This window comes from Achromobacter sp. DH1f (genome assembly GCF_000633435.1).
Taxonomy (GTDB): Bacteria; Pseudomonadota; Gammaproteobacteria; order Burkholderiales; family Burkholderiaceae_B; genus Achromobacter; species Achromobacter deleyi.
Window position 1 is genome coordinate 168,489 of sequence record NZ_AYMF01000011.1, and the last position, 103,779, is coordinate 272,267.

The window sequence follows — 103,779 nt, forward strand, 5'->3', positions numbered from 1 at the left end:
GCTAGCCGCGGGCGGCTGCGTTGTGCTCCAGCCATTTGCGCACCGACGGGCGCTGCCACTGCGCTTCCGCGTAGTCACGCAGCGGATCGGGCAGGCCGTCCAGCCACAGGCGCCGCAGCGCCACGGCCAGGTCGAGATCGGCCAGGCACCATTGGTCGAACAGCGTCGCCTGGCCCGCGCCGATCAGGGCGCTGGCCACGTGGATCAGCTTGGCCGCGGCCGCGTGGCCGGCGTCGGACAGGGGCTGGCCGGGCTGGTCGTAGAACACGGTTTCGGTGGGACGTTCCTGGCGCAGGGCGGCCAGGTCGCTGCGCAGCCAGGCCTGCAACTGGCGCGCGCGGGCGCGATCGCGCGGGTCGGCCGGATACAGCGCGGTACAGGCCGGCGCCGGATGCAGGTCTTCCAGGTATTCGGCGATGGCGGTCGATTCGGTCAGGTTGAAGTCGGCATGCGTCAGGGCCGGCACGCGCGCGGTCAGGGCGCGGCTCTGGTACGGCTGCATGCGTTGTTCGCCTGCGTCCAGGTCGATCGGGCGCACCTCGAAGGGCAGTTGTTTTTCAGTCAGCGCCACATAGGCCGACATGGCGTAGGGGCTGAGGAACTGGGAATCGACGAACAGCGTAAACGGGGCGCCCAAGTGCTTCTCCGGTGTGGCGGTGAGGGGGGTACGTAGGGTGAAGCGTAACGCAACTGAAATTCAGCGTGTCGCGCCGGCGCGTCAGTCGACGATGAAGAGCTTGGCGCCGGTGGCCGTGGACGAGCGGTGCGGCTCGGCCTGGTCGGCCACCTGGTAGCTCATGCCGGGCGTCAGCACGAAGCGGCGGCCGTCTTCCAGTTCGGTGTGCAACTCGCCTTCCAGGCAGAACAGGATGTGGCCCTTGCTGCACCAGTGGTCGGCCAGGTAGCCGGCGGTGTATTCGACCATGCGCACGCGCACGTCGCCGAACTGGCGGGTGCGCCAGTAGGCCATGCCGGTGTCGCCGGGGTGTTCGGTGGCGTCGACTTCGGACCAGTCCGTGGTGCCGAAGGGAATGTTGCTCATCTTCATGGAATGTCCCTTTGGGGGCGGGCGCCGCGGCGGCGCCCGGTATTGGAATGCGTGATGGCTCAGGCGGCCAGCTTCTTTTGCCAGAACATGGCGCGGCCGGTGTCTGCGTCCAGCGAATAGCCTTCGAAGCCCAGCTTGCGGTACAGGCCCTGCGCCACGTCGTTGCCTTCCAGCACTTCCAGCGTGATCTTGCAGCAGCCCATCTGGCGGGCGCGGGTTTCCAGCGCGGCCAGCAGTTGCTTGCCCACGCCCATGCCCTGAAAACGCGGCGACACGCCCAGGTCGTGCAGGTTCACCAGCGGACGGCAGGCGAACGTGGAAAAGCCTTCCAGGTAGATCGCCACGCCGGCCGCCTGGCCGTCGACCCGGGCCAGCAGCGCGTGCGCCGTGGGGCGGCGCGCCAGTTCCGGGATCAGGTTCTGCTGCGCGTGTTCGGGCAGGGGCGAATTGCCGCCCATGGGGCCGCTGGCGTACTCGTTGAGCATGGCCAGCACTTGCGCGCCGTGTTCCGGGTTGTTGAAGTCGACGTCGATGATTTCCAGCACGATCGGTTCCTGTTCGTTGGCGGTGGCCTGGCGCAACGGGCGCGGGGCCGCCGGCCCGGCCTGCGCGACCGGGCGTAACCTGCAATTATGCGCGAAGCGGCCTGCTTGTCGAATCGCATTGAAAAATCGGGCGCCAGCCCCTATCTTCTTTATGTTCAGGGCCGAATCCGGCGCGAGCCGCCTTTGGCTGCAACCCTAACCATGGGCTGGAAAATGGAGTTCAAGGACTACTACAGCATTCTTGGTGTGGAGCGCGGCGCCTCCGAAGACGAGATCCGGCGTTCCTACCGCAAGCTCGCCCGCAAATACCACCCCGACGTCAGCAAGGAAAGCGACGCCGAGGCGCGCATGCGCGACGTCAACGAAGCCTACGACGTGCTGCGCGACAAGGAAAAGCGCGAGGCCTACGACAACCTTGCCGCGGGCGTGTCGCCCGGCGGCGGCTTCCAGCCGCCCCCCGGCTGGGACGAAGGCTTCGAATTTCACCGCGGCGCGGCGCCCGGCGACGAAGCCCAGTTCAGCGAATTCTTCTCGTCGCTGTTCGGCGGGCGTGGCCGCCGCGCGGCAGGCCAGGGCGCGCAGCAGGAATTCCGCGCCCGCGGCGACGACCATCACGCCGCCATCGAGGTCGACCTCGAAGACGCGTTGCAAGGCGCCACGCGCGACATCAGCCTGCGGTCCATGCAGGTCGATGACCAGGGCCGTCCGCAAGTGCAGACGCGCACGCTCAGCGTGCGCATTCCGCCGGGCGTGCGCGAAGGCCAGTTCATCCGTCTGGCGGGGCAGGGCATGCCCGGTTACGGCGGGGGTGAAAACGGCGACCTGTACCTGGAGGTGCGCTTCAAGCCGCACGCCCGCTACCGGGCCGAAGGGCGCGACCTCTACATGACGCTGCCGGTCGCCCCCTGGGAAGCTGCGCTGGGCGCCAAGGTCAATGCGCCCACGCCGGGCGGCACCGTCGAAGTGTCGATCCCGGCCGGGTCCGGCAATGGCCGCAAGCTGCGCCTGCGCGGCCGCGGTATTCCGGGCGATCCGCCCGGCGACCTGTACCTGGTGCTTGAGCTTGCCCTGCCGCCCGCCGACACCGAGGCTGCCAAAGAGGCCTACCGCAAGCTGCAGCAGGACCTGCCGTTCAACCCGCGGCGCCACCTGGGGGTCTGATCATGAAGAAACTCGTCATCACCAGCGCCACCGTGGTGGGCAAATCGCAGCCGCTGTCCGCCGACGACCTGGCCCGCGCCTGCGGCGCCGAAGTGGAATGGGTCGCGCAACTGGTCGAAGTCGGCATCGTCGAGGCTGCCGGCCCGCAGCCGGCGCAATGGCGCTTCTACAGCGTGGACCTGCAACGTGCGCTGGATGCGCGCCGGCTGCAACGCGATTTTGGCGCCGGCCTGGATGCCGTCGCGCTGATCCTGGACCTCAGCCAGGAAGTGCGGCGCCTGAAGGCGCAACTGCGCGCGCTGGGCGGCAGCGATTGAGGCGCGGGGGCGCTGCCGGGCCGTGATACGTCGTGGGCCGCTCGTCATGCTTTGACGGATGCGGCAACGCAATGACGCTGTCCGCGGCCGGGCGGCCTGCGGCAAAATGGTCGGACAACGACAGGTGCCTTCCGGCACCAGGAGACCGACCATGCTGACCCTTTATCACGCGCCGCGTTCGCGGTCGTTCCGGATACTCTGGCTGCTGGAAGAACTGGGCGTGCCGTACGACACCGAGATGGTGTCGATCCGCCGCCGCGACGGCTCCGGCCATATCTCACCCGACTACATCGACATCCACCCGCACGGCAAGGTGCCGGCGCTGGTGCATGACGGCGTGCCCGTCTTCGAAACCCCCGCCATCGCGCTGTACCTGACCGATCTGTATCCCCAGGCCGGCCTGGGCCCCGTGATCGGCGACCCGCAGCGCGGGCCCTATCTGACGTGGCTGGCCTATTCCACCGGGGTGTTCGAACCTGCCATGACCGAGCGCGCCTTCAAGACGGCGCACCAGAGCGGGACGATGGGCTGGGGGTCGGCCGACGAGGTCGAACAGGTGGTGGCGCACGTGTTGCAGGCGCGGCCCTATTTCCTGGGCGACCACTTCAGCGCGGTCGATATCGTGCTGGGCGGCACTTTGCAGTTCATGATGCAGGTGAAGCTGATTCCGGAAAATCCCGTGTTCTCGGCCTATGCCGAACGGCTGGCCGCACGTCCGGCGATGCACCGCGCCTTGCAGCGCGATGGTGACATCGGCGATTCCTGATGCCGGGCCGCGGCCACGCAGGCCGCCCGGTCGGTTCGGGCTGAACCGGGTTTGCGTAGCGGGCCTTGGCCGGCGGTGTTTACTTCAGCCGCTCGCGCAGGTCCGCCTGCCATTGCGACGGACGGCCCAGATAGCGGCCCGGTTCCAGCACGGTATAGGCGTCGTTCATTTCCAGTGCCAACGTCGGAAAGCCCGATCCGCCTACCCGCGTCAGCAGGGCCCGGCTGTCGGCGATGTGGCGCGCGGTGGCTTCGCCGTCGGCCTGCGCATAGGCCGCGCGAAAGGCCTCGGCATCCAGGCCGATATCTTCGGCCAGCCGTTGCAGTTCGGCGGGGTCGGCGATGCGCAGGCCTTGCACGTAGTGCGCGCGTTGCAGCCGCTTGAGCAGGTCCAGGCCGCGGCCCGCCAGCGTCTCGGCGGCCAGCACCGCAGTGGTGGGCGGGGCCGAATCGAACACCGCACCGTGGTCGTGCAGCAGGCCGTCGGTATAGTCCACGCCGAATTCCTGGCCGGTCAGGCCGGCGATGCGCTCGTCATGCGGCATGACGTAGCGGCGCAGCGCGTCGGTGACGGGCTGCACGTTGCTGCCGGTCATCATGCCGCCGCCGTGGGGCGCGATCGTCAGGCCCGCGATGCCGCGGGCGGCTTCCACCAGCGGCGCGGCGCCATAGCACCAGCCGCAGAGCGGGTCATAGATGTAATGCAGGGTGGGGGTAGAGGTAGCCATGGCGCCATGGTAGTGGCGCGCCTGCGCCGGACATAGCCCGGCGCGGTAGCCAGAGTGTTGCGCCGGCCGCGCGGATCGCGCGGTCGCGGGCCCTGGCCCTTAGCCGGCGATCTGCACGCCGACCCAGAACAGGCCGGCCGCCAGCAGCATCGAGGCGGGCAGGGTCAGGATCCAGGCCAGCAGGATGTTGCGCACGGTGCCGCCCTGCAGGCCGCTCTTGTTGGCGATCATCGTGCCGGCCACGCCGGACGACAGCACGTGCGTGGTCGAGACCGGCAGGCTGAACACGTTGGCCAGGCCGATGGCGCCCACCGCCGTCAGCTGGGCCGACATGCCCTGGGCGTAGGTCATGCCCTGCTTGCCGATCTTTTCGCCCACCGTCAGCACCACGCGGCGCCAGCCCACCATGGTGCCGGCGCCCAGCGCCAGCGCCACCGCCACGATCACCCAGAAGGGCGCGTATTCGGTGGTGGCGGTCAGGTCGGCGCGCAGGCGTTGCAAGTCGGTGCGTTCACGGGCGGGCAGGCCTTCGATGCGGGCCACCTTCTTGGCCGTGTCGTCCAGGCACAGCAGGTAGCGGCGCACGTCGATGCGCTTGGCCGCCGGCAGGTCGGCATAGTTGCTTACGCCGTGCAGGTCGGCCTGCAGCGCGTCGATGGTGGGCAGGGTCAGCTCGGGATCGCAGCGGAAATTGCGCGGCAGGTCCGACGCCGAACCGGCGCGCTTGAGCGCCAGGAAATCGCCCAGCATGGCTTCGTTGCGCTGGTAGAAGGCGGACAGGTGGGTGGCCGCGTCGCGGGTGCGTTCGATCTGGTAGGTGGTGCTGTTGGTGTCCAGCACGAAGTTGGCCGGCACGATGCCGATCAGCACCAGCATGATCAGGCCGATGCCCTTCTGGCCGTCGTTCGAGCCGTGCACGAAGCTCACGCCCATGGCCGACAGCACCAGCACCAGGCGGTTCCAGAACGGCGGATGCTTTTTATTGTCGATGGCGCGGCGCTGTTCAGGCGTCTTGTGCATCTTGGACAGCGGCAGCCAGCGTTTGAGCGCCAGCAACAGCCCGCCGGCCACCAGGAAGCCCGCCACCGGCGACACCACCAGCGAGGCGCCGATGTCGATCGCCTTGCCCCAGTTGACGCCGTCCGCCAGGGGCAGGTGGGTCATCATGGCATTGGCCAGGCCCACGCCCAGGATCGATCCGATCAGCGTGTGCGAGCTGGACGCCGGGATGCCGAAATACCAGGTGCCCAGGTTCCAGGCGATGGCGGCGGCCAGCATGGCGAACACCATGGCCAGCCCGCGCCCCGTGTCCACGTTGATCAGCAGTTCCACCGGCAGCAGGTGGACGATGGCGTAGGCCACCCCCACGCCGCCCAGCAGCACGCCCAGAAAGTTGAAGATCCCGGAAAGCACCACCGCCAGGTGCGGCGGCATCGCCTTGGTGTAGATGACCGTCGCGACGGCGTTCGCCGTGTCATGAAAGCCATTGATGAATTCGAAGGCCAGGACGAATGTCAGGGCCAGCGCAAGGCTGAGGCCGACCCAGAGGTCTAGGCCATGGAAGAGGGAGAACATGGAGGGCGGGGAGAGGTTCCGGCGAGGCCCAGATTATTACAGATTTGTGACCTGTCCCTGGTTGCTTGGCGCAACTTCGCCCCGGGCGGCAGCCCTAGAACTTCTGATACTGGAATTCGATCTCGATCGGCTTGCCCAGGTTGGCCGACGTGTCGGCCTGGATCATCATGACCGCCAGCAGCCCCAGGTACAGCAGGCACAGCCACAGGGTTTTCTTCATCGCGGTCCCTTCTTGGCGGCCAGTGCCGCGGCCAGGGGAAAAATGGGGGGCGTCATGGCCGGAATACCTCGGCGATGCGCTGGTTCACCCGCAGCCAGCCCAGTTCGCCCAGGTGCTGCACGTCGCGCAGGGTGCCGACCTCGTAGGGGGCGCCATACATGTCCATGCAGGTCATGGCGTAGCGGGCGCACAGGGCGTTGACCTCGTGCTGGATCGGGGTGAAGCGGTCCAGATCCTTGAACACCAGCGGGTGCAGCGGCTGCATCACGAAGAGCGCATTCACGCCGTGGTTGCGCAGCAGCTGCATCAGGGCGGCCAGCTCGCGCAGTTCGTCCTTGCCGGTCAGCGGCTGGGGCTGGAAGGCCGTCTTGCCGCCCGCCGGCACCGTTTGCAGGTACTTGTCGAAGAAATCGTCGCGCACCGCGTAGCGGTTGCGGGCCATCTGTGCCTGCTCGGCATCCTGCGCCTCGCGCGCCAGGGCATCCCAGTCCACCACCCGGGCGGCGGCGCCGGGGCCCGCGGTTTCGTTTTCCGGGGCCGGCGCGGCGTAGGCCGGCGTCCACAGGTCGACCAGCCGCTGGCGGAACACATAGGCCTGTTCAGAGGCCATCGACCAGGCGACGCGGGCGTCGCCCTTGTCTCGCAGCCAGCGCGCTACCTGCTCGCGGCCTTCAGGCTGGCGCAGCAGGCGGGGCAGCAGGGGATTGGCATGCTCGCGGAATTCGTCCGGCCCCAGGCCGCCATCGCCGTCGAACCAGCCGGGCGACACCATCACCACCACCCGCGAAGCGGGCGACAGGTCGTCGGCCAGCGCGGCCAGCACCAGCTGCATGCCCAGCGACTGAAAACCGGAATGGCCGTAGGCCATGACCGGCATCTGCAATTCGTCGGCCAGGAAGCGGTACGGCACGAAGCGCAGGTCGGTGCTGGTCAGTTCGGACGAGCCCAGCACCACCAGCCGGTCGCCGGTGCGCAGCGCCTGGCTCAGGCGCGACAGGTTGCGGGTCTGGTCCGCCAGGGTGTTGCCCAGATTGTGGATATACACGCCGGCCGATGCGGCGGGCGCCGGGCCGGTCCGCAGGGCCAGCGAATGGCAGGCGCCCCAGCCGGCGGCCACGGCGACGGCCAGGGCCAGCGCCGCCGCCAGCGCATGCTGCCCAAGGGTGCGTTTGAACATGAGGAACCAGGAAGGCGCGGCGCGCGTCTCAAGTGAGGGATCGGATTGTGAGCGGATGTTATCCAGGCGCCATGACCGAGACAAGCGCGCAAACCCGAGGGTGCCCGCGGATTCCCCTTTTTGCGACAACCTGCGGCCCACCGGGCCGCGTCCACGCCCGGCTCGGCCGCCAAAGAATGCGATAGCATCCTGTCATGACTACCCCTACCCGAATCGCCCGCCGCCACCCCGACGAACTGATCATCGGCCTGGTGTCGATTTCCGACCGCGCCTCTTCCGGCGCCTACCAGGACCAGGGCCTGCCCGCCCTGCGTGAATGGCTGGGCGGCGCCCTGGCCTCGCCCTGGCAGGCGGTGGACCGCCTGATTCCCGACGAGCCCGCCCGCATTTCCGACACGCTGATCGAGCTGGTCGACACCTGCGGCTGCGACCTGGTGCTGACCACCGGTGGCACCGGCCCCGCCCGGCGCGACGTCACGCCCGAGGCCACCCTGGCCGTCGGCACCAAGGAAATGCCCGGTTTTGGCGAACAGATGCGCCAGATCAGCCTGCGTTTCGTGCCCACCGCCATCCTGTCGCGGCAGGTCGCCGTCATCCGCGAGCGGCCGTCGCACGCCGCCCTGATCGTCAACCTGCCGGGCCAGCCCAAGGCCATCCGCGAAACGCTGGAAGGCCTGAAGGCCGACGACGGGTCGACGCTGGTGCCGGGCATCTTTGCCGCCATTCCTTACTGCATCGACCTGATCGGCGGTCCCTATGCCGAGACCCGCCCCGAGGTCATCGCCGCCTTCCGCCCGAAATCGGCGCGCCGCCCGCAGCCAGCCCCCGGGGACGCTGCGGTATAGTTGGCCGCCCCCTTTTTTACCCCCCAGCCAGAGAGCCGTCCCATGAAGGTCCGTACCGCCTTGTCCCTTACCGCCGTCCTGCTCGCCGTATCGGCCTGCGCCAACGTCAAAGACGTGCGCGACCGCGATCCGGTGTTCTACGGGTCCACCCAACGCTCGGCCGAGGACTACACCAATTGCGTCGCCTCGGCCTGGAAGGGCATCGGCGTGAATTTCGAACGCAAGGCGGTGCGCAACGGCTTTGAACTGATCCAGCAGGACAGCCTGGGCGTCGAGGCCGTGCTGACCACGACCACCTGGAAGGGCAAGACCGAAGCCCGCCTGTCCACCCGCATCACGCGGCGCGACCAGAGCCTGATCGAACCGGCCAACCTGTGCCTGCAACAGTGATGCCGCAACGCCGAGACATGTTGCGGCTGGGCCTGGCCGCGGCCGCCGTGTGCCTGGGCCTGCCGGCCCGGGCCCAGCAAGCCGCCGCCGCGCAAACTGGCTTCATCACCCGCAAGCTCAATGCGCCGGTGCCCGGCGGCGTGGCCGTGCTGGCGCTGGGCGATGGCCCCCGCGCCCCGGAAGTCACCTACCGCGACCGCCGCGTGCTGGTCGTGCGCGAAGACGGCAAGCAATGGATCGCCGTGGTCGGCATCCCGCTGGCGGTCAAGCCGGGCGCGCAGGAAATCTCGGTGCGCGACGGCAACGCCACGCGCCAGGTAGCCTTCACGGTGCGCGCCAAGGAATACGTGGCGCAGCACATCACGCTGAAGAACCCGCGCCAGGTCAACCCGGACCCCGACGACATGAAGCGCATCGAGCGCGAGATGGCCGAGCAAAGCGCCGCCAACCGCGCCTATCGCGCCGGCGTCACGCCCAGCAACGTGTTGCTGGATCGTCCGGTCACCGGCGGCCGCCTGTCCAGCCCGTTCGGGCTGCGGCGTTTTTTCAACGGCGAAGAACGCAATCCGCATTCCGGGCTGGATTTCGCCGTGCCGGCGGGCACGCCGATCAAGGCGCCGGCCGCGGGCGTGGTGTCGCTGGTGGGGGATTACTTCTTCAACGGCAAGACCGTCTTCCTGGACCATGGCCAAGGCTTTGTCAGCATGTTCTGCCACATGTCGGCCATCGACGTGAAGGTGGGCGACGAGGTGCCCCGCGGCGGCCTGGTCGGGAAAGTCGGGGCCACCGGCCGGGCAACCGGCCCGCACTTGCACTGGAATGTCAGCTTGAACGATGCGCGGGTCGACCCCGCGATCTTCATCGGCGCCTTCAAGCCCTGATACACGGCGCGCATGGGCACGCCGGGATGAAAGTCAGGCCGTGACGGCTTGCGCCTGTGGTTCGGGCGCGGCCGGCGCGGCGGCCGGCTGTTGCAGGGCGATGCGGTGCAGCACGAACTGGTGCATGCGCTCGGCATACATCATCTGGTCCAGCATGCCGTGCAGCTGCACTTCCTGCTCATCCAGGCAATTGTCGTACTTGGTCTTGGCTTCGGCGTAGGTCAGGCCGGTGTTGCGCAGGCTGTTGATGAACGCCTCGCGCGATTGATGAAGCAGGCGCAGGCCTTCTTCTCCCTTGGCGAATCGTCTTCGCGTCAAAGAGAGCTGGTCAGCGGCTTCTTTCAATTCCTGTGTCAGATCCATCTTGCTTCGTGCGTGTTCCGCCGGGCCTGGCGGCTGGGCGCCATTTTTTCATGAACCGGGGTCTTCTGCATTACTACGGCAGGGCGCGGGCAAGGTTAAGGGCTGCCCGAGCTGAAGCAAGCGGTGGGGGCCGGCGCACAGGCCGGCCCGGAGCCGGGCGTTTTAGCGGCGGTACTGCTGGGGACGATGCGGCGCGGGTGCGCGCTCGTCCTTGTGGCGGAAGTTGATGCGGCCCTTGGTCAGGTCGTACGGCGACATTTCCAGGGTGACGCGATCGCCCGCCAGGATGCGGATGCGGTGCTTGCGGATGCGGCCCGAGGCGTAGGCGCCGACTTCGATGCCGTTGTCCAGTTTGACGCGGTAGCGGCTATCGGGCAGCACTTCGTCAACGATGCCATCCAATTCGATGAGTTCTTCTTTAGCCATTTTCTACTCCTTGATCGTTACGCGCCGCCATGCCGTCGGCAAGGCGCGCCGCAGGGGCGGCGGGCGCGTTGGACCCTGAAATCCAGGTCCAGCGGTTTGAACGTAAAACGTCCGGGCAAGCGCGGGTAGGGGCCACGGCATCCCGATTGGATGTCTGAAATGACGGATACTCGCGCCGCGAGGGCTGTGTGCGCGCGATGCGCGGCTTGGTCGCGGGTCGGCGCTTGTGGCGCGTTGCCGGAAGAAGCGGGTTGGAGCGTCTGCTGCAGTGCCGGGCGGCGCGGGGTGCTGCAATGCGCTGCGGGACAGTCGTAGGTTTCGCCCAAGAAAACCGGTTGCCGTTCCGACCCGCCACCACAGGGTTGGCACGCAGAGTGAAAAAAGCCCGGTTTTTGCGGAAAAATCACGGACTTATGTTACTGCAAAGCGCAATATTTAGCCAGTTTTTATCCGTCGTCAGGGCGTGATAGTTGCTATTGAACGACTTGGCCGCGCCAGCCGGGCAGGCTGGCGGCGCGGCCGGGCCAAACGGCCCGAGCCAACGGCCCGAGCCAATGGCAGTCAGCGCGCCGGAATGCGCGCCTGGTAGTCGGCTTCCCAGCGTTGCAGCGCCGACCAGAACCCGCCCGGGCTGCGGCCGGCCAGTCGGGCCGACAGCACGCCCAGGTGCGCATGCCAGCCGCCGGCCACGTCGACCATGTCCTCGCGGGTGGCCAGTTTGCGGTGGGTCAGCACCAGCAGGGTGTCATGGCCTTGCGGCGACAGTTCGAACGTGACTTCCGAGGGTTCGCCGCGCGAACCGCCCCAGGTGAAGGCCAGCAGCCGCGGCGGCTCGCAGCGGGTGATGACGCCGTGTGTGGTGACCCCGTTTTCGTAGGGCTTGTAGGGCTCGGGCGTGGGTTCGGCCACGGACGCCAGGTCGGCGTGCACGAAGCGCAGGGTGACGCCGCCGCCCTCGCGCAGGTCCATGTCACCGGTGGCCAGCCATTGGCCGCGCTTGTCGGATTCGGTCAGGAAGGCCCAGACGCGCTCGACGCTGCCGGGCAGGACGCGGGTGAAGGTCAGGGACTCGGGGCCGGTGACGACGCCGTATTCACTCATGTTGCTCTCCTTGGGGACTGGCCGGGGGCGTGTGGGCGGCGAGCGCGGCGGCCAGCGCGTCCAGCTTGCCGGACCAGAATTGTTCATAGAAGCGCAGCCATTGCATGGCCTCGGCCATGGGGGCCGGTTCCAGGCTGCAGACATGGTTGCGGCCCTTGACGGTGCGCCGCAGCAGGCCGGCCCGTTCCAGCGCCTGCACGTGCTTGGAGGCGCCGGCAAAGCTCATGCGCAAAGGCGCGGCCAGTTCACCGATGGTCCGGTCCGCCCCGGCCAGGCTGCGCAGCATCTCGCGCCGCGTGGGGTCGGCCAGCGCGCGAAAGACGGCATCCAGGGTGGGGGAGGGCATAAGTTCAACCATGGGGTTGAATATACCCGGCTTTGCACCAGAAATTCAACCCCTAGGTTGAATATTCAGGTCACCGCGTGCGGCAGCTCGGCGTCGGCGCTCTCGTAGGCCTCGGGGTATTGGGGCAGGGTGTCGGTGATGTCGAACCACGGCGCCTTGCTGGCCACGTGGCAATGCGCGCCGGGCTTGACGCCCGGATCGTCGTCCAGCGCGCCCAGCGGCAGGCCGTAGATGTCCGGGGTCTGGTCGAAGCGGCTGAGCAGCGGCGTGCCGCAGGCCTCGCAGAAGCCGCGGTAGTTGCCCGGCGACGAGCAGTACCAGGTCACGTGGTTTTCCCCCTTGGTCCAGGCGAAGTCCCTGGCCTGGACGGTGGCTCGGCTGCGGAATGCCGCGCCGTGCGATTTGCGGCACATGGCGCAATGGCAATTGAGGGCGTCGGTGAGCGGGCCGCTGATGTCGTAGGCAACGCGGCCGCAGAGGCAGGAACCTTTGATCATGATGAGCGCCTGGCGGAAGGGGGGATTCCTTGAATATACCCGCGGCTTGCGACAGCGGCGCGGCCTTATATGACGGATGTCTTTCAGTCGGTTGCCATGCCCCCATTTTCCGCCAAATGATTCGATCGTCAGGTCATCGCGCTGTCATGCCGCGAAAACAGAATGCGCCCATGAACTACCCAAGGGGATTCGACGATGACAACCGCCATCGAAGTGCAAGGCCTGAGCAAATCCTTCCATCCTGGCGCGCTGGCGCTGGACAACGTCAGCCTGCGCGTGGCCGACGGTGAAATGGTGGCGCTGCTGGGCGCCTCGGGCTCGGGCAAATCCACCCTGCTGCGCCATCTGGCCGGCTTCGTGGCCGGCGATGCCGGGCAGGGCAGCGTGACCGTCAACGGCCAGCTGATCCAGCGCAACGGCCGCCTGTCGCGCAACGTGCGCGCCGCCCGCGCCAGCATCGGTTTCGTGTTCCAGCAATTCAACCTGGTGGGCCGCCTGCCGGTGATCACCAACGTGCTGACCGGCATGCTGCCGCGCGTGCCGATGTGGCGCAGCCTGATCCGCGTGTTCCTGCGCGCCGAAGTCCGCCAAGGGCTCGACGCACTTGCCCAGGTTGGTATAGACGACTATGCATTTCAACGTGCCTCGACGCTGTCCGGCGGCCAGCAGCAGCGCGCGGCCATCGCCCGCACGCTGGTGCAGAACGCCCGCGTGATCCTGGCCGACGAACCGATTGCCTCGCTCGACCCGGAATCGTCGCGCCGCGTGATGGACACGCTGGCGCAGATCAACCGCACCCGCAAGGTGGCCGTGGTGGTGTCGCTGCACCAGGTCGACGTGGCCCTGCGCTACTGCCCGCGGGTGGTGGCGCTGCGCCACGGCAAGGTGGTCTATGACGGCCCGTCGGCCGACCTCACGCCCGCCATGCTGCGCGACCTGTACGGCTCGGAACTGAGCGAGCTGCTTCCCGAATACTCGCCGCCGGTCACGCCGCTGCCCGGCCTGGCGCCGCTTTCCCAACAGGCCTACGCCGCTTGACCCCCCGCTTTCCTACCCGGAGCTTTCCAATGCTACGCAGAACCTTTTGTGCCCTGATCGCCGCTGCCGCCCTGTCCACGCAAGCCCACGCCCAGGACGCCAAGCCGCTGAACTTCGGCATCATCTCGACCGAATCGTCGACCAACCTGAAGTCGGTCTGGCAGCCGGTCATCGACGACCTGAGCCGCGCCATCGGCGTGCCGGTCAAGCCCTTCTTCGCGTCCGACTACGCCGGCATCATCGAAGGCATGCGCTTCAACAAGGTGCAGGTCGCCTGGTACGGCAACAAGGCCGCCATCGAGGCCGTGGACCGCGCCAACGGCGAAGTGTTCGCCTCGGTGATCGACAAGGACGGCAACCCGGGCTACTGGTCGCTGCTGATCGTCAACAAGGACAGCGACCTGAAGACGCTGGACGACGTGCTCAAGCGCCGCGGCCAGCTCAGCTACGGCGCGGGCGATCCCAACTCGACGTCCGGCACCGCCGTGCCCGGCTACTACCTGTGGGCCGCCAACAAGATCGAACCCAAGACCTTCTTCAAGACGGTGCGTTCGAGCAACCACGAAGCCAACCTGTTGTCGGTCATCAACAAGCAGGTGGACGTGGCCGTGAACAACACCGAGGCGCTGGAGCGCTATCGCCTGAACACCGGCAAGGACGCCAACGACAGCGTGCGCATCCTGTGGAAGTCGCCGCTGATCCCGGCCGATCCGCTGGTCATGCGCACCGACCTGCCGGCCGACATGAAGACCAAGATCCGCGACTTCTTCGTGAACTACGGCAAGGGCAAGGACGCCGAGCGTGAACTGGCCAACCTGAAGGCGCTGACCTACCAGGGCTTCCGCGCGTCGGACAACCAGCAACTGGTGCCGATCCGCCAGATCGAACTGGCCCGCGAAAAAGCCAAGGTCGAAGGCGACGCCACCATCAGCCAGGCCGAAAAGCAGAAGCAGCTGGCCGAACTGGACCGCAAGCTGGCCAGCCTGGGCCAACCGGCCACGGCCAAGCAGTAACGATGCCGCGCGCGCCGGCGCCTGATGGCAGGCGCCGGCGCGCGCGCATCGCACTTTCTACCTGGAATCGATATGACCCTGGCCGTGCCCACTTCCCGTAATTCCGCCGCGCCGCGCTCGTCGCTGCCGGTCCTGCTCGTCTGGGCCATCGTGCTGGCGTTGCTGGTGATGTCCTGGCGTGGCGCCGACATGCGGCCGCTGGACCTGCTGCGGGACTCCGGCAACATGGCGCAGTTCGCCGCCGACTTCTTCCCGCCCAATTTCCGCGATTGGCGCATGTACCTGGACGAGATGGTCGTGACGGTGCAGATCGCCGTGTGGGGCACGTTCCTGGCGATCGTGCTGGCGGTGCCGCTGGGCCTGCTGTGCTCGTCGAACATGGTGCCGGCCTGGGTCTACCAGCCGATGCGGCGCCTGATGGATGCCTGCCGCGCCATCAATGAAATGGTGTTCGCCATGCTGTTCATCGTGGCGGTCGGCCTGGGCCCGTTCGCCGGGGTGCTGGCGCTGTGGGTGCATACCACCGGCGTGCTGGCCAAGCTGTTTTCCGAGGCGGTCGAGGCCATCGACCCGCGGCCCGTCGAAGGCGTGCGCGCCACCGGTGCCAATGCGCTGGAGGAAATCGTCTACGGCGTGATCCCGCAGGTGCTGCCGCTGTGGATCTCGTATTCGCTGTACCGCTTCGAGTCGAACGTGCGCTCGGCCTCGGTGGTGGGCATCGTGGGCGCGGGCGGCATCGGCACCGTGCTGTGGGAAATCATCCGCAGCTTCCGCTATGCCGAGACCTGCGCGGTGATGATCATCATCGTCGCGTTCGTGGTGGTGATCGACATGGCGTCCTCGCGTATCCGCCGCGCGCTGATCTAGGCTTGGCCGGGGTTGCAACCCCGGCCCGGCGCGGGCGTCAGTCCGGCGCCAGCGTCAGGAAAGCGGGCAGCGCCAAGAGGCCCGCCAGCCGCGCGGCGGCGATGTCCGCCGCGGACAGTGCGGCGCGCGGCATCAGGAAGTTGACGGTGCCCAGGCAGGCGCCGTCATGCACCACCGGCACGTTGATCACCGACTGCAAGCCCAGCTCGCGGATGGCATCGTGGTCGTTGAAGAATTCGCGGATGGCGGCTTCGCCTTCGCCAACGAACAGCTTGCATTCGAGCAGCACGTGATTGCCCCAGGCGGTGCCGCGCTTGTCCTTGCTGCCGCCAGGCGGGTAGGCCGCCGGGTTCGAGCTGTACAGGCGCACCACGCGCATCTGGGCCGCATCGTGGCGGTTGATGGTGCACAGCGTATGGCCGAGCACGTCATGCGCATGGGCGTCGATGGCGGCGAAAGCCGCTTGCGCCGATGCGTCGGCGTAGGCCTGCGCCAGGCGGTCGAGAGCGCCGGCGGTGTCCAAAAGCGTGCTCATTCGGCGGTGATCCCCAGTTCCTTGATGAGCTTGCCGTACTTGTCGGCATCGCGCGCCAGCACCTTGGAAAACTGTTCCGGCGTGGTGTCCATCAACAGCACGCCCATGTCGGCCATTTTCTTGATGACGTCGGGCCGCTTCAGGATGCGGTTGATTTCCTGGTTCAGGCGGGCGGTCAGCTCCGGCGGCATGCCGGCCGGGCCGAAGGCGCCGTACCACACCGACAGTTCATAGCCGGGCAGCGTTTCGGCCACCGTGGGCACGTCGGGCAGCAGCGGCGAGCGCTGCTCTTCGGTCACGGCCAGCAGCTTGAGCTTGCCGGTCTGCACGTGCGGCAAGGTCTGCGTGCCGGCGCTGAACAGCACCTGCGTGCGTCCGGCCACGGTGTCCATCACGGCGGGCGCGCCGCCGCGGTAGGGGATGTGCATCATCTTCACGCCCGCGGCCTTCTCGAAGAGCGCGGCGCTGAGATGGTTGGTCGACCCCTGGCCGGCCGACGCATAGGCGACGGTACCGGGGTTGGCCTTGGCGTAGGCGATGAATTCCTTCAGGTTGGACGCCGGCACCGACGGGTGCACCACCATGGTGTTGGTCACCAGCGCCAGTTCGGCGATGGGCGTGAAGTCCTTGACCCCGTCGAACGGCATGCTGGAATACAGCGCCTGGTTCATCGTGTGCGTGCTCATCGAACCGACCAGCAGCGTGTAGCCGTCGGGCTTGGCGCGGGCCACGTAGGTGGTGCCGATGTTGCCCGATGCGCCCGAGCGGTTCTCGACGATGACCGGTTGGCCCAGCGATTGCGTCAGCCCTTCGGACAGCACGCGGGCCAGGATGTCGGTGGATCCGCCGGCGGCCCACGGCACGATCAGGGTGATGGGCTTTTCGGGCCAGGCGGCATGCGCCAGGGCCGGGCCGGCCAGGGCGACGCCCAGGGTGCAGGCGCGCAGCAGTCGTTGGATGAGCTTCATGGTGTTTACCCCTTGCAATGTGGCCGGTCTGGGCGCCGGCTGGATGGAAATATGGTCAGTCAGTAAAGGCGGTCGATACGGGCAGTCGATACAGGCAGTCAACAAAGGCAATCAGTACGGGCAGGCACTAGCGGCCGACGGCATAGCCCTGCATGCCGCGCGGATTGGCGCCCGCGCGCAGCAGCAGGCCGCCGCCGGCGGCGGGTTCGCGGGTGCAGGCGCTGATGCGGCCTTCGGACCAGTCCGGCCCCACGCGCACCTCGTGGCCCGCGTCGCGCAAGGCCTGCACGGTGTGCTCCGGCAAACGCGCTTCGACCGTCAATCGGTTCAGCGTCAGTGCGCGCGGCCAGAACGAACCTGGAAAGTGATCGATGTGCCAGGACGGCGCCTCGATGGCTTCCTGCAGATTCATGCCCAGCGCGTGGCGCAGGAAGAACGCCACGGTCCATTGGTCCTGCTGGTCGCCGCCCGGCGTGCCGAACGCCATGTAGGGCTGGCCGTCGCGCAGCACCAGGCCGGGCGACAGCGTGGTGTTGGGACGCTTGCCCGGTTGCAGCTGGCCGGGCACGCCTTCGTCCAGCCAGGTCATCTGCAGCCGCGTGGTCAGAGGAAAGCCCAGCCCGGGCACCACCGGGCTGGACGACAGCCAGCCGCCCGAAGGCGTCGCGGCCACCATGTTGCCGTCGCGGTCGATGACGTCGATCTGGCAGGTGTCGCCCACGAAAATCTCGCGCTCGGCCCATTCGGCCACGGGCGGCAGCGCGGCAAACGTCGGCTCACCCACGCCGAAGCGGGTGTCGGACGCGGCCAGCGTGCGCACGGCCGCGCCCAGGTCGGGCAGGCGCGGCGCGCGGCCGCCGGGGCTGCCGGGGCGCAGTGTGTCGCTGGCGCGCGGGCCGATCGTGGCGGCGCGCGTTCGGGCGTATTCGTCGCTGAGCAGGTCGGCCAGCGGCACGTCGACGAAGTCGGGGTCGCCATACCAGACGGCGCGGTCGGCAAAGGCCAGCTTGGCGGCCTCGGCCACGTGGTGCACGAATTGCGGCGAGCACGGGTCGGTGCCCAGGTCCAGGTGGCGCAGCAGCGCCAGTTGCTGCAAATGCGCCGGGCCTTGCGACCAGATCCCGCACTTGGCCACGGTGTAGCGGCCATACTGGACCGTGGCCGGCTCGTCGTAGCGGGCGCGCCAGTCGGCCAGGTCGGCCTTGCGCAGCAGGCCGCGGTTGCGCTGGCCGGTGGTGTCGCGCACTGCCTCGTGGGTGTAGTAGTGGTCGATCTCGTCGGCCACGAAGCCGCGGTACCAGACGTCCAGCGCGGCATCGATGCGGCCGCGGCGGTCGGTCGACGCGGCATGCGCCTCGTCCAGGATGCGGGTGTAGGTAGCGGCGATGGCCGGCGTGCGCATCAGCGCATCGGGCGCGGGCACGCGGCCGCCAGGCAGCCACACGGCAGCCGAAGAGGTCCATTCGTCGCGGAACAGGGCCTGCACCGCCAGAATGGCCTGCGAGATGCGCGGCACCAGCGGAAAGCCGTTGCGGGCGTAGTCGATGGCCGGGCGCAGCACGTCGGCCAGTTCCCAGGTGCCGTAGTCGCGCAGCAGGGTCAGCCAGGCGCCGAACGCACCGGGCACCGTGGCAGGCAGCAGGCCGATGCCGGGCACCAGGTCCACGCCCAGGCGGCGAAAGTAGCCGGGGGTGGCCAGCGCGGGTGCCGGCCCCTGGCCGCACAGCGCCCGCATGCGGCCTTCGGTTTCGCTCCAGAACAGGATCGGCACTTCGCCACCCGGGCCGTTCAAGTGAGGCTCCACGATCTGCAGCGTGAAGCCGCCCGCCACCGCCGCGTCAAAGGCGTTGCCCCCGCGTTCCAGCACGCTCATGGCCACTTGCGAGGCCAGCCAGTGCGTGGACGAGACGACACCGAAGGTGCCGCGGATTTCAGGTCGGGTGGTGAAGGCGGGGGTGGACATGGGCGATCGGGTCGGCAGGCGGCGGTGAACGGGCCCAGTATAGGATCACGAAATAACTGATAAAGGCTTTGTTGGCATAATTGAATAACCAATTGGTTATAGGGCTGCGCCGTGATCTGGGACCCCTCTCGCCTTGCCAACCGCCTGAAGCAGCGCCACCTGGTGCTGTTGGCCAACATTGCCCGGCACGGCACGCTGACGCGCGTGGCGGCGGCCACGGGCATCAGCCAGCCCGCGGCGACCAAGGCGCTGGCCGAACTGGAAGAGATCTTCGGCGCGCCGCTGTTCCTGCGCACGGGCCGTGGCCTGCAAGCCACGCCCCTGGGCGAGCTGGCGCTGGTGCGCGCCCGCCACCTGCAGAACGATCTGGACGTGTGGGCGCGCGAAGTCGCCGCGCTGCACGATGGCCGCGCCGCCCACCTGCACGTGGGCGTGGTGCCGTATGTGTCGAGCGCGCTGCTGACGGCGGCGATCAGCCGGCTGCACCAGCGCCATGGCGTGACGCTGACGCTGCATCGCGCCACCACCGACCACCTGGTGCCGATGCTGCGGCGGCACGAGCTGGACTGCATCATCAGCCGCGCCACGTCGACCGTGGCGCTGGACGACCTGAGCCACCGCGTGCTGTATCGCCAACGGCCGCGCCTGATCGCGCACAGCCGGCTGGCGCAGCGCCTGGCCCGCCGCAAGCCGGATTGGGCGGGGCTGGCCGAGATGGATTGGGTGCTGCCGGCCGCCAACACGCCGACGCGCCAGCTGATCGTCGAGCATTTCATCCGCGCCGGCCTGCGGTCGCCGACGCCGGTGCTGGAAGCCTATTCCACCGACGTCATCGAAGGCATGCTGAGCGCCAACGATGCGCTGATGTCGGTGGTGCCCGAAGACATCGCGCGCGAGATCTGCCAGCGCGGCAAGCTGGGCATGGTGCCGTGGGATTTCGGTTGGGAACTGCCGCCGATCAACCTGATCCGGCGGCGTCGCGAGCAGGCGCTGGCGGCGGAAGACCGGTTTTCCGAGATACTGCTGGAACTGTGCGCGCCCGCCTCAGGCGGCCAGCCGGTCCCGGGCGATATCCAGTAGTTCGGCCGCCGCGGCTTCCGGCGCGCCGTTGTTGCCCACCCGCAGCAGGCGGCAGCCCTCGGGCACGCCGAAGTCCTGCGCCGCGCGCGCCAGGCGCGACGCAATCTGTTCGGGTGTTTCACGGCCGCGTTCGGCCAGCCGCTGCGCGAGCCGGGTGGGGTCGACGGTGATCTCGACCGCGGTCAGCGCCGGATAGCGCTGGTACGCGTCGGCCAGATGCGCGCGCGAGCCGTTGATGATGACGGCCGCGCCGCAGTCCAGCCAGGTATCGACCTCGATGCCGATGCCGTAGAAAAGGCCATGGCTGGCCCAGCGCAGCGCAAAGCAGCCCAGCGCGGCGCGGCGGGCGAATTCCTCGACGGTCAGGCGCAGCGCGTCTTCGGTGGCGCCGCTGTCGCGCGTGATGTAGCGGTGTGCCACCAGCACGGGTTCGTCGCCCCGCAGGCGGGCGCGCATCAGCCGCAGCAAGGTGTCCTTGCCGCTGCCCGAGGCGCCCATCAGGTAGACCAGGCGGGCGCCGCTGGCGGGGGCGGGCGGGTTCATGTCGCGGCCGGCCCTTGCAGCCAGGCGGCGCCGGCGGCATCGGTGTGGGTGCCGTCGAACCCGTAGTGGCGTGCGGCGATGAAATCCGCGCCCGCTTGCGGCTGCACATAGACGCTGACGCCCGGCACCGGCATGGCCTGGCCGCGCAACGGGTCGGCAAAGGCGGCTATCGCGGCCTGCGCCTGGGTTAGCGCGGCGCCTTCCAGCTTGCCGGTCAGCGTGATGTGGAAGGTGAAGGTGTCGAACACGTACGGGTAGCCCCAGCGCGCCAGCATGGCCTGCTGCTCGGGCGGCAAGGTGTGCGGCTGGCGGCGGGCCAGTTCGTCGGCCGTGGGCGGGGCGCGCAGTTCGTCCAGCCCGCGCACGGCAGCCGCGGCCAGCGCGTGGATGCGGGCATGGCCGTCGGCATCTTGCGGCGCCACGCGCCAGGCCAGGAAGCCGCGCAGCGGTTCGCATTCCAGTTCGATGGCGAAGGCGCTGCCGTCCTGCACCAGGCGGCGCGCCGCGGCATCGACGTCTTCGGGCGCGGTGCCGGTCCGCAGGCGGAACGGCGGCTTGAGCGTGGCGTGCAGGCCATAGTGGCGCGGCGCGCGGGTCCAGTCTGGCGCGGCGTCGCGTTGGCCGGGCAGCGGCGGCAGGGCCGCGCCGGTGTCGGCGCAGCGGCCCAGCCAGCGGCTGCCCAGGTCGCGCCAGGGGCCGGTGGGGGCCAGGTACAGGGCGTAACGGTGAGCCAGCGGCATGATCAGGCGGCCATGCGCTGGCTGTGGTCGTCGCCGAAGGCGCGGGTGGCATAGCGCAATTCACCGCCCACGATCGCGGCGCAGACGCGCGGCAGGCCAGGCACCTGGTCGTCCACCACGATGGCGTCGGCGATCAGGCCGGGGGCCAGCAGGCCGCGGTCCTGCAAGCCGGCGGCGCGCGCCGGGTTCAGCGACACCAGGTTCCAGGCCTGTTCCAGCGGCAGCACGCCGTCGTGGGCCAGGCGCATCACGGCGGCCAGCGGCGCGGGGTAGTAGTAGTCGGACGTGAGGATGTCGCACAGGCCCGCGCGGATCATCTCGGTGGCGCTGGGGGCGTTGGTATGGCTGCCGCCGCGCACCACGTTGGGGGCGCCGAACACCACGGAATTGCCCAGGTCGCGCGCCACGCCGGCCGCTTCGCGGGTCAGCGGGAACTCGGCCACGCCGCAGCCCAGCTGGTGGTAGTAGCGGCGGGTGGCGGCGTCCGGGTCGTCGTGCGAGGCGACCTTCAGGCCGGCCGCCTGCGCGCAGGCGGTCAGTTCGCGCATGGCGTCGGCCACGGAATCGGCCGCGCCCATCGCCTGGCGGATGCGGGCCTGGAAGGTGTCCAGGTCGCACTCGGCGCGGTCGGCGTATTGCAGCAGCTTGCGATCGTCGCCCAGGCGGCGGGCCATGCTGGGCAGGTGGTCGTTCAGCGCCACGAAGCGCACGCGGCCGTCGCGGATCCATTGCTGGGCGGTCTCGACGCCGCCGACGTGGTGGGTCTCGAAGCGCAGGTGCACGTAGTGGCGCGCGCCCATGATGTGGCGCATGCGTTCCAGCGCGTCGAACATGCGTTCGGCGTAGGCCTCGCCGCGCAGGCCGCCTTCCCAGGACAGCGTGACGCCGTGGAATTCGGTGGTGATGCCGTTGGCCAGCAGCTGGCGGTCGACGTCGAACAGGGCGCCGTCGTACGGAAAGGTGACGCTGGGCCGCGGCATGATGGCGCGTTCGAAGGCGTCGCCGTGCAGGTCGACGATGCCCGGCAGCACCAGCAGGTTGCCGGCGTCGAACCAGGACGCGCCGCGCACGGCCGTGCCGCCGCCGTCGTCGATCAGTCCTGCGTGAAAGCGCAGGCTGGCGTGCTCGATGCCGCGAGGGGTCAGGATACGTTGGCCTGTGACACCGGCCAGGGGCGAGGGGGCGTGTGCTTGGTTCATGACTGGGACGTTAGCGGTGTTGCATTACAACCAGATGTCTAGATGAGTGGAATCGCACTGCCGCGGCCAAGGCCGCGGGAAATTCAGGTTTCGTCGGTCACCATCAATTGCACCAGGTCGCCGACGAAGCGGGTGATGCTGTATTGCAACGGCGCGCCGGCCTGGTCGATGTTCAGGGCTTCGACCTGCAGGATCGGGCGCGTCTTGGGCTGGCCCAGCAACCGCGCCACTTCGGGCGAGGGCAGGGCGGCGGTAATGCGCGACCACTTGCGGGTGTAGTCGCCGATGCCGTAGTGGGCATAGACCTTGGACACCGACTTCAAGGCGGTCAGGCGGTCGGCGAAATCGGGAAAGCGCTTTTCGTCGAAGTAGTGCTCGGACGCGCTGATGGGACGGTTTTCGGCCTTGCCCACCAATTGCACGCGCAACAGCGGCGCGGTGCGCGCCAGGCCCAGGTGCTTGGCCACGTCGGCCGCGCGCAGGGTCTGGCTGCCCAGGGTTTCCAGGTGGCCCAGCACGCCCTGGCTGCGCAGGTTTTCGGAAAAGCGGGTGCGCTTGCCGATCGCGTAGTCGATGGCGTGCTCTTGCACGAAGGTGCCGCGGCCCTGCTCGATGCGGACCAGGCCGCTTTGTTCCAGTTCGCCCATGGCGCGCCGGATGGTATGGCGATTGACGGAAAACTTGGCGGCCAGTTCGGGCTCGGACGGCAGCTGTTCGCCCGCCATGTAGAGCTTGTTGCGGATGTCGTCCGCCAAAGACTCGCCAATCTGCCGCCACACGGCAATGCCGGAACCTCTTTCAACCATGGGATGTGCTCGCGCTGTCATATCAGCTTCATCAAGAATGGCTGTGATTGTGCACCAAGCGGCGGGCGCGGGATAGGCGATGCGTCCCCGCCGCAACTGTCATCAAAAATTCACGCCAGGCTGTTGAACTTCGTTGTGAACGCGATCATACTCCATCCGGTCGTCTAGACGTTTAGAGGAAATAATGGATCATCGACACACAGCGCAAGGCGAGGCCAACGCGCAGCGGGCTGCCTGGATGCGGGTGCTGGCGTTGGCCGATCCGTCCATGCTGGACGGGGCTTTCGGCTCGCTGGGCGGCCTGCCGTCCCACCAGATGCTGCGCCCGGCGCAGACCGGCATGGCCATGGTGCGGGCCCGCAGCGGCGGCACCGGCGGACGTTTCAACCTGGGCGAAATGACGGTCACGCGGTGCGCCGTCAGCCTGGACAACGGCGTGGTCGGCATTGCCTACGTGCAGGGGCGCTCGCTGCGCCACGCCGAACAGGCCGCCGTGGCCGACGCCCTGCTGCAACTGCCCGACTGGCACGACACGGTGCAGGCCCAGCTGATCGGGCCGCTGGCGCGCGAACGCGCCGAACGCGTCGAGCGCCAGGCGCGCGTGGCTGCACAGACCAAGGTCGAATTCTTCACGATGGTGCGAGGCGAGGACTGACATGCAGCAACACATCACGAGCGCGGCGGCCGCCAGCCGCAAACTGCTGCCGGGCTTCGCGGACCCGGTGAACGACGCGCAGGCCACCTTCCGCACGGCACTGGACGCCATGGCGCACCCCGGCCGCGTCGTCGAAACGACTGCCGCCAGCGGTGTGCCCACCGGGTTGTCGCCCGCCTTGGCCGCGCTGCTCCTGACGCTGGTCGACGTCGACACGCCGCTGTGGCTGCCGGACGGCATCGATAGCGGCGTGCTGGACTTCCTGCGCTTTCATTGCGCCTGCCCGATCGTGCCGTCGCCCTCGCTGGCGCGCTTTGCGTGCGTGCCGGCGGGGTTTGCAGCGCCGGCCCTGTCGGCCTGCCATCCCGGCGACCCGGCGTACCCCGACCTGTCGACCACGCTGCTGATCGAAGTCGAATCGCTGGAATCGGGTGCCGAGGTCTCGCTGAGCGGCCCCGGCATCCAGACCCGCCAGGCGCTGCGCGCCGCCGGGTTGCCCGACGGTTTCTGGCGCCAATGGCGCCTGAACCATCAACGTTTTCCGCTGGGCGTCGACGTCTTCCTGACGCACGGGCGGCAATTGTGCGCGCTGCCCCGCAGCACGCGCGTGGAGAACTGACATGTACGTGGCCGTCAAAGGGGGCGAACGCGCCATCCTCAATTCCTATTGCATGCTGGACGACTACCGGCGCGGCGACCGCGCCGTGCCCGAGCTCAGCCTGGACCAGATCCGCGAACAGATGCCGCTGGCGGTGTCGCGCGTGATGGCCGAAGGCTCGCTCTACGATCCGCAACTGGCGGCGCTGGCGCTCAAGCAGGCCGCGGGCGACGTGATCGAAGCCGTGTTCCTGTTGCGCGCCTATCGCACCACCCTGTCGCGCTATGGCTATACGCAGCCGATCGACACGGGCCGCATGCGCCTGCAACGCCGTATTTCGTCCACCTTCAAGGACGTGCCCGGCGGCCAGATCCTGGGCCCGACCTACGACTACACCCAGCGCCTGCTGGATTTTTCGTTGGAAGCCGAGCGCCAGGCAGACGCCTTGCCGGCCGGCGACGAGCCGCTGGACAGCGCCATGCCGCGCGTGACCGACCTGCTGGCGCACGATGACCTGATCGATGCCGAAGCCATTCCCGACGGCGATCCGGAACCCTTCGACCTGACCCGCCAGCCGCTGGACTTCCCGGCCTCGCGCGCCGCGCGCCTGCAGAACCTGGCGCGCGCCGACGAAGGCTTCCTGCTGTCGATGGGCTATTCCACGCAGCGCGGCTACGGCAATACCCACCCCTTTGCCGCCGAGATCCGCTATGGCTTCCTGGAAGTCGAGATGCACATCGAGGAACTGGGGTTCGCCGTCACCGTGGGCGAAATCGAGATCACCGAATGCCAGATGGTCAGCCAGTTTTCCGGCAACGGCGAAGAAGGCCCCAAGTTCACCCGCGGCTACGGCCTGACCTTCGGCTACGGCGAGCGCAAGACCATGTCGATGGCGCTGGTGGACCGCGCCCTGAAGGCCAAGGACCTGGGCGAACGCGCCGATTCCCCGGCCAACGACCACGAGTTCGTGCTGTATCACAGCGACAACGTCGAGGCCTCCGGTTTCGTGCAGCACTTGAAGCTGCCGCACTACGTCGACTTCCAGGCCAACCTGGAACTGCTGCGGCGCATGCGCGCCGAGCGCGCCGCGCCGGGCTCGGCATCTGACCCTGCATCCGATCCCGCGCTTGCCCCCGACACCACCCGCCAGCTGGACGAGGCCGTTGCCCCATGAATGCCACCCCCACCTCCGCCGCCACCGTCGCGCGCGACGACCACTACAACTTCGCTTACCTGGACGAATCCACCAAGCGCATGCTGCGCCGCGCGCTGCTCAAGGCCGTGGCCATTCCGGGCTACCAGGTGCCGTTCGGCAGCCGCGAGATGCCGCTGCCTTACGGCTGGGGCACGGGCGGCATCCAGGTCACCGCGGCCATCATCGGCCAGGGCGACGTGCTCAAGGTCATCGACCAGGGTTCGGACGACACCACCAACGCCATCAACATCCGCCGTTTCTTCGGCCGGGTGACCGGCGTGGCCACCACCGAATCCACCCGCGCCGCCAGCATCGTGCAGACCCGCCACCGCATCCCTGAAACGCCGCTGGCGGCCGGGCAGATCATGGTGTTCCAGGTGCCGATTCCCGAACCGCTGCGCTGGCTGGAACCGAGCGAAACGGAAACCCGCACGATGCACGCGCTGGCCGAATACGGCGGCATGCACGTCAAGCTGTACGAAGACATCGCGCAGCATGGCCACATCGCCACCACCTATGACTACCCGGTCATCGTCAACGACCGCTACATGATGCGGCCGTCGCCGATCCCCAAGTTCGACAACCCCAAGCTGGACAACAGCCCGGCGCTGATGCTGTTCGGCGCGGGCCGCGAAAAGCGCGTCTATGCCGTGCCGCCCTACACGCGGGTCAAGAGCCTGGACTTCGAAGACCATCCCTTCACCGTCGAGAAGTGGTCGGAATGCTGCGACGTGTGCGGCTCGCGCGACAGCTTCCTGGACGAGATCATCCTGGACGATGCCGGCACGCGCCGCTTCGTCTGCTCCGATACCGAATACTGCAACGACCGCCAGGCGCAGCAACATCCGAAAGAGGCCACCGCATGAACGCCCAACCTTTGCTTTCCGTGCGCGACATGACGCGCACCTGGGACGGCGTGCACGGCTGCCGCAACGTCAGCTTCGACCTGTTCCCGGGCGAAGTGCTGTGCGTGGTGGGCGAGTCCGGTTCGGGCAAGAGCACCTTGCTGTCGGCCGTGTCGTACCAGACCCCGCCGGACTCGGGCAGCGTCTGGTACGACACCCGCGACCAGGGCTTCACCGATCTGGCCGGGCTGCAAGGCGCGCGCCTGCGCCTGCTGTCGCGCACCGACTGGGGCTTCGTGCGCCAGAACGCGCGTGATGGCCTGCGCATGCAGGTCAGCGCGGGCGCCAACATCGCCGAACGCCTGATGGCCGTGGGCGACCGCCACTACGGCGACCTGCGCCAGGCCGCGGGCAGCTGGCTCGAGAAAATGGAGATCGACGCCGGCCGCCTGGACGACGCGCCGGCCGCGTTTTCGGGCGGCATGCAGCAGCGCCTGCAGATCGCCCGCAACCTGGTGACTCATCCGCGCCTGGTCTTCATGGACGAGCCGACCGCCTCGCTGGACGTCTCGGTGCAGGCGCGCCTGCTGGACCTGCTGCGCCAGCTGGTGACCGACCTGGGCCTGGCCGCGATCGTGGTGACCCACGACCTGGCGGTGGCGCGCTTGTTGGCGCACCGCACGCTGGTCATGCGCGGCGGCGAGGTCGTGGAAAGCGGCCTGACCGACCAGATTCTCGACGACCCGCAGCATCCCTACACCCAGTTGCTGGTGTCTTCCATTTTGCAGAGCTGACCATGACTGTAGCGACTCCCATGATCGAGGTGCGGGGCCTCGGAAAGATGTTCACCCTGCACAACCAGGGCGGCATTCGCCTGCCGGTGCTGGACGCGGTGGACTTCGACGCCGCCGCGGGCGACTGCCTGGTGCTGGCCGGCCCGTCGGGTACCGGCAAGAGCACGCTGCTGCGCTGCCTGTATGGCAACTACCTGGCCACCGAAGGCAGCATCCGCGTGCGCGCCGGCAATGATTGGGTGGAACTGGTCGGCGCGCCCGAACAGCGCATCCTGGCGCTGCGGCGCGATGTCATCGGCTACGTCAGCCAGTTCCTGCGGGTGATTCCGCGCGTGTCGGCGCTGGACGTGGTGGCCGAGCCGCTGCGCATGGCCGGCACCGACGCCGAAGAAGCCCGTGCCCGCGCCGGTGCCATGCTGCGGCGCCTGAACGTGCCGGCCCGCCTGTGGGGCCTGGCGCCGGCCACGTTCTCGGGCGGCGAGCAGCAGCGGGTCAACATCGCCCGCGGCTTCATTGCGCAGCACCCCATCTTGCTGCTGGACGAACCGACCGCCTCGCTGGACGCCGACAACCGCGCCGTGGTGGTCGAACTGATCCGCGAAGCGCGCGCCGCCGGACGCTGCCTGCTGGGCATCTTCCACGACGCCGAAGTGCGCGACGCCGTGGCGACCCAGGTCCTGGCCTTGCGCCCTGCGCAGGCCGCCGTCGAATTGGAGTGACCCCATGCAAAGCATCTACCTGACCCACGCCCGCGTCGTGCTGCCGGACCGCGTGCTGGAAGACAGCGCCGTCCTGATCGACGATGGCGTGATCGTGGCCATCGCCCCTGACGGCGCCCGCGCCGACCAGGAAATCGACCTGCGTGGCCAGACGCTGGTGCCGGGGCTGATCGACCTGCACTGCGATGCCATCGAGAAAGAAGCCGAGCCGCGCTCGAAAGTGCTGTTTCCGCTGGATTTCGCGGTCGCCCAGGTGGACCGCCGCAACGCCGCGGCGGGCATCACCACGCCCTACCATGCACTGTCGTTTGCCAACAGCGAGTCGGGCGTGCGCAACAACGAAACCGCGGCCCAGGTGGTGCGCAGCGTGCGTGCGTTCCGCTCGCACAGCCTGGTCGACAACCGCGTGCATTGCCGCTACGAAGTTACCGACGCCACATCGCTGCCGGTGTTGCAGGCGCTGATGGACGAGGGCGCGGTGGACCTGCTGTCGGTGATGGACCATTCGCCGGGGCAAGGCCAGTTCAAGACGCTGGAGTCGTACCTGCAATACATGATCGGCAACCACGCGATGAGCCGCGAGCAGGCCGAGGAGGCCGCCCGCGCCAAGACCCGTTCCAAGGACGGTGCGGTGCAGCGGGTGGAAACGCTGCTGGCGCATGCGCACGGCCTGGGCATTCCCACGGCCAGCCACGACGACGATTCGATCCACCGCATCGCCACCATGCGCAACCTGGGCGTGTCGATGAGCGAATTCCCGATCACGCTGGACACGGCGCGCGCCGCGGTGTCTTGCGGCCTGCCTACCATCCTGGGCGCGCCCAACGTGCTGCGCGGCAAGAGCCAGAGCGGTTCGATGCGGGCCATCGATGCGATCCGTGCGGGCGTGGCCAGTTGCCTGTGCTCGGACTACCAGCCGTCCACGCTGATCGCCGCGGCCTTCGCGTTGGCCGCGCAGACCGATCTGACGCTGCCGCAGGCCATGGCGCTGGTGACGGCGAATCCGGCCGACGCCTGCGGGCTGTCCGACCGCGGCCGCATCGCGGTGGGGCTGCGCGCCGACCTCGTGGCGGTGGCGCAGGTGGGCGCGCTGCCGCTCATCAGCCATGCCTGGAGCGCGGGCCGGCTGGTGTTTTCGGCCCACTACCCCGCGTCCCGGCCGACGATGCCGGCGGCCGAGCCGCGCGGCCTCGTTGCCGCCTGATCGCCGCCTGATCTCAGCCCGATCGCCCCGCGGCCCGGGCACGCGTCTTTTTTGCGCCTGCGCAAGGCTCGGCGCGCAAAAACATCGCTGCCGGGCAAGCGGGCGTCGCGCGCATCTGGTTAAATGGGCGGATGACGAGGCGGCCCCGGCTTGCGGGGCCCGTCTTCCCTTTTTCCGGAGCGCGCGATGGCACGATTCAATTTCACCCAAGACCCCGAAGAACCCGATCTCTGGGCCGCGGAAAACGTGCCCGTGGGCGGCAGCCGCCCGCCTATCCACGTGATGATCCAGACCGACGGCGAAGAACCCGACAGCGGCGCCTCGAAAGTGGTCAAGGCCATCATCGACAACCTCGATGACCACGTCCTGACCGCTGCCGAGTTCCTGCTCGACAACTACTCGTACGAACACTACAAGAAGCTGGGCATCGAAGACGACCAGCTGCTGGCCGAAGAAACTGCCGAAGCCATGGCCGAAAAGGCCGTGCTGCGCGCGCTGTGGCTGTTCGACGAAGATGGCGACGGCTATGAACTCTGGTTCACGCTGCCCTGGGACCCGGTCCACACCTACGACGTGGAATTCGAAGACGGTTCGCCCGTCTCGTGTTCGGTCAACGACTGATCCCGCACCAGAAACGCCCCGCCCAGCGGGGCGTTTTTGCATCGGCGGCGCAAGGGCGCCCCGCCAGGGCCTTCAGGGCATGAGCTCGTAGCGGGTCGCGCGGGCCTCGCCCAGCGATTCGTCGTAGCGATAGCGCAGCGTCAATGGCTTGCCCCGGCGTACCGCCGACGCCTCGACGTTGTCCAGCGCCACATCGACCTGCCGGCCGACGAATTCGGTGCAGTCGGTATCGGCGCGCGCGCCTTCGGGAATGTCCGCCGCCTTGACCTTCAACTGGAACAGCACTTTCGATAGCTCGGTGCCATCGGTGCGGTATTGGCGCATGGTGACGGGCAGGTTGACGACGGTGCCGGACAGATCGCACGAGATGCGGGTCCAGGCATGTGCGCTGGGCAGCGCGGCCATCAGCGCCGCCGCGGCAAGCGCGGTGCGCAAGCGTGGGAATTTCATGGCGTATGCAATGGGCGCGGCGGCCAGGCGCGGCGCCCGTAAGGGGCCAGGGGGCTTTTATGTTGCGCCGGTCGCGCGCCCCGGTCAAGGCGCAACCGGCGGCAAAAAAAAGCCCCGCAACAGGTTGCGGGGCCTTCTTTGTCTTTCAGCGATGCGTCAGTGAAACGCGTCGGCGTCAGGCATCGCGCGTGGCGGTCTGGCTCGGCTGGGAAGCGTCCGTCAGCGGCTGGCCGACATCGGCCTTGGGCGCCAGGTCTTCCTCGTTGCCTTCCATCTTGGCGATGACGGCGGTGGCCAGGCTGTTGCCGACCACGTTGGTGGCCGTGCGGCCCATGTCGAAGAACTGGTCGATGCCCATGATCAGCAGCAGGCCGGCTTCGGGCAGGTGGAACATCGGCAGCGTGGCCGCCACCACCACCAGCGAGGCGCGCGCCACGCCGGCCATGCCCTTGCTGGTCACCATCAGCACCAGCAGCAGGGTGAGCTGCTGTGAGAAGCTCATGTCGATGTTGTAGGCCTGCGCGATGAACAGCACGGCGAACGACTGATACATCATCGAGCCGTCCAGGTTGAACGAATAGCCCAGCGGCAGCACGAAGCCCGAAATGCGCTTGGACACGCCGAAACGCTCCAGCGCCTCGATCGTCTTGGGGTAGGCCGATTCGCTGCTGGCGGTGGAAAAGGCGAGCAGGGTCGGTTCCTTGATCAGCCCGCCCAGGCGGAAGGTGGACTTGCCCAGGAACAGGTAGCCCACGGCAAACAGGATGGCCCACAGCAGCGCCAGGCCCAGGTAGAACTCGCCGATCAGCTTGCCGTAGCTGACCAGCACGCCCAGGCCTTCGGTGGTGATGGCGGCGGCCATGGCGGCGAACACGCCCAGGGGCGCGAAGCGCATGACGTAGTCGGTCACGCGGAACATGATCTTGGCCAGCTCGTCGATCATGTTGTAGATGGTGTTGTGGCCCTTGCCGCGAATGAACGACAGCGCCGCGCCGAAGAACAGCGAGAACACCAGGATCTGCAGGATCTCGTTGTTCGCCATGGCTTCGGCGATGCTCTTGGGGAACACGTGGGCGATGAAGGCCTTGAGCGTGAAGTCGCCCGTTTTCAGGCCGGCGGTGGCGGCCGCGTCCGGCAGCGCCAGGTTCAGGTGCGCGCCGGGCTGGAAGATGTTGACCAGCGCCAGGCCCAGCAGCAGCGAGATGGCCGAGGCGGCGATGAACCAGAACATGGCGCGCAGGCCGATGCGGCCCACGGCGCTGGCGTCGCTCATGCTGGCCAGGCCCGACACCAGCGTGGCGAACACCAGGGGCGCGATGATCATCTTGATCATGCGCAGGAAGATGTCCGTGATCAGGCTGAAGTACGAGGCGATTTCCTTGGCCTCTTGCGCGTTCTGCGCGTACTTGTTGCAGAAATAGCCCACCACGACGCCCAGCACCATGGCGATGCCGATGTAACGCGTCAGCTTCTTAGTATTCATCTTCTAAAAACGGAAAACAGGGACTCTATCGGTCGGCCGGTGGCCTTACCCGCCGGCACGGGGCGGGGCGAATCGGTCCAATGACGGATATGCCGGAGGGCGCCCGGAGCGGCACGGGTTAACCCTTGGGGCGCGATGTTAACGCCGCGAACCTGACAGTTAGTTGTCAGGTTGGGGACGGATCGGCACAATCGAACCCGGGCCGCCGGACATGCCAGAATGGCAACACCCGGGGTCCGCCGCCAGCCGGCGGGCAACCGGGAAAAAGGGGCCGCCCAGGTCCGATACCTATATAGGAGACAGAGCTATGCCGAAACGCGAATTGTCCGTCCTGGCGTCCGGGTACACCTACCTGGAAGGCCTGCGCTGGCACGACGGGCGCCTGTGGGCGTCGGACTTCTACACCGGCCAGGTGATCGCCGTGGACCTGCAAGGTCGCGTCGAGGTGATCTGTCGGGTGTTGCAGCAGCCCTCCGGCCTGGGCTGGCTGCCCGACGGCCGCCTGCTGATCTCGTCCATGAAAGACCGCAAGCTCCTGCGCCGCGAGGCGGACGGCACGCTGTCGCAGCATGCCGACCTGTCTGCCCTGACCGGCGGGCCCATCAACGATCTGGTGGTGGATGACCAGGGCCGGGCCTACGTGGGCAACTTCGGCTTTGACCTGATGGCCGGCGAGCCTTTCGCCACCACCACGCTGGTGCGGGTGGACACGGACGGCGTTGCCCAGGTGGTGGCCGACGGGCTGTGGTTTCCCAACGGCTCGTTCATCACGCCCGATGGCAAGACCCTGATCGTCAACGAAACCTTCGGCAACCGCATCTCGGAATTCGACATCCTGGCCCATGGCGCCCTGGGGCCGCGGCGCGACTGGGCCCATTTCGGCGCCTTGCCCGATTCCAACGACCTGTCGGTGCTGATCGCGGCCTCGGCCATCGGGCCCGACGGCGGCGCGCTGGATGCCGAGGGCGCCCTCTGGGTGGCCGACGCCATCGGCAAGCGCATCGTGCGGGTCGCGCGCGGCGGCAAGATCCTGGAACAGATCGATACCGGCGAATTCGGCATCTTCGCCGCGGCGCTGGGCGGCCCGGACGGTAAGACGCTGTTCATGGCGGCCGCGCCTGATTTCATCGAGGCCAACCGCCGGGCCAGGCCCGAAGGGCGGATCCTGATGACGCAGGTGGACGTGCCGCACGCGGGCCGGCCCTAGGACGGGCTGGCAAGCGGCCCAGTCAGACGGCCGGTTTAGTCCTGGTGGATAGGGATACCGGCCGTTTCAAGACCTTTCTTCGATTCCCCCGTAAAATCTCGCCATTCGGCTCGATTTCAACCATCTTTCAATCCACAGTACCTAAGGAGGACCACTCATGGCCCTAGTCTCCATGCGCCAGTTGCTCGACCACGCCGCCGAGCACGGCTACGGCATTCCGGCTTTCAACGTCAATAACCTGGAACAGGTCCAGGCCATCATGGAAGCCGCGGCGGAGACCGACAGCCCGGTGATCATGCAGGCTTCGGCCGGCGCCCGCAAATATGCCGGCGAAGGCTTCCTGAAGCACCTGATCCAGGCCGCCGTTGAGTCCTACCCGCACATCCCCGTGGTCATGCACCAGGATCACGGCCAGTCGCCCAAGGTCTGCCAAGGCGCCATCGACCTGGGCTTCTCCAGCGTCATGATGGACGGCTCCCTGAAAGAAGACGGCAAGACCATCGCCGACTACGATTACAACGTCGACGTCACCAAGAAGGTCGTGGACATCGCCCACAAGCTGGGCGTCACGGTCGAAGGCGAACTGGGCTGCCTGGGCTCGCTGGAAACCATGGAAGGCGACAAGGAAGACGGCCACGGCGCCGACGGCAAGCTGACCATGGACCAGCTGCTGACCGACCCGGAACAAGCCGCCGACTTCGTGCGCCGCACCCAGCTGGACGCCCTGGCGATCGCCATCGGCACCAGCCACGGCGCCTACAAGTTCACGCGCAAGCCCACCGGCGACATCCTGTCGATCGCCCGCATCAAGGAAATCCACGCTCGCCTGCCCAACACCCACCTGGTGATGCACGGCAGCTCCAGCGTGCCGCAGGAACTGCTGGCCGAGATCCGTGAATTCGGCGGCAACATGAAGGAAACCTACGGCGTGCCCGTCGAGGAAATCCAGGAAGCCATCAAGTACGGCGTGCGCAAGATCAATATCGACACCGATATCCGTCTGGCCATGACTGGCGCGATCCGCCGCTTCTTTGCCGAGAACCCCGAAAAGTTCGACCCGCGCGAATACCTGAAGCCGGCCCGCGCCGCCGCCAAGGCGATCTGTGTGGCTCGCTACACCGAATTCGGTACCGCCGGCAACGCCAGCAAGATCAAGGCCTTGCCGCTGACCGACATCGCCGCCCAGTACGCTTCGGGCAAGCTGTCCCAAGTGGTGCAGTAAGCCGCTGGCCGGCCGGGTGGGGCGCCTTTCGGGGCGGCCACCGGCCGGAACCAGGCGAAAAAAGGCGGGCCCCGGTGGGCCCGCCTTTTTCTTGCGCGTCGCGCTAGGCCGACGGCGCGTTCTTGGGAAAGTGCGGCACCGACTTGTCCATGTGGTGCCAGGACGGGGCCGAATCGGTCCATAGGCTGACGCGGGTGTGGAAGGCCTCGGGGTCGTCCAGCGAACCGGCCCGCACCACTTCATAGGTGGTGCTGTCCGAGCCGCCGAACAGCGGCGTGCCGCAGTCCGGACAGAAGCTGCGCATCACGATGTGGCCGGAATCGCTCTTGTAGCGGTGTTCGCGCGGCTGGCCGCGCAGCAGAGTGACCGAGCCGGCCGGGAAGATCAGCGCGTGGGCCGGCGCGCCGCCGCTGGAATACTGGCAATCGCGGCAATGACAGGTGGCGGCCATGATGGGCTCGTCCGTCACCGCGAACCGCACGGCGCCGCACTGGCAACCGCCGGTCAGGTGAACCTGCGCGTCGGCGTGGGACGCGCGTTTTAAGGATGCTTCCTGCATACGACTTTGTCTCCTCCAGGTGAAAAGGGGGCGCCGTGACGCGAGTTCGCGGCCGGCGCATCATTTGGAATGCAGCCAGACTAACCCGGGGTCCGCGACCCGGCAAGACGGACCTATTTGCAGTAACCTATGCGCTTTCTTGCGCCCTCATTTTTGCCATAGGCCATTTTTCCCGTGACTTCTGCTTTGCATCAATCCAGCATCAAGTCCTTGCCGCTGCTGGGCCGCGGTAAGGTCCGCGACATGTACGCCGTGGGCGACGACAAGCTGCTGATCGTCGCCTCGGACCGCATCTCGGCGTTCGACGTCATCCTCGACGATCCCATCCCCGGCAAGGGGCAGGTGCTGACCGAGCTGACCGAGTTCTGGCTGCAGAAGCTGGCCCACATCCTGCCGAACCACTCCACCGGCGTGAAGCCCGAAGACGTGGTGGCGCCCGACGAAGTCGACCAGGTGCGCGGCCGCGCCGTGGTGGTCAAGCGCTTGAAGCCCATCCTGGTCGAAGCGGTGGCCCGCGGCTACCTGATCGGTTCCGGCTGGAAAGACTACCAGGCCACCGGCGCCATCTGCGGCATCAAGCTGCCCGCCGGCCTGCAACAGGCCAGCCAGTTGCCCGAGCCCATCTTCACGCCTGCGGCCAAGGCCGAATTCGGCATGCACGACGAAAACGTCGACTTCGCCCACGTGGTCAAGGAAGTCGGCCAGGAAATGGCCGAACGCATCCGCGACGTCACGCTCAAGCTGTACGCCGAAGCCGCCAAGTTCGCCGCCACCAAGGGCATCATCATCGCCGACACCAAGTTCGAATTCGGCCTGGACGACGATGGCACGCTCTACCTGATGGACGAAGTGCTGACCCCGGATTCCTCGCGCTTCTGGCCCGCCGACGGCTACCGCGTGGGCATCAGCCCGCCGTCGTTCGACAAGCAGTTCGTGCGCGACTGGCTCGAAACCCAGACCTGGGACAAGACCCCGCCGGCCCCGCGCCTGCCCCAGGACGTGCTGGAAAAGACCGCCGCCAAGTACCGCGAAGCGCTGGATCGCCTGATCGCCTGATCGCGCGCGCCTGGTCACCCCGCAACCCGCCCGATTTCTGGGCGGGTTTCTTTTTGTCCGCGATGGCCGATCGATCAGGGAAATCCCTGTTTTTCGGTAAGAATTATTGCTTATTGTTACGTTATACTCGCCGCGGACATAGAGACGGGAGCTGCGCATGACAATGATGTTGCCTTTCCTGACCGGATTGGTCGCGGTGTGGTTCGGCATGCTTGGCAAGCGCCGTCCCTGCGTGGCGTTCTGGCTGATCACCCTGCTGGTGTTCGCCGCCTGGTGCCAGTTCCACATGACCAGCCCGCTGGCGCTGTCGCTCTAGGCTCCCCTGACATGATCTTCACCCGCCATCCCGCGCGCGGCTCGCGCGTGCTCAACGGCCTGGCCCTGCTGGGCGTGACCGTCATCCTGGGCCTGGCGTTCGCCTGGCAGTTCGCCTACGACGAGCTGCCGTGCCCGCTCTGCCTGCTGCAGCGGGTGGCCCTGATGCTGGCCGGCGTCGGGCTGCTGCTGAACCTGCGGCTGGGGCCGTCGCCCATGCACTACGCCATGACGATCGCGGCCTCGCTGGGCGGCATGGTGGCCTCGGGCCGCCAGGTGCTGCTGCACATCGCGCCGGGCGACCCCGGCTACGGCACGACGCTGCTGGGCCTGCATTTCTATACCTGGGGGTTCATCGCCTTTGCCGCGCTGATCGTCTTCTGCGTGGTGATGCTGTCGGCCGACCGCAAATGGGGCGACAACGTGCTCAAGCGGCCGGTCTCGGCATTGGGCGTGGTGGTCATGGCCCTGTTTTTCATCATGGTGCTGGGCAACCTAGGCAGCACCACGCTGCAATGCGGTTTCGGGCCTTGCCCGGACAACCCCACCAGCTATCTCTGGCTGGGTTCCGCCGATCCGTCGTAAGGGTGCCGCCGACGCCGGGTAAAATACCGGGTTTCGCGGTTTCGCCGCGGCCATCCAACTACTCGACATCGGTTATGACAGCCAAGACTTCCGCAGCGGCAGACGCCACCCCCGTGGTGGGCGTGATTATGGGTTCTTCCAGCGATTGGGAGGTCATGAAGCACGCCGTCACCATGCTGGAAGACTTCGGCGTGGCCTATGAAGCTCGCGTGATCTCCGCGCACCGCATGCCGCAGGACATGGCCGAATACGGCGCCGCGGCGTTCGAGCGCGGCCTGCGCGGCATCATCGCCGGCGCCGGCGGCGCGGCGCACCTGCCGGGCATGATGGCGGCCCTGACCGAAGTGCCGGTGTTCGGCGTGCCGGTGCCGTCCAAGTACCTGCGCGGCGAAGACTCGCTGTTGTCCATCGTGCAGATGCCCAAGGGCGTGCCGGTCGCCACCTTCGCCATCGGCGAGGCCGGCGCCGCCAACGCCGCACTGCACCTGATCGCCACGCTGGCGGGCACCGACGCGGGCCTGCACAAGAAGCTGGTGGCGTTCCGCGCGCGCCAGACGCAGGCCGCGCGTGACATGAAGGTTCCGCCCGAGGCCTGATCCGAATGACGCAATCGACTGCTTTCTCCATCGCACCCGGCGGCTGGCTTGGCCTGCTCGGCGGCGGCCAGCTGGGCCGCATGTTCTGCCACGCGGCGCAAAGCCTGGGCTACAAGGTCGCGGTGCTGGACCCGGCCGCCGAATGCCCCGCGGGCATGGTGGCGGACCTGCACATCCAGGCCGCCTACGACGATGAGGCCGGCCTCGAGCGCCTGGCCAGCACCTGTCAGGCCGTCACCACCGAATTCGAGAACGTGCCGGCCGCCAGCCTGCGCGCGCTGGCCACGCGCTGCCGCGTCAGCCCGGCCGCCGATGCGGTGGCGATCGTGCAGGACCGCATTTCCGAAAAGAGTTTCATCGCCGGCCAAGGCATCACGGTGGCGCCGCACGCGGCCATCCGCAGCGAAGCCGACCTGCATGCCGCGCCCGATGCGCTGTTCCCGGGCATTCTCAAGGTGGCCCGGCTGGGCTACGACGGCAAGGGCCAGGCCCGCATCGACACGCGCGAAGCCGCGCTGGCCGCCTTCGCCGAATTCGGCGGCGTGGCCTGCGTGCTCGAAGCGCTGATGCCGCTGGACTACGAAATCTCGGTCGTGATCGCGCGCGGTTTCGATGGCGCGAGCGTGGTGTTCCCGGTGGCCCGCAACGTGCACCGCGACGGCATCCTGGCCGTGTCCACTGCGGCGCCGGTCAAGCAGGATGCTGCCCATGCCGAACGCCAGGCGCGCGCCACCGAGGCCGCGCAAGCCATCGCGCAGGGCCTGGGCTATCACGGCGTCCTGTGCGTGGAATTCTTCGTGTTGCAGGACGGCAGCCTGATCGTCAACGAGATCGCGCCGCGTCCGCACAACAGCGGCCACTACACCATGGACGCCTGCGTCACCAGCCAGTTCGAGCAGCAGGCGCGCGCCATGGCCGGCCTGCCGCTGGGCAGCACCGACCTGCTGGCGCCGGCCGTGATGCTGAACATCCTGGGCGACATCTGGTATCCGTCGGCCACCGGCGATGCGCAGCGCGAACCCGACTGGGCCGCCGCGCTGGCCGTGCCCACCGCCAAGCTGCATCTGTACGGCAAGCGCGAAGCGCGCCGTGGCCGCAAGATGGGCCACGTCACCATCGTCGCTGCCAGCTTGCGCGAAGCGCAGGCCGACGCCGCGCGCGTGGCCGCCGCGCTGGGCATGCAAGCGCCCGAGTAACGCCATGCCTGTCCAGCCGTCCCTTACTGCCAGCGCGCAAGACATCGCCGCCGCCGCCCAGCGCCTGCTGGACGGCGAGCTGGCGGCGTTTCCCACCGAGACCGTCTACGGCCTGGGGGCGGACGCCGAGAACCCGCAGGCCGTGGGCAAGATCTACGCCGCCAAGGGCCGCCCGTCGAATCACCCTGTCATCGTGCACATCGCGCCGCACGGCGACCTGTCGTACTGGGTGTCCGAGGTGCCGCCCGAAGCCCGTCTGCTGATCGACGCCTTCTGGCCCGGTCCGCTGACGCTGATCCTCAAGCGCGCGCCGCACATCGCCGACACGGTCAGCGGCGGCCAGGACAGCATCGGCATCCGCTGCCCCTCGCATCCGGTGGCGCAGGCGCTGCTGGCGGCGTTCGCGGCGGGCAAGCCGAACGGGCAGGGCGGCGTGGCCGCGCCGTCGGCCAACAAGTTCGGCCAGGTCTCGCCGACCCGCGCCGACCATGTGAAAAACGAATTCCCCGACGAGGTCGCCGCGGGCATGCCGGTGCTGGAAGGCGGCGCGTCCGAGGTCGGCATCGAATCCACCATCCTGGACCTGTCGCGGCTGGATCGCGGCGCGGGCCCGGTGCTGCTGCGCCCGGGGCACATCAGCGCCGCGCAGATCGAAGCGGTGCTGGGCGTGCAGGTGTTCGCGCCGGACGCCGCGGCCCCGCGCGCTTCGGGTACGCTCAAGGCGCATTACGCGCCGCGCACCGCGCTGGAACTGGCGTCCGATGCACGCTTGCAGGCCGTGCTGCAAGGCCGCGGCCTGCCGGCAGGCAAGGTCGTGGTGGTGGCGTACGCGCCGCCCCCTGCGGGCCTGGATGCCCGAATTCAATGGCAACAGGTGCCGGCGGACCCGGCGCGCTACGCGCAGGCGCTGTATGCGCTGCTGCGCGACCTGGACGGCCAGGGCTTTGCCCGCATCATCGTGCAGGCCCCGCCTGACAACGACGACTGGCACGCGGTCAACGACCGCATCGGCCGCGCGGCGGCGGCGTTCACGCTGGACACGACGGACCTGTAAGGTCTGTCTTTTCCTACGCGGACCTGTAGGGGCCGTCCCTCACGCCGTGGACCTGTAAGTCCCGTCCTTCACGCCGCCAGGAATTCCCCGATCCGTTCCACCGCCTGCCGCATCGGCGTCAGGAATTCGCCGGTCAGCCGTTCCAGCGGCACCCGCGCCGCCTTCACGCTGACGTTCACCGCGCCGCAGGCCTTGCCGCTGGCCGAACGCACCGGCACCGAGATCGCGCGCACGTTCAGTTCGAGTTCCTGGTCGACGACTGCGTAGTCCTGCTCGCGGATGCGTTCCAGTTCGGCGCGCAGCCGCGCTTCGGTGACCAGCGTGTATTCCGTATAGGGTTGCAGGTCGACGGCGGCGAAGTAACGCGCCAGTGCCGGCTCGGACAATTGCGCCAGCAGCACCCGCCCGATGGACGTGCAATAGGCGGGCAAGCGGCTGCCCAGCCCCATCGACGTGGCCAGCAGACGGTTCACCTCGGAGCGCGCCAGGTACAGCATCTCGTGGCCTTCCATGATGGCCAGCGCGCAGGTCTCGTTGACGGTGGCGCTGAGCTCTTCGAGCACCGGCTGGGCCAGCGACACGAACGGCGTCGACGAGAAGTAGGCATAGCCCAGGCCTAGGATGCGCGGGGTCAGCACGTATTGGCGTCCGTGCTGCTCGGCAATGCCCAGCAGCATCAGCGTGTGCAGGCAGCGCTGCACCACCGCGCGCGGCAGGTCGGCGCGGCGCGCCAGTTCGGCGGCGGTCTGCGGATGGCGCCGCGTGCCGAACGCGCGGATCACGTGCAGGCCGCGCGCCAGTGTCAGCATGTAGTCGGGATCGCCCCGCAACTGGTCGGGGTGGTCTTCGGGGGCCAGCGGCGCGGCGTAGCCGGGCGGGGGAAGGTTGGGCAGCATCAGCCTGCGCGCAGCGGCGCGCCGGTGCGCGCCTGCAGTTCCGTCAAGGTCATGCCGTCGATCATATCCCGGACCCACAGGCCGTCCGGCGTGATGTCGATGACGGCCAGATCGGTGTAGATGCGGTCCACCACGCCCGCGCCGGTCAAGGGATAGGTGCAGCGTTCGACGATCTTGGGCGAGCCGTTCTTGCTGTTGTGTTCCATCATGATGAACACGCTGCGCGCGCCCACGGCCAGGTCCATGGCGCCGCCCACGGCCGGCGCCTCGCCCGGCTTGTTCAGCGACCAGTTGGCCAGGTCGCCGTTGGCCGCGACCTGCATGCCGCCCATGACGCAGATGTCCAGGTGGCCGCCGCGCATCATGGCGAACGAGTCGGCGTGGTGAAAGTACGCGCCGCCTTCGAGCAGGGTGACCGGCTGCTTGCCGGCGTTGATCAGGTCCAGGTCGATGGCGTCGTCGGTGGGGGGCGGGCCCATGCCCAGGATGCCGTTTTCGCTGTGCAGCACGATCTCGCGGCCGGCGGGCAAATGGGCGGCCACCAGCACGGGCATGCCGATGCCCAGGTTGACGTAGCTGCCGTCGGGGATGTCGCGAGCCAGGCGGCGCGCCATGGCCTCGCGGGTCAGGGGGGTAGGCATTGCGGGTTCCTTGAAGTTGCTGGGCCTAGCTGGAAAATGCGGCGTCGGCCACTTCGGTGACGCGCGTGACGAAGATGCCGGGCGTCACCACGGCTTCGGGCGACAGCTCGCCCAGCGTGGCCTTGGCGCGCACCTGGACGATGGTGGTCTTGGCGGCCATGCACATGATGGGGCCGAAGTTGCGCGCGCTTTTGCGGTAGGTGAGGTTGCCCCAGCGGTCGGCCTGGTCGGCCTTGACCAGCGCGAAGTCGCCGTGCAGCGGCGCCTCGAACACGTAGCCGCGGCCGTCGATGATGCGGGTTTCCTTGCCGGCGGCCAGGTCGGTGCCGTAGGCCGTGGGCGTGAAGAAGCCGCCCAGTCCGGCGCCCGCGGCGCGCAGCCGTTCGGCGATGGTGCCTTGCGGCACGCATTCGAGTTCGATCCTGCCCTGGCGGTACAGGTCGTCGAATACCCACGAATGCGAGGCCTTGGGAAACGAGCAGATCACCTTGCGCACGCGGCCCGCCTTGATGAGCGCGGCCAGGCCGGTTTCGCGGTTGCCGGCGTTGTTGCTCACCACGGTAAGGTCGCGCGCGCCCTGGTCGATCAGGGCGTGCAGCAGTTCGGTAGGCATGCCGGCGCCGCCGAAGCCGCTGACCAGCACGGTGGCGCCGTCATGGATGCCGGCCACCGCGGCGTGGGGAGTGTCGATGAACTTGTCGATCATGGTTGCCTTCGGGTCGGGCGGGGCGCGAGTTGCCGGCGCGCCCCGTGGATGCGTCGCCGGGGGGCGGCTCAGTCCAGTGTGATGTGCGCCTGCTTGATGATGTCGGCGTAGCGCGCCGAGTCCTGCTTCATCAGCTGGGCGAACTGGTCGCTGGTGCCGCTGGCGGGCAAGAAGCCGGCGTCCAGGAATTTCTGCCGCACATCGGGCTCTTGCACGATGTCGCTGATCTCGCGCGCCATGCGGTCGATGATCGGCTTGGGCGTGTTGGCCGGCGCCATCAGACCCGCCCAGGACCCGGTGACAAAGCCCGGCATGCCGGCTTCTTCCATGGTGGGAACGGCCGGTTCGGTGGGCCAGCGCGCCTTGCCGGTGAAGCCCAGCGCCTTCAGGCGGTTCTGCTTCACGTATTGCATCGGCACCAGGATGGGGTCGAACACCATCGACACCCGCCCGCCCAGCAGGTCGGTCAGGATCGGCGCGCTGCCCTTGTAGGCCACGTGCGTCATGGTGAGCTTGTTCTGCAGGGCGAAGTCGGCGCCGGTCAGGTGCGCGCTGGACCCGTTGCCGCTGGAGGCGTAGGTGAGCTTGTCCGGATGCTTGCGGGCATAGGCCACCAGTTCGGCCACGCTGTTCACGGGCAGGTCCTGCGAGACGAACAGGAACAGCGGCAGGTCGGCCATCTGCGCCACCGGCGTCAGGTCGTCGGGCTTGTAGGGCAGTTTGTACAGGTGGAAGTTGATGATGAACGCGGGCAGGATGGACAGGAAGGTGTAGCCGTCGGGGTCGGCCTTGGCGGCGATACCCGCGCCCACGCTGCTGTTGGCGCCTGGCCGGTTCTCGACAATGATGGTCTGCTTCAGGCGCGGGCCGAGCTTTTCCATCACGATGCGCGTGACGATGTCGGTGGACCCGCCCGGCGTGTAGGGCACGATCACCTTGATGGGCTTGCTGGGCCAGTCGTCGGCGGCCTGGGCGGCGCTGGCCGTGGCCAGGCCGCAGGCGGCCAGCGTGGCGCAGAGCAGGGTCTTGAGGGCGTGGCGGCGATGTCCTGCCGCAAGGTGGCGGGGCTGCGTTTTCCTTGCTTGTGCCATGGATTTGTCTCCTCCATGAGTCGGCCTTGAGCCAGCGCGCGCCCGAGGTTTTTTTGAATGGCGCGGCCGGTTTTTTGTGGGAATGTCGATCGCGCCGCCTTTCGGACAAGGCGCGAAAAAAGTATGGCACGCAGGGGAGAGGCCGCTGGGGGGGAGGGATGCGGATAAAGTTCGGTGATCGGACTTCACCTACGTTTCCAGGACACTTTCACCTGGGGTTTCCACTAGGCCTGTGCGCGTTGTTCACGCCGTGGACATCGCGTAATCTGGCGGCCGGCCCACAAAGCATGGGCTCGGTTTCAGCCGCAGCGGGCCTACAGGCCGGCGCGGGCATCTAATTCAGGAGAAGCAATAATGAAGCGGTTGATCTCGTTTGCTGCCGGCGCCCTGGCCCTGGCTTGCGTATCCCAGGCAGCGGTGGCCGGCCCCACGCTGGATGCAGTGAAGAAGAAGGGCTATGTGCAATGCGGCCTGACTGACGGCGTGTCTGGTTTCTCGGCCACCAACAGCAAGGGCGAATGGGAAGGCATGGACGTGGACATCTGCCGCGCCGTGGCTGCCGCGGTGTTCGGCGATCCGACCAAATTCAAGGGCACGGCGCTGTCGACCCAGCAACGCTTCACCGCGCTGCAATCGGGCGAAGTCGACGTGCTGCTGCGCACCGTCACGCTGACCCAGACCCGCGACACCTCGCTGGGCCTGTCGGCCGTGGCCGCCAGCTTCTACGACGGCCAGGGCATCCTGGTGAATAAGAAGCTCGGCGTGAAAAGCGCCAAGGAACTGAACGGCGCCACCGTCTGCGTGCAGCCGGGCACCACCACCGAGCTCAACCTGGCCGACTGGTTCCGTGCCAACAACATCGAATTCAAGCCGGTCGTGATCGACAAGGTCACCGAAGTCGTGCGCGCGTTCGAATCGGGCCGCTGCGACGCCTTCACCGACGACGCCTCGCAACTGGCCGCCGTGCGCGCCACCCAGGTCGCCAAGCCGGACGACTACGAGATCCTGCCGGAACGCTTCTCGAAGGAACCGCTGGGCCCCATGGTGCGCCAGGGCGACGAGAACTGGCTGGGCATTGTGCGCTGGACCCTGTTCGCGCTGCTGGAAGCCGAGGAATACGGCATCACGCAGAAGAACGTGGACGAAATGCTCAAGAGCAACAACCCCAACGTCGCGCGCATCCTGGGCGTGACGCCGGGCGCCGGCAAGAACATGGGCCTGGACGAAAAGTGGGCCTACAACGCCATCAAGGCCGTGGGCAACTACAGCGAAGTGTTCGAGCGCAACGTCGGCAAGGACAGCAAGCTGGGCCTGCAACGCGGTACCAACGCGCTGTGGAGCAAGGGCGGCGCCATGTACCCGTGGCCGATCCGCTGAGCGCGGCGGCATGAGCAAACGGCCCGTTCGCGGGCCGTTTTTTTTGGCCGTCGCGCAGGGCGTGAGTCGCAGCCAGGAGGGGCCTGGGGGATCGCCATGCGATATGGTTGAACCATTATGCGGTACGCTATGCGCTTTTCCACCGGACGCTCCGCGCGCCATGACGCAACCCCAACCCGCCGAGGATTCCCCCTTGTTCATCGCCGCGCTGGCGCGCGGCGTCTCCGTGCTCAGGGCCTTCGGCGAAGGCCGGCCGGCGATGACCTTGCCCGAACTGGCCGAGGCCACGGGCTTGAGCAAAAGCTCGGTGCAGCGCTTCGCGCATACGCTGTGGACCCTGGGTTATCTGCGCAAGGATCCGGCCAGCAAGAAGTTCTCGCTGGGGCCGTGGTCGCTGGAGCTGGGCATGAAGTATGTGCAGACCAGCCCGCTGGTGCTGGGCGGCAATCCGTTCCTGCACTCGCTGAACCGCAACTGCCAGGAGACCTGCAGCCTGGCAGAGCCCGATGGGCTGGACATGGTCTACGTGGCGCGCTTTGCCACCCACAAGGAAATGTTCGTCAACATGCCGGTCGGCATGCGCCTGCCGCTGTACACCACGGCATCGGGCCGCGCCGTGCTGGCGCGCCTGGACCCGGACGTGGCGCGCGGCCTGCTCGCGCGTTGCGACCGCAAGCCCTTCACGGCCTCCACCATCACCGATCTGGATGCGTTGATGGCCGAACTGGAATTCGCACGCCGGCATGGCTATGCGCGTTCCAACAGCGAGTTCTATCCGGGTGACATGACCATCAGCGCGGCCGTGCTGGACGCGGGCGGCACGCCGCTGGGCGCGGTCAATGTGTCGGTGCCATCCAGCCGCTGGTCGTTCGAGCAGGCGCAGGCCGTGTTCGGCCCCCAGGTGGTGGAAACGGCCCACGCCATCAGCGCGTCCCGCACGCTGGGGCGCTCGCATCCGTTCTATGAATGGGAGCCGCCTGGCGGCTCGCTGCGGGGCGCGTTGCCGTCCTCGGGCGACGAGGCCTGACCGCGCGGGCCTGCCCCAGGGCAGGCTGCATTCGGGTGCGCGCGCGGCGCACCATGCGGGAGCCGGTCACGGCTGATTTCCGATAAATTTAATCAAGTATTAGACGGGCCGCTCAGGGAAATTCCCTAATTGGCGGCTGGTCTTTTTGCGCGTTACTCTGATTTTGACGTGATCGTATCGCACAGCGATTCGATTGAATCTAAATTTTCGGCCAGACGCGACTTCGACGCGGCTGGCCGACGCCAGGGAGCCGCGCTGTGTCGCCGTCCGCCGAAGTCTGCTTTCACCCCGTTTCGGGATTCATGGGCCTGCCGTCGGCCCGCCTGGCCGGCACCGGCGAGGCCCGCGCCTGCGTCGTGGGCATTCCGTTCGATTGCGGCACGCATCCGTTTCGCGTCGGGTCGCGCCAGGGGCCGGATGCCATCCGCGAGCAGTCGCGGCTGCTGCGGCCGGTGGACATCTTTCGCCGCCATGGCATCGACAACCCGCCGGAATTCCTGCGCGCCATCGATGTGGGTAACGTGGCCTGCCATCCGGGCGACCCGGATGCGTCGTATCCGCTGATCGAAGCGGGCATCGGCGCCATCCTGGATGCCGGCGCGATTCCCATCTCGATGGGCGGCGACGGCGCGGTGACGCTGCCGCAGTTGCGCGCCGTGGCGCGGCGCCACCCGGACTTCGTGGTGCTGCATTTCGATTCGCACACCGACACCTATCCGATTCCTGGCTACAACACGGCTACCACCTTCACCCGCGCCGCCGAAGAGGGCCTGCTGGACGTGCAGCGCAGCTTCCACGTGGGCACGCGCGGCAGCTCCTTCATGCCGGGCGTCCTGGAATTCGGCCGCGAGGTCGGCTACACGATCGTGCCGTACGACGAGTTCGATGCCGACCAGAAGGGCGCGCTGGACGACATCAAGCAGCGCATCGGCCAGCGGCCGGTGTACCTGTGCTTCGACATGGACATCTTCGATCCGTCGTGCGCGCCGGGCGTGTGCACGCCGGAGTGGGGCGGCCTCTCGCCCAAGGAAGGGCTGGCCCTGCTGCGCCAGCTGGCCGGCCTGAACTTCGTGGCCTTCGACGTGAACACCGTGTCGCCGCCGCAGGATGTGCAAGGCGCCACGGCTTTCCTGGCCGCTACCGTCATGCAGGAATTCTGCGCGCTGGCGGCGGTGGCGGTACGGCAGTACCCGCAAGGGCGTCCGGCCTGACACGGCGCCCGCGGCATTCATTCATACAAGGGGAATTCCATGAAACTCAAATCCATCCTGCTCGGCCTGGTCTCGGCCGCGCTGCTGTCCCAGGCCGGCGCCGTTGCGGCGCGCACGCTGGACGACGTGCGCGCCGACAAGACGCTCAACGTGGTCACCACCGCGTCCGCGCCGCCGCACGGCTTCAAGAACCCGCAGTCGAACCGCCTGGAAGGCATCATGGTCGACGTGGCGGCCGCCGTGGCCAAGCATCTGGGCGTGGCCGACAAGCTGGCCGACGTGCCGTTCTCGGGCCTGATCCCGACGCTGACCTCGGGCCGCGCCGACGTCATGTCGGCGCCGCTGTTCATCACCGAGGAACGCGCCCGCGCCATCGACTTTTCGGCGCCGGTGTACGAGTGGGGCGAGGGCATCGTGGTCAGCGACAAGGCCACCCGGCGCTATGGCAAGTTCGAAGACATGCAGGGCCAGAAGGTCGGCGTGCTGGTGGACTCGGTGCAGTTCAACATGATCAAGGACATGCCCGGCACCAAGGTGTCGACCTACCAGGACTATTCGACGCTGCTTGCCGACGTGCGCGCCGGCCGCATCGACCTGGGCATCGTCGACCCGCCCAGCATCATCTACCAGATCAAGACCAAGAACATTCCGGGCGTGAAGCTGGACACCGGCTACCAGCCGCAGCGCAAGTGGCAGGTCGGCATGGCCGTGCAGAAGGGCAACGCCGCGCTGCTCGAGGCCGTGAACGCCGCGCTGGCCGAGATGAAGCGCAACGGCGAACTGGCCGCCATCGGGCAGAAGTGGGGCGTGTCGGACCTGCTCAGCAAATAAGGCCCCCGCGGCACGGATAAGGAGCACGACTTGGATCTCGCTACCCTGCGCATGTACCTGACCCCCCTGGCCGAGGGCACGGTCTGGACCCTGGCGCTGTTTTTCTGTTCGGCATTCCTGGCGGTGGCGCTGGGCCTGGTCGTCTGCCTGTGCCGCCTGTCGCGGCATCGGGCGCTGAGCCGCGCCGCGCGCCTGTATATCGACATCATCCGCGGCACGCCGCTCTTGTTGCAGCTGTTCTACATCTACTACGGCCTGCCGGAAATGGGCGTGGTGATCAACGGCTTCGTGGCCGGCGTGCTGGGGCTGACGCTGAACTTCGGCGCCTACCTGGCCGAGCTGTTCCGCAGCGGCATCCAGTCGGTGGATACGGGCCAGTACGAGGCTGCGCGCGCGCTGGGCCTGCGCCGTGGCCAGCGGCTGCAACGCATCGTGCTGCCGCAGGCGCTGCGCACGATCTTCCCGGCGCTGGGCAACTACGCGCTGGTGCTCATCAAAGAGACCTCGCTGGTGGCGGTGATCAGCGTGTACGAACTGATGCGCGCCGGTGAAATGCTGGCCGGCGCGACGTTCCAGGCGCTGACGGTCTACACCATGGTCGGCGTCATCTACTTCGCGCTGTGCAGCATCCTGGCCTATCTGTTCCGCCGCTCTGAAAAGCGCCTGACCGTGCCGGGCTACTGGAGCGGCGCCGGTGACAACCACGACATCTCGAAGGCCTGACGCCATGGACGGAATGAATCGCGCGGCGCCCATCATCACGATGCAGGGCGTCTCGAAATGGTATGGCGACTTCCAGGTGCTGGACGGGCTGGACCTGCAAGTGAGCCCCGGCGAAAAGCTGATCCTGTGCGGCCCGTCGGGCTCGGGCAAGTCCACCACCATCCGGCTGCTCAACCGGCTGGAAGAGCACCAGAAGGGCCGCATCGTGGTCGACGGCATCGAGCTGGACGACGACGTCAAGAACATCGAGCGCATCCGCGCCGAAGTGGGCATGGTGTTCCAGCACTTCAACCTGTTCCCGCACCTGACCGTGCTGGAGAACTGCACGCTGGCGCCGATGCTGGTCAAGGGCGTGGCGCAGGCAGAGGCCGAGCAGCGCGCCATGCAGTACCTGGAACGCGTCAAGATCCCGCAGCACGCGGCCAAGTATCCGGGCCAGTTGTCAGGCGGGCAGAAGCAGCGCGTGGCCATTGCGCGCGCGCTGTGCATTCAGCCCAAGATCATGCTGTTCGACGAGCCCACCTCGGCGCTGGACCCCGAGATGGTCAAGGAAGTGCTGGACACCATGGTGTCGCTGGCGCGCGACGGCATGACGATGGTGTGCGTGACCCATGAAATGGGTTTCGCGCGCGAAGTCGGCGACCGCGTGGTGTTCATGGACCAGGGCGCGATCGTCGAGGTCGACACGCCGGCGCAGTTCTTCTCGGCGCCGCGTTCCGAACGGGCGCAGGCCTTCCTGGGGCAGATCCTGGCGTAGGGGCGCGGTGCATTCGGTGCCGCAGCCTCTAAATTCCGACTGCCGGAACCCGCAAAATGGTTCCATGCCTGGCGCCGGAAATGGCTCTACCGGGTTTGCGCTACGCTACCTATCATGCCAATGGGCCGGCGCGCCGCCGCCGGCCCCAGCCAACAAAACTACCAGGGAAACACGATGAACGGCGCTGACAGTCTTTGCGACACCCTCCTTGCCAACGATGTGGACGTCTGCTTTGCCAATCCAGGCACGTCCGAGATGCACTTTGTGGCGGCGCTGGATCGCAAGCCGAAGATGCGCTGCGTGCTGGGCCTGTTCGAAGGCGTGGTGACCGGCGCCGCCGACGGCTACGCCCGCATGGCCGACAAGCCGGCCGCCACCTTGCTGCACCTGGGTCCGGGCCTGGGCAACGGCCTGGCCAACCTGCACAATGCCAAGCGCGCCCGCACCCCGATGGTCAACATCGTGGGCGACCACGCCACCTATCACGTGCAGTACGACGCACCGCTGACCAGCGACGTCGAAGGCGTGGCGCGGCCGATGTCGCACTGGGTCAAGCGCAGCCTGACCGCCCAGGCGATGTCCGCCGATGCGGCCGAGGCCATTGCGGTGGCGCGCCGCAAGCCGGGCAACATCGCCACGCTGATCCTGCCGGCCGACACGGCCTGGACTGAACTGCCGGCCGATACGCCCGCGCCGGTCAAGGTCACCGACGCCGCCGTGCCGCACACGTCCATCGACGCCGTGCGCGCCGCCGCCCAGGCGATCCGTAGCGGCGAGGTCACGACCCTGATGCTGGGCGGCGCCGCGCTGCGCGACCGCGCGCTCAATGCCGCTGGCCGCATTGCGCGCGCCACCGGCGTGCGCCTGCTGTCCGAAACGTCCAACCGCCGCATCGAACGCGGCGGCGCTCGCACGCCGGTCGACCGGCTGCCGTACCCCATCGACCTGGCCGTGGCCAAGCTGAAAGACGTGCGCCACCTGGTGCTGGCCGGCGCCAAGGCGCCGGTGGGCTTCTTTGCCTATCCCGGCAAGCCCAGCCTGCTGGCCCCGCCCGATTGCCAGCAAGTGGTGCTGGCCACCGGCGAGCAAGACCTGGCGCATGCGCTGGAATGGCTGGCCGACGAGCTGGGCATCGCCGCCGACGCGCCGCGCCTGGCCGCGCCGGCCGCCGCCTACGAGGTTCCGGCCACGGGCAAGCTGACGGGCGCCGCGGTCAATATCCTGGTCGCGCATCACCTGCCCGAAAACGCGATCGTCTGCGACGAATCGATCACCCAGGGCCGCGAATTTCCGATCTACAGCGCCAGCAGCGCCCCGCACGACTGGCTGATGCTGACCGGCGGCGCCATCGGCATCGGCCTGCCGATGGCCGCGGGCGCGGCGGTGGCCTGCCCGGATCGCAAGGTCATCACGCTGCAGGCCGACGGCAGCGGCATGTACACGTTGCAGGCGCTGTGGACGCAGGCGCGCGAAAACCTCGATTGCCTGACGGTGATCCTGGCCAACCGGTCCTACGCCACGCTGCACGGCGAAATGAAGAACGTCGGCGTGCAGGAACCGGGCCGCAATGCGCGCCGCATGCTCGACCTGGAAGAACCCTACCTGGACTGGACCCACCTGGCGCGCGGCATGGGCGTCGAAGCGGTCAGCGTCGACACGGTCGAAGGCTTCGCCCGTGCGCTGCAAGACGGCCTGAAGCGCCGCGGCCCGTTCCTGATCGAAGCGCTGATCTGATCTGACGGAATGCTGGCAGGCCCCGCCGCGCCGGCCATCGGCGCGGCGGGGCTTTTTCATGGTCGGCCCTAGACGCCCAGATAGCGCGTCAACTGTTCCGGTGTGGCCGTCAGCGCGGCGCTGTCGCCATCCTGCGCGATCAGGCCTTTCTCCATCACCAGGCAGCGGTCGGTATGGGCCAGCACCGCGCGGTAGTTGCGGTCCACGATCAGGGTGGACATGCCCGTTTCGCGGATGCGCCGGATGATGCGCCAGATCTCGGCCACGATCAGCGGCGCCAGGCCTTCGGTGGCTTCGTCCAGGATCAGCAGGTCGGGGTTGGTCATCAGCGCGCGGCCGATGGCCAGCATCTGCTGCTCGCCGCCGGACAACTGCTGGCCGCCGTGGCCCAGGCGTTCGGCCAGCCGGGGAAAGGTTTCCAGCACGCGGTCGTAGTGCCAGTCCTGGCGGCCCTGGACGCCGGCGCGCGCCGCCACCAGCAGGTTTTCGCGCACGCTCAGGTTGGGAAAGATGCCGCGGCCTTCGGGCACGTAGGCGATGCCCAGCCGCGCGATGGCGTGGGGGCGGGCCCGGGTGCAGTCCCGTCCGCGCACCGCCACGTTGCCGCGCGCGCTGGGCACCTGGCCCACCAGGCTGCGGATCAGCGTGGTCTTGCCCATGCCGTTTCGGCCCACCAGGCCCACGGATTCGCCCGCCGCGATGCGCAGGTCGACGCCGCGCAGCACATGGCTGGCGCCGTAATACACGTGTAGGCCGCCGGCCTCGATCAATGCGGGCATGCGGGGTCTCCGAAAGCGGTGTCCGCCGTCAGGTCTTCGCCCAGGTAGGCGGTGCGCACCTCGGCGTTGGCGCGGATCGCCGCCGGGCTGCCGCTGGCGATGCTGCTGCCGTTGACCATGACGGTGATGGTGTCGGCGATACGAAAGACGGCGTCCATGTCGTGTTCCACCAGCAGGATCGCGTGGCCGTCCTTCAGCGTCTGCAGCAGGGCCAGGATGCGGTCGGTCTCTTCCGGTCCCATGCCGGCCAGAGGTTCGTCCAGCAGCAGTACCTGCGGTTCGCCCGCCAGGCACATGGCGATTTCCAGCTGGCGCTTGCGGCCGTGCGGCAGCAGGCCGGCCGGCTGCGCGGCGTCGTCCGCCAGGCCGGTGCGGGCCAGCGCCTGTTCGGCCAGCGCCGCGCTGGTCCGGCAGGCCGATGCCGGCCGCCACCAATGCCAGAAGCGCTGGCGCCGCGCCTGCGCGGCCAAGCGGCAATTCTCGAACACGCTCAGTTCAGGAAACAGCGTGGACCGTTGGTAGCTGCGGCCCAGTCCCGCCTGGGCCCGTTCGGGCTGGCTCCAGGCGGTGATGTCGCGGCCGCCCAGCGAGACCTCGCCGCTGGTGGGCGCCAGTTCCCCGGACAGCAGGTTGATCAGCGTCGACTTGCCCGCGCCGTTGGTGCCGATGACGGCGTGGACTTCGCCGCGTTGCAGCGCCAGCGACACGCCATTGACGGCGGTCAGGCCGCCGAAGCGGCGCGTGACGCCGCGGGCGGCCAGCAGGGGATCAGGCATGGGGCTCTCCGGGTAGGGGCAGGCGCAACGGCGCCGGGGGGGAGGCGGCGGGCGCGTCGCGGCGCGCGCGGCGGCGGCGCCACTGCGCGGGCAGGCCCGCCAGGCCATCGGGCAGCAGGGCGACCAGCGCGATGATGGCCAGGCCCAGCGGCAGGTGCCAGTGGCGCGCATAGTCGCCAAACAGCGCCTGCGACTGGAACAGTTCCTGCAGCAGCACCAGCGCCGCCGTGCCGAGCACCGCGCCGCCCAGGCTGCCCATGCCGCCCAGGATCACCATCAGCAGCACCAGGCCCGATTGTTCCCAGGCCAGCAGCTCGGGCGTGACGAAGCCGTCCTTCAAGGCAAACAGGAAGCCGGCCAGCCCCGCCAGCGCGGCGCCGATGACATACGCGGCCAGCTTGTACGGATAGGTCGAATACCCGGCCGCGCGCATGCGCTGTTCGTTGATGCGGATGCCGGCCAGCGCCGCGCCGAAGGGAGAACGCCGCAGCAGCGCCAGAAAGCCCCAGGTCAGCGCCAGGCAGGCCAGCACGAAGCAGTAATACGTGGCGCCCTGGTCCAGGTCGAACGGGCGCCAGCCGCCGATGTCGGCTTGCGGCCGGAAGTACAGGTAGATGCCGTCGCTGCCGCCGCCCGCCTTGGTGTCGTGGAACACGTAATAGGCCATCTGCGCAAAGGCCAGCGTCACCATGATGAAGTACACGCCGCGGGTGCGCAGCGCCAGCGCGCCGGTGATGAGGGCGTAGACGGCCGCGGCCAGCAGCGCCGCGGGCAGCAGCCACCACAGGCTGCCCGCTTCCGATGCCGGCGACAGCAACGCGGCGGCATAGGCGCCGATGCCGAAGAAGGCGGCGTGCCCCAGGCTGACCAGCCCCGCGCCGCCCACCAGCAGTTGCAGGCTCAGCGCGAACACCGCGTAGATCATGATCTTCACGGCCAGCCCGGTGTAGTAGTCGCTGCCGCTCCAGGCGAAGGCCGCCAGCGCCAGCAGGGTCAGGCAAGGAAGGAGTCGATTCAGCGTCATGGTCAGCCCTGTTTGAACAGCCCTTCGGGCTTGCACAGAAGAATGGCGGCCATCAGCACGTACACCAGCACGCCCGCGGCGGCCGGGAACAGCACCTGGCCGAAGGTCTCGACCACGCCCACCAGCATCGCCGCCACGAACGCGCCGCGGATCGAACCGATGCCGCCGATCACCACCACCACGAAGCAGACGATCAGCACGCCGTTGCCCATGCCGGGGTACACCGACGACACCGGCGCGGCAATGCTGCCGGCCAGCGCCGCCAGCGCCACGCCCGCAGCGAACACCAGCCGGTAGAGCTTGTTGATGTCGATGCCCAATGAGCCGGTCATCTCGCGGTTGCTGGCGCCGGCGCGCAGCATCATGCCCAGCCGCGTGCGCGCGATGACCCAGTACAGGAGCAGCGCCACGCCGATGCCCACGCCCGAGATGAACAGCCGATACACCGGATAGGTCATCACGTCGCCCAGCGCGATGCTGCCTTGCAGCCAGGTGGGCAGCGGCACGCCGTGCACGTCGTTGCCCACCAGGATGCTGCGCAGTTCCTCGAACACCAGGATCAGGCCGTAGGTCATCAGCACCTGCTGCAGGTGATTGCGCCGGTACAGGTAGCTGAAGAACGCGGCTTCGAGCAGGTAACCCAGCGCGGCGGCCGCCAGCACGCAGACCGCCAGCGTGGTGAGGAAGCCGCCGCCCAGCCAGCGGTCCACCGCCGGCCCCAGCGCGAACGCCATGTAGGCGCCGATCATGTAGAAGCTGCCATGGGCCAGGTTGATGATGCCCATGATGCCGAAGATCAGCGTCAGCCCGCTGGCCACCAGGAACAGCAGCAGGCCGTACTGGAAGGCGTTCAGGCTCTGGATGAGCAGGATGCCGGCGTCCATGGGCCTGTCCTAGAGCTTGCAGCCGCGGGCGGGGTCGGCCAGCTTGCGCACGGCCACGTCCACCACCTTGTTTTCCAGCCCGTCGACGCGGCGCAGGTAGATGTCCTGCACCGGGTTGCCGGCGGCCGACAGCGTGAACGGGCCGCGCGGGCTGTCCACCGTGGCACCGCGCATGGCCTGGCGGAAGTCCGCCTTCTTGGCGAAGTCGCCCTGCACCGCGGTCAGGCCCGACTGCATCAGCTGCGCCGCGTCATAGCCCTGCACTGCGTAGACGTCGGGCTGTGCGTTGTAGGCCTTGGCGTAGTCGGCGCGAAAGGCGTTGTCGCGCGGCGTGTTCAGTCCGTCGGCATAGTGCAGCGTGGTCAGCAGACCCTGCGCCGACGCACCCTGTGCGGGCAGCGTACCGTCGGTGAGAAAGCCCGAGCCGTACAGCGGAATGGTCTTGTCCAGGCCCGCCGCGTGGTAGTCCTGCACGAACTTCACCGCGCCGCCGCCGGCAAAGAAGGTGAACACCATGTCGGGTTTGAGCGCGGCGATCTCGGTCAGGAGCGATTGGAATTCAACGTTGGGGAAGGGCAGGCTCAGTTCCTTGACCACCTTGCCGCCGGCCTGCTCGAAGCCTTCCTTGAAGCCGCCGATGGCCTCGTCGCCGGCCGCGTATTTCCAGGTGATGGTGACTGCCGTCTTGTGGCCGCGCGCCTTGGCCACCGGCCCCATGGCGTAGGCCGGCTGCCAGTTGGTGAACGACGTGCGGAAGATGCCCGGGCCGCACAGCGGGCCGGTGATGGCGTTGGCGCCGGCATTGGTCACGATCAGCGTGGTGTCCGAATCCTTGGCGGCCTTGGCCAGGGCCATCGCCACGCCCGAATGCACGGTGCCGATCAGCACGTCCACCTGGTCGCGCTTGATCAGGCGATTGGCGTTTTCGGCCGCCTTGGACGGGTTGGATTCGTCGTCGACCTTGAAGTATTCGATCTCGCGCCCGCCCAGCTTGCCGCCTTGTTCGGCCACATACAGCTTGAAGCCGTTCTCGATGGCGTTGCCGAGCGCGGCGAAGGTGCCGCTGTAGGGCAGCATGAAACCGACTTTGAGCTTGTCGGCGGCCAGGACGCCGCTGGCGGCAAGCATCAGGGCGGCGCCTAGCGCGGCCCGGGACAGGGCATGGGTCATGGTGGGTCTCCGTACGTTGTTATGGGCTGCCTCAATGGCGGCCGGGTGGGTCCAGCGCGCCGATGAAGCCGGCGATGGCCTGGATGACGGTGGCGGGCTGGTCCTTGTGCGGCGAATGGCGGCAGTCGGGAATCTCCAGCAGTTGCGTCTGCGGCGCGGCATCGCGGATGCCGCGGATCTGCGCCAGCGTGCCGTATTCGTCGTCGATGCCCTGCATCGCCAGGACGGGGCAGGCGATGGCGGGCAGGCGGGTCCGCAGGTCCCATTGGGCAAAGCCCGGGTCCAGCCAGATGTCGTTCCAGCCCCGAAAGGCGGAATCCACGTCATCGTGGTGGCGCGCCAGGCGCTCGCGCAGGCCGCCTTCCTGATAGGCCTGGCGGGCCAGGCGGATATGGTCCACGGTGCGCGCTTCGACGAAGATGTGCGGCGCGGCCACCACCACGCCGGCCACGGCGGCCGGATGGCGGGCCGCATAGAGCAGGGCGATCGAGCCGCCGTCGCTGTGGCCGAACAGCACGGGGCGATCGCGCCCGGCATCCACGCCCAGCGCGGCCAACAGCTCGGGCAGCACCTCTTCGGCTTCGCGATGCATGAAATCGGCGGCGCGTTTTTCGCCCGCGGCCAGGGGCGTGGACCGGCCATAACCATGGCGCGAATACACCAGCCCGCGGCAGCCGGCGGCCTCGCACACCTGTTGCGGCCAGTCTTTCCACATCGACACCGAGCCCAATCCTTCATGCAGGAACACCAGCAGCGGGGCACCGCGCCGCTGGGGCGAAAGCCAGCGGTATTCCAGGCGCTGGGGGCGGCCCTGCTCGTGCAGGTCGACCCAGCCTGCGTCCTCGTCGGCCTGGTGGGCGGGGGCGGCCGTCATGGCGTGACCTGTTCCAGCTGGCGCAGGCGGAAGCGCTGGATCTTGCCGGTGGCAGTCTTGGGCAGTTCTTCGGTGAAGTCGATCTGGCGCGGGTACTTGAAGGGCGCCAGGTGCTGCTTCACATAGCGCTGCAGGTCGGCGCCGGTCTGCGCATCGGGCGCGAAGCCGGGGCGCAGCACCACGTAGGCCTTGGTCTTGACCAGCCCGTCGTGGTCGGGCACGCCGATCACGGCGGCTTCGAGCACGGCCTCGTGCTGCACCAGGATGTTCTCGACTTCGACCGGCGACACATACTGGCCGCTGACCTTGATCATGTCGTCGCTGCGGCCGGCATAGGTGTAGTAGCCGTCGGCGTCACACACGTATTTGTCACCGCTTTTCAGCCAGTCGCCCAGGAAGCACTGGCGCGTCTTGTCGCGGTTGTTCCAGTACATCAGCGCGGCGCTGGGGCCCTTGATGTAGAGGTCGCCGATGGCGCCCGCGGCCACCGGGGCGCCATTGTCGTCGCGCAGCTGCACTTCGTAGCCGGGCACCGGCTTGCCGGTGGTGCCGTAGCGCAGCTGGCCGGCCTGGTTCGAGATGAAGATGTGCAGCATTTCCGTCGAGCCGATGCCGTCCAGGATCTCGCAGCCGAAATGGCGCGTGAAGCGCTCGCCGATATCGCGCGGCAGCGCCTCGCCGGCCGAGGTGCAGACGCGCATCGCGACGTGTTCGCGCGCGGGCAGGTCAGGGGCGGCCAGCATGCTGGCATACAGCGTGGGCACGCCGTAGAACACCGTCGGCCGATGCTGCGTCAGGCGCTGGAACACCGCCTGCGGCGTGGGCCGTTCGGCCATCAGCACCACCGTGGCGCCCACCGACAGCGGAAAGGTCAGGCCGTTGCCCAGGCCATACGCAAAGAACAGCTTGGCGGCGGAAAACGCCACGTCGTCCTCGCGGATACCCAGCACCGGCTTGGCATACAGCTCGGCCGTGTGCCACAGGTTGCCGTGGGTATGCACCACGCCCTTGGGCTTGCCGGTCGACCCCGACGAATACAGCCAGAACGCGATTTCGTCGGACAGCGTGCGCACGGCCGGCGCCAGCGGCGCTGCAGCCAGCAGCGCGTCCAGATCATGCGCGCCGGCCGGCAGCGGCGCGGCGGGCTGCGAGACCACCAGGTGCTCGACCTCGCCGGGCGCCTGCGCCAGCGCGGCCTGCAACGTCGGCAGCAGCGCGCCGGACACGAAGGCGGCCCGCACCCGGCTGTGGCTGAGGATGTAGGCATAGTCGTCGGCGGTCAGCAGCGTGTTCACGGCCACCGGCACCACGCCCGCGTGCAGCGCGCCCAGGAACGCCACCGGCCAATCCACCGTGTCCTGCATCAGCAGCAGCACGCGCTCTTCGCGCCGCAGGCCCAGCTGGCGCAGCGCGCCCGCCATGCGCGCCACGCGCTCGGCCAGTTCGCCGTAGGTCAGTTGGCGGGTGTCGTCGATGTAGGCCGTCTTGGCGGCGCGCGGCGCGTTCAGGGCCGCCAGGTGACTGGCGAAATTCAGTTCGGCGGGACAGGCATTCACGGTGGTCTCCTGGTGTTCTGGCGGGCGTTGGGCCCGGGCCTGTGGTCGGCCCTTGTCGGCATTGCGGGCCATGCTGGCGCTCAAGGCCGCATGACGGGGTGGGGGTTCAGGGGCGCGCGAAATCGATGGCGCCGCCGGGCAGCAGATACAGCACCAGCGCGCGGCCTTGCGTGACTGTCGGCGCATGCGCGCTGCCGGGGCCATAGACCAGCCAGCCGGCGCCGTGGCCGTCGAAGCGGGCCTGGGCGGTCAGCGGCATGATCATGTCGATTTCGCCGTTGGGGTGGGCGTGGTGCGGACCCGCCAGGTCGTCCATGTCGACCACGTCGACCGAACAGCCGGCCAGGTCGTCGGCCGGCTTGATGACGCGGCCGTAGCGGATGCCGCCGCCTTCGCGGTTGCACATCCAGCCGTCGGCCACGCCTTGCCTACAGGCGCTGAAGATGTCGGTGTACAGGGCGCTGCCGGGGCCGGCATCGCGGTTCAGGCGGTCTTGCAGGGCGCCGTCCAGCGCCTGCCCGGCCGTCAGGTCGGTAACCTGGCGCATCAGGGCGTGGAATCGTTCAGGCGTGCTCACCGTATCTCCTCCTTTACACTGTCGGCGCTTCAGCGGGATGCAATCCAGTGCTGTTTTGTCGCACCTGACACGCTGTTGAAGCTGTTGGAGGAAAAATAGTGCTTCCATTGATCTGGGTCAAGCACTATAGTGCATAAATCGAGTGTTATCAGGGTATTTGCGGAGTCAGCTACACCATGAACCAAGCGCTAGACGCAGCGCCATCCGAAGAACCCCAACGCGAAGCCTTCCTGGTGGCCCTGGGCGAGCGGGTACGCCGCCTGCGGGCCATCCGCGGCATGACGCGCAAGGGCCTGTCGCAGGTGACGGGCGTGTCCGAGCGCCACCTGGCCAACCTCGAACACGGGGTCGGCAATGCCTCGATCCTGGTATTGCTGCAAATTGCCAAGGCCTTCAATTGCGCGCTGGCCGAACTGGTCGGCGACGTCACCACCGAATCGCCCGACTGGCTGCTGATCCGCGAATTGCTCAGCGGCCGCACCGAATCCGACCTGCAACGGGCGCGGGAAGCCCTGACGCAGCTGTTCGGCGTGGGCGCCGGTGCGCAGCGGCCCAACCGCACCCAGCGCGTGGCGCTGATCGGCCTGCGCGGCGCCGGCAAGTCGACGCTGGGCCAGATGCTGGCCGACGACCTGGGTTACCCCTTCGTCGAGCTGAATCGCGAAATCGAACGCGTGGCCGGCTGCAGCATCCTGGAAATCCACAATCTGTACGGCCCCAACGCCTACCGCCGCTACGAGCGCCGCGCCCTCGAAGAGGCGGTGCAGATCTACCCCGAAATGGTGCTGGCCACCCCCGGCGGCCTGGTGTCCGAACCCGCGACGCTCAACCTGCTGCTGGCCCATTGCTATACGGTGTGGCTGCGCGCCACCCCCGAAGAGCACATGGGCCGGGTCATGGCGCAGGGCGACTTTCGCCCCATGTCGGGCAACAACGAGGCCATGGCCGATCTCAAGCGCATCCTGGCCGGCCGCGAGGCCTTCTACGCCAAGGCCGACCTGACCTGGGTCACCAGCCACCTGGAGGTGCAGGAAAGCTTCGCCGGCCTGCGGACCCAGGTGCGCAAGGCCTGCGGCCTGCCGTTGTAGCGGTAGGTTCCGCGGTGGGTTTGTGCCAGGGCCGCCCTTTTGGGCGGCCCTGTTCATTGCGGCGGTCGCGCGCCTCCAAGAAACTGCACTTTTGTGCATCTTTTGCTTGACGCTGATTTTCACCTGCACTAATCTGCATAATAATTCATGTGATGCAGTATTTTTCCTGTACGCCAGGGTGCACGAGGAGACAAGCGATGAGCAGCACAGCCAACAAGGTCGAGTTTCGGACCGACCCCGCCCAGTACCGCCATTGGCGCCTGACGTTCGACGGCCCGGTGGCCACCTTGGCGATGGATGTCGCCGAAGACGGCGGCCTGCGCCCCGGCTACAAGCTCAAGCTCAATTCGTACGACCTGGGCGTGGACATCGAACTGCACGACGCCCTGCAACGCATCCGCTTCGAGCACCCGGAAGTGCGCAGCGTGGTCGTCACCAGCATGAAAGACCGTATCTTCTGTTCGGGCGCCAACATTTTCATGCTGGGCCTGTCGTCGCACGCCTGGAAGGTGAACTTCTGCAAGTTCACCAACGAAACCCGTAACGGCATCGAAGACTCCAGCCGCCACAGCGGCCTGAAGTTCATCGCCGCGCTCAACGGCGCCTGCGCCGGCGGCGGCTACGAGCTGGCGCTGGCCTGCGACGAGATCCTGCTGATCGACGACCGCTCGTCGTCGGTCGCCTTGCCCGAAGTGCCGCTGCTGGGCGTGCTGCCCGGCACTGGCGGCCTGACCCGCGTGACCGACAAGCGCCGGGTGCGCCACGATCACGCCGATATCTTCTGCACCCTGGTCGAAGGCGTGCGCGGCCAGCGCGCCAAGGACTGGCGGCTGGTCGACGATGTGGTCAAGCCGGCCCAGTTCGAGGCCGCGGTGCGCGCCCGCGCGTTGGCGCTGGCCGATGGCAGCGGCCGCCCGCAGGGCGAGACCGGCGTGGCGCTGACGCCGTTGATGCGCGAAGAAAGCGCCGATGCCTTGTCATACCGCTATGTCGACGTGCAGCTCGACCGGGCCCGCCGCCAGGCCACCTGGACCGTGCGCGCCCCGCTGGCGCCGGTCGAATCCGAACTGCCGGACATCCTGGCCGCGGGCGCCGCCTGGTGGCCCTTGCAGATGGCGCGCGAACTGGACGACGCCATCCTGTCCTTGCGCACTAACGAGCTGGACATCGGCACCTGGATCCTCAAGACCGAGGGCGACGCCCAGGCCGTGCTGGCCGCCGACGCCGCGCTGCAACGCCATGCCGGCCACTGGTTCGTGCGCGAAACCGCCGGCCTGCTGCGCCGCACGCTGGCACGGCTGGACGTGACCTCGCGCAGCCTGTTCGCGCTGATCGAACCCGGTTCGTGTTTTGCCGGCACGCTGCTTGAACTGGCCCTGGCCGCCGACCGCAGCTACATGCTGGACAGCGACGCGGGCGAGGCCGCCGCCAGCCTGATCGTGGGCGAGGCCAACTTCGGCGCCTATCCGATGGTCAATGGCCAGAGCCGCCTGCAACGGCGCTTCTACGAAGAAGCGCCGCCGCTGGAGGCGGTGCGCGCCCGCGCCGGCCAGCCGCTGGCGGCCAAGGACGCGCTGGCGCTGGGCCTGGTGACCTTTGCGCCCGACAGCATCGACTGGGACGACGAGGTCCGCATGGTGCTGGAAGAACGCCGCGCGCTGTCGCCTGATGCGCTCACCGGCCTGGAGGCCAACCTGCGCTTCGGCGGCCGCGAAACCATGGAAACGCGCATCTTCGGCCGGCTGACCGCCTGGCAGAACTGGATTTTCAACCGCCCCAACGCCGCGGGCGAAAAGGGTGCGCTCAAGCTGTACGGCAAAGGCGAGCAGGCGACATTCGACTGGAACCGCGTCTGAGCGGCCCCACGATCAAAAAGAACCAGGAGCGAGACAATGTCAGGCATCAACTACACCGACAAGATCCCCAATAACGTCAACCTGTCCGGCGACCGCACGCTGCAGCGCGCGCTGGAACACTGGCAGCCCAACTACCTGCAATGGTGGCAGGACATGGGGCCGGACGGCTCGCATGGCTTTGACGTGTACCTGCGCACTGCGGTCAGCGTCGAGCCGGACGGCTGGGCGCATTTCAACCACGTGCGCATGCCGGACTACCGCTGGGGCATCTTCCTGGCGCCGCAGGACGGCCAGCGCAAGATCCACTTCGGCGAAAACATCGGCCGCGATGTCTGGCAGGACGTGCCCGGCGAACACCGCGCCAACCTGCGCCGCATCATCGTCACGCAGGGCGACACGGAGCCCGCGTCGATCGAACAGCAGCGCCACCTGGGCCTGACCGCGCCGTCGCAATACGACCTGCGCAACCTGTTCCAGATCAACGTCGAAGAAGGCCGCCACCTGTGGGCCATGGTGTACCTGCTGCACCGTTATTTTGGCCGCGATGGCCGCGAAGAGGCCGATGCGCTGCTGCAGCGCACATCGGGCGATTCGGACAACCCGCGCATCCTGGGCGCCTTCAATGAAAAGACGCCCGACTGGCTGGCGTTCTACATGTTCACCTACTTCACCGACCGCGACGGCAAGTTCCAGCTGTGCGCGCTGGCTGAATCCAGCTTCGACCCGCTGGCCCGCACCACCAAATTCATGCTGACCGAAGAAGCCCACCACATGTTCGTGGGCGAATCCGGCATCTCGCGCGTCATCCAGCGCACCTGCGAAGTGATGAATCAGTTAAAGACCGACGACCCGGCCAGCGTGCGCGCGGCCGGCGTGATCGACCTGCCCACCATCCAGCGCTACCTGAATTTCCACTACAGCGTCACCATCGACCTCTTTGGCGCCGACCAGTCGTCCAACGCCGCCATCTTCTATGGGTCGGGCCTGAAAGGTCGCTACGAAGAAAGCAAGCGCACCGACGACCACCAGCTCAAGAACGACACCTACCGCGTGCTGACGGTCAACAACGGCAAGCTTGGCGAAGCCGAGGTGCCGATGCTCAATGCCCTGAACGAAGTGCTGCGCGACGACTTCATCCGCGACTCCATCGCCGGCATCGGCCGCTGGAACAAGGTCATCGAAAAGAGCGGCATTGCGTTTCGCCTGCAAGTGCCGCACAAGGCCTTCAACCGCCAGATCGGCACGCTGGCCGGCATCCGCATGTCGCCCGAAGGCGAGGTGCTGTCCGAAGCGCAGTGGCAGGCCCACCGGCACCAGTGGCTGCCCACGCCCGAAGACCGCGAATTCGTGGCCTCGCTGATGGGCCGCGTCACCGAGCCGGGCAAGTTCGCCAACTGGATCGCGCCGCCGGTCATGGGCGTGAACCGCCAGCCGGTGAATTTCGAGTACGTCCGTTTCAACTGAGGCCCGGCGGCGGCGCGCGGCGCCGCCGCGGTGCGTATTGGGATGACCGCGATGAACGCAGCCCTGCCCGTAGATGTCCTGAAGCAGCATCTCATCGATCCCGAGATCTGCATCCGCTGCAATACCTGCGAAGAAACCTGTCCGGTCGACGCGATCACGCACGACAGCAACAACTATGTGGTCGACCCCGACATCTGCAACGGTTGCATGGCCTGTGTGCCGCCGTGCCCGACGGGGTCCATCGACAACTGGCGGCTGGTCGTGCGCGCCCAGGCCTACACGCTGGCGGACCAGCTGGGCTGGGATGAACTGCCGCGCGAAGAAGCGCTGCCCGAGGCGGCCGCGGCAGTCTTGCCGCCGGCCGATGCCACCGCGCCGGAACCGCCCGCGAACGTGGCCTACACCGCGGCCGGCGCCAGCGTGCCGCCCTGGTCGGCGGCGCATCCGTACGTCAACCTCTACACCCACAAGACGCCCGTCACCGCGACGGTGGTGGGCAACTACCGCGTCACCGGCGCGGACACCGACAGCGACATCCACCACCTCGTGCTGGACTTCGGCGAGCTGCCGTTCCCGGTGCTGGAAGGCCAGTCCATCGGCATCCTGCCGCCGGGCGTCGATGCGCAAGGCCGGCCGCACCACGCGCGCCAATATTCGCTTGCCAGCCCGCGCGACGGCGAACGCGCCGGCTACAACAACCTGTCGCTGACCGTGAAGCGCGTCACCGAAGACCATCAGGGCAACGCCGCCCACGGGGTGTGTTCGAACTACCTGTGCGACCTGGCCAAGCACGATACGGTGCAGGTCATCGGCCCTTTCGGCCAGACCTTCCTGATGCCCAATCATCCGCGGGCCAATCTCATCATGATCTGCACTGGCACGGGGTCGGCGCCCATGCGCGCCATGACCGAACGCTATCGCCGCCGCATCGACACCGGCGAGAACGGCCGGCTGATGCTGTTCTTCGGCGCGCGCACCGAGCGCGAGCTGCCGTACTTCGGCCCGCTGATGAAACTGCCGCGCGACTTCATCGACATCAACCTGGCGCTGTCCCGCGAGGCGAGCCAGCCCAAGCGCTACGTGCAGGACCTCATCCGCGAGCGCGCCGCCGATGTGCTTGGCCTGCTGGCCGACCGCAACACCTGCATCTACGTGTGCGGATTGAAGGGCATGGAAGTCGGCGTGCTGGACGCGCTGCGCGAGGTGACGATGCAATCGGGGCAGGATTGGACTATCCTGCATGACGTGTTGCGCCGCGAGGGGCGGCTGCACTTCGAAACCTACTGACGTCGAGATCCATCGACTCGGAACCGGCGCGGCAAGGCGTGGCAATCCTGGCGCCCGCTGCCGCGCCGATTGCATCGCGAGGGGAAGTCCACCCATGAAGTTCGCCGATTTCAAGGACGGCATGCTGATCAAGGCCGGTCCTGTCACCATCACCGAAGCCGAGATTCTCGAGTTCGCCCGCAAGTACGATCCCCAATGGTTCCACACCGACGTCCAGCGCGCCGCCGAAGGCCGCTGGGGCGGCCTCATCGCCAGCGGCTGGCACACCTGCGCGCTGGCCATGCGCATGGCGGTGGACTCGGCGCTGCACGATTCCGAATCCTTCGGCTCGCCCGGCCTGGGCGAAGTGCGCTGGCGCACGCCGGTGCGTCCCGGCGACCAGCTGCGGCTGGAAGCCCGTGTGCAGGGCGTGCGTACGTCGTCGTCGCGTCCCGACCTGGGCATCATCACCTGGGCCTGGACGGTGCTGAACCAGCACGACGAAGGCGTGCTGGAACTGGACGCCACCAGCCTGTTCGACTTGTCAGGCGACTGATTCCGTCGCAGGCCCTTCGGTTCGCGCCGCGTCCGCCGGCCGCCGGCTCCATGTCGCAGTTCGCTTGCCGGCCAGGCCGATAGCCCCCTAACATGACTGCGTCGTGGGCGAATTGCGTCCATTGATCCCGAAAGCCCGCCCAGGATACTGAGCGGGCTTTTTGCATGGGGCCAATGAATCCGGCATCGCCCCAGCCATATCTCGCCCACCCGCATTGTGCCGGTGGGCTTTTTTTTTCGGCGGCGCTGCCGCGTTCTGTCTTCAAGGGCCCTTCATGCAAATCCTCAAACCCATCAAGGTCGGCCAGGCGCCGAACGACCAGACCGGCGATACCCTGCGCGACGCGATGGTCGTCGTGAACGAGAACTTCACCAAGACTCGCAGCGGCGTGGATGCCGTGGAAGTCGCGGTAGCCGCTGCGCAGCGCAAGGCGGACGCCGCCATTCCCGCCGCGGAAAAAGGCGCGGCCGGCGGCGTGACGCCACTGGATGCGGCAGGCAAGGTGCCGGCCGCGCATCTGCCGGAACCCGCCATTCCGCTGGCACAGAAGGCGGCGCCGGGCGGTGTCGCACCGCTGGATGAAGGCAGCCGGGTGCCGGTCGATTTCCTGCCGGTCACGGAACCGGCAGTGCCGTTGGCGCAGAAGGGCCAGCCCGGCGGCGTCGCCACGCTGGCGGCAGATGGCAAGATCACGCCGCTGCAATTGCCCGACCTGATTCCGGTCGCGGAAAAGGCGCAGCCCTATGGCGTTGCGACGCTCGCCGTCGACGGCAAGATCGACCCGTCGCAGTTGCCGGCGCTGATCCCGGTGGCCGAGAAAGGCCGCGCCAACGGCGTGGCGATGCTGGGCGCCGATGGCCGCGTGCCCGCCGTGCAACTGCCCGCGGTGCAGGACGCCGTGCCGCTGGCGGAAAAAGGCCTGCCGGGTGGCGTGGCCACGTTGGGGGGCGACGGCCGCGTGCCGGTCGAGCAGATGCCGCCGATTCCCATGGGCCTGCCGGTTGCCACGATGGCATGGTGGCCGTTGCGCGCCTCCATCCCGGCCGGGCAGATTCCCGCGGACGGCCAGACCATTTCGCGCGCCACCTTTCCCGACCTGGCCGCCATGGTGACGGGGGGCAGGGTGCCCGTCGTGCCAGAGGCGGATTGGCTGGCCGACCCGCTCAAGCGCGGCAGCTACACGCTCGGCGACGGGGCCTTGACGATACGCGTGCCGGACATGAATGGTGTCGCCAGCGGTTCGCTGGCGGCGATGGTGTTGCGGGGCGACGGCGCGAGATCCGCAGGCACGCCGGGCAGGCTGCAGGTAGATCAACTGGGTCCGATGGACTACCGCGTGGTCAGCGGATTCAACCAGGCGACCAACGTCCTGGCCGATGGGTCGTTGAACGCCGTGATGCCTTCGGGGAATTTCGTCGGCTACACATTCACGACGACTCGGCAAACCACGTCCGGCAATCGATGGATTGCCAACACCGGCGACGAAACGCGGATGGCCAATGCCACGGGGGTATGGACGATACATGCCTTCGCAGCGGTGACCAATCCAGGGGTTGCGGACGCCGCGCAGCTCGCCAGCGATTTCGCGGTCCTGAATGCCGCCTTTCAAGCCTTGAAAGGACAGACCTTGGGGTTTGGCCAAACGCTGCAGGATATGCAGGGCCAGCGTGCATTTGGTCCAACCTATGTCAATGCCACCGGACGCCCCATTTGCGTTTATGTATGGGGCAGTACGGCATCGTCCGCCGGCGGAAACATGTATCTGACGATCAATTCGGTCATGGCCACGCGTGTCATCGCAACGGGCAACGGCGTTACGTTAGCGATGAATTCGGTGGTGCCGTCGGGCGCGAGCTACGCCGTTCTATTCGACAACATGAGTTTTGGTGGGTGGCGCGAGTACAGGTAGCCGCCTCAGGGTCTATTGAAGACATCTCGATCAGCCAATTCTTTTCAATGCCCGCCAGCGAGCCCGCTTGCGGCCTTTTTTTGCGGTCCCGATGCAGAGACCGCTTCCGAGAGCTTTCCCATGCAAATCCTCAAACCCATCAAGGTCGGCCAGGCGCCGAACGACCAGACCGGCGACACGCTGCGTGATGCCATGGTCGTCGTCAACGAGAACTTCACCAAGACTCGCAGCGGCGTCGACGCCGTGGAAGTCGCGGCGGCGGCCGCGCAGCGCAAGGCGGACGCCGCCATTCCCGCCACGGAAAAGGGCGCCGCGGGTGGCGTGACGCCACTGGACGCCGCCGGCAAGGTGCCCGCCGCGCATCTGCCGGAACCGGCCATCCCGCTCGCACAGAAAGCAGCGCCCGGCGGCGTCGCGCCGCTGGACGAAGGCAGCCGCGTGCCGGTGGATTTCCTGCCGATCACGGAGCCGGCCGTGCCCTTGGCGCAAAAGGGCCAGCCCGGCGGCGTCGCCACCCTGGCCGCGGATGGCAAGATCGCGCCGGTGCAATTGCCCGACCTGATTCCCGCCGCCGAAAAGGCGCAGCCGAACGGCGTTGCCACCTTGGCGGCAGACGGCCGGATCGTGGCGGGCCAGTTGCCCGCGTTGATACCCGCCGCCGACAAAGGCCGGCCCGGCGGTGTACCGACGCTGGACGCCGAAGGCCGTGTGCCTGCTGCGCAATTGCCGGCGATGCAGGATGCCGTGCCGCTCGCTGAAAAAGGGCAGCCCGGCGGCGTGGCGACGTTGGCCGCCGATGGCCGCGTGCCCGTCACGCAATTGCCGCCGATCGACAGCATTCCGCTGGGTTTCGTGACGTGGTGGCCGAGCCGTACGGCGATTCCCGCCGGTTGGGCGCCGCTGGACGGGCAGGTGATCAACCGGGCGACGTATCCGGATATGTGGGCGAGCGTGCAGGCGGGTAAATTTCCGGTGGTGCCGGAGGCCACTTGGCAAAGCGATGCGACGACGCGGGCCAGCTATACAACAGGTGACGGGGCGACCACGCTGCGCGTGCCAGATTTGAACGGAAAGTCGGCCGGCACTGTGGGAGCGGTATTGCTGCGGGGCGATGGGGCGTTGTCTGTCGGGACGGACGGGCTGATTCAGCGCGATGCGATGCAGTGGATCGCGGCGGAGCAGGCGCTTGCCTACGGCGTGATCAGCGGTGCGGGCACGGGTGTCTTCGGCGGTAGCCGTCAGGGTGACCGTGTGGCGCGGACGTCCCCGGCCTATCCCGTCAACAACGGCGGAGATACGTTGAGGTTCGACAACTCGCTGAGTGCGCGGACGGCTAGCGAGAATCGCCCGCTGAATGCCACCGGCTGCTGGGTGGTGAAGCTGTTCGGCGTGGTCAACAACCCGGGTGCTGTAGATGCTGCACAACTGGCCTCCGACCTTGCCCAGGCGCAGTCCGCGCTTCAACAATTGAAGAGCCAGGTATTCGGCACCGGGCAAAAGCTACGTCAGCGCACCACGGTATTGCGTACGTGGTATCAGAACACGACGGGTCGTCCCATCATGGTGGGATCGCGCTTCATCGGGACCGCCGCCGGAACCATTCTTGTTGCCGGCTACTTCAACAACGCGGCTAATGGCGCGGATGCGGTGACCTATCACTATGAAACCATCCCGGGGGGCTACGCAGGCATGCGATGTGGGTTCACCATGCAGGTTCCCCCCGGTTTATGGTGGACGGTGGATGCGGTGAATGCCGATGTCGACACGGGTTTCAGCTGGGAATACGCCTGACGCCTTATCGCCTCACGGCCGCCGCATCGCCTTCAAGACATTCACCCCATCCGGCCCTGCCGCCGCCTCCCATTGCTTCACCGAATCCGCCGCCGCGTCCTTCAGCGCCTTGCGCACCGACATCGGCACCGCCGTGTCGATCGTCACGCCGTTCTTGCGCATGTTGGCGTAGTTCTGCTGCAGCCGGCCTTCGATGCGCTTCCATTGCTCGGCCTCGGTCTGGGCGGCGGCCTGGTCGATGGCACGGCGCGACTTCGCATCCAGCGCCTGGTAGGCCTGCAGGTTCATCGTCGCCACCGACACCGGCATGGCGTAGTTGATCTCGGCAAAACGCGGCAGGTGTTCCCACAGCTTGCGGCCCGCGCCGCCGTCGCCCGACGACAGCACCGCGTTGACCTCGCCCGAGGCGATGCGCGGCATAGCGTCGGCGAACGATATGTTCTGCGCGCGGGCGCCGGCTTTCTGCATCACGTCCTGCGACGTGGTGTCGTACGTACGGATGCTCAGCGCCTTCAGCGCCGCCACGCTGTCCACTTTCTCTTTGGACCAGATGCCCGAGGCCGGCCAGGGCGTGGTGTAGAGCAGCTTCTGGCCGTGCGCGGCCAGCAGCTTTTCATAGGCAGGGCGGGCGGACTTGTTCAAGGCGCGTGCCTTGCTCAGCGAGTCGGCCAGGAAGGGCAGCGACGACACGCCGAACAGCGGGTACTTCGCCGCCAGGGCGCCGGCAAAGGCGTCGCCGGCATCGACCTTGCGCGCTTGCACGGCATCGATCATGTCGCCCGACTTGATGCCGCGCGCGGCGTCGAAGCTTGCGTCAATGAGCACCTGGCCGCCGCTCTTGCTGCGCACCAGGTCGGCGAAGGTGGACACGCCTTGTCCCGGCATCGACGTGGCCGGGTACTCGGTGGTCATGGTGAGGGTGGTGGCGGCAAAGGCGCCGTGGCCCGCGAAAGCAATGACAACGCCCGCCAACAGGCGGAATGAGGGACTGCGAAGCATGCGCGACTCCTGGTCGTGACGGAAAATCCGGGGTCGGGCAGGCGATGCAGCGGGCCGGCGCCAGGCCAATGCCGCAAAGCGTACGGCAAGGCCGGTGGCGCGGCTAGTTCTTGATTACCCTGAAGGCGTGTCGCGGCGCATGAAAAAGCCGCCTCGGGGTGAACTGACCCCGGGCGGCTTGTCGGTGCAGGCAAGCGGGGCGGCTATCGATGGCCCCGTTGCCTGCCTGGCGTTACGCAGGCGATCAATAGAACGCCTGGATGCCGGTCTGCGCACGGCCCAGGATCAGGGCGTGCACGTCGTGCGTGCCTTCGTAGGTGTTGACCACTTCCAGGTTCACCAGGTGGCGGGCCACGCCGAATTCATCGGAGATGCCGTTGCCGCCCAGCATGTCGCGGGCCAGGCGGGCGATGTCCAGCGCCTTGCCGCAGGAATTGCGCTTCATGATCGAGGTGATCTCGACGGCGGCGGTGCCTTCGTCCTTCATGCGGCCCAGGCGCAGGCAGCCTTGCAGCGCCAGCGTGATTTCGGTCTGCATGTCGGCCAGCTTCTTCTGGATCAGCTGGTTGGCGGCCAGGGGGCGGCCGAACTGCTTGCGGTCCAGGGTGTACTGGCGGGCCGTGTGCCAGCAGGCTTCGGCGGCGCCGACAGCGCCCCAGGCGATGCCGTAGCGGGCGGAATTCAGGCAGGTGAACGGACCCTTCAGGCCGGACACGCCGGGCATCATCTGGTCGGCGGACACTTCCACTTCGTCCATGACGATTTCGCCGGTGATCGAGGCGCGCAGGCCGACCTTGCCGTGGATGGCGGGAGCCGACAGGCCCTTGGTGCCCTTGTCCAGGATGAAGCCGCGGATCTTGCCGTCGAATTCACCGCCGACGCACTTGGCCCACACCACGAACACGTCGGCGATGGGCGAGTTGGTGATCCACATCTTATTGCCGGACAGCTTGTAGCCGTCGGCCGTCTTGACGGCGCGGGTTTCCATGTTGCCCGGGTCCGAGCCGTGGTTCGGTTCGGTCAGGCCGAAGCAGCCGATCCACTCGCCGCGGGCCAGCTTGGGCAGGTACTTCTGCTTTTGCGCTTCGCTGCCGAATTCGTTGATGGGCACCATCACCAGCGACGACTGCACGCTCATCATCGAGCGGTAGCCCGAGTCGATGCGTTCGACTTCGCGGGCGATCAGGCCGTAGCTGACGTAGTTCAGGCCGGCACCGCCGTATTCGGCGGGGATGGTGGCGCCCAGAAGGCCCAGCTCACCCATTTCGGAGAAGATTTCCGGGTCGGTCTTTTCGTTGCGGAAGGCGTTCAGCACGCGCGGGGCCAGCTTGTCCTGCGAATAGGCGTAGGCGGCATCGCGCACCATGCGTTCTTCTTCGGTGAGCTGCTGGTCCAGCAACAGGGGGTCTTGCCAATGGAAGGAAGGATTCGAGGACATGCTGGGTCTCCGCTATGGATTTCCGTTTTCGGAATCTGGAAAGTTTAAACCTAAAATAATTCGGGCGGCAAGCCGGGGGTTGCGCGACGCGCGCCTGCGCGCCGCTCGTGGCCTGGCTGCCGGTCGGGGATCAGTGCTGGGCCTTGAGCGCGGCGTCGCGGATCTTGTCCAGCGTGGTGGATGGCGTGATGGCCTGCGGGTCGATGAAGCAGTGCAGGATCGCCGGCTTGCCGCTGGCCAGGGCGCGTTCGAACGCCGGGCCGAACTGCTCGTTGGTCTCGACACGTTCGCCGTGGCCGCCAAAGGCGCGGGCGTAGTCGGCGAAATCCGGGTTCTTCAGCTCGGTCGCGGAAATGCGGCCGGGGTAGTGCTTTTCCTGGTGCATGCGGATGGTGCCGTACATGCCGTTGTCGACCAGCACCACGATGATGGGCAGGTCGTACTGCACCGCCGTGGCGAATTCCTGGCCGTGCATCAAAAAGCAGCCGTCGCCGGCAAAGCAGACCACGGTCTTGTCGGGCCAGACGCGCTTGGCGCCCACGGCCGCGGGCAGGCCGTAGCCCATCGAGCCCGAGGTGGGGGCCAACTGCGTGCCGTAGCGCGTGAAGAGGTGAAAGCGATGCAGCCAGGTGGCGTAGTTGCCTGCGCCGTTGGTCATGATGGCGTCGGCCGGCAGTGTCTTTTCCAGGTAGGCCATGACCTGGCCCATCTGCAGCACGCCCGGCGTGGTGACGGCGGCCGGGTCGCTCCATTTCAGGTACGACTCGCGCATGGCCTGCGTGCCTTCGGCCCAGGCGGGCTGGGCGGGGGCCTTCAGGCCGGCCAGCGCGTCGGCGAAGGCCGCGGGGGACGTGTTGATGGCCAGCGTGGGGCGATAGACGCGCGCCAGTTCGCCAGCATCCGGATGCACGTGCACGAGCTTCTGCCTGGGCACGGGGATGTCGAACAGTGTGTAGGCCTGGCTGGGGTTTTCGGACATGCGCCCGCCCACCAGCAGCACCAGGTCGGCGTCGGCCACGCGCTTGAGCAGGGCAGGGTTGATGCCCAGGCCGACGTCGCCGATGAAGCAGGGGTGGTCGGCCGGGAACAGCATCTGGCGGCGGAACGACACGGCCGTGGGCAGCGCATGGCGCTGCGCGAAATCGGCAAACTGCTGCACCGCGCGCGCATCCCAGCGGGTGCCGCCCAGAATGGCGACCGGGTTGCGGGCCTGGGCCAGCAGCTGTTGCAGGTCGGCCAGCTGGCCGGCCGTGGGGGCGGCGTCGATGACTTCGTAGCGCGGCGCGTCGGCCACCTTGGCCGCTTCGACCAGCATGTCTTCGGGCAGCGCGATCACGACGGGGCCGGGGCGGCCCGAGGTAGCCACGTGGAAGGCGCGCGAGATCAGTTCGGGAATGCGTTCGACCTGGTCGATTTCAGTGACCCACTTGGCCTGCGTGCCGAAGACGGCGCGGTAGTCCATTTCCTGGAAGGCTTCGCGTTCGCGCATGCCGCGTTCGATCTGGCCGACGAACAGGATCATGGGGGTGGAGTCCTGCTTGGCGATGTGCACGCCGGCCAGCGCGTTGGACGCGCCCGGGCCGCGGGTGACCATGCAGATGCCGGGTTCGCCGGTGAGCTTGCCGTGCGCGTCGGCCATCATGGCCGCGCCGCCTTCCTGGCGGCACACCGTGACCTTGATGTCGGCATCGTGCAGGCCGTCCAGCACCGCCAGGTAGCTCTCGCCGGGAACGCAGAAAACGTGTTTGACGCCCTGGGCGACCAGTTGGTCTACCAGGATATGGCCGCCAAGGCGGGAATCTTGCTGGGACATGGTGGGGGACGTAGTAAGCCGAGGTTGGGACTCCCGAGCATAATGTTCCTTGATCGCACAACGCAATTGATAAAATTGCACAATCTAGTGACCCCCCGGCACGACCCCCGATGCTGCGCCGCGATAAGCGGGCTGCGGGTTTTCCCGGGTTTTTCGGTTTTTTTCCAGGCGGTTCCCGCTCCATGAGAAACGGCATTCCCAACCTGAGCGCGTTGCAGGCCTTCGAGGCATCTGCCCGTCTGGGCAGCTTTTCGCGGGCGGCCGAAGAACTGTCCCTGACCCACAGCGCCATCCACCGCCAGGTCGCCAGCCTGGAAGCCCGCCTGGGGGTGCAACTGTTCACCCGCGTGCGGCGGCGCATCGTGCTGACCGACCATGGCGCGGAATACGCCGGCCGCATCCGCCACCACCTGGACCAGATCGAGAAAGACACCTTCGGCCTGGTCAGCCGCACCGGCATGGGCCGCAGCATCCACATTGCCGTGGTGCCCACGCTGGCGACCACCTGGCTGATTCCGCGGCTGGCTGACTTCCAGCGCGAACAGCCGGACATCACCGTCAGCCTGTCGGTGCGCACCTTGCCCTTCCAGTTCAAGGACCAGCCGTTCGACGGTGCGCTGTACCACGGCGATACGCTATGGCCGGGCACCCAGGGCGTGCTGCTGTTTCCCGAGCGCGAACTGGTGCCGGTGTGCGCTCCGGCGCTGGCGGCCCGGGTCACCGAGGCCGGCGCCAGCGCGCTGGCCGGCATGACCCACCTGCACCTGAGTTCGCGCCCCGACGCCTGGCGCCAGTGGTATGGCGCCCACAACTACCTGTATGGCCCCCAGGCCGCCGGCGGTCCGCGCTACGAGCTGTTCACCATGGTGATGGCCGCGGTGCAGGCCGGCCTGGGCGTGGGCCTGATGCCGCGCTTCCTGGCGCAGCCGGCGCTGGACCAGGGCACGCTGGCCATGCCGGTGCCGCAGGCCTTGACGGTCAGCCAGGGCTATTACTTCGGTTATCCGCTGCGCAGCGAACGATCGGACGCGCTCAAGCTGTTCGAAGCCTGGCTCAAGTCGGCCGCCGCCGCGGTGGCCGGCCGCTGACGCCGCCGTAGAATGGGGCCAATTTCTTCAGTCCTTGCCATGCCAGAACCCCGCCCCGCGCTAGCGTCCCAGCCCGACATCGACGCCTTCATCGACGCCGTCTGGCTCGAAGACGGCCTGTCCGCCAATACCCTGGCCGCCTACCGCCGCGACCTGACGGGGTTCGCACGCTGGCTGGAAGACCCCGAGGCCTATGCCCGCGAGATGGCCGATCGCTACGGCGACGCGGCGTCCCCCCATGCCTTGCCGGCCGGTCCCGCCAAACCCCTGGCCGAGGCGGACAAGGGCGACATCGAAGCCTGGTTCGCCTTTCGCCACGAGGAAACCCGCGCTACCACCGCCAATCGGCGCCTGGCGGCCCTGCGGCGCTTCTATGCGTGGGCGCTGCGCGAGCACCGCGCGCCGAGCGATCCCTGCCTGACGCTGGTGGCTGCCAAGCAGCCGCCGCGCCTGCCCAAGACGTTGTCCGAGCAGCAGGTGGATGCGTTGCTGCGCGCGCCCGACCTGGGTCAGCCGCGCGGCCTGCGTGATCGCGCCATGCTCGAAACGCTGTACGCCACCGGCCTGCGCGTGTCCGAACTGGTGGGCGTGCGGGCGCTGGATGTCAGCCTGAACGAAGGCGTGGTGCGCGTGGTGCTGGGCAAGGGCGGCAAGGATCGCCTGGTGCCGCTGGGCGCCGAGGCCGCGCACTGGATCGACCAATACCTGAAAACCGCGCGGCCCGAACTGGCCGCCGGCCGCGTCAGCGATGCGCTGTTCATCACCGGCCGCGCCGAAGCCATGTCGCGCCAGGCGTTCTGGCAACTGGTGAAGAAATACGCGCTGCTGGCCGGCGTGAATGCGCCGTTGTCACCGCACGTGCTGCGCCACGCCTTTGCCACGCACCTGCTGAACCACGGCGCCGATCTGCGCGTGGTGCAGATGCTGCTGGGCCACGCGGATATTTCCACCACGCAGATCTACACCCACGTGGCGCGCGAACGCCTGAAGGCGCTGCACGCCGCGCATCATCCTCGGGGCTGACGCCGGGTCGTCGCCTTATCGTCCTATTTCAAACGCAATCCCCATGAGTAAAGCCCGCCACGTTTCCGAAACGCCTGCCACCCAGTTCCTCAAGCAGCACAAGGTGGCCTACACCGAGCACACCTACGACTACGTCGATCATGGCGGCGCCGGCGAGGCGGCGCGCCAGCTGGGGCTGGACCCGCATGCGGTGGTCAAGACGCTGGTGATGGAAGACGAAGCGGCCAAGCCCCTGATCGTGGTCATGCACGGCGACCGCGAGGTCTCCACCAAGAACCTGGCGCGCCAGGCCGGCCTGAAAAAGGTCGAGCCCTGCAAACCCGAGGTCGCGCAGCGCCACTCGGGCTACCAGGTGGGCGGCACGTCCCCCTTCGGCACGCGCAAGAAGATGCCGGTGTGGGTCGAGGCCGACGTGCTGCAGTACCCGGTCGTCTACATCAACGGCGGGCGCCGCGGCTACCTGGTGGGTATCGACCCGAACGTGCTGGTCAGCCTGCTGGAAGCCAAGCCGGTGACGGTGGCGCTGGAATAGGGCGCGGGTTCTGCGTCGGTCGACCGGCCGCGCGCCGGTTCGGTCCGCGCGTGGTATCCCGTTACCACCCTTGCGCGGGGCGCCGGGGGCACAATGGCCAAAGAACATCAAGAACCGGCCGCCCAGCCTTGGGCGCCTGAACCGGCCCAGCCCCCCCATCTCAGGAGACAAGCATGAGCAAGAGACTATTGATGCTGGTCGGCGACTACGCCGAAGACTACGAAACCATGGTGCCGTTCCAGACGTTGCTGGCCGTGGGGCACACGGTGCACGCGGTCTGCCCGGGCAAGAAGTCCGGCGAAAGCATCGCCACCGCCATTCATGACTTCGAAGGCGCGCAGACCTACAGCGAAAAGCGCGGCCACAATTTCGCGCTGAACTACGACTTCGATCGCGTCGAAGCCGGCTCCTACGACGGCCTGGTGATCCCCGGCGGCCGCGCCCCGGAATACCTGCGCCTGAACGAAAAGGTGCTGGACATCGTGCGCGCCTTCGACCAGGCCAAAAAGCCCATCGCCGCCGTGTGCCACGGCGCCCAACTGCTGGCCGCCGCCGGCATCCTGAAGGGCCGCACCTGCTCGGCCTACCCGGCGTGCGCGCCCGAAGTGCGTCTGGCCGGCGGCACGTATGCCGAGATCGGCATCGATCAGGCCTATACCGATGGTCATCTGGTCACGGCGCCCGCCTGGCCCGCGCATCCGGCGTGGCTATCGCAGTTCCTGGCCGTGCTGGGCACGAAGATCACGCACTGAGCGTGTCGCCCAGGAACAAGCGCCTGCCGCGAGGCAGGCGCTTTTTTTCTACGCGAAGTCCAGCACGATGCGGCCTTCGATCTGGCCGCGGCGCATGCGGTCGAACACGCTGTTGATGTTCTCCAGCTTTTCGGTGGCCACGGTGGCGTGCACCTTGCCTTCTTCGGCAAATTGCAGCGATTCCTGCAGATCCAGGCGCGAACCCACGATCGAACCGCGCACCGTCACGCCATTGAGCACCATGTCGAAGATCGACAGCGGGAAATCGCCGGGCGGCAAGCCGTTCAACGCCACCGTGCCACCGCGCCGCACCATGCCCAGCGCCTGCTCGAAGGCCTTGGGCGATACCGCCGTGATCAGCGCGCCATGAGCGCCGCCGATTTCCTTCTTCAGGTACGCCGCCGGGTCGGTGGTCTTGGCGTTGACGGTGACCTCGGCGCCCAGCCGCTTGGCAAAGGCGAGTTTGTCGTCGTCGATGTCCACCGCCGCCACGTTCAGCCCCATGGCGCGCGCATATTGCACCGCCATATGGCCCAGGCCGCCGATGCCGGAAATGACCACCCAGTTGCCCGGGCGGGTATCCGTCATCTTCAGGCCCTTGTAGACGGTGACGCCGGCGCACAGCACCGGGGCAATGTCGACAAAGCCGACGTTCTTGGGCAGCAGCCCCACATAGTCGGCCGCCGCCAGCGCGTACTCGGCAAAGCCGCCGTTGACGGAGTAGCCCGCATTCTGCTGTTGTTCACACAAGGTTTCCCAGCCGCCCAGGCAGTGTTCGCAATGGCCGCAGGCGGAATACAGCCAGGGAATGCCGACGCGATCGCCTTCCTTCACATGGGTCACGCCTTCGCCCACGGCCACCACGTGGCCCACGCCTTCGTGGCCGGGAATGAACGGCGGGTTGGGTTTGACGGGCCAATCGCCCTCTACTGCGTGCAGGTCCGTATGGCACACGCCGCAGGCTTCAATCTTTACCAGGAGTTCGCCGGCCCGGGGACGCGGCACCGCGACTTCTTCGATTTCCAGGGGTTTGCCGAATGCTCGTGCAACTGCGGCCTTCATCGTTTTGTCCATCACTACCTCCGAAGTCAGATCAGTTTCACCATGCTCGGATGGGCACGCGTCCGAGACCTTGATTTATATCAACCGTGTCCGGATGCGGGGCCGGTCGAAACGTGTCGTTTCAGAATGCCGCCTGGATTTCCGGCAAAACGCCGCAACTTGCCGCGCCCGCGCCTGTCGTCGTACAGTGGACCGCAGCCCCGTCCCCGCACCAGGAGCTCTCATGTGTGAAATCTTCATCCGCGCGAGCGAACAGTCCTACGCGCCCGAAACCCGTTCCCTGCGCCTGCATGGCGTGGCCACCAGCCTGCGGCTCGAACAGCTGTTCTGGCAGGTGCTGGAAGAAATCGCGGCGCGCGACGGCATGCGGGTCACGCAACTGATCGAACGCCTATACGACGAGCTGATCGAGTACCGCGGCGAGGCGGCCAACTTCACCTCGTTCCTGCGCGTCTGCTGCCTGCGCTATCAATTGCTGCAGGCCGAAGGCCGCATTCCTGCCGACACGGGCGTACCGATTCGCTCGCTCAATGCGCAAGCCGTGCTCGAAGGCCTGCCGACGTCGCTGTACGACCCGCAGCCCCTGCGCCAGAAACGGCCGGTGGCCGCCTAGCCGGCCTTGTCACGGCAGGCCGGCCCCACGCCCCGGCGCAGCGGCAGGCGTACCGTCAGGGCAGGGCGGCGCAGGCGAAAAAAAAGCCCGATCCAGGATCGGGCTTTTTCGTGGGCGTTTGCCGCAGGCATCAACCGCCAGGCTGGGCCGAGGCCATGGCCACTTCGCTTTGCACGATGCGGCGGATGCGCACCGCGTCGCCGATACGCGAGAGCTTGCCCTGCGAATCCAGCAGCACGATCGCCAGGTCGCGGCCGTTGATGCGGGCCAGCATCACCAGACATTCGCCGGCTTCGTTGATGTAACCGGTCTTGGAGACCTTGATGTCCCAGTCGGGCTTGCGCACCAGCAGGTTGGTGTTGCGGAACGTCTGCGTGCGGTTGTTGATCTCGACGTCGTACTCGGTATCGGTGGAGTAGCGGTGGATCAGCGGGCGCTGCGAGGCGGCGCGCAGCAGGCGGGCCAGATCGTGCGGCGACGACACGTTGTTGCTGGACAGGCCGGTGGGCTCGATGAAGTGCGTGCTGGTCATGCCCAGCGACTGCGCCTTGGCGTTCATGGCGGTCACGAAGGCGGGCAGGCCGCCGGGATAGTGACGGCCCAGCGCATTGGCGGCGCGGTTTTCAGAGGACATCAGCGCCAGGTGCAGCATGTCGCCGCGCGACAGCTTGGTGCCCACGCGCAGGCGCGAGGTGGTGTGCTTCAGGCCATCGACGTCTTCGTCGGTGATCTCGAGCATTTCGTCCATGGGCTGGTTGGCGTCCACCACCACCACGGCCGTCATCAGCTTGGAAATGGAAGCGATGGGGCGCACCACGTTTTCGTTCTTGGCGAAGATCACGGTGGACGTGGCCAGGTCCTGCACGTAGGCGGTGCTGGAACGCAGCGCGGCGGCTTCGGCGCGCACCGACACGGCGGGCGGCGGCATGGCGGCCGATGCGGCAGCGGCCGTGCGCTGGCCGCGGGCGGGCTTGTTGGGTTTGCCGTTCTTGCCGGCGGCGCCCTTCTTGGCCGGGGTCTGCGCCGCCACGGCTTGCTTGCCGCCCTTGGGCGGGGCCTTCTTGCCGGCGGCCGGCTTGGGGGCGCCCTTGGCCGAGGCCTGCTTGCCAGCGGCCGCCTTCGGCGTGCCCTTGGCGGCGGCCGACTTCGGTGCGGCCTGCTTGCCTGCGGCAGCCTTGGGCGCGGCCTTGCCTGCGCTTTGCTTGCCGGCGCCGGCTTTGGCGGCGGGAGTCTTCTTGGCTTGTTGCGCCTTGCAGGCCGCCGATTTGGCGTTGGTCTTGCAAGGGTCGGTGTTTTTCGCGGCGAACGCGGCGGAGGGCAGGAGCGCGCACATCGCCAGCGCCGCCGGCGCTATCGCGTTCGCAATCGCACGTTTCCAGTTAAATGCCATGGTTTGAGCAGGCTTGTCAGTCTGTGAAGAATTATTTCCCGGTCCGGGCTTGCGGTGCTTCAGGAAAAGTCCAGATGAATTAGAGGCTTACGCGTCGAATTTAAACAGCAATTTCAAGTTGCGCGCAAGACGATTCGCTATCATCGCCTAAAAAAATACCGGGGACATATTGACGGATGATCAATTTGTCACCAACGGCGTCCCGAGAAGCTACCGTCGCGCGGCGCGTGAGCGTAGCCCGGATTAACCCTCATCTTGCTGAAAGGGCTGAATTTTCTTGGGGTTGGCGATGCAGGGGGCGGGATAACGCCAGGGGCGGGGCTGCGGGGGGCGCAGTCAAGGCCGGGGGAAGGGTGGCCTCGCCGGGTGGAATCGAACCACCAATTGACCCTTAGGAGGGGCCGGTTATATCCATTTAACTACGGCGAGACGGAGGGCATGCTGCGATTGCCGCGAAGGGCAATCCGGTCCATGTGCTGCGTCAAAGCCCGCGCATCACTGAGGTATGCGTTCTAGTGCCTTGATATTGCAGGGAAAGACCCGGGGCGCAAGTGTATCACCAATAGCAGGCGCCTTGACCCGAAGCAGGGCGCAAGTCTATCAGGTGCCGCAAGCCGTTCCCAGGTGGCCTGCGGTGCCCACTGCCGCAACCTGCGGGCCTGCCTCGGTCGAGACATCCTGCTTGCGGAAAAGTAGTGGATTTAATCAACTATATGCCCTATATTGACTGCCACGGCCGGACCACGCGGCAGGCGATGCCCAGCGTTCGGCCCCATACCTAGAACATCCAGGAGTGAGGCATGACCCCGACTTTCCACACGATCTTGCTGGACGTGCAGGACCGTGTCGCCACGGTGACGCTGAACCGGCCCGACAGCCGCAATGCGCTCAATTCCCTCATGTGCGCCGAATTGGTGCAGGCCATGCAGTGGCTGGCGGCCGAGCCGACCGCGCACGTGGTGCTGATCAACGCGGCGGGCTCCGCCTTTTGCGCGGGCGCCGACCTGAAAGAGCGCAAGACCATGTCGAACGCCGAGATGACGGCGCGGCGGGTGCAGGGCTTTGCCGCGTATGGCGCCATCGAGCGCATGCCGCAGCCGGTGATCGCCGTGGTGCAGGGCGCGGCGTTCGGCTCGGGCTGCGAGATCGCCGGCGCGTGTGACTTCGTGCTGGCCTCGTCCGAGGCGGTGTTCTGCTATCCCGAAGTGGGTTGGGGCACGGTGGGCGCCACGCAGCGGCTGCCGCGCATTGCCGGCGCGCGCCTGGCGAAGGAACTGCTGTTCACCGGTCGCCGTTTCGATGCGGCCGAGGCGCGCGAGATCGGCCTGGTCAATCACGTCTACGCACCCGATGCGCTGGCCAGCGAAGCCGCCGCCATGGCCGCGGCTATCGCTCGCGCCGCGCCGCTGACTGTGCGGCTGACCAAGCGCAGCATCGACCAGGGCCTGGCGACCACACGCGAAGGCGCGATGGCGATCGAACTGCTGGCCATCGAGGAAAACCTGCGCGGCACCGACTGGAAGCAGGCCATCGCCGGCTTTGGCGGCGCAGGAGACCAAGCATGATCGCCCCGATGACGCTATCGCAGGCGCTGGCGCGCCAGGTGGCCGAGCGCGCGACGGCAGAAGCCTTCGTGGCGCCGGGCGAACGCCTGACGTGGGCCGAACTGCACGACGGCGCGCAACGCATCGCGCGCGCCTTGTTGGCGGCCGGCGTGCGCCGCGGCGATCATGTGGGCGTGCTGCTGGGCAACGGCGGCACGTGGGTGCAGATCTTCTACGCCTGCGCCATGCTCGGGGCGGTGACCGTGCCGGTCAACACGCGCTTCAAGACCGATGAATTGGAGTTCTGCCTGAAGCAGGCCGACGTGACGCTGCTGCTGACGGCGGACACGTTCCTGGGCATTGATTTCCTGGATTTGCTGACGCAGGTCGAGCCGGCGTTGAACAGCGCGTTGCCCGGGACGCGGCTGCCACGGCTGCGGCGCGTGGTGGTGCTGGGCGAGCGCTGCCCTCCCGGCGCCCAACCCTGGGAGGGGTTCATTGGGGCGGGCCATCCCGGTGCGGGCCATCCCGGAGCCGGCTACGCCGCCTCTCCCTCCGACGACGCCGAACTCGCCGCCCGCCAGCGCGAAGTCACGCCCGACGACGTCCTGCTGATCCAGTACACCTCCGGCACGACCTCGTTTCCCAAAGGCGTGATGCTGACGCACGCCAACATGTTGACCAACGCCTGGGCTGCGGCGCAGCGCATCGGCGTGCGGCCCGACGACCGCTACTTCAGCATCCGGCCGTACTTCCATGTGGCCGGCACCACGCTGTCGATCCTGGTCAGCCTGATGACCGGCTGCTGCCTGCTCACGCTGCCCAAGTTCGACGTGGCCGACGCGCTGCGCATGCTGGATGAAGAACGCTGCACGCTGACGTCCGGCAACGACACCATCTTCCTGATGTTGATGGGCCATCCGGACTTCGACCGCAGCCGCATCCACCTGCGCGGCGGCTGGGCGGCGGCGGGGCCGCAGGTCATGCAGAAGATCCGCGACGTGATGGGCGTGCCCGGCATCTGCAACGCATACGGCCAGTCCGAAGCGTCGCCGAACATCACGCTGTCTTCGTTTGACGACCCGTTCGAACTGCGCGCCATGGGCTGGGCGCTGCCGCATCCCGGCATGCAGGTGCGGGTGGTGGACCCCGGCACCGGCCAGCCGCTGCCGGCGGGCGAACCCGGCGAGATCCAGGCGCGTGGCTGGAGCGTGATGAAGGGCTACTACAACATGCCCGAGGCCACGGCGCGCGCGCTGGGCCCGGACGGCTGGCTCAGCACCGGCGACCTGGGCGAGATGGACGCCTCGGGCCGCCTGCGCATGGTGGGCCGCCTGAAGGACATGTTCCGCGTGGGCGGCGAAAACGTCGCGCCGGCCGAGGTCGAAGAAACCCTGCACGGCCATCCGGCGGTGCGCATGGCGCAGGTCGTCGGTGTGCCCGACGCGCGCCTGGGCGAAGTGCCCGCCGCGTTCGTGCTGCTCAAGGACGGGCAGGACTGCACCGCGGCCGAGCTGACCGCCTGGTGCAAGGCGCGCTGCGCCAACTTCAAGGTGCCGCGCTATGTCGAGATCGTGGACAGCTTCGAACACATCGGCATGACGGGCAGTTCCAAGGTGCAGAAGAACAAGCTGCGCGCGCACGCGGTGGCGCTGTTCGGGCTGGAGCCGCAATCATGAGCGCGCGCGACGTGGTGCTGTGCGAATGCTTCGCGCGTGACGGCTTGCAGCACGAACCCGACTTCATCGCAACGGACGTCAAGGCGGGCCTCATCGACCGCTTCGCCGCGCTGGGGTTCGAGCGGGTCGAAGCCACCTCGTACTCCAACCCCAAGGTCGTGCCGCAGTTCGCGGACGCGACCGAGCTGCTGGCCGCGCTGCCGCGACGGGATCGCGCCTGGTACAAGGCTACCTGCGCCAACGCCCGCGCGGTGCAACGCGCGCTGACCGATCTGGACGCCGGCATCGGCGCCAACGAAATCAGCCTGCTGGTCTCGGCCAGCGAGTCGCATTCGGCGCGCAACCTCAAGCGCGACCGCGCCGCGCAATGGGACAACATTGCCGAAATGGCACGGCTGGCCGATGGCCGCTTTCGCCTGATCGGCACGATCTCGGTGGCGTTCGGCTGCCCCTTCGAAGGCGCCGTCGATCCGGACGCGGTGATGGCGGACGTGCGCCGTTTCGCGGCCCTGGGCGTGGGCATCGTGACCTTGGGCGACACCACCGGCATGGCCACGCCGGCCTCGGTGCGGGCGCTGTATGGCCGCATGGCGCGCGAGACGCCCGAGGTGACGCCGGTGGCGCACTTTCACGACACGCGCGGCACCGGCCTGGTCAATTACGTGGCCGCGCTGGACGCGGGCGTCAGGTATTTCGACTGCGCCTTCGGCGGGGTCGGTGGCCACCCGGCCAAGGTGCGTTACGGCGGCGGCCATACCGGCAACGTCGCCACCGAAGACCTGGTCAACCTGTTCGAATCCATGGGCGTGCGCACGGGGCTGGACCTGCAGGCGTTGCCCGCGGTGTCACAGCACTGCCAGGATGTGCTGGGGCGTGCATTGCACAGCCGGGTGGCCCAAAGCGGGTTCAATCCGCTGATCGCCGCCGCGGGGGTCGCGTGATGGCCGCGCGCCGCATTTGTATATCATGCGGGCAGCAACGCGCACCCCGTGCGCGCCCCGTATTCCCCTGCATTTGACGAGTCTCGCCATGGCCACCCGAACCGCATCCAAGCCTGCCACCGCCGCGCGCCCCGCCCCGCAAGCGCTCAAGGAACTGTTCTCGTACCGCCTGAACCGCCTGGCCTATGTGTCCAGCCGCATCGCCGCGGGCCTGAACGAAAGCCGCTACGGCGTGGGGCCGCGCGAATGGCGCATCATCGCGCTGCTCGGCGCGGCGCCGGACATGTCGCTGAACACCGTGGCGCGCGAGGCCAACATCGACAAGAGCCAGGCCAGCCGCACCGTGTCCGAATTGATCGAGCGCGGCCTGATCCAGCGCAGCGCCGACAGCCAGGATGGCCGCGGTGTCAGCCTGGATCTGACGCGCGCGGGCCGCGCACTGTACGACGAGATGTTCCCGGCGGCGGTCGATCGCAACGAGGCCATGCTGTCGGTGCTGACGCAGGCCGAGCGCGACGCCATGGAACGCATGCTGGACAAACTGACGGGCCACGCGCTGGACATGCTGAACGAGTGCAAGGCGGAAGTGCCCGCGCGTCGCGGCCGTGGCGTGCAACCGCGCTGAGCGCGGGGCGCGCGCCTTTTTTTACCTATATTGTTGATTTAATCAATTAATTTGCAAGTCGCCATTGGCAAAGGATATCCGTGATGTCGGAACTGATCATCGAAGACCTGGGGGCCGTCCGGCTGCTGCGGTTGAACCGCCCGGAAAAACACAACGCGCTCAACACCGCGTTGACCATGGCGCTGCTGGATGCGTTGCGGCAGGCAGACCAGGACGCCGCGGTGCGCGCGGTGGTGCTGACGGGCAACGGCAAGTCGTTCTGCGCTGGCGCCGACACCACGGAATTCTCGGCCCTGACGCCGGAGCAACCTGATGCCGTGCTGCGCCGCGCCGACCTCACGACAGACCTGCACCTGGTGTTCTCGCGCATGGCCAAGCCGGTGGTGGGCGCGGTGCACGGCAACGCGCTGGGCGGGGGCGCCGGCCTGGCGCTGGCCTGCGACCTGACGGTGATGGCCGACGACGTGCGCTTCGGCTATCCCGAGTTGCGCCACGGCATCGTGGCCGCCGTGGTCATGGCCAACCTGGTGCGCCAGGTGGGCCGCAAGCATGCCTTTGAGCTGGTGGCGATGGCCGAGCCGATCGACGGCGCCCGGGCCCAGGCGCTGGGCATCGCCAACCGTGTCGCGCCCGCCGCGCAGGTACTGGATCAGGCGTTGGCCATGGCGCAGCGCCTGGCCGGCTGGGAGCCGGCGGCCATGGGGCTGACCAAGCGCGCATTCCACCGCACGGCCGACCTGGGCCTGGCCGAGGCGCTGGGCGTGGGTCGCGACGCCAACGTCATCATGCGGGGCTTTCGCCAGGGAGCGGTGCGATGAGGCCGCTGGAAGGGGTCACCATCCTGGACCTGTCGCGCGTGCTGGCCTGCCCGTTTGCGTCGATGATCCTGGCCGAACTGGGGGCCGATGTGATCAAGGTCGAGCAACCCGGCGGCGGCGACGAAACGCGCAGCTTCGAGCCGAAAGTGCAGGGCGAAGGCGGATCGGAATCGGCCTACTACCTGGCCTTCAATCGCAGCAAGCAGTCGGTCACGGTGAATTTTCGCCATCCCGAAGGCCAGGCCGTGATCCGGCGCCTGGCGCAGACCTGCGATGTCGTGGTCGAGAATTTTCCCGTGGGCACACTGGCGAAGTACGGCCTGGACCGCGACCACATTGCGCCCGACAACCCCGGCCTGATCTATTTCTCGTGCACCGGCTTCGGCATGACCGGGCCGTACGCGCCGCGCAAGGGCTACGACACGGTGTTCCAGGCCATGGGCGGCATCATGAGCCTGACGGGCGAACGCGGCGGCGGCCCGGTCAAGCCGGGCCTGCCGGTCAGCGACCTGACGTCGGGCCTGTGGGCCGCCATCGGCATCCTGTCGGCGCTGGTGGGACGAGCCCGTTCGGGCCAGGGCTGCCATATCGACTTCTCGATGCTCGATGGCCAGGTGGGCCTGCTGTCGCTGGCCGCCGCGCGCTATTTCGCGCTGGGCGAAGTGCCGCCGCGGCTGGGCACCGAGCACCCGGGGCGGGTGCCGTCCGCCGCGTTCGAATGCGGCGATGGCCGCTGGGTCCAGATCACCGGCAGCGACCAGCACTGGAAGCCGCTGTGCGAAGCGCTGGAATTGCCGCAGTGGGCCGAAGACCCGGACCTGGCAAAGAACGCCGTGCGCGTGGCGCGCCGCGAAAAAGTCATGGCCGGCCTGTCGGCCGCCGCGGCCCGGCTGACCCGCGACGAACTGTGCCGCCGTTGCGATGCGCGCGGCGTGCCGGCCGGGCCGATCCTGGATGTGGAAGAGATCCTGCACAACGAACACGTGTTGGCGCGCGGCATGGTGGGCAGCTACGACCATCCGTCCATCGGCCGCTTCGGTGCCGTGCCGGTGCCGTTCAAGTTCGACGGTTTTGACGATCCGCGGCTGGAGCGCCCGCCCTTGCTCGGCGAGCACACCGACAGCGTGCTGGGCGGGCGGCTGGGCCTGTCGTCCGCGCAGATCGAAGCCTTGCGCGCGCAGGGCGCGATCTAGGGCTGCCGTGCCAGGCGCGTATTCCGTTTCAACAGGCATCGAGGCCTTGGGGCATGACGCCCCGGGCCTTGCCTGATTCAACCCCCAAAAAAACAATATTCCAGGAGACAACCCATGAAGATTCTGCAGCGCCTGTTATGCGTCGCGGCGGCGGGCGCGTTAAGCGCCTCGGCCGTCGCGGCCGATTCGTATCCCTCGCAACCGATCACGCTGGTCAACCCCTATGCCGCGGGCGGCCCCGCCGACGTGCTGGGCCGGGCCCTGGCGCGCGAGCTGGAAAAGCAGCTGGGCAAGACTGTCATCGTCGAGAACAAGGCGGGCGGCGGCGCAGCCATCGGCGCCAACTTCGTCGCCCGCGCCAAGCCCGACGGCTACACGTTGCTGTTGGGCACGTCTGCCGCGCATGTGGTCACCCCGCTCATGCAGCAGACGCCGTACGACGGCATCAAGGACTTCGCCTTCGTGTCCATCGTCGCCAACCAGCCCAACATGCTGGTGGTACGGCCCACGCTGAAGGCAGAAAACATCGAGCAACTGATCGCCATGGCGCGCAAGGAGCCCGGCCGCATCAACTACGCCTCGGCCGGCCCGGGCAGCTCGCCGCACCTGGGCGCCGAGCTGTTCCGCGAACGCGCGGGCGTGGACATCGTCCACATTCCCTACAGCGGCGCGGCGCCGGCCATCAATGACCTGGTGGGCGGGCAGGTGGACATGGCCGTGCTGAACCTGGCCGCCAGCCTGCAGTTCATCCGCAGCGGCCGCCTGAAGGCGCTGGCGTACGCCAACGACAAGCGTTCGCCGCTGTTGCCCGACGTGCCGACCCTGGCCGAATCCGGCGTGAAGGGCGCCGAATCCGCGTCCTGGTACAGCCTGGCCGCGCCCAAGGGCACGCCGCCCGAGGTGCTGCAACGCCTGAACGACGCGGTGGCCAAGGTGAATGCCAATCCCGAATACGCCAAGCTGATGCAGGCGCAGGGCGTGGATCTCTGGAACATGACGCCGCAGGAAGCCACGGCATTCGTGGAAAAAGACCAGACCGCCATGCACAAGCTGGTGCAGGCAGCGGGGTTGATGAAGAAGTAATCGAGCAAAGTCGGCAGGGCAGGGGCCGCCTTGGGCGGCCCCTTCTCGTTCATCCCGCCAACGCCGCCACGCGCTTGAGCGCCTCGCGAGTTTCAGCCACCAGTTGTTCCACGACGGCGCCTGCCGGTTGCAGGCTGTCGATCAACCCGGCGCTTTGTCCGGCCTCGACCTTGCCGCCTTGCACGTCGCCGTCGAAGGCGGCCTGTTTCAGCGAGCTTGCCGCAAACATCGCGTCCAGCGCGGTGGCGTCGCCGCCGCGTTCGGCGGCCAGGTAGTCGTGTGCGAAGGCGTTGCGCAGCATGCGTACCGGCGAACGGCCGCGGCCCACCAAAGTCGTGTCGGCCACGCCGGCCGCCAGCACGGCGTCTTTGTAGGCGTCGCAGACGCCCGCTTCGGGCGTCAACAGGAAACGGGTACCCAATTGCGCGCCTGCCGCGCCCAGGCACAGCGCCGCGGCGATGCCCGCGCCGTCGGCGATGCCGCCAGCCGCCACCACCGGTACCGTCACACGGCGCACCACCGCGCGCACCAGCACTTGCAGGCCGATCTCGTCCGGACCGGGGTGGCCGCCGGCTTCCAGGCCCACGGCGATCACGGCGTCCACGCCCGCCGCCTGCGCCTTGGCCGCATGCTCGGGGCTGGCAATGACCTGCAACCACTTGATGCCCGCTTCGCGCGCCCGGCCAATGTGCTTCTGCGGGCCGCCCTGGGACGCAATGATGACCGGCACGCCTTCGCCGATGGCGATGTCCATGTGTTCCTGCGCGCGCTTGTTGTACAGCGGAATGTTGACGGCGAAGGGCGCATCGGTGCCGTTGCGCACGTCGCGGATGGCGGCGCGCAGCACGTCGGGGTACATCGGGCCGGCGGCGATCACGCCCAGCCCGCCGGCGCGCGATACCGCCAGCGCCAGCGCCGCATTGGACGAGGCCCAGCTCATGCCGCCCTGGATGATCGGATAGCGCGTGCCGAGCAAGCGGGTCAGCGGGGTCTGCAGAGTCATGGTCGTCTTGCCTGGGGAAAATCCCATTCTGGAATATTTGGTTGATAAAATCAACTATATTCGATGCCGCGCGGCAATCATGGCGACGCGGTTATTGCCTGAGCGGCGAGGCGATTTGATTATCATGTGAAGGTCCGGCCTGCGGCTGGACCGTCCCGAGGAGGGGGCGTTTCTCTTCATCAATAAGAACAATCATGTCTGGCAATACCGATACGCTTTCCGTGCGCACCCTCGTTTTGGGCACTCTGGTCGTGCTTCTGGCCATGGGTGTGCGCGCCACCTTCGGCCTGTTCATGCAGCCGATGGGACTGGCCCATGGCTGGGGCCGCGACGTTTTCTCCATGGCCTTCGCGCTGCAGAACCTGGTCTGGGGCGTGGCCTGTATCTTCATGGGCATCCTGGCCGACCGCTATGGGTCCGGCCGCACCATCGCGCTGGGCGCCGTGCTGTACATGCTGGGCATGATCGGCACGCGTTTCGCCACCGACGAGGCCACGCTGTACCTCAGCGCGGGCGTGCTGGTCGGGCTGGGCCAGGCGGGCACCACGTTCCCGGTGATCCTGCCGGTGGTGGCCCGCGCCGTGCCGCCGGCCTACCGCAGCACGGCCATGGGCATCGCCAGCGCGGGCGGTTCGCTGGGCCAGTTTGCCGTGGTGCCGACCGGCCAGGTGCTGATCTCCGGGCTGGACTGGCCGGGTGCGCTGTGGGTGCTGTCGTTGTTCGTGGCCTGCGCTGCGCCGCTGGCGTATTTCCTGCGCGGCCGCCCGCAAGCTCAAGGCGGACCGCAGCAATCGCTGGCGGCCGCGGTGCGCCAGGCCGTGCGCCACCCGTCGTTCCATTTCCTGTTCTGGAGCTATTTCGTCTGCGGCTTCCACACGGCCTTCATCACGCTGAACCTGCCGGCCTACGTCACCGACGGCGGCCTGACGCCAGGCCAGGGCGCCACGGCCGTGGCATTGATCGGTCTGTTCAATGTGCTGGGCTCGTTCTACGCCGGCAAGCTGGGCGGCAAGTACAGCAAGAAGCGTCTCCTGGCGGTGGTCTACGGCATGCGTGCCTTCGGCATCCTGCTGTTGTTGTGGATGCCGCTGTCGCCTTGGGTGCTGTATGCCTTTGCCGCCTGGATGGGCCTGTTCTGGCTGGGCACCGTGCCGCTGACCCAGGGGCTGATCGGGCAGATCTACGGCCTGCGTTATGCGGCCACGTTGTCCGGCATCGTGTTCCTGGGCCACCAGTTGGGCAGTTTCATCGGCGTGTGGCTGGGCGGCTATGCCTATGCCACGACCGGCAACTACGACCTGGTCTGGTGGCTGGGCGTGGTGCTGGCGGTGGTGGCCGCGTTGCTGTGCCTGCCGGTGCGCGAGCAGCCGGTGACGCAACCGGCTGCGGCGTCCGCGTAATCACCCCGAGTCCGCCATGAATCCCACGCCAGCCTCGCCGCCCGCTTCGCCCAGACGCCACACCGGCTGGCGCGTGGCCGGCTGGACCGCGCTGGCGCTGGTGCTGGGCCTGGCCTTCTGGGGCTACACCACGCCCGAGATGCAGATCCACTGGGAAAACCTGGCCTCACTGTGCGGTTTTTAGCCATGTAGAAGGGGTCGGCTCGCGGTATCCTACGGCGGTGAATTCTTCTTCGCCTTCCATGCAGGACACACCGCTTTCCTATCCCGACCTCGGCTTGCCCGACATCGGCGGCCTGCCCGCCGCCGACATGCTCGTGCTCACGGTCAACAACCGCCTGTCGCGCCGGCTCACGCTCGAGCTGGCCGGCTTGCTGCGCCAAGAGCGTCAGGTCAGCGAACTGCCCCGCATCCTGCCCCTGTCCGCCTGGCTGGCCGAATCCGCCAACGAACTGGCGTTCGAGGCCGACGAAGGCGTGCCCGCCTACCGGCTGGACAGCTTCGCCACCCAATTGGTCTGGACCGAGGCCATCCGCGCCGAAGAGGCCGAACGCGTGCTGCTCGACGCCAGCCAGGCCGCACGCCTGTCGATGGACGCCGACCTGCTCATGGACGAATGGGCGCTGCAAGTGCCGTCCGGCGCCGACACCGACGAATACCGCGGGTTCGCGCGCTGGCGCCAGCGCTATCGCAAGGTCTTGGCCGCCATCGATGCCGAAGACGCCAACCAGGGCTACGCCCGGGTCTTGCGTGCGCTGGAAGACGGCCGCCTGGCCACGCCGGGGCATCTGGTGCTGGCGGGCTTTACCGATCTGTCGCCGCGTTTTCGCCGCCTGCTGCAAGCCTTTGAAGAACAGGGCTGCCTGATCGCCCAATGGCGCGACGCGCAGCGCGCGCCGGCCACGCCGCAACGCTACGAAGCGCCCGACCAGGGGGCCGAATGGCGCGCCGCGGCTGAATGGGCGGCCAGCCAGCTCAAGCAGCATCCTCATGGCCGCTACGCCATCGTCTCGCCGCAACTCGAAGCCGAATCGCCGTTCGCACGCCGCATACTCAGCCAGGCATTGGCCGGCCGGGGCGGCGAACCCGCGTTTGCGTTCAACGTCGCGGTGGGCCGGCCGCTGAACGAATGGCCCCTGGCGCGCGCCGCGCTGGCCTGGCTGCGGGCGCTGGCCGAATGCGCGGCCGGCAAGGGCTGCGGCGTCGACATCCTGGGCGCAGCCCTGCTGACGGGTCACTGCGCGGGCGATGTCAGCGAACGTGCCCGGCTGGCCGCGATCGATGCGCGCTGGCGCCGCCGCGGCCAGGTGCACGTCGCCGCGGCCGAATGGCGCAAGCAGCTGGCCGTGGTGCCGCCCCTGGCACAGGCCTGGGGCCAGGCCATGGACATCTGGACGCAGGGCGGCAACCGCGCATCCTGCGATGTCTGGATGCTGCGCATGAAGGCCGCCCTGACGGCGCTGGGCTTTCCCGGCGAAGGCGTGCTGGACAGCGTTGGCTACCAGGTGCTGGGTGCGCTGGGCGATGCGCTGGCCAGTTTCTCGGCGCTGGCGCCCGCGGCGGGCAAGCTGGGCGGCGTGGCGGCAGTCAACCTGCTGCAAAGCGTGGCGCGGTCGGCCTCGTTCCAGCCGCAGCGCGATCCCCTGGCGCGGCTGGACGTGCTGGGCCTGCTGGAAGCCGAAGGCGGCTTCTGGGACGGCGTCTGGATGCTGGGCCTGACCGACGACGTGCTGCCTGCTTCGCCCAAGCCCAATCCGCTGTTGCCGCTGGCGGTGCTGCGCCAGGCCAAGGCGCCGCGGGCCACCCCCGAACGCGAACGCGAATGGGCCGAAGGCATGTATGCCGCACTGTGCCGCTGCGCGCCTGCCCTCATCGTCAGCCATGCCCGCATGGACGGCGAACGCGAACTGCGGCCGTCGCCCCTGATCGCGGCGGCGCAGCCCACCGACTGGGCGCCCGCGCCTGTGCCTGGCATCGCCGCGCTGCCCCAGGAATCCCTGGACGACGCGCAAGGCCCGCCGTTGGCGCCCGATGATCGCGGCGGCGGCGGCCTGGACGTGCTCGACACCCAGGCCCGCAATCCGCTCTGGGCGTTTGTGCGGCACCGGCTGGGCGGGCGCGAACTGGCGCCGTATGCCGACGCCGCCACGGTGAACGTGCGCGGCCAGTTCCTGCACAAGGCGTTGGAACTGGTGTGGGGCATGCTGCCCGATCAAGACGCGCTGCACGACACGCTGGCCTCCGGCCGCCTGCCCGCGCTGCTGGAACAGGCGGTGGCGCAGGCCGCCGACGAAGAACTCAAGGAATACGCGCCTGCGCTCAAGGCACTGGAATGCGCGCGGGCCCTGATCGTGCTGGCGTCGTGGCTCGACATGGAAGCCCAGCGCCTGCCATTTGCCGTGGCGCAGGTCGAGAAAAACCACGAGTGGCACCATGGCGCGCTGCACCTGAAACTGCGGCTGGACCGCATCGATGCCCTGGCCGACGGCCGCAATGTCATCGTCGACTACAAGACCGGCGTGGCCGCCGCCAAACCCGAACCGGACTGGTCGCGCAGCCGCCCCGTGAACGTGCAGTTGCCGTTCTACGCGTCGGTACTGGCCGACGCCGCGGGCGGCGAGGTCGCCGGCCTGGTGCTGGCCCAGATCCACGCGCGCCAGGTGGCGGCGCAGGGCCTGGCCGACGAAGATCTCGGCATGCCCGGCATCACCCTGGCCGCCGACAGCAAATACTTCGACGGCCTGACCTGGCCCGACATCCGCCAGCGCTGGCGCAGCGCCATCGAATCGCTGGCGGACGAATATGTGGCGGGCTACGCCGCCAACGTGGCGTACCGCCGCGATGATCTGAAATACTGCGATGCGCTGCCGTTCCTGCGCTTGCACCTGGATGACGAGGACGCCTGAGCCATGGCCGATACAGAACGCCAGCCCCAGGACCACGCCGCGCGCGCGGCCGCGCTGGACCCCGCGCGCTCTTTCCTGGTGCAGGCCCCTGCGGGCTCGGGCAAGACCGAACTGCTCACCGACCGTATCCTGGCGCTGCTGGCCACGGTGAACCGCCCGGAAGAAATCGTCGCCATCACCTTCACGCGCAAGGCCGCGTCCGAAATGCATGCGCGCGTGCTCAGCAAGCTGCGCCGCGGCCTGGATGCCCCGCCCGACGCCGCGCACGAGCGCCGCAGTTGGGACCTGGCCCGCGCCGCGCTGGCGCGCAACGACGAACTGGGCTGGCATCTGCTGGATCATCCGGCGCGCCTGGCCATCCGCACCATCGATTCGTTCTGTGCGGGCCTGGTCCGCAGCATGCCGTGGCTGTCCGAATTGGGCGGCATGCCCGAAATCACCGACGACGCGCGCGCGCACTACGAAGCCGCGGCACGCGCCACGCTCGACCTGGCCGACGGCTACGACGCCGTGCGCATCCTGCTGCGCCATTTGGACGTGGATGTGCAAGCCGCCAAGGAAGCCATCGCCGCCATGCTGGGCCAGCGCGATCAATGGCTGCCGCTGCTGCGTCACGGTTCCGACCGCGAGGCCCTTGAGGCCACCCTGGCCGAGGCCATCGGCGAAGATCTCGACGCCCTGTGCGAGGCCATGCCCTTTGGCTGGGCCGACGCCCTGTCGGGGCCGGCCCGCCTGGCCGCCACGCAGTTGCAAGACAGCGACGACGACAACAAGTTGGCCGCGCTGCTCGACTGGACCGACGAACTGCCCGCCGATGCCGAGGTACTGGACCAGTGGCGCGCCGTGGCGCACCTGCTGCTGACCGGTACCGGCACGCTGCGCAAGACCGTCAACAAGAACCTGGGCTTTCCGGCCAAGTGCGCCCACAAGGAACCCTTCGTGGCCTGGCTGGAAAGCGCCGACCCCGACGCCGCCTGGGTGCGGCGCCTGGCCGCCGTGCGCGACATCCCCGCGCCGCATTTCTCCGACGCCCAATGGGAAGTGCTGGGCGCGCAGCTGATGACGCTGGCCCTGGCCGTTGCGCAACTGCGCCTGCGGTTTGCCGACACGGGCGAGGTCGACTTCATCGAAATCTCGCAGCGCGCCGCCGCCGCGCTGGGCAGCGCCGACGATCCCGGCGAACTGCTGCTGAAGCTGGACGCCTCCATCCGGCACCTGCTCATCGACGAGTTCCAGGACACCAGCCAGACGCAGCTGGATCTGTTGTCCACCCTCACGTCCGGCTGGCAGCAGGGCGACGGCCGCAGCCTGTTCCTGGTGGGCGACCCGATGCAGTCCATCTATCGCTTCCGCAAGGCGGAAGTCGGACTGTTCCTGGAAGTGGCTGAACAGGGCGTGGGCGAACTGCAACCCGACTTTCTCAACCTGACCGACAACTTCCGCTCGCAAGCCGGCATCGTCGACTGGGTCAACCAGTCCTTCGCGCAACTGCTGCCCAAGCGCAGCGATGCCGCCGCGGGCGCCATCAAGTACAGCCCGTCCAGCGCGTTCCACGAGGCCCTGCCGGACCCGGCCGTACGCTTTCATCCCGCCTGGTCGCGCGCTGGCGCGGCCCCCGCTGAAGAACAGGCCGAAGACATCGCCGTGGGCCTGGTGTGCCAGGCGCTGGCGGAAAACGCCGGCAGCAAGCACCCCGTCGCGGTCCTGGTGCGGGCCCGCAGCCACCTGGGCAACCTGACGCGCCGGCTGGCGCAGGAAGGCATCCGCTGCCGCGCCGTCGACCTGGTGCCGCTGGCCCTGCGGCCGGTCGTGGCCGACCTGGTGCAACTGGTGCGCGCCTTGTCGCACCCCGGCGACCGGCTGGCCTGGCTGTCGGTGCTGCGTGCGCCGTATTGCGGCCTGACACTGGAATCACTGCAACGCCTGTTCGGCGCCGACCACGTCACGCCGGTGCCGGTGCTGCTGGAACGCGCGCTGCGCATCGTGCCGGCCAAGACGGCCCCAGCGGGCTTCGATGCCGCCGCCGGCTTGCCTCAAGGCAAGCGGTCCGATCGCACCGACGTCGCGCAACAGGGGGCGCTGTTCGATCACCCCAATATCGCGCCCCAAGGATCGCTGTTCGATCACACCGATGCCGCGCCCCACGGATCGCTGTTCGACGACACCGAGGCCCCGCCGCAAGGGGACCCATCCGCCGACACACCGGCGACGCCCTTGGCGCAGACGCTCTTGCGCGCGGACGAATACGCCCGCCTGCGCCAGGTGGCGATGGTGCTGCTGGATACGCGCAACGCATCCGGCGCCATGCCGTTCGCGGCCTGGGTCGAAACGCTCTGGCGCCGCCTGGGCGGTCCGGCGCTGTACAGCGGCCCCTCGGTGGCCACCGACGCCGAAAGCCTGTTCCAACTGGTCGAACGTCTGGCGCCCCACGGCGCCATCGACCCGGCCGCGCTGGACGCCGGCATCGCCCGCCTGTTTGCCGCACCCGACGCGGCCGACGAAGAAGCCGCGGTCGAAATCATGACCATGCACAAGTCCAAGGGCCTGCAGTTCGACACGGTCATCCTGTACGGCCTGCACCGCGCGCCGCGCGGCGACCAACCGCCGCTGGTGCGCTTCGAGCAAAGCGGCGGCCGCGTGCTGTTCGGCCCGGTCAAGGCCCGCGCCGAAACCGAAGCCGACCCGGTGTCGCGCTACCTGGGCGCCCGCGAAGCGCGCCGCGCCTCCTACGAAATCGACCGCCTGCTGTATGTGGCCGCCACCCGCGCCCGCAAGCGCCTGCACTTGGTGGGCCACGTCTCGATCGACGAGGCCAGCGGCCAGCCCAAGACCCCGTCATCGGCCAGCCTGCTGGGCCGCCTGTGGCCCTGCCTGACCCCGCCCGTGCCCCCGTCGACGAGCGAGGACACCGCCGCACCGCCCGAAGACGGCCCCGAGTGGCAGGGCGAACCCCTGCGCCGTATCGACACGACCGGCCTGGCACACCTGTCGCGCCAGGCAGACATCGCCATCAGCCCCGGCTTCGCCGCCGCCGCGCGCGGCGCCTGGGGCGACAGCGGCGAGCATCCCGCCTGGCAACTCGAATCCGGCTACGACGCCGCCATCGGCACGCTGGCCCACGCATGGCTGGCCCGCATCGGCCAAGACGGCGTCGCCGCCTGGCCCGCCGAAGCACTGGCTGGCCGCCTATCCGCCATGCGCCGCCAACTGACCCGCGCCGGCATCCCCGCCAGCCAGGCCGACGCCGCCTCCGAAGCCGTGCTGGACACCCTGCAAGCCACCCTGTCCGACGACCGCGGCCTCTGGCTCCTGTCCCAATCCGGCGCCCGCCGCGAATGGCCCCTGATCGACGCCGCCGGCAAAGTCTCGGTCATCGACCTGGCCCTGAGCACCGAAGACGGCTGGCTGATCGTCGACTACAAAACCGGCCGCCCCCAACCCAACGAATCCCCCCCCGCCTTCGCCCAACGCATGCGCCAACGCCACGGCGACCAACTCCTGCGCTACTGCGCCCAAGTCACCGCCCTGGACGGCCGCCCCGCCCGCGCCGCCCTCTACTTCCCCCGCGCCAAAGCCTGGATAGACCTGACCCCACCCCCCTAAGTCAGCCACTCCACACCCAATACACCGCGCTACAACCAAAAGAAGACAAACCGAAGCCAGCACGCCACAAGACAAGCAGCCACACTCTCAACCAGGCAAACAAAGCCAGCCAAGAAACAAGGCAAGCAGGCAAGGCAAGGCAAGCAAAACGAGCAAGCAAGCAAGGCAAGGCAAGCAAAGCGAGCGAGCAAGCAAGCAAGGCAAAGCGAAGCGAGCCAAAAGGACAAGCGAAGCAAAGTCCTATCTCCCTCCCCCTCGGGGGGAGGGCCGGGGAGGGGGCCCCCCTACAGCCCCCTGGGGCCCGCCAATCAAGAGGCTAGCAAGCGAGCAACGCGAAGCTCTGCTAGAATCTTGATTGGCGGGCCCCTTCGCATGGTTCGACGGTGAACCTGGTCAGGTCGGGAACGAAGCAGCCATAGTCGTTTAGGGTCAGTGCCGGAGTAAGGCTCGCCAACCGGTTTCTCAAAGGGGACGGGGTTGTTTTCCAAGGGGGATTCCCCGGAAGATGATTCCGTCCCCTTTGCATTTCATGCCGGCCATCGCTTAGGCTCTTGCAAAGGCTCTACAATCCCGCCATGACTTATCTGGTACTGGCCCGCAAGTGGCGGCCGCGATCGTTCGAAACCCTCGTGGGACAGGATCACGTGGTGCGCGCGCTGACGCATGCGCTCGACACCCAGCGCCTGCACCATGCCTGGCTGTTCACCGGCACCCGCGGCGTCGGCAAGACCACGCTGTCGCGCATCCTGGCCAAATCCCTCAACTGTGAAACCGGCATCACCTCGAAGCCTTGCGGCGTCTGTCGCGCGTGTACCGAGATCGATGCCGGGCGGTTCGTCGACTACCTCGAGCTGGACGCGGCGTCCAACCGCGGCGTCGAGGAAATGACCCAATTGCTGGAGCAGGCCGTCTACGCGCCGGGCGCGGGCCGCTTCAAGGTCTACATGATCGACGAAGTGCACATGCTGACCGGGCACGCGTTCAACGCGATGCTCAAGACGCTGGAAGAGCCGCCGCCGCACGTCAAATTCATTCTTGCCACCACCGACCCGCAGAAGATTCCGGTCACGGTGCTGTCGCGCTGCCTGCAATTCAACCTGAAGCAGATGCCGGCCGACTCCATCGTGGGCCACTTGCAGGCGGTGCTGGGCGAAGAGCAAGTCGGCTTTGAAGTCCCCGCGCTGCGTCTCATCGGCCAGGCCGCGTCCGGCTCCATGCGCGACGCGCTGTCCCTGACCGACCAGGCCATCGCCTACAGCGCCGGCAATCTCACCGAAGACGCCGTGCGCGGCATGCTCGGCACGATCGACCAGCGTCACCTGGTGCGCCTGCTCGACGCCCTGTCTGCCGGCGATGCCAAGAGCGTGCTGGCCGTGGCCGACGAACTGGCGACGCGCGGCCTGTCGTATGCCGGCGCGCTGGCCGACCTGGCCGTGCTGCTGTCGCGCGTGGCCATCGAGCAGCGCGTGACCGGCGCGATGCCCGCCGAGGATCCCCTGGCGGCCGACATCGCCCGCCTGGCGCAGGTCCTGCATCCCGACGCCGTGCAACTGTTCTATTCCGTAGCGGTGCACAGCCGCGGCGAACTGACACTGGCACCGGACGAGTACGCCGGTTTCATCATGGCCTGCCTGCGCATGCTGGCGCTCAATGGCGACGCCGGTCCGCAGACGGCCCTTGAGGCGCCCGCCACGCCGGCCCGCCAGACGGCAGAGCCGGTCACGGCGGCCGCGCAGCCGGCGCCGGCTGCGCCGGTCACAGCTACGACCGCGTCGTCGTCGGCGGCGGCGCCTGCCGTGCAAGCCGCGGCGCCCGCTGCGGTGGCACCGTCGCCCGTTGCGCAAGCCGCCGTTGTTCAGGCACCCGAAGTTCAGGTGCCCGTCGATCAGGCGCCCGTCGATCAGGCACCCGCCGTCGCTCAAGCTCGGGCCGCGCAAGCGTCCGTCGGGCAAGCGCCGGCCGCCCAGGCCGCCACGAATCCGCCCCCGACGGCGCAGCCCGATGCGGCGCATGCACCGGTTGCCCAGGCCGCCGCGGCGACGCCCGCGCCGGCCCCTGTCTCGGCCCCGACTGCTCCGGTGCAGGTCGCCAGCGTGGCAGACGAACCTGCCGCAAGCCCCGCAGCCGCCGCATCGGCCGTCGCTCCAGTTGCCGCCGCAGCCGCCGCTGCGAACCCGGCAGCCGCTGCGCAAGCGCCGTCGGCGGGCATCCCGCCCTGGGAAGAAATTCCCGCTGACGCCTCGGCGCAATCCGTCGCGCCGGCCGCGCCTGCGCAACCGTCTGCTCCCGCGAATGCGGCAACGGACTCGCCGGCATCGCCGCCGGCCGCGGGTTCGCCTGCCGCCGGATCGCCCGTCGCCGGATCGCCCGCCGCCGGAATGCCCGTCGCCACCAAATCCGCACCGCTCGCCGTGACGCCGGCCGCTGCCGCCGTCGCGCCCGCCGCCGCCGCCGCGGCGGACGACAGCGAAGGCCCCCCGTCCTGGGTCGACGAAGAAATTCCCTTCGAAGCCGAAGGAGGTTTCGTGCCGGACGGCGGTTTCACGTCGGATCCCGACGACGACTTCGAAACCCTGGCCAGCGCGCCGTCGGCGGCCCCCGTGCCGTCGCCCGCGCCCGCCCGGCGTGACGGCGCCGCCCCGGCGCGCAAGCGCCAGACGCGCGCCCGCATCACCGACATGACCTCTGCCGCCTGGCCCGAGCTGGCCGCGCGCCTGCCTGTGACCGGGCTGGCCGCCGAACTGGCCCGCCAAAGCGAATGGGCCGGCGTGCAGGGCGATGCCGTCATCCTGCGCGTGGCGGTCAGGACGCTGGCCGAAAGCGAAAGCCGCGTGCGCCTGCAAACCGTGCTGTGCGAACATTTCGGCCAGGGCATCCGCCTGGACGTGGACGTCGGCGCCGTTGGCGAAGCCACGGCCCACGCCGTGGCCCAGGCCGAGCGCGCGGCGCGCCAGCAGGCCGCCGAAGACGCGGTCGCCGTCGACCCGTTCGTGCAGGCGCTGCTGTCCGATTTCGGCGGCTATGTCGTGGCCGGTTCGATCCGCCACGTCGACCCCCCTTCCGCCGCCGCCTGAGGCGCCGGCAAATCCCCTTATTCCCCTCGTTCAAGGAAACTCGATCATGATGAAAGGACAACTGGCCGGCCTGATGCGCCAGGCGCAGCAGATGCAGGAAAACATGAAGAAGGCGCAAGACGCGCTGGCTGAAATCCAGGTCGAAGGCGCCGCGGGCGGCGGCCTGGTCAAGGTCACCATGTCCTGCCGTCACGACGTCAAGCGCGTCGAGATCGATCCCTCGCTGCTGGCCGACGACAAGGACATGCTCGAAGACCTGGTTGCCGCTGCGTTCAACGACGCGCTGCGCAAGGCCGAAGCCACCTCCCAGGAAAAGATGGCGTCCGTCACCGCCGGCATGCCGCTGCCCCCGGGCATGAAGCTGCCGTTCTGATCGAACGCCCAGGCCGGCGCCGCACCCCGCGGCGCGGCCATTGCCGCCCGCAAGATTTCGCCGCGCCATGGATCCACTACTGCCCGAACCCGAACCGCTCGTCTCGTTGATCGAGGCCCTGCGGCGCCTGCCTGGCGTGGGCGTACGCTCGGCCCGGCGCATGGCCTATCACCTGCTGCAGCACGACCCCCAGGGGGCCGACATGCTGGGGCGGGCGTTGGCCGGCGCGGTGCACGACCTGCGTCATTGCTCGCGTTGCAACAGCTTCGCCGAAGAAGACGTGTGCGCCACCTGCGCCAATCCCAAGCGCGATCCTTCCCTGCTGTGCATCGTCGAGACGCCCGCCGACCAGAACATGATCGAGTCCAGCCACGGCTACCGTGGCCTGTACTACGTGCTGATGGGCCGAGTCGCGCCGCTGGAGGGCATCGGGCCGCGCGAACTGGATTTCGACCGCGTCATCCGGCGGGCCACCGACGGGGTGGTGCAAGAGGTCATCCTGGCCACCAACTTCACGGCCGAAGGCGAGACCACGGCGCATTTCCTGGGTGAAGCCCTGGGCGAGCGCGGCCTGCGCGTGACGCGCCTGGCGCGCGGCGTGCCCGCGGGCAGCGAACTTGAATACGTCGACGCCGGCACCATCGCCTGGGCGCTGATGGAACGCAAGACCACCTGAATTCCCCGCGCAGCCTTGGCTGCGCGCGTTGCGTCGTCCATGGGGCGCGCACTTTCCTTGGGGCAGCAGAGCGGGGCAGGGTATCCTGTACCGCTCGCAAAATCGATCCGCGACGCACGTACGGCGCGGACCCCACGAGGAAGACACCCATCATGTCAGCCCTGACCGGACTGAAGGTCCTGGAACTCGGCACGCTCATCGCCGGGCCGTTCGCCGCGCGCATCTTCGGCGAATTCGGCGCCGACGTCATCAAGGTCGAAACCCCGCACGGCCCCGACGGCACGGGCGGCGGCGACCCCATCCGCAGCTGGCGCCATCTGCACGAAGGCAATTCGCTGTGGTGGACGGTACAGGCCCGAAACAAGCAATCCATCGCGCTCAACCTGAAGCACCCCGACGCCCGCGAGATCGCTCGCAAGCTGGCGCTGGACGCCGACGTCGTGGTCGAGAACTACCGCCCCGGCGTGCTGGAAAAATGGGGTTTGGGCTTCGAGCAGCTGCGCGCCATCAACCCCGCCCTGATCATGGTGCGCCTGTCGGGCTATGGCCAGACCGGCCCGATGAAAGACCAGCCGGGCTTCGGCGCCATCGGCGAATCCATGGGCGGGCTGCGTTACGTGTCGGGCCATCCCGACCGGCCGCCGCTGCGCGTGGGCATCTCGATCGGCGACTCGATCGCGGCGCTGCACGGTGTCATCGGCGCGATGATGGCGCTGCGCCATCGCGATGCCACCGGCGGCCGCTGGAATGGCCAGACGGGCGAGGCCTGCCGCGCCGGCCAGGGCCAGATGGTCGACGTGGCGCTGTACGAGGCGGTCTTCAACATGATGGAAAGCCTGGTGCCCGAGTACGACGTGGCCGGCGTGGTGCGCGAACGCACCGGCGGCGCGCTGCCCGGCATCGTGCCGTCCAATACCTACACCACCCGCGATGGCCAGAACGTCGTCATCGCCGGCAATGGCGACGCGATCTTTCACCGCTTGATGCGGGCCATCGGCCGCGACGACCTGGCCACGGACCCGGACCTGGTCCGCAATGATGGCCGCGCCCGGCGCGTGGACGAGATCGACGGCGCCATCCAGGCCTGGTGCGGCGGCCGAGAAATTGACGAGGCGCTGAACACCCTGAAGGCGGCCGACGTGCCGGTCGGCAAGATCTACAGCGTGGCCGACATGTTCACCGATCCACAGTTCCTGGCGCGGCGCATGATCGAGCAGCATCAGTTCGCCGACGGCCGTCCGGTCAAGCTGCCGGCGGTGGTGCCCAAGCTTTCCGAGACCCCCGGCGGCACCCGCTGGATAGGCCCCGAATTAGGGGAACATACCGAGGAAGTCCTGAAATCGCTGGGGTATGATTCAGCGGCTATCGACAAGCTGGCGCAGACTGGCGCTATCGGTAGACCTGATCCCAAGGAGACAACACATGTCAGTCACACGTCGTGATTTGCTCAAGATGGCCGGCGCCGCCGGCGTCATGGGCATGGCCCCCGCCATCGTGCGCGCCCAGAAGCTGGAGAAGACCAAGGTCCAGATCGCCGTGGGCGGCAAACCCCTGATCTACTACCTCCCGCTGTCCATCGCCGAGGCCCGTGGCTACTTCAAGGACGAAGGCCTGGACGTGTCGATCGCCGACTTCGCCGGCGGCTCCAAGGCCCTGCAGGCGGTCGTGGGCGGCAGCGCCGACGTGGTGTCGGGCGCGTTCGAGCACACGCTGGCCATGCAGTCCAAGGGCCAGTTCTACCGCGCCTTCGTGTTGCAGGGCCGCGCGCCGATGATCGGCGTGGGCGTGTCCAAGAAGAACATGCCCAACTACAAGGGCCCGGCCGACCTCAAGGGCAAGAAGATCGGCGTGACCGCGCCGGGCTCGTCCACCAACATGGTGGTCAGCTTCTTCCTGGCCAAGCACGGCCTGAAGGCGTCCGACGTGTCCATCATCGGCGTGGGCGCCGGCGCAGGAGCCGTCACGGCGCTGCGCAGCGGCCAGATCGACGCCATCTCCAACACCGACCCCGTGGTGTCGATGCTGGAGATGCCGGGCGACATCCAGATCATCGTCGACACGCGCACCCTCAAGGACACCCAGGACATCTTCGGCGGCAACATGCCGGCCGGCTGCCTGTATGCGCCGCAGGCGTTCATCGACGCCAACCCGAACACCGTCCAGGCGTTGACCAACGCCCTGGTGCGCGCCGACAAATGGATCCAGAAGGCCGGTCCCGACGAGATCGCCAAGGTCGTGCCCGAAACCTATCTGCTGGGTGATCCGGCCGTCTACAAGGCCGCCATCGGCAAGAGCCTGGAAGGCCTGTCGCCCGACGGCCTGATCCCCGAAGACGGCGCCGCCACCGCGCTCAAGGCCCTGGCCGCCTACCAGGCGGACTTCGACGGGGCCAAGATCGACGCCTCCAAGGTCTGGACCAACGACTTCGCGCGCCGCGCCAACGAGAAATACCCCAATGGCTGAAGCCGCGCTTTCGCTGGAAAACATCAGCTGCACCTTTGTCTCCCGCGACGACCGCTCGCAGCGCTACACCGCCGTCAGCGACACGACCCTGGCCATCGCGCCAGGCGAGTTCGTGTCGGTGGTGGGCCCCACGGGCTGCGGCAAGTCCACCTTGCTCAACGTCAGCGCCGGCCTGCTGGCGCCGTCGTCGGGGCGGGTGTTAGTGTTCGGCCAGCCGCTGTCCGGCATCAACTCGCGGGCCGGCTACATGTTCCAGGGCGAGGCCCTGCTGCCGTGGCGCAGCGCGCTGGACAACGTCGTGGCCGGGCTGGACTTTGCCGGCGTGCCGCGCGCCGAAGCCCAGGAACGCGGCCGCGAATGGATGCGCCGCGTGGGCCTGGGCGGCTTCGAGGGCCGCTATCCGCACCAGATGTCCGGCGGCATGCGCAAGCGCGCCATGCTGGCCCAGACCCTGATCCGCGACCCCGACATCATCCTGATGGACGAACCGTTCTCCGCGCTCGACATCCAGACGCGCCAGCTGATGGAAAACGAGGTGCTCGACCTGTGGATGGCCAAGCGCAAGGCCGTGCTCTTCATCACGCACGACCTGGACGAGGCCATCGCCATGAGCGACCGCGTCGTGGTGCTGTCGGCCGGGCCGGGCACGCATCCCATCGGCGAGTTCACGATCGACCTGCCGCGCCCGCGCGACGTGGCCGAAGTGCGCAACAACCCGCGCTTCGTCGAACTGCACGCGGCCATCTGGGCCGTGCTGCGTGAAGAAGTGCTCAAGGGCTATGCCCAACAGAAGCGGGCCTGACCTATGTCCAAGTCGTTCAAACCCGGTTCCGCCAGCCTGCGCTTCTGGCAGTTGCTGCTGCTGGTCATCATCCTGGGCGCCTGGCATATCGCCTCGCGCGATTCCAAGGTTGCCTTCTTCTTCGGTGAACCCCTGAAGGTCTGGGGCCGCATCTGGGCGTGGTTCGTCACCAACGCCGACATCTACACCCACTTGTGGGTCACGTTGACCGAAACGGTGCTGGCGTTCTTCATCGGCACCATCGCGGGCCTGGCATTCGGTCTCTGGCTGGGCCTGTCGCCGCGCGCCAGCGCCATCCTGGACCCTTACATCAAGGCGGCCAACTCGATGCCGCGCGTGATCCTGGCGCCGATCTTCGGCATGTGGTTCGGGCTGGGCATCTGGTCCAAGGTCGCGCTGGCCGTGACGCTGGTGTTCTTCATCGTCTTCTTCAACGTCTACCAGGGCGTGCGTGAAGTCAGCCCGACCCTGCTGGACAACGCCCGCATGCTGGGCGCGCGCCAGCGCCAACTGCTGCGCCACGTCTACCTGCCGTCTGCCACCAGCTGGGTGTTCTCCAGCCTGCATACCTCGGTGGGCCTGGCCTTCGTGGGCGCGGTGGTGGGCGAATACCTGGGCTCGGCCAGCGGCGTGGGCTACCTGATCCTGCAGGCCGAAGGCACGTTCGACGTCAATACCGTGTTCGCCGGCATCGTGGTCCTGACGGCGTTCGCGCTGGTGCTGGACTACATCGTCGGCATCGGCGAAAAGCGGCTGATGAAGTGGCAGCCGAAGTCAGGGGAAACCGAAAAGCTCTGATCGGCTGAATGACGCGACGCCCATGAAAAAGCC

General features: G+C 67.9%; 103 protein-coding genes, 1 tRNA gene and 1 other RNA gene. 64 read left to right on the forward strand and 41 right to left on the reverse strand.

Annotated elements, in window-relative coordinates; all coding sequences use genetic code 11:
* Position 1: 1 nt before the first annotated feature.
* The 3 genes from yfcF to U858_RS0111765 form a co-directional block, all read right to left on the reverse strand.
* Positions 2 to 637: a glutathione transferase gene (yfcF, locus tag U858_RS0111755; protein WP_025137353.1), complete on the reverse strand. Its 636-nt coding sequence runs from the start codon at positions 635 to 637 to the stop codon at positions 2 to 4.
* An 81-nt stretch (positions 638 to 718) separates the two neighbouring features.
* Positions 719 to 1,048, reverse strand: a complete 330-nt coding sequence (locus U858_RS0111760) for a DHCW motif cupin fold protein (protein WP_025137354.1) — start codon at positions 1,046 to 1,048, stop codon at positions 719 to 721.
* A 59-nt stretch (positions 1,049 to 1,107) separates the two neighbouring features.
* Positions 1,108 to 1,593, reverse strand: a complete 486-nt coding sequence (locus U858_RS0111765; protein WP_025137355.1) for a GNAT family N-acetyltransferase — start codon at positions 1,591 to 1,593, stop codon at positions 1,108 to 1,110.
* A gap of 213 nt (positions 1,594 to 1,806) precedes the next feature.
* On the opposite strand from U858_RS0111765, the gene U858_RS0111770 reads away from it, so the two are divergent.
* From U858_RS0111770 to U858_RS0111780, 3 genes are all read left to right on the forward strand, one after another.
* Positions 1,807 to 2,754, forward strand: a complete 948-nt coding sequence (locus U858_RS0111770) for a DnaJ C-terminal domain-containing protein (protein WP_025137356.1) — start codon at positions 1,807 to 1,809, stop codon at positions 2,752 to 2,754.
* Positions 2,755 to 2,756: 2 nt separating this feature from the next.
* Entirely contained in the window at positions 2,757 to 3,071 is a 315-nt protein-coding gene (locus U858_RS0111775) for a chaperone modulator CbpM (protein ID WP_025137357.1), read from the forward strand.
* A 151-nt stretch (positions 3,072 to 3,222) separates the two neighbouring features.
* Entirely contained in the window at positions 3,223 to 3,837 is a 615-nt protein-coding gene (locus U858_RS0111780) for a glutathione S-transferase family protein (RefSeq protein WP_025137358.1), read from the forward strand.
* 79 nt (positions 3,838 to 3,916) lie between these two features.
* Here U858_RS0111780 and U858_RS0111785 read toward each other — a convergent pair whose 3' ends face one another.
* From U858_RS0111785 to U858_RS0111800, 4 genes are all read right to left on the reverse strand, one after another.
* A complete protein-coding gene (locus U858_RS0111785) occupies positions 3,917 to 4,564 on the reverse strand; it encodes a DsbA family protein (protein ID WP_025137359.1) in 648 nt (215 codons plus the stop codon).
* Between the two features lie 99 nt (positions 4,565 to 4,663).
* The gene (locus U858_RS0111790; protein WP_025137360.1) at positions 4,664 to 6,139 is read right to left on the reverse strand and encodes an inorganic phosphate transporter; all 1,476 of its coding nucleotides are present in this window, start codon (positions 6,137 to 6,139) and stop codon (positions 4,664 to 4,666) included.
* A 94-nt stretch (positions 6,140 to 6,233) separates the two neighbouring features.
* On the reverse strand, positions 6,234 to 6,359 hold the full coding sequence (locus U858_RS36365) for a hypothetical protein (RefSeq protein WP_255358783.1): 126 nt from the start codon (positions 6,357 to 6,359) through the stop codon (positions 6,234 to 6,236).
* Positions 6,360 to 6,411: 52 nt separating this feature from the next.
* Positions 6,412 to 7,536: a D-alanyl-lipoteichoic acid biosynthesis protein DltD gene (locus tag U858_RS0111800; RefSeq protein WP_025137361.1), complete on the reverse strand. Its 1,125-nt coding sequence runs from the start codon at positions 7,534 to 7,536 to the stop codon at positions 6,412 to 6,414.
* Between the two features lie 194 nt (positions 7,537 to 7,730).
* On the opposite strand from U858_RS0111800, the gene mog reads away from it, so the two are divergent.
* From mog to U858_RS0111815, 3 genes are read left to right on the forward strand one after another with little or no spacing between them, the layout of a single operon-like run.
* Positions 7,731 to 8,381, forward strand: a complete 651-nt coding sequence (gene mog / locus U858_RS0111805; protein WP_051593554.1) for a molybdopterin adenylyltransferase — start codon at positions 7,731 to 7,733, stop codon at positions 8,379 to 8,381.
* 42 nt (positions 8,382 to 8,423) lie between these two features.
* On the forward strand, positions 8,424 to 8,771 hold the full coding sequence (locus U858_RS0111810) for a hypothetical protein (protein ID WP_025137363.1): 348 nt from the start codon (positions 8,424 to 8,426) through the stop codon (positions 8,769 to 8,771).
* A 17-nt stretch (positions 8,772 to 8,788) separates the two neighbouring features.
* The gene (locus U858_RS0111815) at positions 8,789 to 9,652 is read left to right on the forward strand and encodes a peptidoglycan DD-metalloendopeptidase family protein (RefSeq protein ID WP_025137364.1); all 864 of its coding nucleotides are present in this window, start codon (positions 8,789 to 8,791) and stop codon (positions 9,650 to 9,652) included.
* Between the two features lie 33 nt (positions 9,653 to 9,685).
* Here the strand turns inward: U858_RS0111815 and U858_RS0111820 are convergent, their stop codons facing one another.
* The 5 genes from U858_RS0111820 to U858_RS0111840 form a co-directional block, all read right to left on the reverse strand.
* Entirely contained in the window at positions 9,686 to 10,015 is a 330-nt protein-coding gene (locus U858_RS0111820; protein ID WP_025137365.1) for a hypothetical protein, read from the reverse strand.
* Between the two features lie 162 nt (positions 10,016 to 10,177).
* Complete coding sequence (infA, locus tag U858_RS0111825) at positions 10,178 to 10,441, reverse strand: translation initiation factor IF-1 (protein WP_006221179.1); 264 nt, start codon at positions 10,439 to 10,441, stop codon at positions 10,178 to 10,180.
* Positions 10,442 to 11,002: 561 nt separating this feature from the next.
* Complete coding sequence (locus U858_RS0111830; protein ID WP_025137366.1) at positions 11,003 to 11,542, reverse strand: SRPBCC family protein; 540 nt, start codon at positions 11,540 to 11,542, stop codon at positions 11,003 to 11,005.
* Complete coding sequence (locus U858_RS0111835) at positions 11,535 to 11,900, reverse strand: helix-turn-helix transcriptional regulator (RefSeq protein WP_025137367.1); 366 nt, start codon at positions 11,898 to 11,900, stop codon at positions 11,535 to 11,537. Before U858_RS0111835 ends, U858_RS0111830 begins: the two co-directional genes overlap by 8 nt.
* 53 nt (positions 11,901 to 11,953) lie before the next feature.
* Entirely contained in the window at positions 11,954 to 12,385 is a 432-nt protein-coding gene (locus U858_RS0111840; RefSeq protein ID WP_025137368.1) for a GFA family protein, read from the reverse strand.
* A 195-nt stretch (positions 12,386 to 12,580) separates the two neighbouring features.
* Between U858_RS0111840 and phnC the strand changes: the two genes are divergently transcribed.
* From phnC to phnE, 3 genes are all read left to right on the forward strand, one after another.
* Positions 12,581 to 13,423: a phosphonate ABC transporter ATP-binding protein gene (gene phnC / locus U858_RS0111845; RefSeq protein WP_025137369.1), complete on the forward strand. Its 843-nt coding sequence runs from the start codon at positions 12,581 to 12,583 to the stop codon at positions 13,421 to 13,423.
* A gap of 29 nt (positions 13,424 to 13,452) precedes the next feature.
* On the forward strand, positions 13,453 to 14,436 hold the full coding sequence (phnD, locus tag U858_RS0111850; protein ID WP_025137370.1) for a phosphonate ABC transporter substrate-binding protein: 984 nt from the start codon (positions 13,453 to 13,455) through the stop codon (positions 14,434 to 14,436).
* A 72-nt stretch (positions 14,437 to 14,508) separates the two neighbouring features.
* Positions 14,509 to 15,303: a phosphonate ABC transporter, permease protein PhnE gene (phnE, locus tag U858_RS0111855; protein ID WP_025137371.1), complete on the forward strand. Its 795-nt coding sequence runs from the start codon at positions 14,509 to 14,511 to the stop codon at positions 15,301 to 15,303.
* Positions 15,304 to 15,340: 37 nt separating this feature from the next.
* Here the strand turns inward: phnE and U858_RS0111860 are convergent, their stop codons facing one another.
* The 3 genes from U858_RS0111860 to U858_RS0111870 all read right to left on the reverse strand — a co-directional run bounded on the left by U858_RS0111860 (position 15,341) and on the right by U858_RS0111870 (position 18,769).
* Positions 15,341 to 15,838, reverse strand: a complete 498-nt coding sequence (locus tag U858_RS0111860; protein ID WP_025137372.1) for a hypothetical protein — start codon at positions 15,836 to 15,838, stop codon at positions 15,341 to 15,343.
* Positions 15,835 to 16,806: a tripartite tricarboxylate transporter substrate binding protein gene (locus U858_RS0111865; protein ID WP_025137373.1), complete on the reverse strand. Its 972-nt coding sequence runs from the start codon at positions 16,804 to 16,806 to the stop codon at positions 15,835 to 15,837. The genes U858_RS0111860 and U858_RS0111865 overlap by 4 nt, the downstream gene beginning before the upstream one ends.
* Positions 16,807 to 16,933: 127 nt before the next feature.
* Complete coding sequence (locus tag U858_RS0111870) at positions 16,934 to 18,769, reverse strand: gamma-glutamyltransferase family protein (RefSeq protein WP_025137374.1); 1,836 nt, start codon at positions 18,767 to 18,769, stop codon at positions 16,934 to 16,936.
* 111 nt (positions 18,770 to 18,880) lie between these two features.
* Between U858_RS0111870 and U858_RS0111875 the strand changes: the two genes are divergently transcribed.
* Positions 18,881 to 19,849, forward strand: a complete 969-nt coding sequence (locus tag U858_RS0111875) for a LysR family transcriptional regulator (protein ID WP_025137375.1) — start codon at positions 18,881 to 18,883, stop codon at positions 19,847 to 19,849.
* Here U858_RS0111875 and phnN read toward each other — a convergent pair.
* The 4 genes from phnN to phnF all read right to left on the reverse strand — a co-directional run bounded on the left by phnN (position 19,814) and on the right by phnF (position 23,137).
* Positions 19,814 to 20,392, reverse strand: a complete 579-nt coding sequence (gene phnN, locus U858_RS0111880; protein WP_025137376.1) for a phosphonate metabolism protein/1,5-bisphosphokinase (PRPP-forming) PhnN — start codon at positions 20,390 to 20,392, stop codon at positions 19,814 to 19,816. The two genes, U858_RS0111875 and phnN, sit on opposite strands and share 36 nt — an antisense overlap.
* The gene (locus U858_RS0111885; RefSeq protein ID WP_025137377.1) at positions 20,389 to 21,132 is read right to left on the reverse strand and encodes a DUF1045 domain-containing protein; all 744 of its coding nucleotides are present in this window, start codon (positions 21,130 to 21,132) and stop codon (positions 20,389 to 20,391) included. The genes phnN and U858_RS0111885 overlap by 4 nt, the downstream gene beginning before the upstream one ends.
* 2 nt (positions 21,133 to 21,134) lie before the next feature.
* Positions 21,135 to 22,331 (reverse strand): alpha-D-ribose 1-methylphosphonate 5-triphosphate diphosphatase, encoded by a 1,197-nt coding sequence (locus U858_RS0111890; RefSeq protein ID WP_025137378.1) that lies wholly within the window; start codon positions 22,329 to 22,331, stop codon positions 21,135 to 21,137.
* An 83-nt stretch (positions 22,332 to 22,414) separates the two neighbouring features.
* A complete protein-coding gene (gene phnF, locus U858_RS0111895) occupies positions 22,415 to 23,137 on the reverse strand; it encodes a phosphonate metabolism transcriptional regulator PhnF (RefSeq protein ID WP_025137379.1) in 723 nt (240 codons plus the stop codon).
* A gap of 184 nt (positions 23,138 to 23,321) precedes the next feature.
* Between phnF and phnG the strand changes: the two genes are divergently transcribed.
* The 8 genes from phnG to U858_RS0111935 all read left to right on the forward strand — a co-directional run bounded on the left by phnG (position 23,322) and on the right by U858_RS0111935 (position 29,768).
* Positions 23,322 to 23,792, forward strand: coding sequence for a phosphonate C-P lyase system protein PhnG (gene phnG, locus U858_RS0111900; RefSeq protein ID WP_025137380.1), 471 nt, complete (start codon positions 23,322 to 23,324; stop codon positions 23,790 to 23,792).
* Position 23,793: 1 nt separating this feature from the next.
* Positions 23,794 to 24,411, forward strand: a complete 618-nt coding sequence (phnH, locus tag U858_RS0111905) for a phosphonate C-P lyase system protein PhnH (RefSeq protein ID WP_025137381.1) — start codon at positions 23,794 to 23,796, stop codon at positions 24,409 to 24,411.
* Position 24,412: 1 nt separating this feature from the next.
* Entirely contained in the window at positions 24,413 to 25,564 is a 1,152-nt protein-coding gene (locus U858_RS0111910; protein ID WP_025137382.1) for a carbon-phosphorus lyase complex subunit PhnI, read from the forward strand.
* Positions 25,561 to 26,451: an alpha-D-ribose 1-methylphosphonate 5-phosphate C-P-lyase PhnJ gene (locus U858_RS0111915; RefSeq protein ID WP_025137383.1), complete on the forward strand. Its 891-nt coding sequence runs from the start codon at positions 25,561 to 25,563 to the stop codon at positions 26,449 to 26,451. Before U858_RS0111910 ends, U858_RS0111915 begins: the two co-directional genes overlap by 4 nt.
* Entirely contained in the window at positions 26,448 to 27,224 is a 777-nt protein-coding gene (gene phnK / locus U858_RS0111920) for a phosphonate C-P lyase system protein PhnK (protein ID WP_025137384.1), read from the forward strand. The genes U858_RS0111915 and phnK overlap by 4 nt, the downstream gene beginning before the upstream one ends.
* A gap of 2 nt (positions 27,225 to 27,226) precedes the next feature.
* On the forward strand, positions 27,227 to 27,943 hold the full coding sequence (phnL, locus tag U858_RS0111925) for a phosphonate C-P lyase system protein PhnL (RefSeq protein WP_025137385.1): 717 nt from the start codon (positions 27,227 to 27,229) through the stop codon (positions 27,941 to 27,943).
* A gap of 4 nt (positions 27,944 to 27,947) precedes the next feature.
* Positions 27,948 to 29,147 carry an alpha-D-ribose 1-methylphosphonate 5-triphosphate diphosphatase gene (locus U858_RS0111930; protein WP_025137386.1) on the forward strand — a complete coding sequence of 400 codons (1,200 nt, stop codon included), beginning with the start codon at positions 27,948 to 27,950 and terminating at the stop codon, positions 29,145 to 29,147.
* Between the two features lie 186 nt (positions 29,148 to 29,333).
* Entirely contained in the window at positions 29,334 to 29,768 is a 435-nt protein-coding gene (locus tag U858_RS0111935; protein ID WP_025137387.1) for a hypothetical protein, read from the forward strand.
* Positions 29,769 to 29,840: 72 nt separating this feature from the next.
* Here the strand turns inward: U858_RS0111935 and U858_RS0111940 are convergent, their stop codons facing one another.
* On the reverse strand, positions 29,841 to 30,218 hold the full coding sequence (locus U858_RS0111940; protein ID WP_025137388.1) for a hypothetical protein: 378 nt from the start codon (positions 30,216 to 30,218) through the stop codon (positions 29,841 to 29,843).
* Between the two features lie 175 nt (positions 30,219 to 30,393).
* Complete coding sequence (locus U858_RS0111945) at positions 30,394 to 31,701, reverse strand: dicarboxylate/amino acid:cation symporter (RefSeq protein WP_025137389.1); 1,308 nt, start codon at positions 31,699 to 31,701, stop codon at positions 30,394 to 30,396.
* A 307-nt stretch (positions 31,702 to 32,008) separates the two neighbouring features.
* Between U858_RS0111945 and U858_RS0111950 the strand changes: the two genes are divergently transcribed.
* Positions 32,009 to 32,908, forward strand: coding sequence for an SMP-30/gluconolactonase/LRE family protein (locus U858_RS0111950; protein ID WP_025137390.1), 900 nt, complete (start codon positions 32,009 to 32,011; stop codon positions 32,906 to 32,908).
* Between the two features lie 157 nt (positions 32,909 to 33,065).
* The gene (gene fba / locus U858_RS0111955) at positions 33,066 to 34,130 is read left to right on the forward strand and encodes a class II fructose-bisphosphate aldolase (protein WP_025137391.1); all 1,065 of its coding nucleotides are present in this window, start codon (positions 33,066 to 33,068) and stop codon (positions 34,128 to 34,130) included.
* Positions 34,131 to 34,233: 103 nt separating this feature from the next.
* Here fba and U858_RS0111960 read toward each other — a convergent pair whose 3' ends face one another.
* Complete coding sequence (locus U858_RS0111960; RefSeq protein ID WP_025137392.1) at positions 34,234 to 34,689, reverse strand: GFA family protein; 456 nt, start codon at positions 34,687 to 34,689, stop codon at positions 34,234 to 34,236.
* Between the two features lie 174 nt (positions 34,690 to 34,863).
* On the opposite strand from U858_RS0111960, the gene U858_RS0111965 reads away from it, so the two are divergent.
* The 6 genes from U858_RS0111965 to U858_RS0111990 all read left to right on the forward strand — a co-directional run bounded on the left by U858_RS0111965 (position 34,864) and on the right by U858_RS0111990 (position 39,491).
* Positions 34,864 to 35,745, forward strand: coding sequence for a phosphoribosylaminoimidazolesuccinocarboxamide synthase (locus U858_RS0111965; protein WP_025137393.1), 882 nt, complete (start codon positions 34,864 to 34,866; stop codon positions 35,743 to 35,745).
* Between the two features lie 157 nt (positions 35,746 to 35,902).
* Positions 35,903 to 36,061, forward strand: coding sequence for a DUF5993 family protein (locus U858_RS35905; protein WP_025137394.1), 159 nt, complete (start codon positions 35,903 to 35,905; stop codon positions 36,059 to 36,061).
* An 11-nt stretch (positions 36,062 to 36,072) separates the two neighbouring features.
* Positions 36,073 to 36,645, forward strand: coding sequence for a disulfide bond formation protein B (locus U858_RS0111975; protein WP_025137395.1), 573 nt, complete (start codon positions 36,073 to 36,075; stop codon positions 36,643 to 36,645).
* Between the two features lie 74 nt (positions 36,646 to 36,719).
* Entirely contained in the window at positions 36,720 to 37,241 is a 522-nt protein-coding gene (gene purE, locus U858_RS0111980; RefSeq protein ID WP_025137396.1) for a 5-(carboxyamino)imidazole ribonucleotide mutase, read from the forward strand.
* 5 nt (positions 37,242 to 37,246) lie between these two features.
* Complete coding sequence (locus tag U858_RS0111985; RefSeq protein ID WP_025137397.1) at positions 37,247 to 38,437, forward strand: 5-(carboxyamino)imidazole ribonucleotide synthase; 1,191 nt, start codon at positions 37,247 to 37,249, stop codon at positions 38,435 to 38,437.
* Between the two features lie 4 nt (positions 38,438 to 38,441).
* On the forward strand, positions 38,442 to 39,491 hold the full coding sequence (locus U858_RS0111990) for an L-threonylcarbamoyladenylate synthase (RefSeq protein WP_025137398.1): 1,050 nt from the start codon (positions 38,442 to 38,444) through the stop codon (positions 39,489 to 39,491).
* 68 nt (positions 39,492 to 39,559) lie between these two features.
* On the opposite strand, the gene U858_RS0111995 is transcribed toward U858_RS0111990, so the two are convergent.
* From U858_RS0111995 to U858_RS0112010, 4 genes are all read right to left on the reverse strand, one after another.
* Positions 39,560 to 40,387, reverse strand: coding sequence for an IclR family transcriptional regulator C-terminal domain-containing protein (locus U858_RS0111995; protein ID WP_025137399.1), 828 nt, complete (start codon positions 40,385 to 40,387; stop codon positions 39,560 to 39,562).
* A complete protein-coding gene (locus U858_RS0112000) occupies positions 40,387 to 41,028 on the reverse strand; it encodes a 3-oxoacid CoA-transferase subunit B (protein WP_025137400.1) in 642 nt (213 codons plus the stop codon). Before U858_RS0112000 ends, U858_RS0111995 begins: the two co-directional genes overlap by 1 nt.
* A 25-nt stretch (positions 41,029 to 41,053) precedes the next feature.
* Positions 41,054 to 41,734: a 3-oxoacid CoA-transferase subunit A gene (locus U858_RS0112005; protein ID WP_025137401.1), complete on the reverse strand. Its 681-nt coding sequence runs from the start codon at positions 41,732 to 41,734 to the stop codon at positions 41,054 to 41,056.
* 68 nt (positions 41,735 to 41,802) lie between these two features.
* Positions 41,803 to 42,825, reverse strand: coding sequence for a tripartite tricarboxylate transporter substrate binding protein (locus U858_RS0112010; RefSeq protein ID WP_025137402.1), 1,023 nt, complete (start codon positions 42,823 to 42,825; stop codon positions 41,803 to 41,805).
* A gap of 354 nt (positions 42,826 to 43,179) precedes the next feature.
* On the opposite strand from U858_RS0112010, the gene U858_RS0112015 reads away from it, so the two are divergent.
* From U858_RS0112015 to U858_RS0112045, 7 genes are all read left to right on the forward strand, one after another.
* Positions 43,180 to 44,202: an amino acid ABC transporter substrate-binding protein gene (locus U858_RS0112015; RefSeq protein WP_025137403.1), complete on the forward strand. Its 1,023-nt coding sequence runs from the start codon at positions 43,180 to 43,182 to the stop codon at positions 44,200 to 44,202.
* Positions 44,203 to 44,362: 160 nt separating this feature from the next.
* Positions 44,363 to 45,229 (forward strand): IclR family transcriptional regulator, encoded by an 867-nt coding sequence (locus tag U858_RS0112020; protein ID WP_025137404.1) that lies wholly within the window; start codon positions 44,363 to 44,365, stop codon positions 45,227 to 45,229.
* Between the two features lie 302 nt (positions 45,230 to 45,531).
* Positions 45,532 to 46,440, forward strand: coding sequence for an arginase family protein (locus U858_RS0112025; RefSeq protein ID WP_025137405.1), 909 nt, complete (start codon positions 45,532 to 45,534; stop codon positions 46,438 to 46,440).
* A gap of 39 nt (positions 46,441 to 46,479) precedes the next feature.
* The gene (locus U858_RS0112030; protein ID WP_025137406.1) at positions 46,480 to 47,271 is read left to right on the forward strand and encodes an ABC transporter substrate-binding protein; all 792 of its coding nucleotides are present in this window, start codon (positions 46,480 to 46,482) and stop codon (positions 47,269 to 47,271) included.
* Positions 47,272 to 47,301: 30 nt separating this feature from the next.
* The gene (locus tag U858_RS0112035) at positions 47,302 to 47,994 is read left to right on the forward strand and encodes an amino acid ABC transporter permease (RefSeq protein ID WP_025137407.1); all 693 of its coding nucleotides are present in this window, start codon (positions 47,302 to 47,304) and stop codon (positions 47,992 to 47,994) included.
* Between the two features lie 4 nt (positions 47,995 to 47,998).
* The gene (locus tag U858_RS0112040) at positions 47,999 to 48,751 is read left to right on the forward strand and encodes an amino acid ABC transporter ATP-binding protein (protein ID WP_025137408.1); all 753 of its coding nucleotides are present in this window, start codon (positions 47,999 to 48,001) and stop codon (positions 48,749 to 48,751) included.
* Between the two features lie 174 nt (positions 48,752 to 48,925).
* Entirely contained in the window at positions 48,926 to 50,485 is a 1,560-nt protein-coding gene (locus U858_RS0112045) for an acetolactate synthase large subunit (RefSeq protein ID WP_025137409.1), read from the forward strand.
* 68 nt (positions 50,486 to 50,553) lie between these two features.
* Here the strand turns inward: U858_RS0112045 and U858_RS0112050 are convergent, their stop codons facing one another.
* From U858_RS0112050 to U858_RS0112085, 8 genes are all read right to left on the reverse strand, one after another.
* On the reverse strand, positions 50,554 to 51,264 hold the full coding sequence (locus U858_RS0112050) for an ABC transporter ATP-binding protein (protein WP_025137410.1): 711 nt from the start codon (positions 51,262 to 51,264) through the stop codon (positions 50,554 to 50,556).
* Entirely contained in the window at positions 51,252 to 52,040 is a 789-nt protein-coding gene (locus U858_RS0112055; protein WP_025137411.1) for an ABC transporter ATP-binding protein, read from the reverse strand. Before U858_RS0112055 ends, U858_RS0112050 begins: the two co-directional genes overlap by 13 nt.
* Complete coding sequence (locus tag U858_RS0112060) at positions 52,033 to 53,064, reverse strand: branched-chain amino acid ABC transporter permease (protein WP_025137412.1); 1,032 nt, start codon at positions 53,062 to 53,064, stop codon at positions 52,033 to 52,035. Before U858_RS0112060 ends, U858_RS0112055 begins: the two co-directional genes overlap by 8 nt.
* Before the next feature lie 2 nt (positions 53,065 to 53,066).
* Positions 53,067 to 53,948 (reverse strand): branched-chain amino acid ABC transporter permease, encoded by an 882-nt coding sequence (locus U858_RS0112065; RefSeq protein WP_025137413.1) that lies wholly within the window; start codon positions 53,946 to 53,948, stop codon positions 53,067 to 53,069.
* A 9-nt stretch (positions 53,949 to 53,957) separates the two neighbouring features.
* Positions 53,958 to 55,118 (reverse strand): ABC transporter substrate-binding protein, encoded by a 1,161-nt coding sequence (locus U858_RS0112070; RefSeq protein ID WP_025137414.1) that lies wholly within the window; start codon positions 55,116 to 55,118, stop codon positions 53,958 to 53,960.
* A gap of 31 nt (positions 55,119 to 55,149) precedes the next feature.
* Positions 55,150 to 55,992 (reverse strand): alpha/beta fold hydrolase, encoded by an 843-nt coding sequence (locus U858_RS0112075; protein WP_029953762.1) that lies wholly within the window; start codon positions 55,990 to 55,992, stop codon positions 55,150 to 55,152.
* Positions 55,989 to 57,548, reverse strand: a complete 1,560-nt coding sequence (locus tag U858_RS0112080) for a benzoate-CoA ligase family protein (protein WP_025137415.1) — start codon at positions 57,546 to 57,548, stop codon at positions 55,989 to 55,991. Before U858_RS0112080 ends, U858_RS0112075 begins: the two co-directional genes overlap by 4 nt.
* A 106-nt stretch (positions 57,549 to 57,654) precedes the next feature.
* Positions 57,655 to 58,125 carry a DUF4863 family protein gene (locus U858_RS0112085; protein ID WP_025137416.1) on the reverse strand — a complete coding sequence of 157 codons (471 nt, stop codon included), beginning with the start codon at positions 58,123 to 58,125 and terminating at the stop codon, positions 57,655 to 57,657.
* A 176-nt stretch (positions 58,126 to 58,301) separates the two neighbouring features.
* On the opposite strand from U858_RS0112085, the gene U858_RS0112090 reads away from it, so the two are divergent.
* The 7 genes from U858_RS0112090 (at position 58,302) to U858_RS0112120 (ending at position 68,055) form a co-directional block, all read left to right on the forward strand.
* Positions 58,302 to 59,213, forward strand: coding sequence for a helix-turn-helix transcriptional regulator (locus U858_RS0112090; RefSeq protein WP_025137417.1), 912 nt, complete (start codon positions 58,302 to 58,304; stop codon positions 59,211 to 59,213).
* Between the two features lie 197 nt (positions 59,214 to 59,410).
* Positions 59,411 to 61,069, forward strand: a complete 1,659-nt coding sequence (gene boxC, locus U858_RS0112095) for a 2,3-epoxybenzoyl-CoA dihydrolase (protein ID WP_025137418.1) — start codon at positions 59,411 to 59,413, stop codon at positions 61,067 to 61,069.
* 36 nt (positions 61,070 to 61,105) lie between these two features.
* Positions 61,106 to 62,533 carry a benzoyl-CoA 2,3-epoxidase subunit BoxB gene (boxB, locus tag U858_RS0112100; protein ID WP_025137419.1) on the forward strand — a complete coding sequence of 476 codons (1,428 nt, stop codon included), beginning with the start codon at positions 61,106 to 61,108 and terminating at the stop codon, positions 62,531 to 62,533.
* A 51-nt stretch (positions 62,534 to 62,584) separates the two neighbouring features.
* Positions 62,585 to 63,820: a benzoyl-CoA 2,3-epoxidase subunit BoxA gene (gene boxA, locus U858_RS0112105; RefSeq protein WP_025137420.1), complete on the forward strand. Its 1,236-nt coding sequence runs from the start codon at positions 62,585 to 62,587 to the stop codon at positions 63,818 to 63,820.
* 94 nt (positions 63,821 to 63,914) lie between these two features.
* On the forward strand, positions 63,915 to 64,355 hold the full coding sequence (locus U858_RS0112110; RefSeq protein WP_025137421.1) for a MaoC family dehydratase: 441 nt from the start codon (positions 63,915 to 63,917) through the stop codon (positions 64,353 to 64,355).
* Between the two features lie 274 nt (positions 64,356 to 64,629).
* A complete protein-coding gene (locus U858_RS0112115; protein WP_025137422.1) occupies positions 64,630 to 66,264 on the forward strand; it encodes a tail fiber protein 2 in 1,635 nt (544 codons plus the stop codon).
* A gap of 120 nt (positions 66,265 to 66,384) precedes the next feature.
* Complete coding sequence (locus tag U858_RS0112120; protein ID WP_025137423.1) at positions 66,385 to 68,055, forward strand: phage tail protein; 1,671 nt, start codon at positions 66,385 to 66,387, stop codon at positions 68,053 to 68,055.
* A gap of 12 nt (positions 68,056 to 68,067) precedes the next feature.
* Here U858_RS0112120 and U858_RS0112125 read toward each other — a convergent pair whose 3' ends face one another.
* The 3 genes from U858_RS0112125 to U858_RS0112135 form a co-directional block, all read right to left on the reverse strand.
* Positions 68,068 to 69,054: a TRAP transporter substrate-binding protein gene (locus U858_RS0112125; protein ID WP_025137424.1), complete on the reverse strand. Its 987-nt coding sequence runs from the start codon at positions 69,052 to 69,054 to the stop codon at positions 68,068 to 68,070.
* A 244-nt stretch (positions 69,055 to 69,298) separates the two neighbouring features.
* Positions 69,299 to 70,492 (reverse strand): acyl-CoA dehydrogenase, encoded by a 1,194-nt coding sequence (locus U858_RS0112130; RefSeq protein WP_025137425.1) that lies wholly within the window; start codon positions 70,490 to 70,492, stop codon positions 69,299 to 69,301.
* A 130-nt stretch (positions 70,493 to 70,622) separates the two neighbouring features.
* Positions 70,623 to 72,305: a thiamine pyrophosphate-binding protein gene (locus tag U858_RS0112135; RefSeq protein WP_025137426.1), complete on the reverse strand. Its 1,683-nt coding sequence runs from the start codon at positions 72,303 to 72,305 to the stop codon at positions 70,623 to 70,625.
* Between the two features lie 182 nt (positions 72,306 to 72,487).
* On the opposite strand from U858_RS0112135, the gene U858_RS0112140 reads away from it, so the two are divergent.
* From U858_RS0112140 to U858_RS0112155, 4 genes are all read left to right on the forward strand, one after another.
* Positions 72,488 to 73,393: a LysR substrate-binding domain-containing protein gene (locus tag U858_RS0112140; protein ID WP_025137427.1), complete on the forward strand. Its 906-nt coding sequence runs from the start codon at positions 72,488 to 72,490 to the stop codon at positions 73,391 to 73,393.
* A gap of 39 nt (positions 73,394 to 73,432) precedes the next feature.
* Entirely contained in the window at positions 73,433 to 74,416 is a 984-nt protein-coding gene (gene xerD, locus U858_RS0112145; RefSeq protein ID WP_025137428.1) for a site-specific tyrosine recombinase XerD, read from the forward strand.
* Between the two features lie 43 nt (positions 74,417 to 74,459).
* The gene (ybaK, locus tag U858_RS0112150; protein ID WP_025137429.1) at positions 74,460 to 74,948 is read left to right on the forward strand and encodes a Cys-tRNA(Pro) deacylase; all 489 of its coding nucleotides are present in this window, start codon (positions 74,460 to 74,462) and stop codon (positions 74,946 to 74,948) included.
* Between the two features lie 173 nt (positions 74,949 to 75,121).
* Complete coding sequence (locus U858_RS0112155) at positions 75,122 to 75,700, forward strand: DJ-1/PfpI family protein (protein ID WP_025137430.1); 579 nt, start codon at positions 75,122 to 75,124, stop codon at positions 75,698 to 75,700.
* 48 nt (positions 75,701 to 75,748) lie between these two features.
* Here U858_RS0112155 and adhP read toward each other — a convergent pair whose 3' ends face one another.
* Positions 75,749 to 76,774: an alcohol dehydrogenase AdhP gene (gene adhP, locus U858_RS0112160; RefSeq protein WP_025137431.1), complete on the reverse strand. Its 1,026-nt coding sequence runs from the start codon at positions 76,772 to 76,774 to the stop codon at positions 75,749 to 75,751.
* A 211-nt stretch (positions 76,775 to 76,985) separates the two neighbouring features.
* Here adhP and U858_RS0112165 point away from each other — a divergent pair, with 211 nt between their 5' ends.
* The gene (locus U858_RS0112165; RefSeq protein WP_025137432.1) at positions 76,986 to 77,375 is read left to right on the forward strand and encodes a ribbon-helix-helix domain-containing protein; all 390 of its coding nucleotides are present in this window, start codon (positions 76,986 to 76,988) and stop codon (positions 77,373 to 77,375) included.
* A 130-nt stretch (positions 77,376 to 77,505) separates the two neighbouring features.
* Here the strand turns inward: U858_RS0112165 and pbpG are convergent, their stop codons facing one another.
* Together pbpG and U858_RS0112175 are read right to left on the reverse strand one after the other, a co-directional pair.
* Complete coding sequence (pbpG, locus tag U858_RS36130) at positions 77,506 to 78,765, reverse strand: D-alanyl-D-alanine endopeptidase (RefSeq protein ID WP_042884834.1); 1,260 nt, start codon at positions 78,763 to 78,765, stop codon at positions 77,506 to 77,508.
* Between the two features lie 354 nt (positions 78,766 to 79,119).
* Positions 79,120 to 79,194: transfer RNA gene (locus U858_RS0112175), tRNA-Arg, on the reverse strand.
* 371 nt (positions 79,195 to 79,565) lie between these two features.
* On the opposite strand from U858_RS0112175, the gene U858_RS0112180 reads away from it, so the two are divergent.
* The 7 genes from U858_RS0112180 (at position 79,566) to U858_RS0112210 (ending at position 86,648) form a co-directional block, all read left to right on the forward strand.
* Positions 79,566 to 80,330 (forward strand): enoyl-CoA hydratase/isomerase family protein, encoded by a 765-nt coding sequence (locus U858_RS0112180; RefSeq protein ID WP_025137434.1) that lies wholly within the window; start codon positions 79,566 to 79,568, stop codon positions 80,328 to 80,330.
* Complete coding sequence (locus U858_RS0112185) at positions 80,327 to 81,988, forward strand: AMP-binding protein (RefSeq protein ID WP_025137435.1); 1,662 nt, start codon at positions 80,327 to 80,329, stop codon at positions 81,986 to 81,988. Before U858_RS0112180 ends, U858_RS0112185 begins: the two co-directional genes overlap by 4 nt.
* Positions 81,985 to 82,929: a hydroxymethylglutaryl-CoA lyase gene (locus tag U858_RS0112190; RefSeq protein WP_025137436.1), complete on the forward strand. Its 945-nt coding sequence runs from the start codon at positions 81,985 to 81,987 to the stop codon at positions 82,927 to 82,929. Before U858_RS0112185 ends, U858_RS0112190 begins: the two co-directional genes overlap by 4 nt.
* Before the next feature lie 88 nt (positions 82,930 to 83,017).
* The gene (locus U858_RS0112195; RefSeq protein WP_025137437.1) at positions 83,018 to 83,554 is read left to right on the forward strand and encodes a MarR family winged helix-turn-helix transcriptional regulator; all 537 of its coding nucleotides are present in this window, start codon (positions 83,018 to 83,020) and stop codon (positions 83,552 to 83,554) included.
* A gap of 83 nt (positions 83,555 to 83,637) precedes the next feature.
* Positions 83,638 to 84,372 (forward strand): enoyl-CoA hydratase/isomerase family protein, encoded by a 735-nt coding sequence (locus tag U858_RS0112200; protein ID WP_025137438.1) that lies wholly within the window; start codon positions 83,638 to 83,640, stop codon positions 84,370 to 84,372.
* Positions 84,369 to 85,565 carry a CaiB/BaiF CoA-transferase family protein gene (locus U858_RS0112205; RefSeq protein ID WP_025137439.1) on the forward strand — a complete coding sequence of 399 codons (1,197 nt, stop codon included), beginning with the start codon at positions 84,369 to 84,371 and terminating at the stop codon, positions 85,563 to 85,565. Before U858_RS0112200 ends, U858_RS0112205 begins: the two co-directional genes overlap by 4 nt.
* 114 nt (positions 85,566 to 85,679) lie before the next feature.
* A complete protein-coding gene (locus U858_RS0112210) occupies positions 85,680 to 86,648 on the forward strand; it encodes a tripartite tricarboxylate transporter substrate binding protein (protein WP_025137440.1) in 969 nt (322 codons plus the stop codon).
* A gap of 49 nt (positions 86,649 to 86,697) precedes the next feature.
* Here U858_RS0112210 and U858_RS0112215 read toward each other — a convergent pair whose 3' ends face one another.
* Positions 86,698 to 87,651: a nitronate monooxygenase family protein gene (locus U858_RS0112215; protein ID WP_025137441.1), complete on the reverse strand. Its 954-nt coding sequence runs from the start codon at positions 87,649 to 87,651 to the stop codon at positions 86,698 to 86,700.
* 194 nt (positions 87,652 to 87,845) lie between these two features.
* On the opposite strand from U858_RS0112215, the gene U858_RS0112220 reads away from it, so the two are divergent.
* The 12 genes from U858_RS0112220 (at position 87,846) to U858_RS0112270 (ending at position 103,746) form a co-directional block, all read left to right on the forward strand.
* Positions 87,846 to 89,051, forward strand: a complete 1,206-nt coding sequence (locus U858_RS0112220) for an MFS transporter (RefSeq protein ID WP_025137442.1) — start codon at positions 87,846 to 87,848, stop codon at positions 89,049 to 89,051.
* Positions 89,052 to 89,067: 16 nt separating this feature from the next.
* Positions 89,068 to 89,235 (forward strand): hypothetical protein, encoded by a 168-nt coding sequence (locus U858_RS35910; protein WP_198529717.1) that lies wholly within the window; start codon positions 89,068 to 89,070, stop codon positions 89,233 to 89,235.
* Positions 89,236 to 89,293: 58 nt separating this feature from the next.
* Positions 89,294 to 91,957, forward strand: coding sequence for a PD-(D/E)XK nuclease family protein (locus U858_RS0112230; protein WP_025137443.1), 2,664 nt, complete (start codon positions 89,294 to 89,296; stop codon positions 91,955 to 91,957).
* Between the two features lie 3 nt (positions 91,958 to 91,960).
* Positions 91,961 to 95,560, forward strand: coding sequence for an exodeoxyribonuclease V subunit beta (locus tag U858_RS0112235; RefSeq protein WP_025137444.1), 3,600 nt, complete (start codon positions 91,961 to 91,963; stop codon positions 95,558 to 95,560).
* 357 nt (positions 95,561 to 95,917) lie between these two features.
* Positions 95,918 to 96,015: signal recognition particle sRNA small type (ffs, locus tag U858_RS34785), an RNA gene on the forward strand.
* 120 nt (positions 96,016 to 96,135) lie between these two features.
* Positions 96,136 to 98,634, forward strand: a complete 2,499-nt coding sequence (dnaX, locus tag U858_RS0112240) for a DNA polymerase III subunit gamma/tau (RefSeq protein ID WP_025137445.1) — start codon at positions 96,136 to 96,138, stop codon at positions 98,632 to 98,634.
* 46 nt (positions 98,635 to 98,680) lie between these two features.
* Positions 98,681 to 99,007: a YbaB/EbfC family nucleoid-associated protein gene (locus U858_RS0112245; protein WP_025137446.1), complete on the forward strand. Its 327-nt coding sequence runs from the start codon at positions 98,681 to 98,683 to the stop codon at positions 99,005 to 99,007.
* Positions 99,008 to 99,074: 67 nt separating this feature from the next.
* On the forward strand, positions 99,075 to 99,683 hold the full coding sequence (recR, locus tag U858_RS0112250) for a recombination mediator RecR (protein WP_025137447.1): 609 nt from the start codon (positions 99,075 to 99,077) through the stop codon (positions 99,681 to 99,683).
* Between the two features lie 152 nt (positions 99,684 to 99,835).
* Entirely contained in the window at positions 99,836 to 101,125 is a 1,290-nt protein-coding gene (locus tag U858_RS0112255; protein WP_025137448.1) for a CaiB/BaiF CoA-transferase family protein, read from the forward strand.
* Positions 101,106 to 102,146, forward strand: a complete 1,041-nt coding sequence (locus U858_RS0112260; protein ID WP_025137449.1) for an ABC transporter substrate-binding protein — start codon at positions 101,106 to 101,108, stop codon at positions 102,144 to 102,146. Before U858_RS0112255 ends, U858_RS0112260 begins: the two co-directional genes overlap by 20 nt.
* Positions 102,139 to 102,948 (forward strand): ABC transporter ATP-binding protein, encoded by an 810-nt coding sequence (locus tag U858_RS0112265; protein WP_025137450.1) that lies wholly within the window; start codon positions 102,139 to 102,141, stop codon positions 102,946 to 102,948. The genes U858_RS0112260 and U858_RS0112265 overlap by 8 nt, the downstream gene beginning before the upstream one ends.
* 3 nt (positions 102,949 to 102,951) lie before the next feature.
* Complete coding sequence (locus U858_RS0112270; protein WP_025137451.1) at positions 102,952 to 103,746, forward strand: ABC transporter permease; 795 nt, start codon at positions 102,952 to 102,954, stop codon at positions 103,744 to 103,746.
* Positions 103,747 to 103,779: the final 33 nt, after the last annotated feature.

Bases quoted from the DNA above. Each gene is read 5' to 3' on its own strand.
- purE (WP_025137396.1), top strand. From the start codon at position 36,720: ATGACAGCCAAGACTTCCGCAGCGGCAGACGCCACCCCCGTGGTGGGC.
- U858_RS0112210 (WP_025137440.1), top strand. From the start codon at position 85,680: ATGAAGATTCTGCAGCGCCTGTTATGCGTCGCGGCGGCGGGCGCGTTA.
- U858_RS0112235 (WP_025137444.1), top strand. From the start codon at position 91,961: ATGGCCGATACAGAACGCCAGCCCCAGGACCACGCCGCGCGCGCGGCC.
- U858_RS0111990 (WP_025137398.1), top strand. From the start codon at position 38,442: ATGCCTGTCCAGCCGTCCCTTACTGCCAGCGCGCAAGACATCGCCGCC.
- U858_RS0111775 (WP_025137357.1), top strand. From the start codon at position 2,757: ATGAAGAAACTCGTCATCACCAGCGCCACCGTGGTGGGCAAATCGCAG.
- U858_RS0111950 (WP_025137390.1), top strand. From the start codon at position 32,009: ATGCCGAAACGCGAATTGTCCGTCCTGGCGTCCGGGTACACCTACCTG.
- dnaX (WP_025137445.1), top strand. From the start codon at position 96,136: ATGACTTATCTGGTACTGGCCCGCAAGTGGCGGCCGCGATCGTTCGAA.
- U858_RS0111780 (WP_025137358.1), top strand. From the start codon at position 3,223: ATGCTGACCCTTTATCACGCGCCGCGTTCGCGGTCGTTCCGGATACTC.
- U858_RS0112165 (WP_025137432.1), top strand. From the start codon at position 76,986: ATGTGTGAAATCTTCATCCGCGCGAGCGAACAGTCCTACGCGCCCGAA.
- U858_RS0112140 (WP_025137427.1), top strand. From the start codon at position 72,488: ATGAGAAACGGCATTCCCAACCTGAGCGCGTTGCAGGCCTTCGAGGCA.
- U858_RS0112200 (WP_025137438.1), top strand. From the start codon at position 83,638: ATGTCGGAACTGATCATCGAAGACCTGGGGGCCGTCCGGCTGCTGCGG.
- U858_RS0111770 (WP_025137356.1), top strand. From the start codon at position 1,807: ATGGAGTTCAAGGACTACTACAGCATTCTTGGTGTGGAGCGCGGCGCC.
- phnF (WP_025137379.1), bottom strand. From the start codon at position 23,137: ATGGTTGAAAGAGGTTCCGGCATTGCCGTGTGGCGGCAGATTGGCGAG.
- U858_RS0112190 (WP_025137436.1), top strand. From the start codon at position 81,985: ATGAGCGCGCGCGACGTGGTGCTGTGCGAATGCTTCGCGCGTGACGGC.
- U858_RS0112120 (WP_025137423.1), top strand. From the start codon at position 66,385: ATGCAAATCCTCAAACCCATCAAGGTCGGCCAGGCGCCGAACGACCAG.
- U858_RS0111995 (WP_025137399.1), bottom strand. From the start codon at position 40,387: ATGCTGCCCAACCTTCCCCCGCCCGGCTACGCCGCGCCGCTGGCCCCC.
- fba (WP_025137391.1), top strand. From the start codon at position 33,066: ATGGCCCTAGTCTCCATGCGCCAGTTGCTCGACCACGCCGCCGAGCAC.
- U858_RS0112090 (WP_025137417.1), top strand. From the start codon at position 58,302: ATGAACCAAGCGCTAGACGCAGCGCCATCCGAAGAACCCCAACGCGAA.
- U858_RS0112015 (WP_025137403.1), top strand. From the start codon at position 43,180: ATGAAGCGGTTGATCTCGTTTGCTGCCGGCGCCCTGGCCCTGGCTTGC.
- U858_RS0112040 (WP_025137408.1), top strand. From the start codon at position 47,999: ATGGACGGAATGAATCGCGCGGCGCCCATCATCACGATGCAGGGCGTC.
- U858_RS0111760 (WP_025137354.1), bottom strand. From the start codon at position 1,048: ATGAAGATGAGCAACATTCCCTTCGGCACCACGGACTGGTCCGAAGTC.
- phnC (WP_025137369.1), top strand. From the start codon at position 12,581: ATGACAACCGCCATCGAAGTGCAAGGCCTGAGCAAATCCTTCCATCCT.
- U858_RS0112185 (WP_025137435.1), top strand. From the start codon at position 80,327: ATGATCGCCCCGATGACGCTATCGCAGGCGCTGGCGCGCCAGGTGGCC.
- U858_RS0112180 (WP_025137434.1), top strand. From the start codon at position 79,566: ATGACCCCGACTTTCCACACGATCTTGCTGGACGTGCAGGACCGTGTC.
- U858_RS0111885 (WP_025137377.1), bottom strand. From the start codon at position 21,132: ATGCCGCTGGCTCACCGTTACGCCCTGTACCTGGCCCCCACCGGCCCC.
- U858_RS0111985 (WP_025137397.1), top strand. From the start codon at position 37,247: ATGACGCAATCGACTGCTTTCTCCATCGCACCCGGCGGCTGGCTTGGC.
- ybaK (WP_025137429.1), top strand. From the start codon at position 74,460: ATGAGTAAAGCCCGCCACGTTTCCGAAACGCCTGCCACCCAGTTCCTC.
- U858_RS0111945 (WP_025137389.1), bottom strand. From the start codon at position 31,701: ATGAATACTAAGAAGCTGACGCGTTACATCGGCATCGCCATGGTGCTG.
- U858_RS0112045 (WP_025137409.1), top strand. From the start codon at position 48,926: ATGAACGGCGCTGACAGTCTTTGCGACACCCTCCTTGCCAACGATGTG.
- U858_RS0112075 (WP_029953762.1), bottom strand. From the start codon at position 55,992: ATGACGGCCGCCCCCGCCCACCAGGCCGACGAGGACGCAGGCTGGGTC.
- U858_RS35910 (WP_198529717.1), top strand. From the start codon at position 89,068: ATGAATCCCACGCCAGCCTCGCCGCCCGCTTCGCCCAGACGCCACACC.
- U858_RS0111835 (WP_025137367.1), bottom strand. From the start codon at position 11,900: ATGGTTGAACTTATGCCCTCCCCCACCCTGGATGCCGTCTTTCGCGCG.
- U858_RS0112110 (WP_025137421.1), top strand. From the start codon at position 63,915: ATGAAGTTCGCCGATTTCAAGGACGGCATGCTGATCAAGGCCGGTCCT.
- phnN (WP_025137376.1), bottom strand. From the start codon at position 20,392: ATGAACCCGCCCGCCCCCGCCAGCGGCGCCCGCCTGGTCTACCTGATG.
- U858_RS0112255 (WP_025137448.1), top strand. From the start codon at position 99,836: ATGTCAGCCCTGACCGGACTGAAGGTCCTGGAACTCGGCACGCTCATC.
- U858_RS0111975 (WP_025137395.1), top strand. From the start codon at position 36,073: ATGATCTTCACCCGCCATCCCGCGCGCGGCTCGCGCGTGCTCAACGGC.
- U858_RS0111820 (WP_025137365.1), bottom strand. From the start codon at position 10,015: ATGGATCTGACACAGGAATTGAAAGAAGCCGCTGACCAGCTCTCTTTG.
- U858_RS0111960 (WP_025137392.1), bottom strand. From the start codon at position 34,689: ATGCAGGAAGCATCCTTAAAACGCGCGTCCCACGCCGACGCGCAGGTT.
- U858_RS0112220 (WP_025137442.1), top strand. From the start codon at position 87,846: ATGTCTGGCAATACCGATACGCTTTCCGTGCGCACCCTCGTTTTGGGC.
- phnL (WP_025137385.1), top strand. From the start codon at position 27,227: ATGACTGTAGCGACTCCCATGATCGAGGTGCGGGGCCTCGGAAAGATG.
- U858_RS0111790 (WP_025137360.1), bottom strand. From the start codon at position 6,139: ATGTTCTCCCTCTTCCATGGCCTAGACCTCTGGGTCGGCCTCAGCCTT.
- U858_RS0111815 (WP_025137364.1), top strand. From the start codon at position 8,789: ATGTTGCGGCTGGGCCTGGCCGCGGCCGCCGTGTGCCTGGGCCTGCCG.
- recR (WP_025137447.1), top strand. From the start codon at position 99,075: ATGGATCCACTACTGCCCGAACCCGAACCGCTCGTCTCGTTGATCGAG.
- U858_RS0111915 (WP_025137383.1), top strand. From the start codon at position 25,561: ATGAATGCCACCCCCACCTCCGCCGCCACCGTCGCGCGCGACGACCAC.
- U858_RS0112265 (WP_025137450.1), top strand. From the start codon at position 102,139: ATGGCTGAAGCCGCGCTTTCGCTGGAAAACATCAGCTGCACCTTTGTC.
- xerD (WP_025137428.1), top strand. From the start codon at position 73,433: ATGCCAGAACCCCGCCCCGCGCTAGCGTCCCAGCCCGACATCGACGCC.
- U858_RS0111910 (WP_025137382.1), top strand. From the start codon at position 24,413: ATGTACGTGGCCGTCAAAGGGGGCGAACGCGCCATCCTCAATTCCTAT.
- U858_RS0112260 (WP_025137449.1), top strand. From the start codon at position 101,106: ATGTCAGTCACACGTCGTGATTTGCTCAAGATGGCCGGCGCCGCCGGC.
- U858_RS0112230 (WP_025137443.1), top strand. From the start codon at position 89,294: ATGCAGGACACACCGCTTTCCTATCCCGACCTCGGCTTGCCCGACATC.
- U858_RS35905 (WP_025137394.1), top strand. From the start codon at position 35,903: ATGACAATGATGTTGCCTTTCCTGACCGGATTGGTCGCGGTGTGGTTC.
- U858_RS0112005 (WP_025137401.1), bottom strand. From the start codon at position 41,734: ATGATCGACAAGTTCATCGACACTCCCCACGCCGCGGTGGCCGGCATC.
- U858_RS0112195 (WP_025137437.1), top strand. From the start codon at position 83,018: ATGGCCACCCGAACCGCATCCAAGCCTGCCACCGCCGCGCGCCCCGCC.
- infA (WP_006221179.1), bottom strand. From the start codon at position 10,441: ATGGCTAAAGAAGAACTCATCGAATTGGATGGCATCGTTGACGAAGTG.
- U858_RS0111940 (WP_025137388.1), bottom strand. From the start codon at position 30,218: ATGAAATTCCCACGCTTGCGCACCGCGCTTGCCGCGGCGGCGCTGATG.
- U858_RS0112000 (WP_025137400.1), bottom strand. From the start codon at position 41,028: ATGCCTACCCCCCTGACCCGCGAGGCCATGGCGCGCCGCCTGGCTCGC.
- U858_RS0112020 (WP_025137404.1), top strand. From the start codon at position 44,363: ATGACGCAACCCCAACCCGCCGAGGATTCCCCCTTGTTCATCGCCGCG.
- U858_RS36365 (WP_255358783.1), bottom strand. From the start codon at position 6,359: ATGAAGAAAACCCTGTGGCTGTGCCTGCTGTACCTGGGGCTGCTGGCG.
- boxA (WP_025137420.1), top strand. From the start codon at position 62,585: ATGAACGCAGCCCTGCCCGTAGATGTCCTGAAGCAGCATCTCATCGAT.
- U858_RS0111865 (WP_025137373.1), bottom strand. From the start codon at position 16,806: ATGAAGCTCATCCAACGACTGCTGCGCGCCTGCACCCTGGGCGTCGCC.
- U858_RS0111890 (WP_025137378.1), bottom strand. From the start codon at position 22,331: ATGAACCAAGCACACGCCCCCTCGCCCCTGGCCGGTGTCACAGGCCAA.
- U858_RS0112025 (WP_025137405.1), top strand. From the start codon at position 45,532: ATGGGCCTGCCGTCGGCCCGCCTGGCCGGCACCGGCGAGGCCCGCGCC.
- U858_RS0111935 (WP_025137387.1), top strand. From the start codon at position 29,334: ATGGCACGATTCAATTTCACCCAAGACCCCGAAGAACCCGATCTCTGG.
- U858_RS0111840 (WP_025137368.1), bottom strand. From the start codon at position 12,385: ATGATCAAAGGTTCCTGCCTCTGCGGCCGCGTTGCCTACGACATCAGC.
- U858_RS0112055 (WP_025137411.1), bottom strand. From the start codon at position 52,040: ATGCCTGATCCCCTGCTGGCCGCCCGCGGCGTCACGCGCCGCTTCGGC.
- U858_RS0112270 (WP_025137451.1), top strand. From the start codon at position 102,952: ATGTCCAAGTCGTTCAAACCCGGTTCCGCCAGCCTGCGCTTCTGGCAG.
- phnH (WP_025137381.1), top strand. From the start codon at position 23,794: ATGCAGCAACACATCACGAGCGCGGCGGCCGCCAGCCGCAAACTGCTG.
- phnG (WP_025137380.1), top strand. From the start codon at position 23,322: ATGGATCATCGACACACAGCGCAAGGCGAGGCCAACGCGCAGCGGGCT.
- mog (WP_051593554.1), top strand. From the start codon at position 7,731: ATGACTACCCCTACCCGAATCGCCCGCCGCCACCCCGACGAACTGATC.
- U858_RS0111800 (WP_025137361.1), bottom strand. From the start codon at position 7,536: ATGTTCAAACGCACCCTTGGGCAGCATGCGCTGGCGGCGGCGCTGGCC.
- U858_RS0112115 (WP_025137422.1), top strand. From the start codon at position 64,630: ATGCAAATCCTCAAACCCATCAAGGTCGGCCAGGCGCCGAACGACCAG.
- U858_RS0112135 (WP_025137426.1), bottom strand. From the start codon at position 72,305: ATGTCCCAGCAAGATTCCCGCCTTGGCGGCCATATCCTGGTAGACCAA.
- U858_RS0112060 (WP_025137412.1), bottom strand. From the start codon at position 53,064: ATGACGCTGAATCGACTCCTTCCTTGCCTGACCCTGCTGGCGCTGGCG.
- U858_RS0112010 (WP_025137402.1), bottom strand. From the start codon at position 42,825: ATGGCACAAGCAAGGAAAACGCAGCCCCGCCACCTTGCGGCAGGACAT.
- U858_RS0111830 (WP_025137366.1), bottom strand. From the start codon at position 11,542: ATGAGTGAATACGGCGTCGTCACCGGCCCCGAGTCCCTGACCTTCACC.
- adhP (WP_025137431.1), bottom strand. From the start codon at position 76,774: ATGGACAAAACGATGAAGGCCGCAGTTGCACGAGCATTCGGCAAACCC.
- U858_RS0112065 (WP_025137413.1), bottom strand. From the start codon at position 53,948: ATGGACGCCGGCATCCTGCTCATCCAGAGCCTGAACGCCTTCCAGTAC.
- U858_RS0112125 (WP_025137424.1), bottom strand. From the start codon at position 69,054: ATGCTTCGCAGTCCCTCATTCCGCCTGTTGGCGGGCGTTGTCATTGCT.
- pbpG (WP_042884834.1), bottom strand. From the start codon at position 78,765: ATGGCATTTAACTGGAAACGTGCGATTGCGAACGCGATAGCGCCGGCG.
- U858_RS0112215 (WP_025137441.1), bottom strand. From the start codon at position 87,651: ATGACTCTGCAGACCCCGCTGACCCGCTTGCTCGGCACGCGCTATCCG.
- U858_RS0112245 (WP_025137446.1), top strand. From the start codon at position 98,681: ATGATGAAAGGACAACTGGCCGGCCTGATGCGCCAGGCGCAGCAGATG.
- U858_RS0111860 (WP_025137372.1), bottom strand. From the start codon at position 15,838: ATGAGCACGCTTTTGGACACCGCCGGCGCTCTCGACCGCCTGGCGCAG.
- boxB (WP_025137419.1), top strand. From the start codon at position 61,106: ATGTCAGGCATCAACTACACCGACAAGATCCCCAATAACGTCAACCTG.
- boxC (WP_025137418.1), top strand. From the start codon at position 59,411: ATGAGCAGCACAGCCAACAAGGTCGAGTTTCGGACCGACCCCGCCCAG.
- U858_RS0112130 (WP_025137425.1), bottom strand. From the start codon at position 70,492: ATGTCCTCGAATCCTTCCTTCCATTGGCAAGACCCCCTGTTGCTGGAC.
- phnE (WP_025137371.1), top strand. From the start codon at position 14,509: ATGACCCTGGCCGTGCCCACTTCCCGTAATTCCGCCGCGCCGCGCTCG.
- phnD (WP_025137370.1), top strand. From the start codon at position 13,453: ATGCTACGCAGAACCTTTTGTGCCCTGATCGCCGCTGCCGCCCTGTCC.
- U858_RS0111870 (WP_025137374.1), bottom strand. From the start codon at position 18,769: ATGTCCACCCCCGCCTTCACCACCCGACCTGAAATCCGCGGCACCTTC.
- U858_RS0111785 (WP_025137359.1), bottom strand. From the start codon at position 4,564: ATGGCTACCTCTACCCCCACCCTGCATTACATCTATGACCCGCTCTGC.
- phnK (WP_025137384.1), top strand. From the start codon at position 26,448: ATGAACGCCCAACCTTTGCTTTCCGTGCGCGACATGACGCGCACCTGG.
- U858_RS0112030 (WP_025137406.1), top strand. From the start codon at position 46,480: ATGAAACTCAAATCCATCCTGCTCGGCCTGGTCTCGGCCGCGCTGCTG.
- U858_RS0111810 (WP_025137363.1), top strand. From the start codon at position 8,424: ATGAAGGTCCGTACCGCCTTGTCCCTTACCGCCGTCCTGCTCGCCGTA.
- U858_RS0112050 (WP_025137410.1), bottom strand. From the start codon at position 51,264: ATGCCCGCATTGATCGAGGCCGGCGGCCTACACGTGTATTACGGCGCC.
- U858_RS0112155 (WP_025137430.1), top strand. From the start codon at position 75,122: ATGAGCAAGAGACTATTGATGCTGGTCGGCGACTACGCCGAAGACTAC.
- U858_RS0111930 (WP_025137386.1), top strand. From the start codon at position 27,948: ATGCAAAGCATCTACCTGACCCACGCCCGCGTCGTGCTGCCGGACCGC.
- U858_RS0112205 (WP_025137439.1), top strand. From the start codon at position 84,369: ATGAGGCCGCTGGAAGGGGTCACCATCCTGGACCTGTCGCGCGTGCTG.
- U858_RS0112070 (WP_025137414.1), bottom strand. From the start codon at position 55,118: ATGACCCATGCCCTGTCCCGGGCCGCGCTAGGCGCCGCCCTGATGCTT.